The following is a 115,343-nucleotide window of genomic DNA, read 5'->3' as shown; positions in this document are numbered from 1 at the left end:
ACTTTGCTGTGGCCCTGAAATATGATGAGTCAAAAATGGATGCCCCTTATGTTATCGCCAAGGGAGCAGATCTCGTTGCCCTTAAAATTAAAGAAATTGCAAAAGAACATGACATTGCAGCGATTGAAAATAAACCGCTTGCAAGATCCTTGTTTGCGCAGGTTGAGATTGGCCAGGCTGTGCCGGAAGAATTTTTTAAAGCGATTGCTGAAATTCTTGCGTATATCTACCGCCTGAAACACAAGGTGTAGCTTAAGATTGAAAGCGAGGAAGGAACATGTCAACAAGAGATTTAACTGTATTATCAAGTGTTGTGCTCATCGTCGCCATGCTGATCATTCCATTCCCAACATGGCTTTTGAGCCTTCTGATTATTTGCAATATCGCTCTCGCCCTGCTGGTGCTTCTTACATCGATGAACATGCACGAGCCGCTTGAATTTTCCATCTTTCCTTCTTTGCTTTTGCTCTTAACGCTCTTTCGGCTTGGACTGAATGTTTCTACGACAAGAGCGATTCTTTCCAACGGAGAAGGCGGAAAGGTGGTTGAAACCTTTGGAACCTTTGTTGTTGGAGGTAATGTTCTTGTAGGATTTGTGGTATTTATCATCCTCGTTATTATTCAATTTGTTGTTATTACGAAAGGTTCAGAGAGGGTATCTGAAGTTGCTGCGCGCTTTACGCTCGACGCGATGCCTGGTAAACAGATGAGCATAGATGCCGATCTTAATGCCGGCATGATTTCAGAACAGGAAGCAAAAATCCGCCGTGAAAAAGTCGGAAATGAAGCCGACTTTTATGGAGCAATGGATGGGGCGAGCAAATTCGTAAAAGGAGATGCCATTGCAGGGATCATCATTGTTATGATCAACCTGATTTTCGGGATGATTGTTGGAGTGGTGCAGCAAGGGATGCCATTCGCTGAAGCGGCAGGCCATTTTACCATGCTTTCAGTAGGGGACGGGATCGTCAGCCAGATTCCTGCTCTTCTTATTTCAACTGCGACCGGTATTGTCGTCACTAGAGCCGCATCGGAAGGCAATCTCGGTTCCGATATCAGCAAACAGCTTTTTGCCTACCCGCAAATGATGTATGTAGCGGCTGCATCTATGCTGCTGCTCGGATTATTTACTCCCATTGGTCTTCTTGTCACCGGGCCGATCGGAGGGGCTCTGGCAGTGGGAGCTTATATGATGCAGCAAAGCCAGAAGAAAGTGAAAGAGATTCCAGAGCTGGATACTGACTTGCAGCCTGATCCAGAGGAAATGAAAAGCCCGGAGAGCATCGTTCAGCTCCTGAGCATGGATCCTATTGAATTCGAGTTCGGTTATGGCTTGATTCCGCTCGCTGACAGCTCACAGGGCGGCGATCTGCTTGATCGGATTGTCATGATCAGACGGCAGCTAGCCATAGAGCTCGGGATCGTCATCCCGGTCGTCCGAATCAGGGATAATATTCAGCTTCAGCCTAATGAATACAGGCTGAAGATTAAGGGAAACGAGGCAGCAAGAGGCGATTTGCTGCTCGAGCATTACTTAGCGATGGCACCCGGAGCCGATGATGAGTCAATTGAAGGAATTGATACAATTGAGCCCTCCTTCGGTCTTCCCGCAAAATGGATCTCAGAGGGGATGAAGGATCAGGCAGAGCTTTTCGGTTACACAGTTGTGGATCCTCCATCCGTTGTTTCCACCCATATCACGGAAACGATCAAAAAGCATGCATCTGAATTGCTGGGCAGACAGGAGACGAAACAGCTTGTCGATCACTTGAAGGAAGCCTATCCGATTCTCGTAGAAGAAGTGACCCCGGCTCCGCTTTCCATCGGGGATATCCAAAAGGTTTTATCGAAACTGTTGAAGGAAAACGTCTCAGTCCGCAATCTGCCAATCATTTTTGAGACATTGGCGGATTACGGGAAAATGACTTCTGACAGTGACATCTTAACAGAGTACGTCCGCCAGTCATTGGCGAAACAAATCACGATGCAATTCTCGGGTGAAGGCCAGGTGCTGAAGGTTGTCACACTCTCAGGCAGGGTGGAAAAACTTGTGGCGGACGGGGTGCAGCAAACAGAGCATGGCAATTACTTGTCATTGGATCCATCTGTATCACAAGCCATTATCGAATCCATTGCAAAAGAAATAGAACTTTTGTCTATACAGGAACACTCTCCGGTCCTTTTATGTTCTCCAGCAGTCAGAATGTACGTAAAACAATTGCTGGAACGTTATTTCCCAGCTGTACCGGTGCTTTCTTATAATGAACTTGAGTCAAATGTTGAAGTGCAAAGCGTGGGAGTGGTGAACGTAGCATGAGAGTGAAAAAATACACTGCAGTCAATATGCAGGAAGCTATGAAAAAAGTGAAAGATGACTTAGGAAATGATGCGGTTATCCTCAATTCGAAGGCGACTATGACAGGCGGGTTTTTCGGTCTTTTTTCAAAAAAACAAATTGAAGTGCTTGCTGCAGCGGATCCCGATCCTTCAGGGGGCATGAAGCCGGTGCAGGAAGAATGGAAAGAGCCGGAACGGAAAGAGCCCGCACGGATTTATGCAGATTCGGCGGATAACCTGTATCTGAATGAACTGGAAAGCTTAAAATCAGAATACCGGCAGCTTGCTTCCAGCCGGACTTCCTACACCCTTCCCCAGCCAATTGAAACAGTCCGCCAAACGTTAGTGGGCCAGGAAGCCGGACCGGAGCAAATTGACTCCATTGTTCAAAGACTCCTTGCAGGCTGGTATAAACAAGATCAGCCTGGAACGGAGGGATCCAGCTTAATCAACGCAAAACGTCTTTTAATGGAAGATTTGGAAACGATCCCGTTTTCCGGACTTGATCATGCAAACCGCTGCATTGCCATTGCCGGCCAGACTGGTGTGGGGAAAACGACGACGATTGCCAAACTCGCTGCAGATTTTGTGATCCATAAAAAGAAATCCGTTGCATTTATAACAACTGACACTTACCGGATATCTGCAATAGACCAGCTAAAAACGTACGCTAAGATTCTGGATGTTCCAATAGAGGTATGCTACAGCGAAGAAGATTTTGAACAGGCTAAACAGAAATTCTCCCATATTGATCATATTTTTATAGATACCGCTGGCAGAAATTATAAAAACGGAGAATACATTCAGGAGTTAACCTCTCTATTGAAATTTGGACAGGATATCGACTTGTATTTAACACTGTCCGCAGCTTCCAAAAAAAAGGACATGCTGGCCATCATTAAACGGTTTGAAGCTCTGCCGGTTAAGCAGTTTATTTTTACTAAGCTGGATGAAACAGATACGTTCGGAGCAATTTATGAAGCTGTAATCACTGCACAAATAGGGATCGCTTGCTTTACAGCGGGCCAGAATGTCCCGGATGATGTAATGCCTGCCTCTGCTGAAGCACTTGTTGGAATGCTGATGGGGGAAACGAAGTGATGGATCAGGCCCAGGTGTTAAGGCAGATGCTCGCCCATTCTAATAAAGATTCTGACAGCCGTGCCGTTACGATTGGAATTGCCAGCGGTAAAGGCGGGACCGGAAAAACAAGCTTTACCGTTAACTTTTCGCTTGAGCTCGTCAGGTCTGGGAAAAAGGTTCTATTATTTGATCTCGATATCGGAATGGGAAATGTGGATATCCTGCTCGGGGAAACAGCGGAATATTCCATATATGATTATTGGGTCAAAAGCATCCCGATGAGCAAGGTAATCGAAAGAAGTCCTGCGGGAATTGATTATATAGGCGGAGGAAGATCCTTCAAAGATTTTTTTCAGCTTAAAGGAAGGGAACTGGAAACCTTTCTCGCAGAGCTTGACCGGCTCACAAAGGAATATGACTTCATCTTTTTTGATATGGGTGCTGGAATGACTATGGAGAGCCTGCAGTTCCTTCTGGCGGCTGATGAGATTTTTTTGATCGTGACTCCGGAACCTACCTCTCTAATGGATGCTTACTCTGCGGCTAAGCACATTTTGTTAAGGAAGTCTGAAGCACGTCTCTCAATAATGATCAACAAAGCGCGAACAAGAAAAGACGGGCAGTTCGCTTATGAAAGGATATCCTCGGTAATCAGTAAATTTTTGTCCTCTGCCCCCGGTCTGCTTGGAATTCTTCCCGACGATCCGGCAGTTATGGAAGCAGTTCTGAAAAGGAAACCGGTTACGAGGCTGTATCCTAAGTCGAAGTATTCCCAGGGAATGAATCAAGCCGTATCCTCCTTTCTTAAACAAGAATCTGATAATCAGCCAACTGGCAGTTCTGATACATTCATGAGCCGCTTAAAAACACTATTTAAAAACACAGCTGGAAAAGGTGGATGATATGAAGGTTCTTATCGTTGATGATTCTGCATTTATGAGAAAGATGATCACGGACTTCCTCAGCGGATATGAGGGAATCGAAGTGGTCGGAACAGCGAAAAACGGAAAAGAAGCTTTGATTCAAATTGAGAAACATCGCCCTGATGCAGTCACGATGGATGTGGAAATGCCCGTGATGGACGGGATATCCGCTTTAAAGGAGATTATGGATAAATTTTCAATTCCGGTCATCATGCTTTCTTCTACCACTCAGACCGGGGCAGAATCTACTATAAAAGCACTGGAAGCGGGAGCGGTGGATTTTGTAGCCAAACCATCGGGCTCTATTTCATTGGATTTGCACAAGATCAGGGATGAATTAAGAGAAAAAATTCTGAATGCGAAAAATGTAAAAAATATTATGCCGTTAGTCCCTGAAAAAGAGAAAGAAAGCTCCCATAATCTTCATAAATATAGTAAAATATCCACAGTAAGAGAAAAATATCCTAGATTAGACATCATAATTCGACAAAAACAACCGATTATCTGCATTGGCACTTCGACCGGCGGACCCAGGGCGCTTCAGCGTGTTCTTCCGTTCCTGCCGGCAGCCATAAAGGCTCCGATCTTTATTGTGCAGCATATGCCAAAAGGGTTTACCGCCTCTCTTGCGGACAGATTGGATAAATTAAGCCAGATCCGGGTTATGGAAGCCCGTCATGGCAGCAAAGCAGAAGCAGGAACAGCTTACATTGCCCCGGGGGGCTTTCACCTCACAGTGGTCCAGCAAGGCAGTGAACTGTATATGAGCGTAAAAGATACACCTGTCAGAAATGGGCATCGTCCTTCCGTTGATGTTTTATTCGAATCAATCAGTCTGTTAAGCAATTGCAGCAATGTTGCGGTCATCATGACCGGGATGGGGACTGACGGCACAAAAGGGCTGTCACGGATGAAGGAGCAGGGAAATACGGTCTCTATAGCAGAAGGGGAACAGTCCTCAGTTGTTTTCGGAATGCCGAAAAGTGCAATAGCTGCAAATGTAATCGATTCAGTTGACCATGTAGATCATATAGCAGAAAAAATCATGCAATATATTCAATCGTAAGGGGCGAATCCAGATGGAAATGAGTCAATATTTGGAAATATTTATTGAAGAAAGCAAGGAACATTTGCAAGCGTGCAATGAAAAGCTTTTAGAACTTGAAAAAAGCCCCGGGGATTTGTCGATTGTCAATGATATTTTCAGATCCGCTCATACGCTGAAGGGCATGAGCGCCACGATGGGGTATGAAGATCTCGCCAATCTGACTCATCAGATGGAAAATGTTCTCGATGCGATAAGGAATGGAAAAAACTCAGTGACTCCGGAACTTTTGGATACTGTTTTCGCTGCTGTGGACCATTTGGAAGAAATGGTATTTTCCATTGCAGAAGGCGGGGATGGCAAAAAAGATGTAGCCCTTGTGGTCAGCAGGCTAAAAGCCATTGAGGACGGAAAAACGCCTGAAATGCCTGAAGAGCATGAGAAAACGGCTGCATCAGTCAGCAGCCTTGGTCCTTACGATGACTTCCAGCAGACCATTATTCAGCAATCAAAAGAACAAGGCTACAATGCCTTTGAATTATCAGTCGAGCTGCGAACTGGCTGTTTGCTGAAGGCAGTCAGAGCATTTATGGTCTTTGAAATCCTGGACCAGGCCGGCGAAATCGTGAAAAGCGTCCCATCTGTTGATCAGCTGGAGGAGGAGAAGTTTGATCACTCTTTCTCTGTTGCCCTATTAACACAGCTGAGCAAAGAAGAAATCGAAAACAGAATTTTAAAAGTTTCTGAGATTGAGAAAGTGGAAGCGACAGAGCTTTCCCTCGGGAATATGGCTGCCAGCAAAGAAATAAATGAGGCAGCGGCTCAAACGTCAACTGCACTGGCGGCTGCAGATCCTGTACCTCCCGCAGCTGAGGCCTCGCCAAAAACAAAGCCCGGCTCAAAAACCATCCGGGTGAATATCGACCGCCTGGACATTCTGATGAATTTATTTGAAGAATTGGTAATTGACCGGGGCAGGCTCGAAACCATCTCTAAAAGCCTTAAGAATCCTGAACTGCAGGAAACAGTAGAAAGAATGACCAGGATCTCAGGAGATTTGCAAAGCATTATTTTAAATATGAGAATGGTTCCGATTGAGACGGTCTTTAACCGTTTCCCGAGAATGGTAAGGCAGCTTGCCAAGGATTTGAATAAGAAAATTGACCTGCACATTTCCGGTGCTGAAACAGAGCTGGATCGAACGGTAATAGATGAAATAGGAGATCCGCTTGTCCATTTAATACGAAATTCGATGGACCATGGAATTGAATCTCCTGAATCCAGAACCGCAAAAGGAAAAGCTGAAACAGGTCAAGTTGAACTGAAGGCTTACCATAGCGGGAATCACGTTTTTATCGAAGTATCGGATGACGGAGCAGGCATTAACAGGGAAAGAGTCCTTAAAAGAGCGATTGAACGGAGCATTGTTACGGAGCAGGAGTCTTCAGAATTAACAGAACGCCAGATTAATGAATTGATTTTTGCTCCGGGATTTTCTACTGCTGAACAAATTTCCGATATTTCCGGCAGGGGTGTCGGACTGGATGTTGTTAAAAGCGCCATAGAATCACTTGGGGGAGCTGTAACGGTAGATTCCGAGGAAGGAAAAGGATCTGTGTTCTCTGTCCAGCTTCCTCTAACACTGAGCATTATTTCTGTCCTGTTAGTAGATCTTCAAAAAGAGAAATATGCCATTCCGATTTCTTCCATTATTGAAACAGCTGTTATCCGAAAAGAAGACATTATGCACGCCCATAATCAGAAGGTAGTCGATTTCAGAGGGAAAATTGTACCGCTCGTATTTTTAGAGCAAATCTTCTCTGTGCCTCATTCCGAGGAACCTGAGGCGGAATACTTATCAATGGTTGTGGTAAAAAAAGGCGACCGGTTTGCAGGCCTGGTCGTGGATTCATTCATTGGACAGCTTGAAGTCGTATTGAAGCCCTTAGGCAGCTATTTAAATGAAGTGTTTGCTATTTCGGGTGCCACGATTTTAGGAGACGGTGAAGTGGCTTTAATTGTAGACTGCAACGCACTGATAAAGTAAGAGGAGGCTTGAGCATGCAGAATAGTCAATCAGAGACGAAAATTATCATCTTCCGCCTTGGTGAAGAGGAATTCGGCATTCCGGTAAATCAGGTAAAATCGATCGAAAAGATTCAATCCATTACAAGGGTTCCGGGTACAGATCCTTATATTAAAGGGGTAATCAATCTGCGGGGAGTCGTAACACCAGTCATTGATCTGCGGAAGCGGTTTGAGCTCTCCGATGCAGAATACACAGAGCATTCCAGAATGATCGTAGTGGCGGTGCATGGCATAGAAGCGGGTTTGGCTGCGGATGCTGCGAATGACGTTACAGACATATCTTTTGAACAAATCGAGCCTTCCCCTGAGGTGGCGGGGATGATCAAGACCGACTATATCAGCGGAGTGGTAAAGCTTGGCAAGCGGCTGATCATTATGCTTGATCTGGCGGAGGTTCTCGAAGCATCCCCGGCTGCAGCAGCCGATGGAGTAAAGTAAGGATGCTGACACAGAATCAAGTCGATGCATTAAGACAAATGACGAATATGGGGGCGGCAAATGCGGCTGCATCGCTGTCCCGAATGCTTGGCAGAAGGATGGAAATGGATGTGCCGGACGTTCAGGCTGTCTCTTTTACAGAGCTGGCAGAAGCACTGGGCGGGGCTGACAAAGAGGTCGCTTGCATTTTTCTGAGGATAGCCGGTGAAATTTCAGGCTCCATGTATTTTATTATGGAAGTGGGTCCGGCAGAAAAGTTTGTAAGAGAGCTTACAGGGATCGGCTCCCTCCAATTAAGCAAGCCGCCTTATGATGAATACGGTGTATCGGCTGTCAAAGAACTCGGCAACATCCTGATCGGATCCTATTTAACTTCATTGTCTGACTTTACCGGGCTTGCCTTTATTCCTGAAGTGCCGCAATTATCGGTGGATATGTTTGGTGCTGTAATCTCTGAAGGCCTGATTGAACTTTCAAAAGCATCAGACTTCGCCGTGCTCTTGCGCACCGTTATCCGGGATAGAGGAGATGTGGGGAACCGAACGCTTGAAGGGCACCTGTTCCTTCTGCCGGATTATGAATCGATCGGCCATTATTATAAGGCGCTTGGAGTCAGCAATGCTTGAAACTCCTGAAATAATTAAAGTCGGGATAGCGGATCTTCATACAGCGTCCTCACCGAGCAGGCTTCGCACCTCAGGTCTTGGCTCATGCGTAGGACTGGTGCTGTATGATAAAGACTTAATGACTGCAGGAATGGCGCATATTATGCTGCCGACATCGACTCTTGCAAAACAATGTGATTTCAACCGCTATAAATATGCTGATACAGCGTTTTTGGATTTGATCCGGAGCCTCGAGGCAATGGGGTCGCCAATTAGAAGGTTAAAAGCAAAAATGGCTGGCGGTGCTCAAATGTTCTCGTTTAAATCCGAAAACGAATTAATGAGGATTGGGCCGCGGAATGTTGAGGCAGTAAAAGCTCTTCTGCATCGCTATTCAGTGCCTCTTATCTCTTCAGATACAGGTGGATCAAGCGGAAGAACGATTGAATTTGATCCTGGTACGGCTCAGCTGGCCATTCGCACAGTGAATCTCGGAACATCCATAATATAGCCTTACAAAATAGGCAGCAGGCACTAGGGGGAAAGGCAATGACTCAAATGACAGGCAAAGAGGAACAGCAGATATGGAACCGATGGGTTACTGAGAGGGATCCTGCAGCCGGAGATGACCTGATTAGAAGGTACAGGCCGCTCGTGACATTCCATGTCCAGAGAATATCCGTAGGCCTTCCGAAAACTGTGAGCAGAGACGATTTAATGAGCCTTGGCTTGTACGGACTGTATGACGCGCTTGAAAAATTTGATCCGGGCAGAGATCTTAAATTTGATACGTACGCATCCTTCAGAATTAGGGGAGCGATCATTGATGGCCTGAGAAAAGAAGACTGGCTCCCGAGGAGTTCACGGGAAAAAGCGAAGCGGGTCGAGTCGATGATTGAAAAACTGGAGCAAAAATACTTGAGAAATGTAACACCGGGTGAGATTGCCAACGAGATGGGAATTTCAGAGGATGAAGTTCTTGCGGCAGTCAATGAAGGTTTTTTTGCTAACGTGCTCTCCATTGACGAACACTCTGCAGATCACGATGACGGGGATTTTACAGGTATGGTAATAAAGGATGAAAGAACCGAGACCCCTGAAGAAAAAGTTCTTAAACAGGAATTGATCGGACAGCTTTCAGAAGTCATCACCGAATTATCTGAAAAAGAACAGATCGTTGTCTCGCTGTTTTATAAGGAAGAATTAACATTGACCGAAATTGGTCAAGTGATGGATTTGTCTACATCAAGAATCTCTCAGATCCACTCTAAAGCGCTCTTTAAGCTCAGAAGAATCATGGAGAAATTCTTAAATTAAAACCCGGGGGCGAAACTGGCATAGGGCGGACAAGCCTGCCGGAAACGCCTTTTTTAGTTTTTGGCTTCAGAAGCCTGCAGGGCGCAGCTTGCTTTTTCTGAAGGCAGCTGGCCGGACAGCAGAAGGGAGGATTACCCATGAACACATTTTTCATCATTACGAGCGTACTCCTGCACATCGTTTCCTTATATTTAATTTTATTGCTTTTCACCAAGTTGGCCTTCCATACCGATACAAAAAAAGAGCAGCAGTCGATTCTTGAAGATACCGAACAGCTGCTTGCCGCCTTCATGCTCGAACAAAGGGAAGAGCATGACCGCTTAATGAGAGCGCTGGAGCATGCTGCAGGACCAGAGCAGGAAACCGAATCCGAGTCCGCGAACAGGATTGAAAACCGCAAAATTGGAAACACCCATATTGAAGAGGAACCAGAAATGGCCGAACAGCTGCCGGATCATCTTCTCCATGCTGAGGAAATGGAAGATTCTGTAGAGTGGAGCCATTCCGATCCGGTCCCTGAAGAAGCAGTCAGGCTTTATGAAGAAGGCCGCTCCATCGAGGAAATCGCCAGGAAGACGGGCAAAGGAAAAACAGAAATTGAGCTTCTATTAAAATTCCGTCGAAAATAGAGAGATAAACCTTGATTACGCTGTTTGACTGTGGTATATTTTTTCTTGGTGTTAATACACACGCTTACAGATCCGGGCATTGGTGCTGTTCAGTCAGTTATGCTAGGAAATGATGTAAAGCGGAGGAGAAAAACCATTAGGAGGAAAATTAACATGTCAGTAATTTCAATGAAGCAATTGCTTGAAGCTGGTGTTCACTTCGGTCACCAAACACGCCGCTGGAACCCAAAAATGAAACGTTACATCTTCACAGAGCGTAACGGCATCTACATCATCGACCTTCAAAAGACAGTTAAAAAGGTTGAAGAAGCATACAACGTAACAAAAGAATTGGCTGCTAACGGCGGTAAAATTCTTTTCGTTGGTACAAAGAAACAAGCTCAGGATTCTGTAAAAGAAGAAGCTCAACGTTCAGGCATGTACTACGTAAACCAACGCTGGCTGGGTGGAACGCTAACAAACTTCGAAACAATCCAAAAGCGTATTAAGCGTCTAAAAGACATTGAAAAAATGCAGGAAGACGGAACTTTCGAAGTTCTGCCTAAAAAAGAAGTTGTTCAGCTTAAAAAAGAGCTTGAGCGCCTTGAAAAATTCCTGGGCGGAATTAAAGATATGAAATCCCTTCCGGATGCTCTGTTCATCATCGATCCACGCAAAGAGCGCATCGCTGTTGCAGAAGCACACAAATTGAACATTCCGATCATTGGCATCGTTGACACGAACTGCGATCCGGACGAGATTGACCACGTGATCCCTGCAAATGATGACGCAATCCGTGCGGTTAAACTTCTTACAGGCAAAATGGCTGATGCGATCCTTGAAGCGAAACAAGGCAACGAAGGCGAAGAAGCTGCTGAAGAAGAAACAACTACTGCTTAATGAGCAAACCAAAAGGTGATAAGAGGGTCAGGCCTTTTATCGCCTTTTTTTAAAAAGAAATGAATTGCCTTACATAACTTTAAATTCTAAGGAGGAATTCCCCATGGCAGTTACTGCTCAAATGGTTAAGGAACTTCGTGAAAAAACTGGCGCAGGCATGATGGATTGCAAAAAAGCGCTGACAGAAACGAACGGTGATTTGGACAAAGCGATTGATTACCTTCGTGAAAAAGGCATTGCGAAAGCTGCAAAAAAATCTGACCGCATCGCGGCAGAAGGTCTTGCTGCTGTTAAAACAGAAGGTAATGAAGCTGTTATTCTTGAAGTAAACTCTGAAACAGACTTTGTTGCGAAAAACGAAGGCTTTAAAACACTTATCAGCGAGCTTGCGTCACACCTTCTGACGGCTAAACCAGCTACTCTTGAAGAAGCTCTTGTTTCCAAAATGGACAACGGTTCATCTGTAGAAGAGCGCATTCACTCTGCAGTAGCGACAATCGGTGAAAGAATTTCTCTTCGCCGCTTTGAAATTGTCACAAAAACAGACAGCGATGCTTTCGGAGCATACCTTCACATGGGCGGCCGTATTGCGGTTCTGACTGTTCTTGAAGGAACAACTGACGAGAGCGCTGCAAAGGATATCGCCATGCACGTTGCAGCTGTAAACCCTAAATACATCAGCCGTGACCAGGTTTCCCAGGAAGAAGCGGATCACGAGCGCGAAGTATTGACTCAGCAGGCTCTAAACGAAGGAAAACCTGAAAACATCGTTGCAAAAATGGTCGAAGGCCGTCTTGGGAAATATTTCGAAGACATTTGCCTATTGGATCAAAGCTTCGTTAAAAATCCAGATCAGAAAGTTAAGCAATTTGCCGCTTCACACAACGCAGAAGTGAAAACTTTCATCCGTTTTGAAGTAGGGGAAGGCATCGAGAAGCGCCAGGATAACTTTGCGGAAGAGGTTATGAACCAGGTACGCAAGTAATTCGAAGTTCTACTAATCTGAACAAGCATTGAAAATGGGAACACAACCGTGTTCCCGTTTTTTCAAGACAGGACCTCTTTGTCCGCGAGCACCGAAATCAGGGCTTCCCGTACAATACAGCATCTTGTCTTATTTAATGGAATTTTAATGAAAAGATTTGGAGGCTATTATGATTAATCCAAAATATAAACGCATTGTCTTAAAGTTAAGCGGAGAAGCTTTAGCAGGCCCTCAAGGGTTCGGCATCAATCCGAGCGTCATTAAATCCATCGCCCAGCAGGTGAAGGAAATAGCAGAGATGGATGTGGAGGTTGCTGTAGTTGTCGGCGGTGGAAACATATGGCGCGGCAAAGTTGGCAGCGAAATGGGCATGGACCGCGCGACAGCGGATTATATGGGAATGCTTGCAACAGTTATGAATTCACTTGCTCTGCAGGACAGCCTTGAAAATCATGGCATTCAGACAAGAGTGCAAACCTCCATTGAAATGAGACAGGTAGCAGAACCTTACATCAGAAGAAAAGCAATCCGCCACCTCGAGAAAAAACGTGTGGTTATATTTGCTGCCGGTACAGGTAACCCATACTTTTCAACAGACACGACCGCTGCGCTCCGTGCTGCTGAAATAGAAGCGGATGTAATCCTGATGGCTAAAAACAATGTGGATGGTGTTTACAACGCAGATCCGCTAAAAGACGCAAACGCAGTAAAATACGAAGAATTATCTTATTTGGATGTTCTTAAAGACGGACTTGCCGTTATGGACTCTACAGCTTCCTCTTTATGCATGGACAATGACATCGCATTGATCGTTTTCTCGATCATGGAAGAGGGAAACATTAAAAGAGCAGTTCTAGGTGAAAATATCGGAACCATCGTGAGGGGGAAATAAAATGGCAAACCAGCATATTAACCAGGCAAAAGACAGAATGGAAAAAGCCGTTTCAGCTTTTCAGCGTGAGCTTGCTACCGTCCGTGCAGGCCGCGCAAGCGCTTCGCTTCTTGACAAAGTAACAGTGGATTATTACGGAGCTCCGACACCGGTCAATCAGCTCGCCTCCATCAGTGTCCCGGAAGCGCGCATGCTCATCATTACTCCTTATGATAAGTCCGCATTGGGAGACATTGAAAAAGCCATTCAAAAAGCAGATCTTGGTTTGAATCCGACTAACGACGGAACAATTGTACGTATTGCCATTCCGGCTCTTACGGAAGAAAGACGCCGTGAGCTTGGCAAACTGGTTAAAAAGTATGCGGAGGAAGCGAAAGTTGGAATCCGCAATATCCGCCGTGATGCTAATGATGATTTGAAAAAAGCAGAGAAAAACGGTGACATGACAGAAGATGAATTGCGCGGCCTTTCTGATGAAGTTCAAAAGCTGACAGACAGCTATATCAGCAAGCTGGAGCAGATTGCGAAAGACAAAGATAAAGAAATCATGGAAGTTTAACGTTTTTCTATGTAAAATAGAAGTGTGCAAAAGACCCTCTAACGTTTACAGGGGGTTTTTTTGTTAATACTGTTAACACAGCTAGGGGTCATAGCGCATCATTAGCTGCAGGGTGATGGAGGAATCACATGCTTAATTTTTTCAGAAAGGGCAGAAGGCCAGTATCACCTTCAGCCACTCATACATACACAAAAGAGGATTTAAGGGACGGACCCATTCCTCCTCATATTGCCATTATAATGGATGGAAACGGAAGATGGGCGAAGAATAGGGCATTGCCGAGAATGGCAGGCCATCATGAAGGAATGAAAGTAGTAAGGAAAATAACGAAGCTCGCAAGTGGCTTAGGGGTAAGTGCTTTGACGCTTTATGCGTTTTCAACAGAAAACTGGAAAAGGCCAAAAATAGAAGTAGATTACTTGATGAAGCTCCCTGAAGAATTTTTGACAACCTTTTTGCCGGAGCTGATTGAAGAAAATGTCCGGGTTAAGATTATGGGAGAAACAGAAAGACTCCCTGCTCACACACTGCGGGCAGTTGAAAAAGCCATACGGGAAACCTCTCATAATACAGGATTAACCCTGAATTTTGCTTTGAATTACGGAAGCCGGACAGAGATTGTAAAAGGCATTCAAAATCTTGTGGAGGATTCCAAAAAAGGCCTCGTGCGCACCGAGGACATCAATGAAGAGCTTTTCTCCGGCTATCTCATGTCAGAGTTTCTTCCGGACCCGGATTTGCTGATTCGCACGAGCGGGGAAATCCGGCTGAGCAACTTTATGCTATGGCAGCTGGCTTATACAGAATTTTGGTTTACAGAAGTTCTCTGGCCTGACTTCAAAGAAGCGGATTTTATAAAAGCAATCGCTGAATATCAGCAAAGGGGCCGCAGATTTGGCGGAGTATAGAAGGTGATGACAAATGATACAGCGAATAATTACAGCAGTACTGGCACTTGCGTTATTTCTGCCCTTTGTTATTCTCGGAGGAATCCCGTTTAGCTTTGCCATTTACGTATTGAGTACCATCAGTCTTTACGAGCTGCTAAAAATGAAAAATATCAGGCTTGCAAGCATACCCGGACTGGTAAGTGTTTTGCTTTTATGGGTATTGCTGATCCCGGCAAGCCATATAATTGTATTGGGACGCATTGATATTTCCAAATTAGAGGTTGCCTTGCTCGGAGTCCTGCTCTTTTTAACGTACACAGTAATTACTAAAAACCGCTTCTCCTTTGATGATGTAGGTTTCTCACTTTTATCTGTCATGTACATTGGCATCGGTTTTTACTATTTTATTGAAACGAGAGCATTAGGTCTGGAATTTATTGTGTTTGCCCTGCTGGTCATATGGGCCACTGATTCGGGTGCTTATTTTATCGGAAAGGCGATTGGCAAGCACAAGCTATGGCCGGAAATCAGTCCGAATAAAACAATTGAAGGCTTTTTCGGAGGGATTCTTTGCGCGCTGATCATCTCGATCCTGTTTGAGGCGGTTATGCCAATCGTAGATTCCTATGTGATTATAGCGCTTATAACCGTGTTTTTGTCTGTTTTTGGACAAGTGGGAGACTTGGTTGAATCTGCATTAAAAAGGCATTACCACGTCAAGGACTCCGGTCAGATTCTGCCTGGTCATGGCGGTATTCTGGACCGGTTTGACAGCCTTTTATTTGTATTGCCTCTCCTTCATTTCATGCTTGTCCTATTTTAACAAGGGCAGGCTCCATGGAATGCTGCGTGGATGGAAGCAGCAGGCTCTGCCGGAGACTGATAGCGCAGCTCAGGCAAGCGCCTGTTTATAGATAAGAAAAGCTTTTTGGGAGAGTGAAATCCATGAAAAGAATCAGCTTATTGGGAGCAACAGGTTCAATCGGCAGGCAAACTTTGGAGGTTATCCGGGAACACCCTGATGAATTTGAATTAACGGCTATGACATTCGGCTCCAACCTGGAAGCAGGCAGGGAAGCGGTTAAAGAGTTCAGACCTAAATTTGTCTCGGTAAAATCCAAAGACCATTACCTCCTCCTAAAAGAAGAATTCAGCGGAGAACCGATCTCTTTCTCCTTCGGCGAAGAAGGAAACATCGAGGCTGCTGTTCATTCTGAAGCGGATGTGACCGTAAATGCGCTGCTGGGAAGCATAGGTTTGATCCCCACTTTGAAAGCCATTGAATCTGGAAAAGCGGTAGCGATCGCCAATAAGGAAACACTTGTTACAGCTGGACACATTGTAATGGAGGCAGCACGGAAGCATAACTCCATTCTCCTGCCTGTTGACAGCGAGCATTCTGCCATATTCCAATGCCTGCAGGGGGAAAAGCACGATGACGTCTCCAGGCTGATCTTAACGGCATCCGGCGGGAGTTTCCGTGACAGGACAAGGGATGAACTTAAAGGGGTAACGGTTGAAGAAGCGTTAAACCATCCAAACTGGTCAATGGGAGCTAAAATCACAATCGATTCAGCTACTATGATGAATAAAGGGCTAGAAGTGATCGAGGCATTCTGGCTTTTTGGAATTCCATATGAGAGCATCGACGTTCTCCTTCATAAAGAGAGCATTATCCATTCGATGGTTGAGTTTTCAGACGGAAGTGTGAAAGCACAGCTTGGTACGCCAGATATGAAAGTCCCTATTCAGTACGCTCTTACTTATCCCGAACGGATGCCTTTAAAAAATACCGGCAGGCTGAACCTCTGGGAACAGGGCAAGCTCCATTTTTCAAAGCCTGACTTCACACGCTTCAAATGCTTACATTTTGCTTATGAATCAGGTAAAATGGGAGGGACAATGCCCACTGTACTAAATGCTGCGAATGAAGAGGCAGTTGCTCAATTTCTCGCAGGCAGGATTGAATTTTTGGATATTGAAAACCGGATTGAACGTGCATTGGAATCCCATGATATCATCCGCAATCCGGATATCCAGGCGATCCAGCATGCGGACCGGGAAGCCAGGGCTTTTGTCCGGTCCTTATTAAACTAAAGGTGGTATGCAGGTGAATACGGTTATTGCGTTTATTCTGATTTTTGGGGCCCTAGTATTTTTCCATGAGCTGGGACATTTGGTTTTAGCGAAGCGTGCAGGGATACTGTGCCGTGAATTTGCCATCGGATTCGGGCCGAAAATCTTTTCCTACAAGAAGAATGAGACCGTCTATACCATTCGCCTATTGCCGATCGGCGGCTATGTCAGAATGGCCGGGGAAGATCCGGAAATGGTGGAGGTAAAACCAGGTCACCATATAGGGCTCCTGTTCAATCAGCAGGATGAAATTGAAAAAATCATCTTAAACAATAAAGAAAAATACCCAAAAGCAAGAATCATTGAAGTTGAGCACGCTGATATTGAGAAGAAAATGGTAATCAGCGGGTATGAGCATGGAGAAGAAGATCAGCTCAAGCAGTTTAACGTCGCTAAACGTTCCTTTTTTGTTGCAGATGGCCAGGAAACTCAGATTGCCCCATATGACCGGCAGTTTGGTTCAAAAACACTTGGTCAGAGAACCGCCGCAATCATTGCCGGACCGATGATGAACTTTGTGCTCGCATTCGTTGTTCTTTTCGGACTTGGACTGATTCAGGGAACACCGATGGACAAACCGATTTTCGGTGAACTGACTGAAGACGGTGCAGCCATCGAATCGGGCATTAAAGAAGGCGATGTAATCAAAACAATCAACGGCAGGGAAGTAAATACATGGACGGATGTCACAAAAATCATCAGCACAAGTCCTGAAAAGGAACTGACATTCGCCGTGGTAAGAAACGGGGAGCCTCAGAGCATCAAGGTCGTTCCTAAAGCAGAAAAGGCCGGAGACCAGACGATTGGACGTGTAGGATCCTATGCTCCTATGGAAAAAGGCTTTTTTACAGCGCTTGAGCATGGAGCTACTCAAACCGTCTTTTATACGAAAGAAATATTGGTCAGCCTTGGAAAGCTGATTACAGGCCAATTTTCCATTGATATGCTTTCCGGACCCGTAGGAATTTATGATGTAACCGGACAGGTGGCGCAGTCAGGATTTGAGAACCTGCTCAGATGGACCGCTCTATTAAGCATTAATCTGGGGATAATGAATCTTCTTCCGATTCCGGCGCTTGACGGCGGGAGGCTCATGTTCTTTGCCGTTGAGGCCGTAAGAGGAAAGCCGATCGACCGTCAGAAAGAAGGGGTGGTCCATTTTATCGGCTTTGCTCTGCTTATGCTTCTGATGCTTGTAGTAACCTGGAATGATATCCAGCGATTCTTCTTATAAAACCGGCAAGGTTAGAGGGGTGTACTGATTTCCTCCATCGTTGCCATCGGAACGGGAGTGCGGGGCTCCTGCAGGGAAACAGGCTGCAGGAGCCTCCTCCGGTGCGGAAATCAGCTGGCCCGTAACAGAGCCGTAAAATTCAGCCGATTGAACGGGGTGCAGAAATGAAACAGAGTTTAACGTTTATACCTACATTAAGAGAAGTCCCTGCAGATGCAGAAATAAAAAGCCATCAGCTTCTGCTGAGAGCCGGCTATATCCGCCAGAATACGAGCGGGATATACAGCTATCTCCCGCTCGCCCAGAAAGTGCTTCAAAACATTCAGGGCATTGTGAGGGCAGAGATGAACAATGCCGGAGCATCTGAGCTGTTTATGCCAGCTATGCAGCAATCCGAGCTGTGGCAGGAATCAGGAAGATGGTATTCTTACGGTCCTGAGCTCATGAGGCTTAAAGACCGGCATGGAAGAGAATTTGCACTTGGAGCGACTCATGAAGAAGTTATTACGAGCCTGGTACGAGATGAAGTCAAATCGTATAAACGGCTTCCGCTTGCTCTTTATCAGATCCAAACCAAATTCAGAGATGAAAAGCGTCCTAGATTCGGCATTCTAAGAGGGCGGGAATTCATTATGAAGGACGCCTACTCATTCCACTCCTCTTTTGATAGTCTTGATGAGATGTATAGCAAAATGTTCAGGGCGTATTCCAACATTTTTGAAAGATGCGGCTTGAATTTCCGCGCAGTCATTGCGGACTCCGGAGCTATGGGAGGAAAAGACACGCACGAATTCATGGTGCTTTCTGATGTAGGTGAGGATACAATCGCCTACTCTGATCATTCAGGCTATGCAGCAAACATTGAGATGGCCCCCGTCACAGCAGAGTACTCCCGGCAAGAAGAACCGGCAGGAGAATTAGAGAAAAAAGAAACGCCTTCGCAGAGGACCATTGAAGAAGTAGCCGGATTTCTCCAAATTGAAAAAGAAAAATGCATCAAATCGCTTCTGTTCAAAGTCGATGACCGGTTCGTGCTTGTTCTTTCAAGAGGTGATCATGAGATCAACGACATTAAAGTGAAGAATCTCTTTGGAGCACGCATTGTTGAACTTGCTACTCAGGAAGAAACAAAGCAGGCAATGGGATGTGCAGCAGGCTTCCTTGGACCGATAGGGGTTCCCGAGAAAATAGAAATAGCAGCCGACCATGCTGTCCGCTCCATTGTAAACGGGGTTTGCGGAGCTAATGAAGAAGGGCTGCATTTCATAAATGTGGACGCTGAAAGAGACATAAAAGCGATTCAATATGCAGATCTTCGTTTTATCCGGGAGGGCGACCCTTCTCCTGATGGTGAAGGAACGATTAAGTTTGCCAGGGGAATAGAAGTAGGTCATGTTTTCAAATTGGGAACCAGATACTCAGTGGATATGGGGGCTTCCTACCTTGATGAGAACGGGAGATCCCAGCCAATGATCATGGGCTGCTATGGAATAGGGGTCTCCAGAACGCTTGCTGCCATTGTCGAGCAGTTCCATGATGAAAAAGGCATTGTATGGCCCCAGCAGGTTGCACCTTTTGATTTGCATGTTATTCCAGCCAATATGAAATCAGAAGCACAAACAGCATTAGCTGAAAAAGTCTATCAAGAGCTTGGCCAAGCCTATGAAATTCTGTTTGATGACCGGCCTGAAAGAGCAGGGGTGAAATTTGCGGATTCCGATTTGATTGGACTGCCTCTGCGCATAACTGCAGGTAAGCGGGCTGATGAAGATATGGTTGAGCTGAAGGTGCGCAAAACGGGTGAAATGATGGATGTGCATATCAGCGAACTGGCAGAAACCGTTCGCCGTATACTTGACTGAGCGTGAAATTGAGAGCCAGGCAAGAACGAATAAGAAATAGATAACGGAGGGTTTGGCTGCAAAGCGGCCAGACCCTTCCATTTTACATGGGGAGGAGAGAGGCAATCTTGGAAGAAAGTCTAACGGAACAGCGAAAAAGGTTTCAGCTTCTGCTTCAGCAGCTTGAGCTGACAGATGACCGCATTGTGCCTTATTTTGAGCATGCAGCTATCGCAAAGCTTACCGTTCATAAGAAACAGAAAAGATGGCATTTCGATTTTGAATTATCATCCATCCTGCCATTTGAGGTCTATCAGCTTTTTCAGGCGGGTCTCACAAAAGCATTTGCACATATCGCATCCATTTCCTTCTCAATAAAAACACAGCACGCTGAAGCCCGGGAATCACTTCTGCAGGATTACTGGATGGCGTCACTTGAGGATATTGATGGAATATCCCCTCCTGTTTTGTCGCTGCTGTCAGAACAGGTGCCTAAGCTGCAGGGGAATAAGCTGATCATCAGCACGCGGAATGATACAGAAGCTGCGACAATTAAAAGAAAGTATACTTCTATGATTCAAGAGAGTCTTCAGGCATTTGGTTTTCCATTGCTTCAGCTGGATGCCGAAGTAACATTTTCAGAAGCGGATCTGAAGAAATTTAATGAGCAGAAGCTTCAGGAAGACCAGGAACGGGCAATGCTTGCCCTTACGGAAATGCAGAAGAAAGAAGAGGAGGAGGCTGACCAGGTTCCTTCCGGCCCGGTAGTGATCGGATATCAGATTAAAGACGACGAAGAAATCCGCCCGATGGACACGATCGAGGATGAAGAACGCAGAACCGTCATTCAAGGATATGTGTTTGATGCTGAAACGAAGGAACTCAGAAGCGGAAGAACGCTTGCCACAATAAAGATCACCGACTATACAAGCTCGATGCTCGTAAAAATGTTTGCAAGAGATAAAGAAGATGCCGCTCTCTTAAATGCCATTAAAAAAGGCATGTGGGTCAAAGCAAGGGGAAGCGTTCAGAACGATACGTTTGTCAGGGATCTTGTGATGATTGCCAATGATATAAATGAAGTAAAGCCGAAGGTTAGATTGGATACTTCTCCGGAAGATGAAAAGAGAGTCGAGCTTCACCTGCACTCCCCTATGAGCCAGATGGATGCTGTTACATCTTTCAGCAGGCTTGCCGAACAAGCAAAAAAATGGGGGCATAAAGCGATTGCCATAACGGATCATGCAGTTGCGCAATCCTTTCCGGAGGCTTACTCAGCAGGAAAAAAGCATGGTCTTAAAATCCTTTATGGAATAGAAGCAAATCTCGTTGATGACGGAGTGCCGATTGCCTACAATGATGCCCGCAGGCATCTGGAGGAAGCGGTTTATGTCGTTTTTGATGTGGAGACAACCGGTCTTTCAGCAGTCTACGATACAATCATTGAATTAGCTGCCGTAAAAATAAAAAACGGTGAAATTGTGGACCGGTTTGAATCATTTGCAAATCCCCACCATCCGCTGTCCGCTACCACCATAGATTTAACCGGTATTACAGATGATATGGTAAAAAATGCTCCGGAAGTTAAAGAAGTAATTGCCCGTTTTAAAGACTGGATCGGCGATGATGTATTGGTCGCTCATAACGCAAGCTTTGATATGGGGTTTCTAAACGCCGGGTATACCCGCTTGCTCGGAGAAGAAAAAGCGGCTAATCCTGTCATTGATACCCTTGAGCTGGGAAGATTCTTATACCCTGATCTGAAAAGCCACCGGCTGAATACACTGTGTAAAAAATTCGATATCGAACTGACCCAGCATCACCGGGCCATCTATGACGCGGAAGCCACTGGCTACCTGCTGCTGAAGATGCTCAAAGATTCTTTTGAAAAAGGGATTCAGTATCATGACGAGCTAAACAACAATATGGGGCAGGGAAATGCGTTCCAAAGATCCAGACCCTATCATGCCACTTTGCTTGCGGCAAATGATACTGGGCTGAAAAATCTATTTAAGCTCGTTTCTTTATCTCATATTCAATATTTTTACCGCGTTCCGCGTATTCCAAGGTCTGTCCTTCAGAAGCACCGCGAAGGGCTGATTATCGGTTCAGGCTGCGATAAAGGGGAAGTTTTTGAAGGGATGATGCAAAAGTCGCCCGAGGAAGTAGAAGAAACAGCCAAATTCTATGATTACCTCGAAATTCAGCCACCTGAAGTTTATCAGCATTTAATCCAGCTTGAATATGTTAAAGACCGGGATGCCCTTTTCGAAATCATGACAAATATAGCGGATCTCGGCAAAAAACTGGGAAAGCCGGTTGCTGCTACAGGAAACGTGCATTATTTGAATCCGGAAGACAGGATATACAGAAAGATCCTGGTCAGCTCTCAAGGAGGGGCGAATCCTCTCAACCGGTATGAGCATCCGAATGTTCATTTCCGCACCACAAACGAGATGCTGGATTGCTTTTCCTTTCTGGGAGAGGAGAGAGCTAAAGAAATTGTCATTGAAAACACGAATGCGGTAGCCGATATGATTGGTGAAGTAAAACCGATCAAAGACGATCTTTTTACGCCTAAAATTGAAGGTGCCGATGAGGAAGTCCGCCAGATGAGCTACGAAATGGCCGAAAGCATTTATGGAGCGCCGTTGCCGGAGATCGTAGAAGCAAGGCTTGAGAAAGAGTTGAAAAGCATCATCGGCCACGGTTTCGCTGTCATTTATTTAATTTCTCATAAACTCGTTAAAAAGTCTCTGGATGACGGCTATCTGGTGGGGTCAAGGGGATCTGTCGGATCATCGCTTGTTGCAACGATGACAGAGATAACTGAGGTTAATCCTCTTCCGCCTCATTACGTGTGTCCGGAATGCAAGCATGCAGAATTCTTTAATGACGGCTCAGTCGGCTCCGGATTCGATTTGCCGGATAAAGACTGTGAAAAATGCGCTATCCCCTATAGAAAAGATGGCCATGATATACCGTTTGAAACGTTCCTCGGATTTAAAGGGGACAAGGTACCTGATATTGATTTGAATTTCTCGGGAGAATATCAGCCGAGGGCTCATAACTATACAAAAGCTCTTTTCGGGGAAGATAATGTGTTTAGAGCGGGAACGATTGGTACTGTTGCGGAAAAAACAGCCTATGGCTATGTGAAAGGCTATGCCGGTGACCATAACCTGAACTTCAGAGCGGCTGAAGTGGACCGTCTTGTTCAAGGCTGTACGGGAGTAAAGAGGACAACAGGCCAGCATCCGGGCGGCATTATCGTTGTACCTGATTATATGGATATTTTCGACTTTTCTCCAATCCAGTTTCCGGCTGATGCAGCGGGTTCTGAATGGAAAACCACTCACTTTGACTTCCATTCCATTCATGATAACCTGCTGAAGCTTGATATTCTTGGGCACGATGATCCTACAGTGATCCGGATGCTGCAGGACTTAAGCGGTATTGATCCGAAGACCATTCCTACAGATGATCCGGAAGTGATGAAAATATTCAGCGGAACTTCTTCTCTCGGTGTGACGGAAGAAGAAATTATGTGCAAGACCGGTACGCTGGGCATTCCGGAATTCGGAACAAAGTTTGTAAGGCAGATGCTTGAAGATACGAAGCCGACTACCTTCTCTGAACTTGTCCAAATCTCCGGTCTGTCGCACGGAACAGATGTGTGGCTCGGAAACGCCCAGGAGCTGATCCATAACAGCATTTGTACCTTGAGCGAGGTAATCGGGTGCCGGGATGATATCATGGTTTATTTGATTTACCAGGGGCTTGAACCATCCTTCGCCTTCAAGATCATGGAGTCCGTTCGTAAAGGCAAGGGACTGACTCCTGAGATGGAAGAAGAAATGAGAAAAAACAATGTACCGAAATGGTATATTGAATCCTGCTTAAAGATCAAATATATGTTTCCGAAAGCGCATGCTGCAGCCTATGTTTTGATGGCGGTAAGAATTGCTTACTTTAAAGTGCATCATGCTCTCCTTTATTATGCAGCCTACTTTACTGTAAGAGCGGATGATTTCGATGTGGATGCAATGGTGAGAGGGAACACGGCTATTAAAGCCCGCCTTGAAGAAATCAGCTCCAAAGGACTGGAAGCAAGTCCGAAGGAGAAAAACTTGATGACCGTACTGGAGCTTTGCCTTGAGATGTGTGCCCGGGGCTATTCTTTTCAAAGGGTCGATCTGTACCGTTCCCATGCCAGTGAATTTATTATTGATGGAGAAACGCTTATTCCTCCGTTCAATGCCATTCCGGGATTGGGGACAAATGCAGCGCTTAATATCGTAAAAGCGAGACAAGAAGGCGAATTTTTATCTAAAGAGGATTTGCAGCAAAGAGGAAGAGTTTCCAAAACGATTATAGAGTATTTGGATAATCACGGGTGCCTGGAAGCCCTGCCTGATCAAAATCAGCTTTCGTTGTTCTAATGTTTCCTCTTTCGCTTTTGGATAGAGGAAGAGGGATTCACCCATTCCCATTTCATCTCATTCATTAGGATCAAAAAGCTGATGTTTTCGCCCTTTATTTGCATTAACCTTGTGATTATGGTATATTTTTATTGGAAATGCTGCGATAGCAGAGGCAAAGAGAGTGGGGCAACCCACTCTTTCGTTTTGGGTACGGGATTTTGGAGGCAGAACTGCCTGCCCATTTTGCCCGCTTTGCAGCAAACGTGTTTGCTTAATGGTAGCTTTACTCGATTCCCTGCTGTTACGGCAGGGTTTTTCAACAGCCGCTGAAGCTTATACGGCTGACATTTGCAAACGGGATTCAGAAGCAGAATTATGCATTTATTGTGCAATCGCATCGTTCGGCGGAGAATCCTGCTTCAGGCAAGGTCTCCGCTTTTCTTGACGTTTTTAGAATGAGATGAAATCAGCCCCGCAGGCCGAGGAGCTGAGAAGGTATTTTCATCCGGCTCCAGCGCCTGTCTTACGGGGGGATGCTGATTCCCTGCTACTCGCGGTGACCGCATTCCCGCTCCTGATGCCGGAACCCCGGCAAAGCTTGAGCCGTAACGGGCGCTTGCGCTTTTATTCCGTTAATGTGAACTTTCCTGTATATACAAGGAGGAAGAGAATGAGTAAAAAAGTAACCGATACAGTAAGCGAATTAGCCGTTCCGATCCTTGAAGAACTGGATTTGGAATTAGTCGATGTCGAGTACGTCAAAGAAGGGAAAAATTGGTTCCTGCGCGTATATATAGATTCAGAAGGCGGAGTGGATATTGAAGAATGCGGGCTGGTGAGTGAACGTTTGGGAGAAAAACTCGACGAAGTGGATCCCATCACCCATAATTACTTTCTTGAGGTTTCGTCACCCGGTGCAGAACGGCCGCTGAAGAAAACCACTGATTTTCATAAGGCAGCCGGAAAGAACGTCCACATCAAAACGTATGAACCTATCGATGGGGAAAAAGTTTTTGAAGGAATTCTCCAATCTTTTGACGGACATAGTCTAACTGTATTAATTACCGTGAAAACAAGGAAAAAAGAAATGGTCATTCCGTTCGATAAAGTTGCCAGCGCCAGATTGGCCGTATCGTTCAATTTTTAATGGCCCGCAGAATGAGAATATAACCGGACTCAGAGCCTGCCGGTGAAGATTAAAGGGGGAAGTTGGAATAATGAGCAGTGAACTTTTAGATGCCCTTACGATACTTGAAAGAGAAAAAGGGATTAGTAAAGAAATTATTATAGAAGCGATTGAAGCTGCTTTAATTTCTGCATACAAGCGGAACTTTAACCAAGCTCAAAACGTCCGTGTGGATCTAAACCGTGATACAGGTACCATGAGGGTTTTTGCCCGAAAAGATGTAGTGGACCAGGTTTTTGATCCCCGTCTGGAGATATCTGAAGGCGAAGCGCAGTCGATTCATCCGAATTACATAGTTGGAGACGTAGTGGAGATGGAAGTTACACCTAAAGATTTCGGCAGAATCGCTGCCCAGACGGCTAAGCAGGTTGTAACCCAGCGTGTCCGTGAGGCTGAACGCGGCGTCATCTATTCTGAATTTATTGACCGCGAAGAAGATATTATGACAGGTATTGTCCAGCGTATTGATTCAAAGTTTATTTATGTGAGTCTTGGAAAAATAGAAGCTCTTCTCCCGGTTAACGAACAAATGCCGAATGAACAGTATAAGCCTCATGACCGGATTAAAGTTTTTATTACAAAGGTAGAAAAGACAACAAAAGGTCCTCAGATCTTTGTTTCCAGAACACATCCGGGACTTCTCAAGCGCCTTTTTGAAATTGAGGTTCCTGAAATCTATGATGGTACAGTCGAAATTAAATCGGTAGCACGGGAAGCGGGGGACCGCTCCAAGATCTCTGTTCACTCCGACAATCCTGAAGTGGATCCGGTTGGCTCATGTGTAGGACCTAAAGGGCAGCGGGTTCAGGCCATCGTAAACGAGCTGAAGGGCGAGAAGATTGACATTGTCCGCTGGTCCAGCGATCCCGTAGAATTTGTCGCAAATGCATTAAGTCCTTCCAAAGTGGTTGAAGTGAAGGTTAATGAAGAAGATAAAGCGACAACCGTCATCGTTCCTGATTATCAGCTATCTCTTGCGATCGGCAAGAGAGGTCAGAATGCAAGGCTTGCCGCTAAACTTACGAACTGGAAAATCGATATTAAAAGTGAATCTGATGCAGCAAAGCTCGGTTTGCTGAATGAGAATGCTGATAAACCGGATGAAGCTGAATATGAGCTTCAGGATGATTTTCAAGACGAGTAAGAGGTGAACCGGATGAATCCAGGAAGAAAAATCCCTTTGCGCAAATGCGTTGCAACCGGTGAAATGAAGCCGAAAAAAGAAATGGTCCGCGTAGTCCGCTCCTCGGAAGGCGAAGTATCAGTTGATCCAACCGGGAGAAAAAACGGCCGCGGTGCTTATATAACGTTGGATAAAGAATCTATTTTACTGGCCCAAAAGAAGAATATCTTATCCAATCAGCTGAAAACAAAAGTAGAGGATTCTGTTTATGAAGAACTGATTTCACTCGCTGAGAGCAAAAAGCGATGAATCAGCCGAAATGGAAATCTCTGCTTGGATTGGCCAATCGAGCACGCAAAGTCATTTCCGGCGAGGAACTCGTTATTAAAGAGGTTCGTCACAGCCGGGCAAAACTAGTTCTGCTCTCCAAAGATGCATCCGATAACACAAGGAAAAAAGTGATGGATAAATGCCGCACATACAACACTCCAGTCGTGCATGTTGAAAGCAGATATGAGCTTGGACATGCAATTGGCAAGGATGCAAGAGTAGTAGCAGCTGTTTTAGAACAGGGATTTGCTGCGAAGCTGAAGGACTTGCTCGATTAAATTTTTTGGGGGTGAACACATGACAAAAGTGAGAGTATATGAATACGCAAAACAGCATAATGTGTCAAGCAAAGAAGTCATTTCAGCTTTAAAAGAAATCAACGTGGAAGTGTCCAACCACATGGCAATGCTCGAAGATGCACATGTGGGGAAATTAAATCAAAAATTTTCTGCCGGCAGCACGCCGAAAAATCAAGGATCGGCACCTAAACCTGCCGGAAAGGGGAATGCAGCCATTAATTCTCAAGGAAGCGGTGGACAATCCGCATCAATGAAAAAAACATCATCCAATAATCAAAGCCGTCCTTCTTCCGATCAACGGAAAAACACCCAGCAGCGCCCTGGTGATAAAAAGGGACCGCAGAGCGGAAGGAATAACAGCATGAATCAAAACAATAACAGAAGAAATACCAGCGGCGGCCAGAAAAAAGGCGGCAGCCGAAACAGCAATCAGCGCCCGCAGACTCACCATCAGCCGGAAAAACCGAAAAAAGAGCTGCCAAGCAAAATTACCTTTACAGGTTCACTCACAGTCGGTGAGCTTGCATCCAAGCTGTACAAAGAGCCATCTGAAATTATTAAAAAGCTCTTGATGCTTGGTGTTATGGCAACCATTAATCAGGATCTTGATAAAGATACAATTGAGTTAATCGCAGGGGAATACGGGGTAGAAGTCGAAGAAGAGATTCTTTTTGATGTTACCGAGTTTGAAGGGTATGATCAAACGGATAATGAAGCTGACCACACAATCCGTCCGCCTGTAGTTACAATTATGGGTCACGTTGACCACGGTAAAACGACTCTTCTTGATTCCATCCGGAACACGAAAGTGACAGAAGGTGAAGCTGGCGGTATTACCCAGCATATCGGTGCCTACCAGGTAGAAGTCAACGATCGCAAAATTACTTTCCTTGATACTCCGGGACATGCCGCATTCACAACGATGCGTGCGCGGGGAGCGCAGGTAACAGACATTACCATTCTTGTTGTTGCAGCAGATGACGGCGTTATGCCGCAGACTGTAGAAGCCATCAACCACGCTAAAGCTGCAGAGGTCCCAATCATTGTCGCCGTTAATAAAATGGATAAACCGAGTGCGAATCCGGACCGGGTGATGCAGGAGCTGACAGAGCATAATCTTGTTCCGGAAAGCTGGGGAGGCGAAACGATCTTTGTTCCGGTTTCTGCTTTAAAAGGAGACGGCATTGATGAACTGCTTGAAATGATTCTTCTTGTCAGTGAAGTCGAAGAGCTGAAAGCAAATCCGAAGCTGCGTGCAACGGGTACGGTTATAGAAGCTCAGCTTGATAAAGGGCGCGGATCGGTAGCCACTCTTTTAGTTCAAAATGGATCTTTAAAAGTTGGGGACCCTATAGTTGTCGGAAATACTTTTGGCCGTGTTCGCGCCATGGTTAACGACATCGGTCGCCGTGTAAAAGAAGTCGGCCCTTCTGCCCCTGTCGAGATAACAGGACTGAACGATGTTCCTCAAGCAGGAGATCAGTTCATGGTTTTCGCTGACGAGAAGAAAGCGCGCCAGGTTGGGGAAGCACGAGCTCAAAAACAGCAGGTTGAACAGCGCGGCGAAAAATCCAAACTGAGTCTTGATGATTTGTTCGAACAGATCAAACAAGGCGATGTGAAGGACATCAATTTGATTGTAAAAGCAGACGTTCAAGGTTCTGTCGAAGCACTTGCTTCTGCCCTGCAGAAGATTGAAGTTGAAGGTGTAAAAGTTAAAATCATCCATACAGGCGTTGGAGCCATCACGGAATATGATATTATGCTTGCATCTGCTTCAAACGGAATCGTCATCGGATTTAACGTCCGTCCCGACTCAAACGCGAAGAGAGCAGCCGATGCAGAAAAGGTAGACATTCGCCTTCACCGCATCATCTACAAAGTTATAGAAGAGATTGAGTCCGCTATGAAGGGGATGCTTGATCCTGAATTTGAAGAAAAAATCATCGGTCAGGTTGAAGTGCGCCAGACGTTTAAAGTATCAAAAATTGGAACCATTGCAGGAGGCTACGTTACAGACGGAAAAATCACCCGCGAGAGCGGAATGCGTCTGATCCGTGAGGGAATTGTGATTTTCGAAGGGGATGTCGATGTTCTCAAACGATTCAAGGATGATGTGAAAGAAGTCTCACAAGGCTACGAATGCGGGATTACAATTAAAAATTTCAATGATATTAAAGAAGGCGACATTATTGAAGCCTATGTTATGCAGGAAATCGAGCGCAAGTGATTGGCCGCGTCCACTGTGAATGGATGATTTATGACTCCTTTTCCCTTAAGGACAAACGATCTGTTATGAAACGGATCATAACCAGAGTGAAGCAGCAATATAACGTTGCTGTCTCCGAGCTTGATTATCAGGATTCATGGCAAAGAGCAGGAATTGGCATTGTCACGATTTCTTCTGATAAATCACAGGCTGAGAAAGAGCTGAACAGGGTTCTTGCGTTTATCGACTCCTTTCCGGAAATAGAAAGAACTTTAACCGAATTTGAATGGTTATAAGGATGGAGTGAAATTATGAGCATCAGATCAACTCGTGTCGGTGAGCAGATGAAAAAGGAATTAAGTGAAATCATCGGCAGAAAAATAAAAGATCCGAGAATTGGATTTGTAACGGTTACGGATGTCCGCGTTTCCGGAGATTTGCAAATTGCCAAGGTTTACATCTCTGTACTGGGAGATGAAGAGCAGCGCGAAAGCACACTCAAAGGCCTCGCGAAAGCAAAAGGCTTTATCCGCTCAGAAATCGGACAGCGGATCCGTCTTAGAAAAACACCGGAAATTCAGTTTGAATTCGATGAATCCATCGATTATGGAAACCGGATTGAAACGCTAATACACGAAATCAATCATTCCGATACCGACCGGGAGGATTGACCGGAAAAGGATGGCCTGCACGGATTTTTCTCCTCTCTTACCTGCGGGGGCACATGATGTGCTCTCCAAGAGGGGGCAAAAGAATCTTCCTGCATAAGCCATCCTTTTTTTGCTGAATGAAACCGCGGCCGGAAAAGCCCGCCCTGTTCTTAATTCTGTCCAGCAGCCTTATAGGAAAGCGGCATTCACCCTCTACTAATAAGTTCAAATCATTATCCGAAAGCAGGTGCTCGTATGGAAGGCGTATTGCTTGTAAACAAGCCGGCGGGAATGACCTCCCATGATTGTGTATTCAAGACCAGGAAGCTATTTAAAACAAAAAAAGCGGGGCATACAGGAACACTTGATCCCGATGTCACCGGCGTTCTCCCGATTTGTCTTGGACGGGCTACGAAAATTGTGGAATACTTAACTGCGTCCAGCAAAACGTATGAAGCCGAAGTAACACTCGGAATATCCACAGCAACTGAAGATGCTTCCGGAGAGATCATTGATCAGCAGGAGCTTTCAGAGAAACCGGATGAATCAATCATTGATGAGCTGCTTGCTGGAATGGAGGGGGAGCTCACCCAAACCCCGCCTATGTATTCAGCGGTAAAGGTAAACGGGAAAAAGCTCTATGAATACGCAAGAAAAGGCATGGAAATAGAACGTCCTTCCCGGACCGTCAAAATTCATTCAATCGAAAGAATTTCCAGCGTTGTGATGAGAGAAACATCGGCTTCGTTCAAGTTCAGGGTACATTGTTCAAAGGGAACGTATGTGAGGACACTTGCTGTTATGATTGGAGAAAAGCTTGGCCTCCCTGCACATATGTCCTATCTCATCAGAACCCAATCCGGGCAGTTTTCTCTTTCGCAATGCATGACATTTGAGCAAATCGAGCAGCGGCTCGCAGATGAAACGCTTCGTCTGATCCCGATATCTGAGGCGCTCAATCATTTGCCGAAATGGGTAATAAATGATACATTAGCAGAGAAAGTGAAAAATGGTGCGGTACTTCCAGTGCCGGAGCCATTTAAGGATGCAGACCCGGACGCAAGAATTACCGTTTATGATGAACAGGGTACTTGCCTTGCGATTTATCAAAAGCATCCATCTAAACCATCCTTTAAGCCTGCAAAGGTTTTATTTATTGACTAATCATTCGCGGCCGGCTACTGGCGGCTATAAGAAAAGGTGAAGGATTTCGTGCAAACGTATAAGATCTCGCATCCGCATCAGCTAAAGAAAGCAGATTTGAATAAGATGGTGCTCGCTCTCGGTTATTTTGACGGAGTACATAAAGGGCATCAGGCTGTGATGAAAACAGCTGCCGATGCAGCTGCGGAAATGGGAATCTCCTGGGGTGTCATGACCTTTCATCCGCATCCATCCGTCGTACTCAGAAAACAAAAGGTTTCTGAGGCGATTACTCCGCTTGAGGATAAAATCGAGATGATTGAAAAGCTGGGGGCCGATTATCTGTTTGTTGTGGAATTTACAGAAGCGTTTGCGGCATTAGAGCCGCAGGAATTCGTGGACGAATACATAATCGGCCTTCATGTCCAGCACGTGGTGGCTGGCTTTGATTTCAGCTACGGAAAGCTTGGCAAAGGGACAATGGAGACCCTTCCATTTCACTCAAGGGGGCAATTCAGCCAGACAACCGTGCCTAAGCAGAAGCATTCTGACCGGAAGATCAGTTCCACGCTTATCCGGGAAGTGATCCGGAATGGAAATGTTGAATATGCCGCGATGCTTTTAGGAAGGCCATACTCGGGCAGAGGGACGGTCATACATGGGGATAAAAGAGGCAGGACAATCGGGTTCCCGACCGCTAATATCCTCTTGCACGATTATTACATTTCCCCTCCGACCGGCGTGTATGCTGTAGCGGTTAAAATTGGCGGGCAGCTCTATAACGGGGTATGCAATATTGGCTATAAGCCGACTTTTCATAAAGACAAGGCCCCGAAACCGAGTGTCGAAGTCCACATCTTTGATTTTAATCGGGAAATCTACGGGGTAAATGCAGAAGTTTACTGGTATAATAGGATAAGAAGCGAGCAAAAATTTAATTCTGCTGAAGAATTAATCGAACAAATTGCAAAAGACAAGCAGGCAGCGGAAGAATATTTTCGAACCTGCTGACAATTCCCTTGCTTTTTATCTTAAATCATAGTATTCTTATGCTTGTAACTTTAAAACCATTGCGTGGCAAGTCGAGTCACCGACGCTTGCTGGGTAATCGGGGATTATAAGAAATTAGGAGGTGAACAGGATGGCTATCACTCAAGAACGCAAAAACGATCTGATCAATGAGTACAGAACTCATGATACGGATACTGGATCTCCAGAGGTCCAAATTGCTATCCTTACTGAACAGATTAACACATTGAACGATCACTTACGCACACACAAAAAAGACCACCACTCACGTCGCGGTCTATTGAAAATGGTAGGTAAACGCCGTAACTTGCTTACTTACCTGCGTAATAAAGATGTAACTCGTTACCGCGAGTTGATCACGAAGCTGGGATTACGCCGTTAATCTCAAAAAAGCGGGAGCATTCCCGCTTTTTTAATGCAAAAGAAAGAAAAGGATCCACATAACAGGATCTTCGGAAAAACGGTGTCCAGCCATGGGCCGGAGGAATCTGTCTCTAGCAGGCGCCGCTTTCCGATTCTTTTTGAATACAGCTATTTACATATAGACGTATCATTGATATGTTCATATTAATTAGTCCATACTAATAAATAATGGTTCATTATTACATATGAAGAGTTAGAGAGGAGCACACGCATTTATGGGTCAAGATAAGCATGTCTTTTCCATTGATTGGGCAGGCAGAACGCTGACTGTTGAAGCCGGCCAGCTGGCTAAGCAAGCAAACGGGGCAGTTCTGATTCGCTACGGCGATACAGCTGTATTAAGCACGGCAACGGCTTCCAAGGAACCGAAAGCGGTCGATTTCTTTCCGCTGACTGTTAACTATGAAGAGCGTTTATATGCAGTAGGTAAAATCCCGGGAGGATTTATTAAAAGGGAAGGAAGACCCAGTGAAAAAGCAATCCTGGCCAGCCGGCTGATTGACCGTCCGATTCGTCCGCTGTTTGCTGACGGATTCAGAAATGATGTGCAAGTCATCAGCATCGTGATGAGTGTGGATCAGAATTGTTCTTCTGAGATGGCAGCAATGTTTGGTTCTTCCCTCGCTTTGACGATTTCCGATATTCCGTTCGAAGGCCCGATTGCCGGTGTTACAGTTGGAAGAATCAATAATGAATTTGTTGTAAATCCAACGGTCGAGCAGATGGAAAAGAGCGATATCAATCTCGTAGTAGCCGGAACAAAAGACGCCATCAACATGGTAGAAGCAGGAGCTGACGAAGTGCCTGAAGAAACCATGCTTGAAGCAATCATGTTCGGACACGAAGAAATTAAGCGCCTGATTGCATTTCAAGAAGAAATCGCCTCTCAAATTGCCAAAGAAAAGATTGAAATCAAACTTTTCTCTCTTAATGAAGAAATAGAGCAAAATATCCGGAACGCTGCTGGAGCAGACTTGAACCAGGCGATTCAGGTTCAGGAGAAGCATGCGCGCGAAGATGCCATTCAAGCTGTTAAAAAGCGTGTAATGGAAAGCTATGAAGAGCAGGAAGCGGATGAAGAGACACTTAAACAGGTCAAAGAAATTCTTTCCAAGATGGTTAAGGGTGAAGTGCGCCGTTTGATTACCGAGGAAAAAATCCGTCCTGATGGACGGAAACCGGACGAGATCCGTCCTCTTTCTTCTAGTGTAGGACTGCTTTCGAGAACGCACGGTTCCGGCCTGTTTACCCGGGGGCAAACTCAGGCACTCAGCATTTGTACGCTTGGGGCACTTGGTGATGTTCAAATCCTGGATGGTTTAGGAATCGAAGAATCCAAGCGCTTTATGCATCATTATAACTTCCCGTCCTTCTCCGTTGGAGAAACAGGGCCGCTCAGAGGACCTGGACGCCGGGAAATTGGGCATGGAGCACTGGGGGAACGCGCACTTGAACCAATCATTCCTTCTGAAAAGGATTTCCCTTATACAGTCCGCCTTGTTTCTGAAGTTCTTGAATCCAACGGTTCAACTTCCCAAGCCAGTATTTGTGCAAGCACCCTCGCTATGATGGATGCAGGTGTTCCGATAAAAGCTCCTGTAGCAGGAATTGCAATGGGACTTGTTAAAACGGGTGAACACTACTCTGTCCTGACAGATATTCAAGGAATGGAAGATCACCTTGGAGACATGGACTTTAAAGTAGCGGGTACATCAAAAGGTGTAACAGCTCTTCAAATGGATATTAAAATCGAAGGTTTATCTCGTGAAATTCTTGAAGAAGCACTCCTTCAGGCGAAACGCGGCCGTATGGAAATTCTTGATTCTATGCTTGCTACTATCAGCGAACCTAGAAACGAGCTGTCCCCATACGCTCCTAAAATTATGATGATGTCGATCAATCCGGATAAAATCCGCGACGTAATTGGACCAAGCGGAAAGCAAATCAACAAAATCATTGAAGAAACTGGCGTAAAAATTGATATTGAGCAAGACGGTACAGTCTTTATTTCATCTGTTGACGAGGCAATGAATCAAAAAGCGAAGAGCATTATTGAGGATCTTGTCCGCGAAGTTGAAGTTGGACAAATGTACCTTGGTAAAGTTAAGCGCATTGAAAAATTCGGTGCATTCGTAGAAATATTCAGTGGAAAAGACGGGCTTGTTCATATTTCCGAGCTCGCTGAAGAGCGAATCGGCAAAGTAGAAGACGTGGTTTCCATTGGAGATGAGATTATGGTCAAGGTCACTGAAATTGACAAGCAGGGCCGAGTCAATCTTTCGCGAAAAGCTGTCCTCAAAGAGCAAAAAGAGGAACAAAATTCGTAAAACCATTGAAGCCAGGGCAACCCGGCTTCTTTGTTTTTTACACGCTTTAGCCTTTTAAAGTGAGCATCAGCAGATACCCGGTGCAGGATTTCAAGGATTGTCCGCATTCGTTGAAGACATCGTTCTACCTTGTCCCCTTATTACATATTTTGATACAAAAGGGGGAAAGGTAAATGCGAGGAATCAGAATGAAATTTGCTGTGACCATTTTGCTCATGATCATCACCGCCGGAGTGATGCAAAATTCTTATATATCTACCTATGTGCTGGAGTTAAAATCGGCGGATGTAGAAGCAGTTAAACCTGCCGGAGGGATTTGCGAGGAAATAAAAACGAAATCAATTGAATACAGCGTGCCGGCTAAAGACGCTGAGGTACATACAATCTGGAAGGCTACACCCGGATACAATGGCCGGGAAGTGGATCTTGAAGCATCCTGCACAAAAATGAACAAAATCGGCATGTTCAAGAAGGAGCTTCTCGTTTTCAGAGAAACAAAACCAAAGGTGCATCTATCCGATCTGCCGCCAGCCCCTATTTACAGGGGGAACCCTGAAAAGCCAATGGTTTCTTTGGCGGTGAATGTGGCATGGGGAAATGAGTATTTGCCAAAGATGCTGGATGTGCTTGAAAAACATCATGCAAAGGCTACTTTTTTCCTGGAAGGCAGATGGGCAAAAGAGAATCCCAAGCTTGCAAAAATGATTGCGGAAGCAGGACATGAAATCGGAAACCATTCTTATACTCATCCGGATATGAAAAAGCTCTCGAATGAACGGGCAGCCATACAGATGAAACAGACCAATGAAGTGATTAAAGCGGTCACAGACCGCAATGTCCGTTGGTTTGCACCGCCGAGCGGAAGCTTTTCGGATGAGACCGTGAAGGTAGCTTCCAGTTTGGGAATGAGGACGGTTTTATGGAGTGTTGATACAATAGATTGGCAAAATCCTGCTCCAGAGCAGCTGATTCAGCGAGTAATGAATAAAGTGCACCGCGGGGCTATTGTTTTGATGCATCCGACCAAGCCTTCAGCAGAAGCGCTTGACCAGATAATATCCCGGATCAATGAGCAAGATCTTTCACTCGGAACAATCTCCATGCTCATGGATGAATCCAGGTCTGAAGGAAGCCGTTAGATGCAGAGAATCAGAGGCAGATAGGAGGAATAAAATTGATTAAACGGTATACATGCCAAAACGGGGTAAGAATTGTACTTGAAAATATCCCCACTGTGCGCTCAGTCGCATTAGGGGTTTGGATAGGAACGGGTTCAAGAAGTGAATCTCCTCAAATTAATGGGGTTTCCCATTTTTTAGAGCATATGTTCTTTAAAGGGACAGAAACGAGATCGGCCAGAGATATTGCCGAAGCGTTTGACAGCATCGGCGGACAAGTCAATGCGTTTACTTCCAAGGAGTACACCTGTTATTACGCAAAAGTGCTGGACGAGCACGCAGGAATGGCTCTTGATATATTATCTGATATGTTTTTTAACTCCGCTTTTGATGAAGAGGAGCTGAAAAAAGAAAAGAATGTAGTCTATGAAGAAATTAAAATGTATGAAGACACACCGGATGATTTGGTTCATGACTTGCTCAGCAAGGCAGCGTATGGCAGCCATCCGCTCGGCTATCCGATTCTTGGTACGGAAGATACGCTCTCTTCATTTAACGGAGACTCGCTGAGAGAATACATGTCCCGTTTTTATATTCCTGAAAACATTGTAATTTCTGTTGCAGGAAATATCACAGAATCATTTATTTCAGAAATTGAAGAGAAATTCGGATTTTATGAATCCCCTCATAAACCGGAAGCTTTTGAGAAACCCATTTTTATGAATCAAAAGCTTTCCCGGAAAAAAGAAACAGAGCAGGCGCACCTTTGTCTTGGGTACGAAGGTCTTGAAATCGGCCATGATGATGTTTACAGCCTGATTGTGATGAACAACGTTCTCGGCGGCAGCATGAGCAGCCGTTTATTCCAGGACGTCAGAGAGCAGAAAGGCTTGGCGTATTCTGTATTTTCGTACCACTCTTCCTACGCGGACAGCGGCATGCTGACGATATACGGAGGCACAGGAAGCAGCCAGCTGGATGTATTATACGACACCATCCAGGAAACTTTAAGCACATTAAAAGCAGACGGGATTACAGCAAAAGAGCTGATGAACAGCAAAGAGCAGATTAAAGGGAATCTGATGCTGAGCCTTGAAAGCACAAACAGCAGGATGAGCCGGAACGGCAAAAATGAACTTTTGCTTGGAAGACACCGGTCATTGGACGAAATGATTGAGAAAATCAATGAAGTAACGGAAGAAAGTGTGAACAGGCTGACAACGGATATTTTCAGCCGCCCATATTCTCTTTCGCTGATCAGCCCTGACGGAGATTTGCCGGAAAGCCTAAAAAAATAAGCAAGCTGCGAAAGACAATTCTTACATTTTCGATCAGGCAGCAGCCTGGGATATTGAAGCAAGGTTAGACTTCAGGACCCCTATTATTCAGACCGGACGCATAAAGCGTCCGGTTTTTTGTTTTTAATAATTATATTATGTAAACAGAAAACCTGATTATTATCATGCACACTGAGGTATTTTCTTTAGCTCGGGATTATACATATAGGGTAAGGAGTGATGACGATGAGACTGAGTGATATGAGCGGCAAAGAAATCGTTGATGTGAAAAGAGCAGAAAGGCTTGGCATTCTCGGGCAAACGGATTTAGAGATTAATGAACAAACAGGACAGATTACAGCACTGGTGATCCCTTCCCAAAAATGGTTTGGCATGCGCAAGCAGGGAGCAGAAGTGAAAGTCCCATGGCAGCATATAAAAAAAATCGGGAATGATATGATCATCCTGGATGTTCCGGATTCTGAAATTGCCCAATTAAATGCCCCGAGCGAATGACCTTGTCATCGCTTTTTTTTTTTGCCTCCTTTATGCTGAATTGAATCAAAAATATGCTCCAGGTGTTTTGAAATAAGCATAAACATTCACCCGGCCCCTATCCCTCTCATATACTGTGAGCGCAAGTAATTTATTAAATGATCAGCAGGCGCATTACATGGTTCTGCAGGAACTGCAAAATATCAACACCAGAACAAGATGAAGAAGGTGACAAGACCTTATGTTAACCGGCTTAAATATTGCTGTCATCGGCGGTGATGCAAGACAGCTTGAAGTCATAAGAAAACTTACGGAGCTCGGGGCGAAAATTTGGATGGCTGGCTTTGATCAGCTTGATCATGGTTTTGCTGGCGCAGCTAAAGCGAAAATGGATGAAATTGACTTTTCTGTGATTGACGCTGTTATTCTTCCCGTACCAGGGACAACAATGAATGGGACTGTCGATACAGTGTTTTCTAATGAAGAAATTGTACTCACAGATGCTTGGATTCGCCAAACTCCTGAGAAAGCGGTTGTCTATTCCGGGATCAGCAACGCTTTTTTAGACCAGCTCCTGCAATCTGCCGGGCGAAAGCATGTTCAGCTATTTGAAAGAGATGATGTAGCAATCTATAATTCCATCCCGACTGCAGAAGGCACGATCATGATGGTCATTCAGAATACAGATTTTACGATTCATGGATCAAAGGTGAGTGTGCTGGGACTTGGACGGGTTGGCATGAGTGTGGCGCGCACCTTTGCCGGCCTTGGTGCAAAGGTTAAGGTGGGAGCGAGGAAATCCTCGCATCTGGCCCGCATAGAAGAAATGGGGCTCACTCCTTTCCACCTGAACCAGATTGCAGACGAAGTGTCAGGGTCGGACATTTGCATTAACACCATTCCCCATCTGATAGTGACGCCTGCCGTATTATCCGGACTGCCTTCCCATGCGCTTGTCGTTGATTTAGCTTCCAAGCCGGGCGGAACGGACTTTAAGTTTGCAGAAAAACGCGGCATCAAGGCTATGCTGGCTCCAGGTCTGCCTGGTATTGTAGCCCCTAAAACAGCCGGCCAGATTCTTGCGAATGTGTTAACCCAGCTGCTGGGTGAGCAGTTAAAAGAACGGAAGGAGTCCTCAACATGAATGTGAAAGGGAAAACGATCGGCTTTGGATTAACGGGCTCACACTGCACGTACGATGCTGTATTTCCTCAGATCCAAAAGCTGGTTGAACTAGGGGCGAATGTGCTTCCGGTTATAACGAATACGGTAAGATCAACAGTTACCCGTTTTGGAGACGGGGAAGACTGGGTTGCAAGAATTGAGGAAGCGACAGGGAGCAAGGCAATTGACACAATCGTTAAAGCCGAACCGCTTGGACCGAAAATTCCCCTCGATTGCATGGTCATAGCCCCATTAACCGGAAACACAATGAGCAAGCTTGCAAATGCGATGACGGAGTCTCCAGTATTGATGGCAGCGAAAGCGACGATGCGGAACAATAAGCCGGTCCTTCTCGGGATCTCAACAAATGATGCGCTAGGATTAAACGGCGTCAACCTGATGAGGCTTATGGGAGCAAAAAACGTCTTTTTTATCCCCTTTGGCCAGGATCATCCAGAGAAAAAGCCTAACTCCATGGTAGCAAGAATGCAAATGCTCGTTCCATCTGTTGAAGCAGCCCTCGAGCATAAACAGATTCAGCCGGTAATTGTTGAAAGATTCAGGGACGAAGAATAAAAGGGATTGCTCCAGCATTCAGGTAAAAAATTCGTTCACAAATTCAGCAATGTGTTAGAATATTATCTAACATCAATAGCACACACAAAGTTGATGAATGGATTGCGGAAGGGGTTATGGCAAATGAGCTCAAATGGATACCGTGTTGCAGTTATTGGCGCAACAGGTGCCGTAGGCCAGCAGATGCTGAAAACGCTGGAGGAACGTGATTTCCCGATATCAGAATTGAAATTACTCTCGTCAGAACGGTCGGCGGGCACAACCATTACGTTTAAAGGCAAGGCCTATACAGTAGAAGCAGCACAGCCTGAAAGCTTTGAAAATATTCAAATTGCTCTGTTTAGTGCAGGCGGCAGTGTTTCCAAAGAACTGGCTCCTGAAGCTGTGAAACGCGGAGCGATTGTTATAGACAATACAAGTGCATACCGCATGGATCCAAACGTACCGCTCGTGGTACCGGAAGTAAACGAAGATAAATTAAAAACTCATAACGGCATCATAGCCAATCCGAATTGTTCAACTATCCAGATGGTAGCTGCTTTAGAGCCGATCCGCAAGGCGTTTGGACTTAATAAAGTAGTCGTATCCACCTATCAGGCCGTTTCAGGCGCAGGATCAGCAGCGATTAACGAGCTCAATGATCAAACGCGGGCCATTTTGGACGGACAGGAATTTACGCCGTCTGTCCTGCCTGTGAATGGGGATGGAAAGCATTATCAAATCGCTTTTAATGCGATTCCTCAGATCGATAAATTCCAGGAAAACGGCTACACATTTGAAGAAATGAAAATGATTAATGAAACAAAGAAAATTATGGATATGCCTGAACTGGCTGTCGCAGCCACTTGTGTCAGGCTGCCGGTGGTTACGGGACATTCTGAATCGGTTTATATCGAAACTGGAAGCAGCGATGCAAGTGCGTCAGATCTTCAAAGACTCATGATGGAGGCTCCCGGCGTTACCCTTGAAGACAATCCAGCGGAACAGCTTTACCCGATGCCTGCAAATTGCGTCGGCAAAAATGATGTTTTTGTAGGCAGAATCCGAAAGGACCTGGATCAAAGCAACGGCTTCCATCTATGGATCGTTTCAGATAATCTGCTCAAAGGCGCAGCCTGGAACTCTGTACAGATTGCTGAAAGTCTTATTAAGCTTGATCTGGTTTGAAAGCCGGCAGCTGGCCTTACGAGCAAGGTTTTTACAGTTTGGCCGATAAAACCTGAACGTTAATTAAGCTTAAAACATAGCTGGTTAATAGGGAAGAGAGCTGGGCAGCTGTCCCTGCTCTCTTCTCATGTTTATCAGTGCGCAGGATACGAACAATCGAGGTGTAAAATATCATGAAAATTTTAGTTCAAAAATTCGGGGGCACTTCAGTAAAGGACCATGAAGGCCGTGATCAGGCATTCAGACACATAAGCCTCGCGATTGAGCAGGGATACAAAGTCGTCGTCGTAGTTTCGGCAATGGGACGCAGGGGCGATCCTTATGCCACAGATACTCTATTAAGCTTGCTGTACGGGGAAGCAGAAGATATTACCGGCAGAGAACACGACTTGCTGCTGTCCTGCGGAGAGACGATTTCCTCCGTCGTATTTTCGAGCATGCTGAAAAAGAGAGGCATTAAATCAGCAGCTCTAACGGGAGCTCAGGCAGGGTTTATCACGAACGGTGATCATACGAATGCGAAAATACTGGAAATGGACTGTTCCAGGCTTAAAGAAATACTGGAAACCTATGACGCAGCGGTTGTAGCCGGCTTTCAAGGAGCTTCGCAGAACGGTGACATAACGACGCTCGGACGCGGCGGAAGCGATACGTCAGCTGCAGCTCTCGGTGCGGCACTAAACGCTGAATATATTGACATTTTTACAGATGTGGAAGGGGTCATGACTGCAGACCCGAGAATAGTTGAAAGCGCCCGTCCATTAGTAAACGTCACCTATACAGAAATCTGCAACCTTGCCTACCAGGGTGCAAAGGTTATCCACCCGCGTGCTGTAGAAATTGCCATGCAGGCAAAAGTTCCAATCCGCATCCGAAGTACGTATTCGGATAAAGAAGGAACACTTGTCGCCTCCCAATCCGGAGCCTTAACCGGTGCAGATGTTGCCGAACAGCTCATTACGGGAATCGCTCACCTGGCCAATGTGAGCCAGATTAAAGTAGCGGCAAAACGGGGAGAATACCATACCCAGACAGATGTGTTCAAAGCGATGGCAAAAAACAGCATCAGTGTTGATTTCTTTAACATCACACCAAATGAAGTCGTTTATACGGTTCCAGGCGCGGTTACGAACAAAGCCGTTGAAATCCTGGAGTCAATGGGGTATCATCCAACTGTAACGCCAAAATGCGCGAAAGTTTCAGTTGTTGGTGCATCAATCATGGGAGTGCCCGGAGTTATGGCAACGATCGTGTCTTCCCTATCTGAAAAAGGAATCCAGATCCTCCAGTCAGCTGACAGCCATACGACGATATGGGTGCTGGTGAGCGAACAAAATATGATAGAGGCAGTAAATACGCTTCATGAAGCGTTCGATTTATCAAAGTAATGACGTACAGATGAAGGAGAATGCATATGGCACGTTTTGGAAGAGTATCCACGGCAATGGTGACGCCATTTGATTTTGCCGGCAACATAGATTTTAAAAAAACATCACAACTGATTGAATACTTAATTGCGAACGGGACCGATTCAATTGTCGTTGGAGGAACAACCGGAGAATCCCCGACACTGACTTTCGAAGAAAAAGCGGCTTTATTCAGCCATACCGTGAAAGAAGCTAACGGCAGAATTCCTGTTATCGCAGGTACAGGGAGCAACGATACAAGAGCATCCGTCGAATTGACAAAAAAAGCGGAAGAAGCAGGGGCCGACGCGGTCATGCTCGTCGCACCTTACTACAACAAGCCTTCTCAGGAGGGAATGTATCAGCATTTTAAAGCCATTGCCGCAAGCACAAAGCTTCCGGTAATGATATACAGTGTTCCAGGCAGAACGGCTGTAAAAATGACGGCTGAAACGATTATCCGCTTATCGGAAATCTCTAACATCGTTGCGGTAAAAGAAGCAAGCGGTGACCTGGAGCTAATCGCTGAAGTAATTGAAAACACAAGCGATGATTTTGATGTTTACTCCGGGGATGACAGTCTGACTCTGCCTGTCATGGCAATCGGAGGAACCGGAATCGTTTCTGTAGCTTCCCATGTAATCGGGAATGAAATGCAGAAAATGATAGAAGCTTATGCTCTTGGCAATGTAAAAGAAGCGGGCGCCATCCACCGCCGGATTCTCCCGGTTATGAACGAAATGTTTGCTGCACCAAGTCCTGCTCCGGTAAAAACCGCCCTTCAGTTAGCCGGCATTGATACTGGCTCCGTAAGGCTCCCGCTGCTTCCCCTATCTGAAGCAGAAAGAACCCGGCTCATGGGAGTAATGGCAAGTCTTCAGAAATCCTGAATCGCTTCATCATTCTAAAAAGATCATCCGAAACCCAGGTACGCTCCGTCTATAAGAGCGATCCTGGGTTTTTTTCTTTATAGGCTAGAAAGACGGAACCAGGGCCGTACAGCCTGAAGAACCAGCAGGAGCGAACTTAGCTGGAGGATGAAACCGCATCACGCATGATTGAACCTCCAAGTCCGGCCCCATATAGTCTGCTGGTTTTCTTCTTGTATTTTTTTGAAGCCTTACTGTATAATGAGGCTAAGTGACGTGGAACGGGCGAGCAAAACAGGGAGGATTTTTACATTGAATTTGAAACAGACAGAAGCTATTAAAGTGATCGCCTTAGGCGGAGTCGGGGAGATCGGCAAAAATATGTTTGTCATCGAAGTGGATGCAGACTTGTTTATTGTTGATGCCGGACTCATGCATCCTGAGGGGGAGATGCTTGGAATTGATGTCGTCATTCCGGACATTTCCTATTTGATCGAAAACCGCAGCCGTGTGAAAGCCATGTTTTTAACCCATGGCCACGAAGAGAATATTGGCGGTGTCTTTTATGTGATGCAAAAATTATCCATCCCCGTATATGGAACAAAACTTACCCTGGCCCTTGTTGTGGAAAAACTTAAAGAGTATGGAATGAAGAATCAGTCTTTGCTCAAAGAAATTGATTCTGAATCCAAAATTGAATTTGACTCTGCTGCCGTCACCTTTTTTCGAACAAACCACAGCATACCAGACTCGGTAGGGGTTGCCGTCCATACTTCGATGGGATCCATTGTACATACCGGTGATTTTAAATTCGATCAGACTCCGACAAGCAACCATGTGACAGACATCGGAAAAATGGCCCAGCTCGGTGAAAATGGAGTTCTCTGCCTCCTGTCAGACAGCACAAATGCTGAAAAGCCTGGCTACAGTGCGTCTGAATCGGTTGTCGGAAGCGAAATCGCCACTGCCATGTATAATGCAGAGGGCAGGGTCATTATCGCAGTCTTTGCAAACAACTACAGCAGAATCCAGCATGTGATTGATGCAGCCATTGAGAATGGCCGCAAGCTCGCGATTGTCGGCAAAAATATGCTGAACGTGCTGCAGACCGCTATCAGACTTGGCTATATCCACGTTCAGGATGATCTGATTATTCCCTTGCAGGAACTCGACAAGCATCCTGACCAAAAGATTGCCATCCTTACAACAGGAACCAATGGAGAACCGCTTGGAGCATTGAACAGAATGGCAAGACATTCCCATAAACAGCTGAATGTTACTGATGGCGACACTGTTATGATTGCTGCCACTCCACTGCCCGGCCATGAGCTGGAGTTTTCCAAAACGATTGATCTTCTGTACCGCGCCGGTGCAAATGTTGTATTTGGGCAAAAACAAGTTCATGTGTCAGGTCACGGAAATCAGGAAGAATTGAAGCTGATGTTGAATTTAATGAAGCCTAAATATTTCATTCCGGTTAATGGGGAGTATAAAATGCAGGTTGCCCACGGGAAGCTTGCTCACCAGGTAGGAATCAGCAAAGATCATGTCCTTTTGATTGAAAAAGGGGATGTTGTTCATTTCAAAGGTGACCAGGTCCGAACTGGCTCCAAAGTTTCATCAGGCAACGTGTTAATTGACGGACTTGGTGTAGGAGATGTAGGCAATATCGTTCTTCGCGACCGCCGGCTTCTGTCCCAGGATGGAATCCTGATTGTAGTCGTTACGCTGGATAAAGGGAAAAAACGACTCGTATCGGGACCAGAAATCATCTCAAGAGGATTTGTGTACGTCCGGGAATCTGAAGAGCTGCTTGACAAATCCGCACTGATTGTAAAAGAAATAGCCGAAAAATGCATGAGAGATTCATTAATTGAATGGTCCTCATTAAAGCTTAATATCCGTGAGGCACTGAACCAGTATTTATATGAACGGACAAAGCGCCGTCCTATGATTTTGCCGATTATCATGGAAGTATGAAAAGAAAACCAGCTCCGTAAAAAAGGAGCTGGTTTTTTAATTTATATAAACCTAGGCTTGATTCCTGGTGGTGTTATGTTCAGCGGTGGTTTTCTGTAAGAAAAGCCAGGTGAGGGGCGCGTATCGACGGCTGTTAAATAAGGCGTCCATACCAGTTGGATGTCCGTCAAGCAGTTAAGGCGGGCAAAACGAGGTTTGTCAGACAAAGATGTCAGACAAGACGGCCAGAGCGAGGTTTGTCAGACAAAAATGTCAGACAAAACGACCGAAACGAGGTTTGTCAGACAAAGATGTCAGACAAGACGCGAAAACGAGGGATGTCAGACAAAGATGTCAGACAAGACGGCCAAAATGAGGTTTGTCAGACAAAAATGTCAGACAAGACGGCCAAAGTGAGGTTTGTCAGACAAACCGGACAAACCTCCCTCTACCCATTCCTCCAAAGAAAAAAACCGGCCGTAAACAGAGTAACCTCCCACATCCGCATAAAAAAGGATTGTAAACGAAAATTCAGAGAACGCTGGAAAATTTTTCAGATTAAGCTTATTATAAATTTATAACCAGGGGGGATTATATTGGCGAAAAAATCAGCAGCACTATTACTATCTTTTATTTTGATCGTATCTATTTTAGAAATGAGCATCCCTTTTAACCCATTATTTGATTCTGAAGCTAAAGCAGAAACAAACTACCAAACTACCGGGAATGTGAATGTCCGTTCAGGCCCGGGAACTCATTATTCTAAGATCGGTGTGCTCAGCAAAGGGTCCGCTTTAAATGGGGTATCCAAAACAGAAAGTGGCTGGTATAAAATCAAGTTTGGTAACCAGACCGGATATGTGAGCGGCGCTTATGTAGCCAGCATGTCCAGCAAAGATGTTTACATAACCACTTCATTTGTCAATATCCGTTCCGCAGCAAAACGGGATAGCCAAAAGCTTGGTTCCGTCGATGCGGGGTATGTACTGGCAGATGCAGCTAAGGAGGACAGCGGCTGGTACTCAATCAGCTACAAAGGAGAGTCGGCATATGTAAGCAGTACCTATGTAACCTCCATTTCATCCGGCAAGATTAATCAGACCTCCGCATACGTCAACATCCGCTCAAGCCCCAGCCGGAATAGTCAAAAGCTCGGTTCCGCTGATGCAGGATATGTTCTGGCGAATGCATCCAAGGCGGGCAGCGGCTGGTATAAAATCACCTATAAAGGAAGGACGGCATATGTAAGCAGTGCTTATGTAACCTCCATTTCAGCAGAACAGATTTATCAAGCCTCTGCATACGTTAACATCCGTTCAAGCTCTAGTCGGAACAGTAAGAAGCTTGGTTCTGTGGATGAAGGGTATATGCTGGCGGTCGTATCAAAAATTAACAGCAGCTGGTACAAAATCAACTACAAAGGAAAGACGGGCTATGTAAGCAGCAGCTTTGCTGTCCTTCCCGGCACACGTGCCAGACTGGATGTAGAGAAGCTTAGCGGGCTCGGCAGTTCTGAACAGGTTATCCTGGTTACAAATAAAACAGCAGGTTCACGGAATGCATCCATCCAAGTCTTCGAAAAAGGGAACGGAGCATGGAAGCGGATCTATTCTATTAACGGGGTTGTAGGAAAAAATGGAATGGGCGCTAAGCAGGAAGGGGATGGAAAGACCCCTTCAGGGAAATATACACTTGGTTTTGCTTTCTACCGAGGGACTATGCCTCAGACAAATCTTCTTAAAAAACGCATTGCTCCAGATTCTGTATGGGTAGACGACAGCCGGAGCACGTTTTATAATACGTGGCAGTCTTCTAAAACAAAGGGGAAATGGGCCAGTGCAGAAAGAATGGACATTCCTCAATACGACAGGGGCTTTGTTATCAACTACAATCCAGAAAGAATTCCTTATAAAGGATCGGCCATCTTTTTTCATATAGCAGGAAGTTCTGGCTATACAGCCGGCTGTGTGGCAGCTTCAAGAGCGGACACGGAAAAAATAATGAAATGGGTAAATCCGGAAAAGAAACCTGTTATCATTATGACCCCTGAAGCTGAGCTGTCAAAATATTAACATGAAACTCCCTTCTCTTTTTCCTGAGAAGGGAGTTTTGCTATGCGAGGTGTTAAGCGTTTCAAATCTTCTCCTCCCTGTATGAAAAACCTGTCGTTTTTGCATAATAATAGCATATGACTGAAAGGCAGGAGATGGATATGGGATACAAAGAGCAGGAGGAACTGAAAAGTTCAAGCGGATCCGGAGAACAGGAAAAACAGGATGAGAAACAAGACGAAAAGCAAGGATCTCTAGCAGAAAAAATTCAGCAGCTGGGACAAACCAACATCCCCCAGATGTCCCACGAAACAAATATTCATTGTCTCACCATTGTCGGCCAGATTGAAGGGCATATTCAGCTTCCGCCCCAAAATAAAACGACCAAGTATGAGCATGTCATTCCGCAGATTGTCGCCATTGAACAAAACCCTAAAATTGAGGGGCTGCTTGTCATCTTGAATACAGTCGGCGGAGACGTTGAGGCTGGGCTTGCCATAGCAGAGATGTTAAGTTCTCTCTCCAAGCCGACCGTTTCAATTGTCCTCGGAGGCGGACATTCAATCGGTGTTCCGATAGCCGTCTCCTGTACCCATTCCTATATAGCCGAAACTGCTACCATGACGATCCATCCGGTAAGACTCACCGGACTGGTAATCGGGGTACCGCAGACGTTTGAGTATTTGGATAAAATGCAGGACCGGGTTGTAAACTTTGTGACGAAGCACTCGGGGATTACAGAAGAAAAATTCAAAGAGCTGATGTTCTCAAAAGGAAATCTCACAAGAGACATCGGAACGAACGTAGTTGGAACCGATGCGGTGGAGTACGGGCTGATTGATGATGTTGGCGGAGTGGGAGCTGCTATAAAAAAGCTTAACGAGCTGATTGCGAAAAATAAAGACAGCGATGACCAGGAGCAGGTCCTGCAATGATCCTCTATACAATGATGCCTCAGGAGCTGATTTTTCCAACCGATAACAGGGAACCGGCAGCAGAGAAAATGGCTATCGTCAATGGAGTGGAAATGATCGTCCGCCCTTGTGCGGATGCCTCATATGAAGTCGTAAGGCTCCTAAGCAGCAACCCGAATCATTATTTGCAATCCGAGTGTATGCCCGGTCAAAAAATCAAGTCAAGTCTTGTGGTATTTTAGTCAGGAACCCGTACATTTATGGTATACTTAACCTGTGGAAACGAGCAGCCTTTTGCAATGGCTGCTTTCTTCATTTATGCAGGCGAGGTCAGCTTTTGCGGGACCGGGGCATGCGAATTTTATGATTGATGACAGGTGATCATATGGCAAAAAAGAAAACAAGACAAAAGAAAAAAGCTTCCTCCAAACCGGTTTTTAAATATGAGCTGATTGGATTGGGCTTGACTGCTGCAGCGGTTATTGCCATGGCAAAGCTTGGCGCAGCTGGTTCAAGTATCGTTCAGTTTTTCCGCTTTTTTGCTGGCGAGTGGTATATTCTCTCGCTGCTCGCGCTAGCAGCAGCTGGAATTTACGTGTTCTGGTACAAAAAAAGGCCGCCTTATTCTTCAAGGAGGATGATCGGAGCCTATTTAATTACAGCAGCCGTTCTTCTGCTGACTCATGTTGGGCTGTTTGAAAATGTGCTTGCCAGAGGTGAGGCAGGATCCTCCAGTGTGATTCGCAATACATGGGAATTATATATGATGGAAATAAAAGGCGAAACAGCTTCCCGGGACCTGGGGGGAGGAATGATTGGAGCCCTTTTATTCGCAGCCTCTTATTTCCTCTTTGCTGCGGCTGGATCAAAGCTTATCGCAGCAGGGATGATTGTAGCCGGCATCCTGCTTATTACCGATAAATCTCTGCAGGAGACGCTATTTAAGATTTTCGGACCGGTATTTTCCTTTTTCAAAAGACAATTTTCAGCATTTTTACATGATATGAAACAGCTGCCGGGATCCTTTAAAAAGAAAAAAAGAAAGAGCTCATCTGCTCAAGGACAAAGAAAGACTCAAAGGTCCCGCGATGAGCAAAAAGATATGGAAGCCACGAAGCCTTATGAAGGGGATCAGGACTTTCATGAAAATGCGGAGCCGATCATTTCAAGCTTTGCGGACAGGGTAGAGGCCGTGCAGCCGCCGCAGGAGCCGGAAACCGAAAAGGCTGTTCAAAAAAACAGTGCTCCTGAGGATGAACCTGACCTTGCTCCTCCTATTCAGATCCGGTTTACGGAAGTCGAGAACAAAGACTATAAGCTTCCGCCGGTTTCCCTTCTTAATCAGCCAAAGCATAATGGCCAGCAGACGGATAAGAAAAATATTTATGAAAATGCCAGAAAGCTTGAACGCACGTTTCAAAGCTTTGGCGTAAAGGCCAAAGTGACTCAAGTACACCTTGGACCGGCGGTAACGAAATATGAGGTTTATCCGGACACGGGCGTGAAAGTAAGCCGGATTGTTAACCTTAGCGACGATCTGGCCCTGGCGTTAGCCGCTAAAGATATCCGGATCGAAGCACCGATTCCCGGAAAATCTGCGATTGGCATTGAAGTTCCGAATTCAGAGGTGGCTATGGTCTCACTGCGGGAGGTCATCGAACATAATGGGAAGGACCGCCCGGATGCAAAGCTTCTCATCGGCTTGGGACGTGACATTTCTGGTGAAGCAGTTCTCGCCGAGATGAACAAAATGCCTCATTTACTCGTAGCCGGCGCGACAGGAAGCGGAAAAAGCGTATGCATCAACGGGATCATCACGAGCATTCTGATGCGGGCGAAGCCACATGAAGTAAAGATGATGATGATCGATCCTAAAATGGTCGAACTAAACGTTTACAATGGAATTCCCCATCTCCTGGCACCGGTTGTGACGGATCCGAAAAAAGCCTCTCAGGCGCTGAAAAAAGTGGTCAATGAGATGGAGAGAAGGTATGAGCTATTTTCTCATACTGGTACGAGAAATATTGAAGGCTATAATGACAATATTAGAAGAGTAAACGCCGAGGATGGAGAAAAACAGCCGGAGCTTCCTTATATCGTTGTCATTGTAGATGAGCTTGCAGACTTAATGATGGTTGCCTCCTCTGATGTGGAAGACTCCATAACCCGGCTGTCGCAGATGGCAAGGGCTGCAGGGATTCACTTGATCATTGCAACGCAGCGCCCATCTGTGGATGTCATTACAGGAGTCATAAAGGCAAATATTCCTTCAAGGATCGCCTTTAGTGTATCCTCCATGACAGACTCCAGAACCATCCTCGACATGGGGGGAGCTGAAAAGCTTCTGGGAAGAGGGGACATGCTGTTTCTGCCTACTGGAGCATCTAAACCAGTTCGTGTCCAGGGAGCCTTCTTGTCCGATGACGAAGTGGAAGAGGTCGTGGATTTCGTAATTTCTCAACAGAAAGCCCAATATCAGGAGAATATGATTCCCTCTGAAACGGCTGAAACAGCAGGAGAAGTAAATGATGATTTGTATGAGGAAGCCGTCCAGCTTGTGATCGATATGCAGACAGCATCCGTTTCTATGATCCAAAGAAGGTTCCGTGTGGGGTACACAAGAGCCGCAAGACTGATTGATGCAATGGAAGAACGCGGTGTAGTAGGACCTTATGAGGGGAGCAAACCGCGTGAAGTATTGATGAGTAAGACACAATATGATGAAATGAGCTCGTAAACAGAAGGGGAAACCCTTCTGTTTCTTAGTATACAGGTTTACATAATATTATTATAAGAAATGTTAAGGCTGAGTAAATAGTATTACGGGAATTCGACAAAATTATTAAAATTTTTATTTATTTCTTAATGAAAACATGATATATTATGTTCGATTAGTAAAGGTTAAACATCAGATGTCTGATCTTTAAAAAACGGGGGCTTGTAATGGGCATTAAATCAGACAATCGGCACCTGTATCTGCAGGTTATAGATCGAATCAAAGAAGATATAAAAAAAGGCTCCTACAAAGAAAAAGAGAAGCTTCCTTCTGAGTTCGACCTGGCAAAAAGCCTAGGTGTGAGCAGGGCTACACTCAGGGAGGCACTCCGGATACTGGAAGAAGAAAACGTCATCATCAGACGTCACGGCGTCGGCACATTTGTTAACACGATTCCTCTGTTCAGTTCAGGAATTGAGCAGCTTAACAGTGTGACTGACATGATTCGCCAAGGCGGAAGAACCGCCGGTACCATTTTTCTGTCTTCAGCGATGACCGGGTCGACAGAGGAAGACGCTGAACGGTTTGGCATAACAGAAAATGACGAAATATTTCAAATCGAAAGAGTGCGGACGGCAAATGGCGAGCCGGTGGTTTATTGCCTTGATAAAATCCCGGGTGAACTGCTGCCAAAAGATAGGATGGCTGGAAATGAATCTCTCTTTGATCTTCTTGAATCCGAGACGAACAGGGTGATTGGGCATGCCATAACAGCGATAGAGCCGATCGGCTACCATGAGAAAATTTCACCGCTGTTACACTGCGAGCCTGAAACGGCCCTGCTTTTGCTCAAGCAGCTGCACTTTGATATGGAGGACAGGCCGGCATTGTACTCCCTGAATTATTTCCGGGCGGATATGTTCTCATTCCATGTTGTGAGAAAAAGATATTAGCAGAGTTCTTTTTTAGGAGGTGATGAAGGACAAGCTCTGCACATTGTATTCATAGTTTCATACTATTCTAATCATTACGGGGGGAAATAGAAATGAAAAAATGGGGTTTAGCACTATCAGCTGTTCTGGCTGCCGGTACCATCCTTGGAGCATGCGGAAACAAGTCAGCTGAAACAGGCGGAAAAGCAAGCGATTTCACTGTAGCTATGGTTACCGATGTCGGGGGAGTGGATGATAAATCGTTCAACCAATCCGCATGGGAAGGAATTAAGGCGTTCGGGGAAGAAAATGACATGCAAAAAGGGAACAAAGGCTACAATTACCTTCAGTCTAAAAACGACGGAGACTATGTAACCAACCTGAATACCCTTGTCAGACAAAAGTATGACTTGATTTATGGGATTGGATACAAGCTTCAGCCGGCTATTGAAGAAATTGCTGATCAGCAAAAGGAATCTAAATTTGCGATCGTTGATAGTGTAGTAGAAAAAGACAATGTTGCAAGCATCGTGTTTAAAGAACATGAAGGGTCCTTCCTCGTTGGGGTTGTAGCAGGCTTGACTACGAAGACAAATAAAGTAGGTTTTGTCGGAGGCATGGAAGGCGAACTGATCGGCAAGTTTGAAGCCGGTTTTGTTGAGGGGGTTAAAGCAGTAAACCCTGAGGCTGAAGTGGATGTACAGTATGCAGGAGCATTCGATAAAGCAGATAAAGGAAAAGCAATCGCTTCTTCCATGTACGGTTCCGGAGCGGATATTATCTACCATGCAGCCGGTGCAACAGGAAACGGAGTTTTTTCTGAAGCAATTGACCTTAAGAAAAAAGATCCGTCCCGGGAGCTTTATGTAATTGGTGTTGATAAGGACCAAAGTGAAGAGGGCAAAGGAACAGACAAAGACGGGAAAGAATTCAACATTACGTTAACTTCAATGGTTAAGCGTGTAGATGTTGCGGTTAAAGATCTTGCGGATAAAGCCAAAAACGACGAATTCCCTGGCGGAGAAGTGATCAGCTACGGTTTGGACCAAGATGCCATCAGTGTAGCTAAAGGGGACAATATCTCCGAAGAAGCGATGAAGCAAGCGGAAGAGTATAAGGAAAAAATCAGCAAGGGCGAAATCGAAGTTCCGACTTCACCAACAAAATAAACAGCAAGAACACTTATAGAAAAAGGCTGGATCTCCTTCTGGCCTTTTTTATAACACCCCGGCTTATATAATGGGCAAGATCTGCATCCGGCAGAGTTCCGCCAAACCAAATGCTATTCCTTGGCTTAAAGTCTACTACAGATGGCTGAATAGATTTTAAGGCGGTGAATCGCAATAGGATACATCCCCTATGAAAAAGGAGTGAAGCAACATGGATTATGTAATCGAAATGCTCGGAATCCGAAAAGAATTTCCTGGAATCGTCGCAAACGACAACATCACTCTGCAAGTTGAAAAAGGCGAGATCCATGCCTTATTGGGAGAGAATGGAGCAGGTAAATCAACTCTGATGAACGTTCTGTTCGGATTGTATCAGCCTGAAAAGGGCGAAATTCGTGTTAAGGGAAAGAAAGTGAATATCACAAATCCTAATACCGCAAATGAGCTCGGAATAGGAATGGTACACCAACATTTCATGCTTGTCAACAATTTTACGGTAACAGAAAATATTATCTTAGGAAATGAACCTTCTAAAATGGGCAAAACCAATATGAAGGAAGCTGAGAAGCATGTCCGCGAAATTTCAGAGAGATACGGACTTGCTGTAGATCCGGCAGCAAAAATTGCTGACATCTCCGTAGGAATGCAGCAGAGGGTTGAGATCCTGAAAACCCTTTACCGTGGAGCAGAAATCCTGATATTTGACGAACCAACAGCAGTGCTCACACCTCAGGAGATCAAAGAGCTGATTTCTATCATGAAAGCCCTTATTAGCGAAGGGAAATCCATTATTCTCATCACCCATAAATTAAAAGAAATCATGGAAGTGTGCCATAAGGTTACCGTTATAAGAAAAGGCCAAGGAATTGGAACACTTTCTGTTACAGATACAAACCCAAATGAACTCGCGTCCCTTATGGTTGGCCGGGAAGTCGTGTTTACAACAGTAAAGACCCCCGCATCTCCAAAGGAAACGGTTTTACATGTCAAAGAACTTATTGTGAAAGACTCCCGTCAGGTTACCGCAATAGATTCGCTGTCTCTGGAGGTAAAAGCGGGTGAAATTGTCGGGATAGCAGGTGTTGACGGGAATGGCCAGAGCGAACTGATTGAAGCCCTTACCGGGTTAAGAAAAATTGATTCCGGTTCCATTCTGCTGAACGGCAAGAACATTGCCCGGCAAAATCCGAGAAAAATTGCTGAATCCGGTGTAGGACATATCCCTCAGGACAGGCATAAGCACGGACTCGTTCTTGATTTTGCCATTGGGGAAAATATGGTTCTTCAAACCTATTATCAAAAGCCATATTCCAAAACAGGAGTTCTGCAATACAAGGAAATTTATAATAAAGCGGAGCAATTGATTCAGGAGTTTGATGTCCGTACGCCGAGTTCCTCTACACCTGCCAGAGCCCTTTCCGGAGGCAATCAGCAAAAAGCGATCATTGGCCGCGAGGTGGATCGGGATCCGGATTTGCTGATCGCCGCTCAGCCTACAAGAGGACTGGATGTCGGGGCGATTGAATTTATTCATAAACGTCTGATCGAGCAGCGGGATAAAGGAAAAGCCATTTTGCTTGTATCCTTTGAATTAGAAGAAATTTTAAATGTAAGTGACCGGATTGCCGTCATTTATGAAGGGAAAATCGTAGCGATTGTGAATCCGAAAGAAACAACCGAGCAGGAGCTCGGGCTGTTGATGGCCGGCAGCAAGATTAAGGAAGAAGGTGCGGCAACATGAATATCAAACTCAGCCGGTATATAAATCTGCTTATTCCAGTTATTGCGGTCCTCCTTGGATTGCTGGTCGGAGCCATCGTTATGCTTGTTAGCGGCTATGATCCACTTTTGGGGTATGCTTCCCTATGGAATGGTGTATTTGGAGATCCTTACAACATCGGAGATACCATCCGGTTAATGACCCCATATATCCTGACTGGCCTTGCCGTTGCATTTGCCTTTAAGACCGGCTTATTCAATATCGGTGTGGAGGGCCAGGTCATCGTTGGATGGCTTGCAGCCGTATGGGTGGGGCTCGCCTTTGATTTGCCGAAGGTCATTCACCTCCCGCTGGCCGTCATTGCAGCCGCATTGGCAGGAGCTTTATGGGGGTTTATTCCTGGACTGCTAAAAGCGCGTTTCCGCGTTCATGAAGTAATCGTTACGATTATGATGAACTATATTGCTTTATATGTGACAAACGCCATCATTCAATCTGTATTAACAAAAGGCAGCGATACAACTGAGGAGGTTCCGGCTTCCGCAAGCCTCCGTTTAGCCGAGAATCTTGAAGCGCTTACTAATTACTCGCGGATGCATTACGGCATTCTGATTGCCCTGGCGGCTGCATTCATCATGTGGTTCCTGCTGGAAAAAACGACCAAAGGATATGAGCTTCGGGCAGTAGGCTTTAATCAGGATGCAGCACGCTATGCCGGTATGAGTGTGAACAAAAACATCATTCTATCCATGGTGATTTCCGGTGGTTTTGCAGGGCTTGCAGGAGCTATGGAAGGACTCGGAACCTTTGAATACGTTTCTGTGAAAAGCGGATTTACAGGGATCGGCTTTGATGGAATTGCTGTAGCACTCCTTGGAGGAAATACGGCGGTTGGAGTCATTTTTGCGGCATTTCTTTTTGGAGGATTAAAAGTCGGTGCGCTGAACATGCCGCTTGAGTCCGGAGTGCCGAATGAGCTTGTTGAGATTGTTATTGCACTGATTATTTTCTTTGTGGCATCAAGCTATTTCATCCGCTGGCTGCTGCTTCGGTTTAAAAAGGGGGAAAAATAAATGACTTTGCTTCAGGCACTTCAAATCATCATTCCTACCGCTTTGTTTGTAGCCGCTCCCCTTATACTTACAGCGCTAGGCGGAGTATTCAGTGAAAAATCCGGTGTCGTCAACATTGGTCTGGAAGGCCTAATGGTTATTGGGGCATTCACGGGGATCGTTTTTAATCTTTCGTTCGCTGAAAGCTTTGGCGCCCTTACACCGTGGCTTTCCCTGCTCGCCGCTATGGCGGCCAGTGCGGTTTTTGCAATGCTTCATGCAGCAGCAACGATAACATTCAGGGCTGATCAGGTCGTAAGCGGCGTCGCGATCAACTTTTTGGCATTAGGACTGACGCTGTTTCTTGTGAAATTGATGTATGATAAAGGGCAGACCGACCGGATTGACCGCAGCTTTGATATTATCGACATTCCCGTCCTCAGTCAGATCCCGGTCGTTGGACCGCTGTTTTTCAGCAATGGATACATTACCTCATATATAGCGATCCTGCTATCCGTGGCGGTCTGGTATGTCATATATAAAACACCTTTCGGCCTTAGATTGAGGGCGGTTGGCGAGCATCCAATGGCAGCGGATACGATGGGGATCAATGTAACAAAAATGAGGTACATCGGGGTTATTTTGTCAGGAGCACTCGCAGGAATCGGCGGCTCCATTTATGCTACGATTATTTCAAGAGATTTCAGCCATGCCACCATCAGCGGACAGGGATTTATGGCACTTGCAGCGATGATATTCGGCAAGTGGCATCCTCTGGGAGCGATGGGTGCTGCCCTGTTCTTCGGACTTGCTCAGGGAATCAGTATCGTTGGCGGCTCTATTCCGTTTCTTAAAGATATTCCTGCAGTTTACCTGCTCATCACCCCTTATGTTCTGACGATTTTTGCCCTTGCAGGGTTTATTGGACGCGCCGATGCTCCTAAAGCACTCGGAACGCCTTATATAAAAGGGAAAAGGTAAGCTTCCATTCCTTGATTATTCAGACTTCTGTCCCTAAAGCGGGCGGAAAATAAGAGGAACAAAGCAATCCCCTCCGAGTCCTGGGAAAAAGAAAAAGTGCTCAGAGCCATGCTCCGGGCACTTTTTGTCTGTAATTTTTCCCGATCCAAGCTATAAGATGAGCGTTCAGGGATAAGGGCCACTAGAAGCCGTTCTCCATCCTCCAGAAATAGTAAAGCATTTTTCCTGTAATGGCCGATCTATTCCTTATTCAGGCAAATGCGGCAGCTGGCTGATTTTCAGCAGCATTCCTGCTTATATGAATAATAACAGTGCCGGAACGGAACAATGTCTATATCGAATAATTATACAGGGTGAAGGATATGGCCAATTCCAACAAAATAAATTTACTTGCGCTTTCATCGGTTCCGCTCATCATGACGTTAGGCAACTCCATGCTGATCCCTGTGCTTCCGGAAATTGAAGAGAAACTCGGTATCAGTTCCTTTCAAGTTTCACTCATCATCACAGTCTATTCCGTTGTAGCGATTCTTCTTATCCCGATAGCCGGGTATCTATCTGACAGGATTGGGAGAAAGACGGTCATTGTTCCCTGTTTATTAATTGCCGGAGCGGGGGGAGCCCTTTCTGCATGGGCTTCAGTCAATACAGCAAATCCGTTCTTGTGGATTCTTGCAGGAAGGATCCTTCAAGGCATCGGTTCAGCCGGAGCAGCCCCAGTCGTCATTCCTCTTATCGGAGACCTTTTTGAAGATGATGAGGAAATCAGTTCGGGACTCGGGCTGATTGAAACGGCCAACACGGCGGGAAAAGTGTTAAGTCCGATTATAGGGGCTTTTTTAGCCAGCTTCGTATGGTTTATGCCTTTCTGGTTTATCCCGTTTTTCAGCTTAGCCGGAGTGCTTCTCGTTTTCTTCTTAGTGAAAGTTCCGAAAAAAGAAGAAGAGGCTCAGGACTTTCGTGCCTTTATTTCATGTGTCAAAGATATCTTCAAAAATAGCGGAAGATGGCTGTACGCTATTTTCGCAATAGGCGGAATCATTATGCTTATATTGTTTGGCGTGCTGTTTTATTTATCCGACACGCTTGAGACAAAATATGGAATTGATGGCATTGCAAAAGGATTTCTTCTGGCCATTCCGCTGCTTGCGCTATCTGTCAGTTCCTTTGCTGCGGGTAAAATGATCGGAAGCAAAAAAACGTTAATGAAACTCTTAATTGTGATTGGAATGGGACTGCTCGCTGTTTCTTTTATTGCACTCAGAGTTCAGCATGAAATCGGTTTTTTATTTGCTTTCCTCGTTATAAGCGGTGTCGGGATCGGAATGGCACTGCCATCACTGGATGCCTTAATTACAGAGGGCATCGAAAAGGAACACCGTGGAACCATTACGTCCTTCTACAGCTCCATGAGATTCATCGGTGTGGCAGCCGGTCCGCCTCTTTATGCGGCGATCATGGCACAATCAGAGCACATGATTTATTACACTTCCGGAGGATTCAGTCTTCTGGCACTGGCAATCGGTCTCCTCTTTTTAAAACCTGAAGATAAGGATCAGCGGGCAAAACTGAAAACGACATAAAATGAAAACTCCTCATACAGCAGAGGAGTTTTTTTTGACCTATTTTTCCTATTGACAGAAGTGACGGAAGCGTATTAAATAGTTTATGTATTGAATGGTTAATGGGGTGAACTAATTTGCAGGATGAAAAAATCAAAGCCTTTATACATAGGTATGAAGAGGTGTATTTCTTTGCGGCCAAAAGAGTAACAGCTATCGTTACTGAGAAGGTTCTGGAGGATATCACAATTGAGCAGTACCAGATTTTAAGGTATATCACGATGTACCCCAAGTGCCAGGCAACATGGCTGGCAGACATTTGCGGGGTAAACAAAAGCGCTATCTCAGCCATGATTGAGAGGCTTGTGCAAAAAGGATTAATAGAAAGAATCCGTGATGAGAAAGACAGGCGGAACGTTTTCCTGCAAAGCACAGAAAAGGGACGGCAGGTGTATGAAAATGGAGAAAAGCAAATCCAGAATTACGTTGCCGGTTACTTAACGGAACTGTCCGAGGATGAGATCGACACGTTTTTAAGAGTTTTTGAAAAGATTTCAGCCTCAATGGCAGAAAAAGAACGGGGGAATGGAAGATGATGAGAGGGATTATTAAATTAAGGTGGATCCTGCTTGTTGTATGGATTGCAGCCGCGGCTGTCTTAATGCTCACTTCACCGGACATGGGAGATTTGGTAGCTGAAAAAGGGCAGATTACCGTCCCTGACGGGTATTCTTCCTCCGTAGCAGGGGAGCTGCTGGATGAGCATTCATCAGGAGATGGTGCAGCACTGGCACTTGTGTTTCATAATGAGAAAAAATTAAGCGCTGAAGAAAAAAATGAAATCAAAAAAGCAGTTGAAGACCTCGAGGAAAATCGCAAAAGCCTCGGGATTCAAACCGTAACAACCCATTTTACAAATAAAGAGCTTGAAAATCAGATGGTCTCAAAGGACGGCAGAACCATACTGGCAGCCATTTCCCTGGCGGAAGGTGAAAAGTCTGCTGCCGATGCTGCTGCTGAAATCAAAAAGCAAATCAGCTCCTATAAGGTAGAGCACTATATGACAGGAAGCGACCTGATTGATAAGGATGTAGTTGACAGCTCTCAGGAGGGGCTGAAGAAAACAGAGTATATTACAGTAGCTTTTATTCTCGTCGTACTTGTTCTCGTTTTCCGCTCCCTTGTCGCTCCGGTGATTCCGCTTATTACGGTAGGGGTAGCCTATGTGACAAGTCAGGCAGCAGTAGCTTATTTTGTAGAATACTTCAATTTTCCATTATCTACCTTCACTCAAATCTTTATGGTAGCTGTCATGTTCGGAATCGGTACGGATTATTGCATCCTTCTTCTCAGCCGTTTTAAAGAAGAGCTGGGGAACGGTGAAGAAAAAACGGAAGCCATTATCAAAACCTTTAAAACAGCCGGCAGGACCGTGATATACAGCGGCCTTGCCGTATTCGCTGGCTTTGCTTCCATTGCCTTTGCTGAGTTTAAGCTATATCAGTCTGCTGTGGCTGTTGCGGTTGGAATCGCCTTTTTGATCGCATCGCTCGTCACACTCGTTCCGTTTTTTATGATGGTGCTCGGGAACAACCTGTTCTGGCCTTTAAAAGGGAATATCAAGCATGCAGAAAGCAAATCCTGGGAGTGGGCAGGGAAATTCTCATTCAAGAGGCCAATCCTCGCTCTGCTCATTATCGCTGCAGTCATTGCACCTGCATTGATTCAGTACAATGGAAGTCTGTCGTTTAATTCTTTGGATGAAATCGGAGATCAGTATGAATCAGTTAAAGCCTTCAATGTGATTTCAGACAGCTTCGGCCCTGGTGAATCCCTGCCGGCAACGATTGTAATTAAAGATGATCAGCCGTTGAACACGAAAGAAAATCTTGCAGTTATAGAAAACATCAGCAAAGATCTCGATCAAATCGATGACGTTGACAAGGTGAGAAGTGCAACCAGGCCGCTCGGTGACGAGCTTGAAGAACTGGCAGTCTCAAGCCAGGCGGAGGAACTGGGTAAAGGCATCGAGCAGGGGAATGAAGGATTAAAAGAGATCGGGGAGGGCTTAAACGAAGCCTCTGAACAGCTATCCGGATCAGAGCCCCAGCTAGAGGAAGCGACTTCCGGAATTGATCAGCTCATAACGGGATCGAATGATCTGAAGGATGGCGTAGGCGAAATCAAAAAGGCACTTGAAAAGATTGGAGAAGGTGTAAGTGAAGGCTCCGCCGGCTCCATGGAAATCAAAGAGCAGGTTGATGCAGCAAGAGAAAGCTTGGATGAGCTGATTCAGGGCAGCGGGCAGGTGCTCGAAGGATATCAGGAAGCAGCAGCCCAGCTTGGGGATTTATCCGAGGGACTTGCAGCGGCAGATCAAGGCGTTAAGGAATCCAAAACAGCCATCTCAGATTTGAAAGAGCCTTTAAACAGGCTTGGTGCGAATCCTGCCTATCCGAACATACAAAATGACCCGGATTATCAAACCATCTATGGAACCGTGCTCGGTCTTGAAAAAGGGCTGGGAGAGTTAAGCAAGGCGACAGAGCAGCTTTCGGGAGGACTTTCTGGAGCCATCCCCCAAATCAAGAAAGCAAATGATGGCCTTGGGGAAATCAATAAGGGACAGCAGGAATTTCAAAATGGCCTTGTACAGCTTTCGGAAGGACTGGGCCAATTATCTGAAGGTCTTAATGCAGCCTCTGAAGGGCAAGGCCAGGTGATCAGCGGTCTGCCGAAGCTGCAGGAAGGAGCGGGTTCATTAGCTGAAGGGCAATCTGAATTAAAGATGGGTTTAAGTCCTTTTTCGGAGCAGCTTGGACAGCTGACAGATGGATTGAATGACAGCGTCGATGGACTGAACCAGGTTTCAGGCGGACTTAACGAAGCAGAGACCTATCTGGACGGGCTCAGCAGGTCGGACGCAGATGGCTGGTACCTGCCTGATGAAGTTCTGAAAAATGACGATTTTCAGCAGGTGTTCAATGAGTATATGTCTGAAGACCAGACCTTGACAACGATGGATGTCGTGCTGAAGGTTAATCCATATTCGAATGAAGCGCTCGAAAAAATGGATGACCTCGAAGCTGCTGTAAACCGTGCAGTCAAAGGAACGGAGCTTGATAATGCTACCGTTGGTGTATCAGGCGTTACAAGTACGTATGCAGACTTGCAGGAAATTTCGGATGCGGACTATAATCGAACGGTCCTCTTTATGATTACAGCCATTCTAATCATTCTGGCTGTGCTGCTTAAATCATTTGTGATGCCGGTTTATCTGGTTGGCTCGCTTTTAATTACGTACTATTCTTCCAGTGCCATATCAGAATGGATTTTTACGGATCTTCTCGGATATGACGGCATTAACTGGGCTGTGCCTTTTTTCGGCTTTGTTATTCTAATGGCCCTTGGCATTGATTATTCGATTTTCCTAATGGACCGCTTTAATGAATATAAGGAACTGGATGTAAAAACCGCGATGATTACAGCGATGAGAAATATGGGAACGGTCATTATTTCAGCCGCCATTATTCTGGCAGGTACTTTCGCTGCCATGCTTCCATCCGGGGTCCTGTCTTTGCTTCAAATTGCAACGCTCGTTCTCACAGGGCTCATTCTTTATGCGTTTGTTATTTTGCCGATTTTCGTTCCGGTCATGGTTAAAACCTTTGACAAAGCAAACTGGTGGCCGTTTATGAAGAAACGTGAACAGCATTAAGCTTTTACTAAATCCAGGCGTCCCTGATCATTCAGGGGCGTCTTTATATAAGTTCCTTGCATAACGGCTTTTTCTCAAGCATACAATCTCCATATTTCCTAAATGTTCCTCTAATTGGTATAATTACTGGTACAATTAGACTCATTTAATTTAAAAAAGGCTAAACTACAAAGGATAATCCTTAGATTGAGGAGTGAATGTATGTCTTTTTTTGAAGAAAAGCAAACAAAACTGAATGGAATGACCGTTCATACCATTAAAACGGATAAATACAAAACAAACACACTTGTATTAAAGCTTCTTGCCCCACTTAAAAAAGAGACGGTTACGAAGCGGGCGCTTCTTCCATACGTTCTTCAGCGCGCTACCGCCCGCTTCCCATCCACAGGTCAAATCCGTCATCACTTGGATGGATTGTATGGCGCAACCCTTTTTGCGGACCTTACCAAAAAGGGTGAAAATCATATCATTACCCTTCGGATGGAAGTGGCCAATGAGAATTTTTTAACGGAAAAAACCCCCTTGCTGGAAGAGGCCATTAAGCTTATGTCAGATATCCTCCTTAGACCTCTTTTAAATGGAGATGCTTTTGATGAAAGCATTATAAAGGAAGAAAAAAGGACGCTGAAGCAGAGAATTCAGGCTGCTTACGACGATAAAATGCGCTATTCGAATTTGAGGCTTGTACAGGAAATGTGCAAGGATGAACCATACGCTCTTCACGTCAACGGGGAAATGGAAGATGCCGATGCTCTGACAGCAGCAGAGCTTTACGAGTATTATCAGCGTGTTCTAAAGGAAGATAAGCTCGATTTTTACCTGATTGGTGATTTCTGCGAGGAAACAGCGGGGAAAATGATTCAAACACACTTTACTTTCGCTGCTAATTCCCATGCTTACCCTGAGCTTGAAAAGCAGGTCTCCCAAAAAGTTGAAGAAAAAGAAGTCATTGAAGAAGAAGATGTGAAGCAGGGAAAATTAAATATCGGGTATCGGACGAATTGCACCTACAAGGATGAACAGTATTTCGCCCTTCAAGTCTTTAACGGAATATTCGGCGGGTTCTCACACTCCAAGCTTTTTATCAACGTCCGGGAAAAAGCAAGTCTTGCGTACTATGCAGCTTCAAGAGTCGAATCCCATAAAGGTCTTCTCATGGTAATGTCCGGAATTGAAGTCGGCAACTTTGACCGGGCGGTATCCATCATTAAGGAACAAATGGGGGCTATGAAGGCCGGAGATTTTACAGAAGAAGATCTGGTTCAGACAAAAGGAATGATCCGCAATCAGCTTCTAGAAACGATTGATACGAGCTTCGGGCTTTGCGAGGTCTTGTACCAAAATGCTGCTGCCAATGCAGGCCGCACGTTTGATGAGCTGCTGGATGGAATAAGCCAAGTAACAAAGGAAGAAGTGGTTGCAGCAGCATCCAATATTCAGCTCGATACGATTTATTTTCTTAAAGGAACGGGGGCAGAAAGCGATGGTTAAGCCGATACAGTTTAAACAGCTCCAGGAAGAGCTTTATCATGAGCAAATGGAGAACGGCCTGAATGTATACGTGTTGCCCAAAAAAGGATTTAACAAAACGTATGCAACCTTTACAGCCAGGTATGGCTCTATAGACAATGAATTTGTGCCTCTCGGACAAGAGGAAATGAAAAAGGTGCCGGATGGCATTGCTCACTTTCTTGAACATAAACTGTTTGAAAAAGAGGATGGAGATGTGTTTCAGCAATTCAGCAAACAGGGAGCTTCATCCAACGCCTTTACGTCCTTCACAAGAACCGCCTACCTTTTCTCGAGCACGGCAGATGCAGAGACGAATCTAGAAACACTAATTGATTTTGTTCAGGAGCCTTATTTTACGGAGCAGTCGGTTGAGAAAGAAAAAGGGATTATCGGACAGGAGATTGATATGTATGATGATAATCCTGATTGGAGACTTTATTTCGGGCTAATCCAGAATATGTATGAAAAGCATCCTGTTAAAATTGACATTGCCGGGACGGTTGAGTCCATTTCCCATATTACAAAGGATTTGCTGTATGAGTGCTACCATACGTTTTATCATCCAAGCAATATGCTTCTATTCGTTACAGGCCCTGTAGATCCTGAGCAGGTATTGAATCAGATCAGGGAAAATCAGAATAAGAAATCGTTCGATCCTCCGCAGGAAATTAAGCGTCCGGGACTTTCTGAAAGTAAAGAGGTTTACAAATCATCGGAGAGCCTGCCGATGAACGTGCAGTCCTCCAAATGCCTGGTAGGCATAAAAGCAAAAGTGACCGGGTTTGCAGGGGAGGAACTTTTGAAAAAAGAACTGACTGCCAACCTAATTCTGGATGTTTTGTTCGGGAAAAGCTCCGTTCAATACCAGGACATGTACAGCAACGGGCTGATCGATGATACGTTCAGCTATGATTATACGGAAGAAGAAACATTTGGTTTTGGTATGATTGGCGGGGATACGGACCGTCCTGAAGAGCTTTCTGACCAGATTAAAGAGATCTTGCTGAAGGCAAAGCAAGAAGGCATTGAGAAAGACCGGCTGGATACGGCTGTAAAAAAACGAATCGGGGCATTTTTAAGATCAGTTAATTCCCCGGAGTATATTGCCAATCAGTTTACGCGCTATGCATTCAATGACATGAATTTATTTGATGTGGTGCCAGTTCTTGAGCAAATTTCTAAAGAAGATGCAGATGGATTGTTAATGGAAATGGCTGACGAAAGCCAAATGACCGTTTTTACAGTCGTCCCGAAAAAGACAGGACAGCAGCAATAAAGGATGCCGGCTGATTACAGCCGGCATGTTTAATGAAAAGGAGCCAGGAAATGAGGTACGCATTGATTACAGGAGCTACCGGCGGCATTGGATCAAAAATAGCTGAGAAGCTGGCATCAGAAGGCTGGAACTTGTATATTCATTATCATAAAAACCGGAAAAAGGCGGAATGGCTGAAGGAGAAGCTTAAAGGAACGGACTGTATCCTTGTTCAGGCGGATCTTTCAGCATCCGGGGGAACGAAGGAACTTCTCAGTCAGGTCACCCATCCCGTATCCCTGCTCATTCTTGCTTCGGGAACTGCCCCCTACGGCCTGATTACTGATCTTAGCGAAATAGAAATTGACCAGCAGATACAGCTCCATATGACAAGCCCGTTTTTGCTTTCAAGAGGAGTAGTACCCGGCATGGTGAAAGAAAAAAAAGGTGCCATAATTGCTGTAACCTCCATATGGGGGGAGGCAGGGGCTGCGTGTGAAGTTCTGTATTCAATGGTAAAGGGCGGACAAAATACGTTTGTTAAGGCATTGGCAAAAGAGCTGGCTCCAAGCGGGATCCGTGTGAATGCCGTCTCGCCGGGCGCTGTTGAAACCAGCATGCTTGACATGTTCACGAAAGAGGACCTTAAGGCGATAGCTGAAGATATTCCGGCGGGCAGGCTTGGGAAACCGGAAGAAATTGCAGATGCGGTTTCCTTTTTAGCCTCAGATAAGGCCTCATATATAAATGGCCATATATTATCCGTTAACGGAGGCTGGCGCTAAAGAAAAGTTTGACCATCCTGCATAAATTAGAGCAAATCAGCAAAACTAACCTTGTAATCAATCTATGGCACTGGAGGAATGACAATGTCCGTTTTGAACAATTGGGATTCATGGAAAAACTTCCTTGGGGACCGCCTTCATCATGCTGAAAACAGCGGAATGAGCCGTGAAACGATTTCAGGCCTTGCATACGAAATCGGTGGATATCTTGCGAACCAGGTTGAATCCAAAAACGACCAGGAAAAAGTGCTGGCTGATTTATGGAGTGTTGCAAGTGAAGAAGAACAGCATGCCATCGCCAACATGATGGTTAAGCTTGTGGGCAACAACGGTACAGAAGGAACTCATTAAAAAGGGGAGGCGATGCCTCTCTTTTTTGCTTTATGATATTCTGTTCAATTGGATTTAATCTGGCTGCCATGTGGCCCCATTTAAGCTCAATTTTTTCAGAGTGGACCAGCACTTCCGGAGGATTCCCTTCTAAAAATAATCTGCTGAAGCCTAAAAGGGATGTCCAGCATCTTCCTCCGTTAAGAGGTTTAGGGAATTCTTCTTTCTTATTGAGTGAAAATGCTTTATTATAGTTTTATAGGTACATATCGCCTCAATTGAAAGGGGGATTTTCCTTGCAAAAGGAAGAATGGTACTTGGAATATGAAATCCAGAAAAACCGGCCAGGCCTGCTTGGGGACGTTTCTTCCCTGCTGGGTATGCTTTCTATAAATATTGTAACGATCAACGGTGTAGAAGATTCGCGCCGCGGACTCCTCTTAAAATGTGAACACAACGATCAGATAAAACGTCTGGAATCTATTTTACATACAATGGATACGATTACGGTAACAAAATTAAGAAAGCCAAAGCTCCGTGACCGGCTTGCGGTCAGACACGGACGCTACATCCAGCGTGATGCGGATGACAAAAAAACGTTCCGGTTTGTCCGGGATGAGCTTGGACTCCTCGTTGATTTTTTGGCTGAGCTGATGAAACAGGATGGACATAAGTTAATTGGGATCCGCGGCATGCCGAGGGTCGGAAAAACAGAATCCATCGTAGCCTCCAGCGTCTGTGCCAATAAAAAATGGCTGTTTGTGTCTTCGACGCTCCTGAAGCAAACGCTTAGAAGCCAGCTGATTGCCGACGAATATGATGCAGATAATCTTTTTATCATTGACGGCATTGTTTCGACCAGAAGAGGGACGGAGCGCCACCTGCAGCTGGTTCGAGAAATCATGCGGCTCTCTGCGACAAAGATTGTGGAACACCCGGATGTATTTGTGCAAAATACGGAATATACAATGGATGATTTTGACTATATCATTGAACTCCGCAACCACCCGGATGAAAAAATTACATATGAAGACGCTGAAGAGCCCCAAATGCTCGATCAGTCGGCTTTTTCTGGATTTGATTTTTAATTATGGAAGGTGTTTTGGTTGAGCGAATTAGGGAATCACCTTAAGCAAGTGAGGGAAGAAAAGCAAATTTCACTGGATGATTTGCAGACAATGACTAAAATTCAAAAACGGTACTTGATTGGAATCGAAGAGGGCAACTATCAAATTATGCCCGGCAAATTTTACGTCCGCGCTTTCATCAAGCAATACGCAGAAGCAGTAGGCCTTGATCCTGAAGAGCTGTTTGAGCGTTACCGGAAGGAGATACCGGACAGCGGGCAGGATGAGGTGCCGGGACAGCTTTCGAGGGTTCAGACTCAGCGTGAACTGCCTGAAAGTGCATCCAAGGCAATCGACCTGCTGCCTAAAATCATAATCATTATTCTGATCTTAGCCGCTGCCTTTGTGATTTATATTTTAAACCAGAGCAATACAGGCAGCGCTCCGCCAGTAAAATCCGAACCCCAGTCAGAATCGATCGGATCAGAAGTCAAAGTGGACGATTCAATCAAGAACGGGGACACCGATTTGGCGGAGCAGCCACAGCAGGAAAAACAGGCAAAAGAGCCGGAGGAAGAGCCAGCTGAAAAACCTGAGCCGGAGCTGAAGCAATCCGTTACCGGCAAAAAAACAGGAAATGCCGCTTCTGATTATAAGGTAGAGAACGCAGAGAAACTCGAATTGGAGATCACCGCTAAGAACGCGGCCTGGATTTCGGTTAAAAACGGGAAGGGCAAGACTTTTCTGTCTAAAACGATTCAAAAAGGGAACACGGAGAAACTTGATTTGACAAATGAAAATGAAGTAAAAATCCGTATTGGAAACGCTCCGAATACAGACATTAAGATTAACGGTGAAGCTTTGCAATACGCGATCGATCCATCCAAAGTCATGACACAATCCATGACGATCACCTATACTACCCCTGAAAAGTCATCTCAATGATGGCTTTTCTTGCCATTTATCCTACAACAGAATAAGGCGGAGCTGTACTTTGCACAGTGCCGGACGAAGGAGCAGAAACATATGAATTTGCCAAACAAAATTACCGTATCCAGAATTTTGCTAATCCCCGTTTTTATGATCATCATGCTTTATCCCTTTAACTGGGGATCAATGAGCCTGGCCGGTACGGAAATGCCGGTTTCTCAATTTGCCGGCGCGATCCTTTTCATTCTGGCATCAGTAACAGACTGGATTGACGGATATTATGCAAGGAAGTACAATCTCGTGACAAATCTCGGTAAATTCCTGGACCCGCTCGCAGATAAGCTGCTTGTATCCGCTGCTTTGATCATATTGGTTCAGCTTCAGCTTGCTCCTGCATGGATGGTCATTATCATCATCAGCCGGGAATTTGCTGTGACCGGTTTAAGACTCATCCTGGCGAATGAAGGGGAAGTGGTCGCGGCAAATATGCTCGGGAAAATTAAAACCTGGACACAGATTATCGCTGTCTCCGTGCTTCTGCTTAACAATTTCCCGTTTGAACCGTTAAACGTCCCATTCGCACAAATGGCATTATGGGTCGCGGTCATCTTCACTGTCATCTCGGGATGGGATTATTTTGCTAAAAACAAACAAGCATTTTTAAATTCAAAGTAAGGTTCAAGGAGGACCAGGCTATGGATACGAAAACCGAAATTATTGCTGTTGGATCAGAATTGCTGCTCGGGCAAATTGCTAACACGAACGCGCAGTTTATTTCAGGTGAGCTTGCTGAAATGGGGTTCAACACGTATTACCATACTGTGGCCGGGGATAATGCAGAGAGATTAAAAGCTGCGGTTCAAACCGCCCAGTCGAGGTCAAACGTCATTCTATTTACAGGCGGGCTAGGACCTACGAAGGATGATTTAACGAAAGAGACGGTTGCAGCCCTGTTGAATGTAAATCTGGTTACCGATCAGGAAGCCATGCAGTCCATTGAGGATTACTTTGCAAAGCTGAACCGTACAATGACCGAAAATAACCGAAAGCAGGCCCTGGTATTCGATGGAGCGCAGATTTTACAAAACGATGTCGGAATGGCACCGGGAATGGCTTTGCAAAAGGATGGAATCGTCTACATTCTATTGCCGGGCCCTCCATCAGAGATGCGCCCGATGTTTTCAAATTATGCAAGGCCGTATTTGCTGGAGCTTCTCGGTGAGCAGGACCGGATTCTATCCAGAGTGCTTCGTTATTTTGGGATTGGCGAGTCCCAGCTTGAGTCAGAGCTTGAAGACTTGATTGACGGACAAACCAATCCTACGATTGCCCCGCTTGCAGGAGACGGCGAAGTCACACTGAGGCTGACAGCTAAGCATAAGGAAGAAACGACGGCTATCCAGATGCTGAACGTAATGGAGCAGACAATCAACAGCCGGGTCGGTGAATTTTTCTACGGGTATGAGAGCACAAGCCTCCTGCAGGAATTAACAGACCGCCTTATAGAAAGGAAGATTACGGTGTCATCAGCAGAGAGTCTGACTGGCGGCCTGTTTTCCGAGCAGCTAACGACTGTAAAGGGCACCTCCCGGGTTTTAAAGGGAGGAATTGTCTGTTATTCAAATTCTGTAAAGCAGAATTTGCTTAAGGTTAAACGGGAAACGCTTGATGAATTTGGAGCGGTTAGCCGGGAATGCGCGCAGGAAATGGCCGAAAATATCCGCTCTCTTGCAGAGGGGGATATCGGAATCAGCTTCACGGGTGCCGCTGGGCCTGAACCGATGGAAGGGAAGCCGGTCGGGACAGTATTTATCGGAATTTCATCCAAAAGCGGAACAGAAGTTCATGAGCTCAAGCTTGCAGGAAGCAGGGACGGAATCAGAAGAAGAACGGTTAAATACGGGTGCAGGCTTCTCATGAAGCATCTGGAAAAGCATACAGCGAAATAAGCTGTGTGCTTTTCTTTTTTTACCGTTTAGCTGATGGCATAATTAACTTTTGCCTTAGCGATAAATCGTATTTTCAATAAGCAAAGATGAAAAATAATCGAATGAATGTTCGACTTTTTTCTTGGCAAATTAAATAAAAAGAGATATAGTAAGAATAGGTTAAAGATTAGAGGAGGAACGATAGATGAATGATCGTCAAGCCGCCTTGGATATGGCGCTGAAACAAATAGAAAAGCAGTTTGGTAAAGGCTCTATCATGAAGCTCGGGGAACAGACTGACCGGAAAGTATCCACCGTCCCAAGCGGATCTCTCGCGTTGGACGTTGCACTCGGAATAGGCGGATACCCGCGCGGGCGGATTATCGAAACGTACGGACCTGAAAGTTCGGGTAAAACAACAGTCGCTCTTCACGCCATTGCGGAGGTTCAGCGTCAGGGCGGACAGGCTGCATTTATTGATGCTGAGCATGCGCTGGATCCGGTATATGCTCAAAAGCTTGGCGTCAACATTGATGAACTGCTCCTGTCACAGCCCGACACAGGTGAACAGGCGCTTGAAATTGCCGAGGCACTCGTTCGAAGCGGAGCGGTGGATATCCTTGTAATCGACTCCGTAGCGGCGCTTGTTCCAAAAGCGGAAATCGAAGGGGAAATGGGAGATTCGCATGTTGGTTTGCAGGCGCGTCTAATGTCCCAGGCGCTGCGAAAGCTGTCCGGCGCCATCAGCAAGTCCAAAACCATCGCCATCTTTATCAACCAGATTCGTGAAAAGGTGGGCGTTATGTTCGGAAATCCTGAAACCACTCCCGGTGGACGGGCATTAAAATTCTATTCTTCCGTTCGTCTTGAAGTCCGCCGTGCAGAGCAGCTCAAGCAGGGCAATGACGTAATGGGAAATAAAACGAAAATCAAAGTAGTTAAAAATAAGGTGGCTCCTCCGTTCAGAACGGCGGAAGTTGATATTATGTATGGGCTGGGCATCTCCCGTGAAGGAGAAATAATCGATATGGGAACAGACCTTGATATCGTTCAAAAGAGCGGATCCTGGTATTCCTATAATGAAGAGCGCCTGGGACAGGGCCGTGAGAATGCCAAACAGTTCTTAAAGGAAAATCCAAATGTCGCGACTGTCATTCATAAACAGATCAGAGATCACTACCGTTTGGATGAAACAGTTGATGCTCCTCCCGAAGAGGAAGAAGAACTGTTTGAACTGGAAGATTAACAACCGGCATCTATTCAGCAAGTGGTCTGCCTGAGGAAATATTGGATTGGAAAACCCCCGATACCGGGGGTTTCTTTGTGAAAATCGTTTTAACTTACAAAGATTGGTTACGCTGATTAAAGCGGAAGGTGCCGGGCTACTCACTGAAAGCAGCGGGACAGAGCGATGAGGCTGTCCGCCGCCTGCCCCCTTGACTCTGAGAAGCCTGGTCATAGATGAGCGGGAACAGATCAAATTAAAAAGAGGATAGGGCTTTAAATCGCAGGTAGTTACACCGCCCTTTTTCTGTCTGTCAGAGGATTTGGAAACAAAACAGATCAGATCCCGGGGAATCGGCTGAAACGGGCAGAATGACTGGCTTGACAAGTATTTTTTACAACTATACAATAAAGTTGTGTATTTTGTTTTATTTTTAGTATTTTTTAACAAAAGAACCTGATGATTTTGGCTAAAGCAGCTACTGCCGATTGCCTTTAGCTTACAACTAAAATCATCCTGAAAAAAACAAGTGCAGTATATTGAGACCCTATCACACAATGTACGTGCCGACACATTATTCTAGCAAGAAATGTTCATAGCAAGAGGAGGTGAGATAATGGACGCAACACTAATCATCTCCATTTTGCTTGGCCTAATCGTAGGTGTAGTTGTTGGCTATTTTGTTCGCAAATCGATTGCCGAAGCGAAAATTGCCGGTGCAAAAAGTGCCGCCGAGCAAATTCTTGAAGATGGAAGACGCGAGGCTGAAGCAGCTAAGAAAGAAGCGATGCTTGAAGCGAAGGATGAAATTCATAAGCTTCGCACGGATGCCGAACAAGAAATTCGTGATCGTCGAAACGAGCTACAAAAACAGGAAAACCGATTATTGCAAAAAGAGGAGAACCTTGACAGGAAAGATGATTCTCTCGACAAAAGAGAAGGAGTTCTTGACCGCAAGGAAAACTCTTTGGCTGAAAGACAACAACATATTGAAGAGATGGAAAGCAAAGTGGATGAGATGGTACGCAGGCAGCAAACAGAGCTTGAGCGTATCTCAGGCTTGACGAGAGATTCGGCAAGACAGATCATTCTGGATAAAGTGGAGAATGAGCTTTCCCATGATCTCGCTGTTCTGATCAAAGAAAGTGAGACTCGTGCAAAAGAAGAAGCAGACAAGCGTGCGAAAGAGATCCTGTCTCTTGCACTGCAGCGCTGTGCTGCAGATCACGTGGCGGAAACGACCGTTTCTGTTGTAAATCTTCCAAATGACGAGATGAAGGGACGTATAATCGGCCGTGAAGGCCGGAACATCCGCACCCTTGAAACTCTTACAGGAATCGATCTGATTATTGATGATACGCCTGAAGCGGTCATTCTTTCCGGATTTGATCCAATCCGCAGGGAGACAGCGAGAATTGCCCTGGACAAACTTGTTCAGGACGGCCGGATCCATCCAGCACGGATTGAAGAAATGGTTGAAAAATCACGTCGGGAAGTTGATGAGTATATCCGGGAAGTTGGTGAGCAGACCACATTTGAAGTGGGAGTTCATGGATTGCATCCGGATCTTATCAAGATCCTCGGCCGTTTGAAATTCAGGACGAGCTACGGTCAAAACGTTCTGAAGCATTCAATGGAAGTAGCTTACCTTTCAGGCCTGATGGCTGCTGAACTCGGCGAAGATGTTACCCTTGCTAAACGGGCTGGACTGCTTCACGATATCGGAAAGGCTATTGACCATGAAGTGGAAGGAAGCCACGTTGAAATTGGTGTGGAACTTGCAGGAAAATACAAGGAACACCCGGTTGTCATTAATAGCATCGCTTCCCATCACGGTGATCAGGAGGCGACCTCCATCATCGCTGTGATTGTTGCCGCTGCGGATGCTCTGTCGGCTGCCAGGCCGGGAGCACGGAGTGAAACCCTTGAAAACTATATCCGCAGGCTGGAAAAACTTGAAGAAATTTCTGAATCCTATGAGGGTGTCGAGAAGTCCTTCGCAATCCAGGCTGGCCGTGAGGTTCGGATTATGGTCAAACCAGACGCGATTGACGATCTTCAGGCACACCGGCTTGCCCGTGATATCCGAAAAAGGATTGAAGAGGAACTGGATTATCCAGGTCATATCAAAGTCACGGTCATCCGTGAAACGCGGGCAGTTGAATACGCAAAATAATTTTCAATCCCTCTAAAAACGGGAAGGAATGGAAAAAATAAAGCGGTGCTTAGCGCCGCTTTATTTTTTTTCTGCCTATTGGCCATGATAAAATAAACAGCTTAAATGGGGACTATATTCGGAAAGAAGCTTGTTTCCACATAAACAGTGGCACAGCATAGTAAGAATGGCTTGATGATTAAACGAAGGCTTATTGATGAGGCTTGATCTGGTATGATTGCATGTTATGCTTAAACAGCCTCATATAAAGCTTTAAAGAAAGGGTTTTTTAAATGAACATATTATTTATCGGAGATATTGTCGGTTCACCGGGAAGAGAGATGCTTAAAACCTATCTCCCCCGGCTAAAATCAAATTATATGCCGGATGCTGTTATTGTAAACGGGGAAAATGCAGCACACGGGAAAGGATTAACGGAGAAGAATTACCATGAATTGATGGAGGCCGGTGCCCAAGTCATCACAATGGGAAACCACACATGGGATAAAAGGGAAATCACAGACTACATAGATAAAACGCCTAATCTAATCAGACCGGCAAATTATCCTGAAGGAACCCCGGGAAATGGAATGTTTTTTCAGAAAATGGGTAATAAAGAAGTAGCCGTTATTAATTTGCAGGGGCGCACTTTTCTTCCGGCCATTGATTGCCCCTTCCGAAAAGCAGATGAGCTTGTCGAGCAGGCCCGGAAAAGAACCCCGTTCATCTTTGTAGATTTTCATGCAGAGGCCACGAGCGAAAAGCAGGCCATGGGCTGGTATCTGGATGGCAGGGTATCCGCTGTGGTAGGTACTCATACACATGTTCAAACAGCAGATGAACGGGTGCTTTCGAAAGGGACCGCATATATTTCGGATGCAGGAATGACCGGTCCTTATGATGGGATTCTAGGAACCTCACGGGAGCCGGTGATCAGGAGGTTTTTAACAAGCCTTCCAGTAAGGTTTGAGGTAGCAGAAGGGCGTACCCAGCTTAGCGGAGTTGTAGTCCGCCTTGACAATAAGACCGGAATGGCTCAATCCATAAAGAGAATCGCCATAAACGATGACCACCCCTATTTTGATTGAATTTTTAGAAAAAACGGCCGCAAAGGCAGGAATACCGCTGTGCGCTAGTGAATATATGTAGTAATGGAATGATTAGCCATTTTGTTCAACGTCAAGGGGATGCGTTTTGAACAATATCCAACAACGGTTGTTCCAATGATCACTCACGATCCTTGGTAATGAATAAGGGGGAAACAGTAATGGAAATATTAAAAGTTTCAGCAAAATCAAATCCTAATTCTGTAGCTGGAGCGCTTGCCGGGGTATTGAGGGAACGGGGAAACGCTGAAATCCAGGCCATCGGAGCAGGAGCGCTGAATCAGGCAGTAAAAGCCGTAGCTATTGCCAGAGGGTTTGTAGCACCAAGCGGAGTGGATTTAATTTGCATTCCAGCTTTTACAGATATTTTAATTGATGGGGAAGAAAGAACAGCCATTAAGCTGATTGTTGAACCCCGTTAAAATGATAAGTCAGAGGCTGACCAGCCAGGACTCCCGTAAATGCCGCAGCTTTGCGGCATGGATAGGGACATGCCTGTGTTAAGGTCAGCCTCTTATTTTAGCATCAGGAGGGACAGGTGATGAAGATTTTTGATGCTCACTGCGATATGCTCTTTAAACTATGGCAGGACAACGCACTTCAGCCATGGGACGGGGCGCTGCAAACAAATTTAGAGAAGCTTGCGAGCCATCATGCAAAAGTCCAGTGTCTGGCAATATTTGTACCGAATCATGTACCGGCGGACCAGCAGTTTCATGCAGTGCTCGCTCAGATTGAAATCGTACACAAGAAAATACTGTCTCTCCATCCCCAGTTCAGACTTGTAACGGAGAAACGTCATATTAACGAACTTAAAAAGGATGAAGTCGGGCTGATCCTCTCTCTTGAAGGCTGTGACAGCATTCAAAATGAGCTTGATAAAATCAGTGTTTTGCATGAAAAGGGAGTTCGGATCTATAACCTGACCTGGAATTTTGCAAACCTTTTTGCTGATGGTGCCCTTGAAATACGAAATGCCGGAATATCTCTTTTGGGAGAGAAGCTCATTGAACGGCTGAATGAAACAGGAAGCTGGATCGATGTTTCCCACTTAGGAGAAAAAAGCTTTTGGGGAGTTTTCGAAAAAGCCAAGCATGTGGCCGCTACCCATTCAAATGCATATGCGATCAGACCTCACCCAAGGAACTTAAGGGACAGCCAATTAAAAGCTTTAATTGAAAGGGATGCACCGATTGGTATAACATTCGTGCCCGATTTCATCAGCAGTGAGCCAAGCATTTCCAAACTGCTGCACCACCTGGAGCATATATGCTCGCTTGGGGGAGACCGTTGTACAGGCCTTGGATCTGATTTTGACGGCATTGAAGAAACGGTTCCCGGGCTTGAAGGCTATCATCAATATGACAATCTTTTAAATGAGATATTTAAACGCTATCCGGCAGATGTTGCGAATGGAATAGCTTTTCAGCATTTTGCTGACAGGATTCCGTTTTGAATTTTTTAAAAATTAAGAAAAAAGGGCTGTGTTTCGCAGGCTGACACGAAAAAAATTTGTACATATTTTAAAGCTGAAATAAAGGGGGCACATGTATGATTAAGCAGCTTTCATGGAAAGTAGGGGGACAGCAGGGTGAAGGGATTGAGTCGACGGGTGAGGTATTTTCCATTGCCTTAAACCGGCTGGGCTATTATTTATACGGATACAGACATTTTTCTTCGAGAATTAAAGGAGGGCATACCAATAACAAAATCAGGGTAAGCACGTCACAAATTCGCACCATATCCGATGATCTGGACATTTTAGTCGCATTTGACCAGGAAACGATCGATGTGAACTCAAGCGAATTGAGGGCTGGAGGAATTGTTTTAGCTGATTCAAGGTTTAGTCCTGTCCTATCCAATGCGGAAGGCGTGACCCTGTTCTCCATCCCCTTCACCGAAATTGCTTCAGACCTCGGAACATCCCTCATGAAAAACATGGTGGCGATTGGAGCGACAAGCGCAATTCTCAATCTGAAGCCGGAGGATTTCTTTGAAGTTGTAAATGAAACTTACGGCAGAAAAGGACAGAAGGTAGTTGAAATGAATATGGATGCCATTGAAAAGGGAGCATCCTATTTGATACAGGAGCTGCGCTACTGCAGGAGTGATCTGTTCCTTGAGAGAGCGGATCGCAAAAAACGGATGTTCATGATCGGGAATGATGCGATTGCTCTTGGTGCACTGGCAGGAGGAGCGCGGTTTATGGCTGCTTATCCTATAACCCCTGCATCTGAAATTATGGAATATTTAATCAAAAAGCTGCCTTCATTCGGAGGGGCTGTTATTCAAACGGAAGATGAAATCGCAGCCTGTACGATGGCAATCGGAGCAAATTATGCGGGGACGAGGACCTTTACTGCATCGGCTGGCCCGGGTTTGTCACTGATGATGGAGGCAATCGGTTTATCAGGCATTACGGAAACACCGCTTGTTGTTGTAGACACTCAAAGGGGCGGCCCTAGTACCGGGCTGCCCACGAAGCAGGAGCAGTCAGATTTAATGGCGATGATTTACGGTACACATGGTGAAATCCCTAAGATTGTTATGGCGCCGAGCACAGTACAGGAGGCATTCTACGATACGGTAGAAGCGTTTAATCTCGCAGAGGAGTATCAATGCCCGGTTATTATCTTATCCGATTTGCAGCTGTCTCTTGGCAAGCAGTCGGTGGAGCCGCTTGACTATAAAAAAATTCAGATTAGGAGAGGGGCCCTCGCAGATGACGCAAGCATTCCGGATCGTGAGGGAAAAGAATATTTTAAACGGTATGAAGTTACAGAATCAGGCATTTCCCCGAGGGTGCTGCCGGGAATGAAAAAAGGCATCCATCATGTAACCGGGGTGGAACATGAGGAAACAGGGAAGCCGTCAGAGGTGGCATCCAACCGAAAAAATCAAATGGATAAGCGGTTAAGAAAAATGGATGGACTGCTGTTTCCTGAGCCTATCCATAAATCAGTCAAGCATACGGAGGCTGACTTGCTTCTCATCGGATTCAATTCCACGCGAGGCGTCATTGAAGAAGTGATGGAAAGACTTGAAGAACACGGGGTCAAGGTCAACCATGCCCATATCCGGCTGATTCATCCATTTCCAGCTGCAGAGCTTCGTTCCCTTACTGAATCTGCCGGAAAAATTGCGGTTGTTGAAAACAATGCCACTGGTCAGCTCGCGAACATTATTAAAATGAACATCGGCTGTTCCGATAAAATTCAGTCGATTTTAAAATATGATGGAAATCCCTTTTTGCCTAATGAAGTATTTACAAAATGCAAGGAGCTGATCTGATGGCTACATTTAAAGATTTCAGAAATGATGTGAAGCCGAACTGGTGCCCTGGCTGCGGAGACTTTTCTGTCCAGGCTGCGATTCAGAGAGCCGCTGCAAATGCAGGCCTTGAGCCCGATCAGATGGCGGTCGTTTCAGGAATTGGCTGTTCGGGAAGAATATCCGGCTACATCCAATCCTATGGTTTTCATGGCATTCACGGAAGATCATTGCCGATCGCACAGGGAGTCAAGATGGCGAACCGGGAACTGACAGTCATCGCTTCAGGAGGAGACGGGGATGGATTTGCCATCGGAATGGGGCACACGATCCATGCCATTAGAAGAAACATTGACATTACGTATATTGTAATGGATAACCAGATCTATGGACTGACGAAAGGTCAAACGTCACCCAGAAGCGATTCGGGCTTTGTGACAAAAAGCACTCCAAAGGGTTCTGTAGAATCATCCTTATCAGTCATTGAAATGGCCCTGACAGCAGGAGCATCCTTTGTTGCCCAAAGTTTCTCAACCGACTTGAAGGATTTAACCTCTTTGATTGAACAGGGAATCCGTCATAGCGGCTTTTCTTTTATCAACGTTTTCAGTCCTTGCGTAACGTACAACAAAGTGAATACGTACGACTGGTTTAAAGAAAACCTGACGAAGCTCAGTTCATTGGAAGACTACGACTCTTCAAGCCGAGGGGAAGCCATGCAGACTGTGATGAAATATAACGGTCTCGTAACAGGCTTGATTTATCAGGATAAGACGCGCCCTTCCTATCAGCATTTGATTCAGGGCTACAGCAATCAGCCCTTGTCAAAAGCAAAGCTTGAGATAACAGAGGAGCAGTTCGGGCAATTAACAGAGGAGTTCATGTAATCGGCATCTATAAGTAGATGCTCTTTTTTTTGGGGAGAGGGCCGTAATTAAGCTTCGGCTAGGTTAAGATGTGGCGATGAATTCATTAGACGGTGTCTGTTTTAAAGGAAGGAACAGTCCGTGCAGGAAATTCAACTTAAAGGGTCTGCCCTGCCATTCCAATCCGGAGGATATGGAAAATAAATTTCTCTGTTTTTTCACCAGGTGCTCAAGTGTCTTTTCTGAGAGGACAGCCGCCTTTACTCGAATTAGGGGTAATGATAGAATCACTCTAGATGCATAGTTTTTTGGACAGGGGAGTGTTCATCATGAACGGAAAAATGAAAGCGGTTGTAAAACATCACGAAGGATATGGCGCTCAGCTCCAGGAAGTAGATATTCCTCAAATTAAAGAAGATGAGGTGCTAATTAAGGTTAAAGCGACATCTATTTGCGGAACGGATGTACACATCTATACTTGGGATCAGTGGTCACAAAGCCGGGTAAAGCCTCCCTACGTGTTTGGGCACGAATTTTCCGGAGAAGTTGCAGAAGTCGGTAGCAAGGTAACGAGTGTAGCTCCTGGTGACCATGTTTCAGCTGAAACCCACTTAGTCTGCGGGCAATGTCCGCAATGTCTGACAGGAAATGCCCATATTTGCAAAGACACGAAAATCATCGGAGTAGATACGAATGGGTGCTTTGCAGAATACGTTGCACTGCCTGCCTCTAATCTTTGGAAAAATCCGAAAGACCTTCCATGGGACGTGGCGTCGATTCAAGAACCGATGGGCAATGCGGTGCACACCGTACTGGCCGGAGACGTGGCCGGAAAATCCGTGGCGGTTATCGGATGCGGACCTATAGGAATAATGGCCGTGGGTGTGGCAAAAGCGGCAGGAGCTTCCCAGGTTATCGCTCTGGATTTGAACAGCTATCGACTGGAGCTCGCCAAAGCGATGGGGGCGACAATCACCATTCATTCAGGAGAAACCAATCCGCTAGAAAAAATCAAGGACGCAACGGATGGCAACGGAGTGGATGTGGTTTGCGAGATGTCCGGTCATCCGGTCGCTATGGATCAAGGATTTAAAATGGTTACAAATGGAGGGCGCGTGTCTATTTTAAGCCTGCCGGTACAGCCTGTTCAGATTGATGTAACAAATGATATCGTATTTAAGGGAATCACCGTACAGGGGATTACAGGCCGCAAAATGTATGAAACGTGGCAGCAGGTTTCAAGTCTTCTCAAATCAGGCCAGGTGAATGTAGAGCGACTGATCACGCATCATTTAAAGCTTGAAGAATTTGAAAGAGGATTTGATTTGATGATACAGGGAAAATGCGGAAAAGTAGTTTTGCATCCTTACTAACTTTCAGGAGGGGTATAAATGAGAGGATTTGAATATTTACAGGCAGAACTGGATGAAATGAAAAAGCAGGGAACGTTCCGAAAGCTTGTTCCTCTGGAATCCGAACAGGGATCAAAAGTTATCATCAATGGCAAAGAGGTTATTCAGCTTTCATCTAATAACTACTTGGGTCTTACTTCACATCCGCGGCTTCGTAGAGCTGCTGTGGACGCTGCACAAAAATACGGAGCAGGAACGGGTTCTGTCCGAACCATAGCCGGAACATTTTCTATGCATGAAGAGCTTGAGCAGAAGCTGGCTGCATTTAAGCATACGGAAGCGGCCCTTGTTTTTCAATCCGGATTCACGACGAATCAGGGCGTGCTTTCTTCCATTTTAACGCAGGAGGATGTCGTTATTTCAGATTCTCTGAATCACGCTTCCATCATTGATGGGATCCGTTTGACGAAGGCGGCAAGAAAAGTGTATAAGCATGTAGATATGGACGATCTGGAGCGTGCATTGAAAGAGTCAGCGGAGTACCGGGTCCGCCTCATTGTAACGGACGGTGTTTTTTCGATGGACGGAAACATCGCGCCGCTGCCGGAGATCGTGGAGCTTGCTGAAAAATACGATGCTCTGATTATGGTGGATGACGCACATGCTTCCGGTGTCCTTGGAGAAAATGGCAGGGGAAGCGTAAACCATTTTAGTCTCGATGGGCGTGTTCATATCCAGGTCGGAACTTTGAGCAAAGCAATTGGTGTGCTCGGAGGGTATGTAGCAAGCACAAAAACACTGATTGATTACCTGATTCATAAAGGCCGTCCTTTCTTGTTCAGCACCTCCCACCCCCCTGCAGTAACGGCTGCCTGCATGGAAGCAATAGATGTCCTGCTGGAAGAACCGGAACTGATTGAGAAGCTGTGGGATAACGCAAAGTTTTTTAAAGAAGGACTGGAGAAGTTAGGATTTGATACCGGCAAGAGTGAAACACCTGTAACACCGGTCATTGTTGGAGACGAAGCGAGGTGCCATCAATTTTCAGACAAGCTGCTGGAATATGGTGTGTTTGCCCAGGGCATTGCCTTCCCGACCGTTTCAAAAGGACAGGCCCGTGTCCGTACGATCGTAACAGCCCAGCATTCCCGTCAGGAACTCCAGGAAGCATTGGATCTTTTCGAAAAAGCAGGCAAGGAATTATCCATCATCTAAGCATCAGACATTGTCTGCCTGTTAAACGTGCAAAGTACGAAAAAGTGAACGGTAACCTGCAAATGCTGTTCAAAGAGAGGGCCGGACCCTCTCTTTTTTTGCGTGAAATCAAGCGGCATCTATTGTATGCCGCTCTAATAAAAGTTATACTATAAAATTGAAAACTTCTTTTATATAATCATCAGCTTAAGCTGATAAAAGAGATAAGCGGTATTTGAAAGGAGCGCTCTCCATGAACGAAAAACAGCGCAGCGAAAACAATCAGGTTCAGCCTGAATCGAAAAAAACTGAGAAAGATTACAGCAAATATTTTCAGGCTGTCTACATGCCGCCTTCTTTAAAAGATGCAAAAAAACGCGGCAAGGAAGACATTCAATATAAAAACGATTTCTCCATCTCAGAAGAGTTCCGGGGACTTGGAAACGGAAAGAAGTTTTACATTCGCACCTATGGCTGCCAAATGAACGAACACGATACTGAGGTGATGGCAGGGATCTTTACCGCCCTTGGCTTTGAAGCGACCGATACAACAGAAGATGCTGATGTCATCCTGTTAAACACGTGTGCGATCCGAGAAAATGCAGAAAATAAAGTATTTGGCGAAATCGGCCATCTTAAGCCTTTAAAACTTGAGAAGCCAGGCCTTCTTGTGGGGGTTTGCGGATGCATGTCCCAGGAAGAATCAGTCGTCAATAAAATTATGCAAAAACATCCCCATATTGATATGATTTTCGGTACACACAACATTCATCGCCTGCCTCATATCCTGAAGGATGCATACATGTCCAAGGAAATGGTGATTGAGGTTTGGTCTAAGGAAGGCGATGTCATTGAGAACCTTCCCAGAGTCCGAAAGGGAACGACTAAAGGCTGGGTGAACATCATGTACGGCTGTGATAAATTCTGTACGTACTGCATCGTTCCCTATACACGGGGTAAAGAGCGAAGCAGGCGTCCTGATGAAATCATTCAGGAGGTTCGCAAGCTTGCGGCACAGGGCTATCAGGAGATTACATTGCTCGGACAAAACGTAAATGCATACGGCAAAGATTTCAGCGATCTGGAATACGGCTTGGGGGATTTAATGGATGAACTCCGCAAAATCGATATTCCCCGTATCCGTTTCACAACCAGCCATCCGCGCGACTTTGATGATCATCTGATAGAGGTGCTGGCTAAAGGCGGCAATCTTCTGGACCATATCCACCTTCCAGTGCAATCCGGAAGCTCCGAGGTACTAAAGCTGATGGCGAGAAAATACTCACGAGAGCATTATTTGGAACTTGTGAAAAAAATCAGAACGGCGATGCCGAATGCTACCTTGACAACCGATATTATTGTTGGTTTTCCTAATGAAACTGAAGAACAGTTTGAAGAGACACTGTCTTTATACAGAGAAGTAGAATATGATAGTGCTTACACGTTCATCTATTCACCAAGAGAAGGCACGCCTGCAGCCAAGATGCAGGATAACGTGCCGATGAGAGTCAAAAAAGAGCGCCTTCAGCGTCTCAACAAGCTTGTTAATGAAACTTCTGCTAAAAAAATGAAGGAATACGAGGGCAAGGTTGTCGAAGTATTAGTTGAAGGCGAGAGCAAAAACAACCCGGATGTTCTGGCCGGCTATACAGAAAAAAGCAAACTCGTAAACTTCAGGGGACCGAAGGAAGCAATCGGCAGCATTGTAAAAGTAAAAGTCACGAAAGCCAAAACCTGGTCACTGGACGGGGAGATGGCAGAAGAAGCGATAGAGGTGAAGTAAATGACTCGGTATTCAAAAGATGATATTGTTGCGCGGTCGCGCGAGCTTGCTCAAATGATCTCCGAAACAGAGGAAGTGGATTTCTTTAAAAGAGCAGAGGCTCAGCTTAATGGGAATGAAAAAGTGCGCAGCATGATCGCAAGCATCAAAAGCCTCCAAAAGCAAGCTGTCAACTTTCAGCATTACGGCAAAACAGAAGCCCTTAAACAAGTGGAAGAAAAAATCGACCGCATCCAGGAAGAACTGGACCAGCTTCCAATCATCCAGGAGTTCCAGGACTCGCAGCTGGAAGTCAACGACCTTCTCCAGCTTGTTGCCAATACCATTTCAAACCAAGTTACAGACCGTATTATTGAAACGACCGGCGGCGATCTGCTTTCAGGAGAAACCGGTTCTAAAATGAAGAACAGCCCAGGAAGCTGCTGAGCGCATGACTGAATAAAAAGAGAGAAGCTGACATTTAAAGGACCTCAAATCCTTTTCATGTCAGCTTTTCTTTATGCTGATTCCTGTTCCAGAACGCAGCGGGACGCAGTTCCATTAGCAGAACATCCATAAGCCGCCTCCTAAGTAGTGCATACTCAATGCTCCTCTTTTTATTTAATCTCGCTATCCAGCTCCGGGCGCCAGCCGTTCGGACGCTTCGCTCCTTCGGTCGAGGGCCCGCAGGACGCGGGTCCGTTCTGCGTTGCGGCAGGACGCCGCGCCCTTAGCAGAACATCCATAAGCCGCCTCCTAGGTGGTGCATACTCGATGCTCCTCTTTTTACTTAATCTCGCTATCCAGCTCCGGGCGCTAGCCGTTCGGACGCTTCGCTCCTTCGGTCGAGGCAAAGAGCGCCTCTCCGTCAGGAGCCCCACCGTCTCTCACGGCTGATCAAGCGCCCTCATAAGTAGTGCATACTCAATGCTCTTTTTTGGACTAAGTTTCATTACCCAGCTCCGGCGGCTAGCCCCTCGAGGTCATAAGCTGTTCAGCCCGGGGAAGGAAAGGGCACCTTCCCCGGTCTGCCCATCTTATGCTTGTCGGGGCTGAGCAAGCCGCCTCCGCTTTAAAAAGTAGGCACATTTTTTTGGGCTCATGCATACATATGAAATAGGAACGTCATGGACTAAGTAGACCGTGTCTGCGGGTTCGTGTAAATAAAGAACTATCAATATTAGCCCAGCATACAATGGAATGAATATTGATTGAGGAGGGTATGCTTGAATGTCTGAATACAGAGAAATTATTACGAAAGCGGTTGTAGCGAAAGGACGCAAGTTCACTCAATGCACGCACACGATCTCCCCGTCTCAAAGACCTACCAGTATTTTAGGCGGCTGGATTATCAACCATAAATATGAACCCCATAAAGTTGGTAAAACAGTCGAGGTGGAAGGAACTTATGACATTAATGTCTGGTATTCGTATGATCATAATACGAAAACAGAGGTTGTTACAGAACGGGTTAAGTACGTAGACATTGTAAAACTTAAGTACAGAGACAATCATTTCCTCGACGATGAGCATGAGGTTTGTGCAAAAGTACTCCAGCAGCCGAATTGCCTTGAAGTGACGATTTCTCCAAACGGCAATAAAATTATCGTTCAGGCAGAGCGAGAGGTGCTGGCTGAAGTGATCGGCGAAACAAAAGTATGTGTTGTCGTTCATCCTGATGGCTGCGAGGATGAAGAGTGGGAAGAGGATTTGGAAGATGAGTTCGATGATCTAGATACAGAGTTTTTAGCTGGGGAAGCCGAAGAATGATGAACCGGGAAGAAGTCCTTCCTGGTTTTTTTGTGCTTCATTGGACAATCTCTGCGGTGTAGTTCCGGGTGTAAAGGGAAACGAAACATATGTTATAATTAAGGTTGTTTTTGATTAGGATAGGCAATGGGGGATAAACATGGCTACATATACGCCGATGATGCAGCAGTATTTAACAGTAAAGGCAGATTACGAGGATGCCTTTTTGTTTTTTAGATTAGGTGATTTTTATGAAATGTTTTTTGAAGATGCAATCCGCGCATCTCAAGAACTGGAAATAACATTAACAAGCCGGGACGGCGGAAGCAGTGAAAGAATACCGATGTGCGGGGTCCCTTATCATTCTGCAGCGGGCTACATAGAACAGCTTGTAGGCAAAGGCTACAAAGTGGCGATCTGTGAGCAGACGGAGGATCCAAAGCAGGCGAAAGGTGTAGTGAAGAGAGAAGTTGTCCAGCTTATTACACCGGGGACCGTCATGGATGGAAAAGGCGTCTCAGAAAAAGAGAATAATTTTCTAGTCAGTGTGACTGAGCTTCAGGATGGGTTCGGATTTGCGGTTTCTGACCTCACTACCGGTGAAAACAGTGTGACAAGAGCATCCCGCTTCGATGAAGTCTTAAATGAACTTTATTCAATGGGAGCTAAAGAAGCTGTAGTTGGAGGCACCTTGCCGGAAAACTTGATCAAATCCATGAAAGACCGGTGCGGAGTCGCAGTTTCTATAGAAGCAAATGATGAGGCCGGCCAAATTCCGGACAATCTGCTGGAATCCATTCATGATAGTGAGTTAAAGAGGTCGTTTGCAAGACTCTACCTTTACTTAATCCGGACACAGAAAAGGAGTCTGGACCACCTTCAGCCTGTGCGGCACTATGAATTAAACCAGTTTCTGAAGATGGATTTGTATTCTAAGCGAAACCTTGAATTAACCGAAACGATCCGCGGAAGCGGCAGAAAAGGCTCGCTGCTCTGGCTCCTTGACGAGACTAAGACAGCAATGGGCGGGAGACTTTTAAAGCAATGGATTGACCGGCCGCTGATCCATCAGGAGAAAATTGAGCAGCGGCATGAAATGGTCCAGGTTCTGATTGATAAATTTTTCGAACGGGAAGAGATTCGCGAAAAGCTGAAAGAGGTATACGATCTTGAGCGGCTTGCCGGAAGGGTGGCATTCGGGAATGTTAACGCAAGAGATTTAATTCAGCTTAAAAAATCTCTGGAGCAGGTGCCGGTCCTTACAGATTTGGTTCACTCTCTTGATCATCCCTATTCCAGCAAGCTTGCGCAAACAATTGACCCGTGCAGTGAACTAAAGGATTTGCTGGAACAGGCACTTGTTGAACAGCCTCCGATTTCCGTAAAAGAAGGGAATATGATAAAAGAGGGGTTCAGCATTCAGCTTGACGAATACAGGGATGCCAGCAAAAACGGCAAAACGTGGATCGCAGAACTGGAAGCAAGTGAAAGACAGAGAACAGGGATCCGCTCTTTAAAGGTTGGGTTTAACCGAGTTTTTGGCTACTATATTGAGATTACGAGAGCGAACCTTCACCTGCTGCCTGAGGGCCTTTATGAGCGGAAACAAACGCTGACTAACGCAGAGCGGTTTATTACCCCTGCCTTAAAAGAAAAAGAGGCTTTGATTCTAGAAGCTGAAGAAAACATGGCGGAACTGGAATACCAGCTTTTCAATGATCTCCGCGGACAGGTCCGGATGTATATTCCGAGACTGCAGTCGCTTGCCAAGTGCATAAGCGAACTGGACGTTCTTCAATGCTTTGCATCTGTGAGTGAGAAACGAAGATACGCAAGACCGGTTTTTTCAAGCGGTGAGCTTGATATAACAGAAGGGCGCCACCCGGTAGTAGAAAAAGTTCTCCAGGCCCAGGAATATGTACCGAATGATTGCAGGATGGGAAGCGGAAGAAGCATGCTTTTAATCACCGGACCGAATATGTCCGGAAAAAGCACCTATATGAGGCAGGTAGCCTTAACGGCCATCCTCGGACAAATAGGGTGTTTTGTTCCGGCAGAAAAAGCGGTTCTTCCTGTTTTTGATCAGATTTTTACCAGGATTGGGGCAGCGGATGATTTGATATCCGGCCAAAGCACTTTTATGGTGGAAATGATGGAAGCGCGAAATGCCATCGTCCACGCGACAGAAAACAGCCTGATTCTGTTTGATGAAATCGGCCGCGGAACATCCACATATGACGGAATGGCTCTGGCTCAGGCGATGATTGAATACATTCATCATCACATCGGTGCTAAGACCCTTTTCTCCACCCATTATCATGAGCTTACGGTTCTTGATCAGCCTTTGAAGTCTCTGGCGAATGTTCATGTGCGGGCAATTGAACAGAATGGCAAGGTTGTGTTTCTTCATAAAATATCAGAAGGCGCAGCCGACCGGAGCTATGGGATTCATGTAGCAGAACTCGCTGAGCTTCCGCCTGTTCTGATTAAAAGAGCCCAGGCAATTTTGGAGGAGCTGGAAAATCAGCCGAAAGCCAATGTGCTGGAGCAGAAAACGAAAGAAACATCAGCTGCATCGGAAGAAGAAGCACAGCTGTCGTTTTTTGCGCAGGACAAGCCTGCTAAAAAGAACAAGAAAGAACCCGCAGCCGACCGATTGCTCAAAGAAGAGCTATTGAATTTGAATCTTCTTGAGATGACCCCTCTTGAAGCAATGAATAAGCTGTTTGAGCTTCAAAAAAGTGCACGATAGAGAAGAAAGGGATGGATTTATATGGGCAAGATCGTTTTGCTGGATGATCAGCTCAGCAATAAAATTGCCGCAGGGGAGGTTGTTGAACGCCCTGCCTCCGTTGTCAAAGAGCTTGTGGAAAATGCGATAGATGCGAACAGCTCCGTCATCGAAATTGAACTGGAGGAAGCCGGGATTGGCCGCATCCGCATTATTGATAACGGAGATGGAATCGAACCGGAGGATTGTCTGAATGCCTTTCACAGACACGCTACGAGTAAAATTAAAGATGAAAATGATTTGTTTCGAATCCGCTCCCTTGGCTTTAGAGGGGAAGCCCTGCCAAGCATTGCCTCCGTTTCTCATGTGGAAATGAAAACAAGCAATGGAACGGATGCAGGCACATACGTTAAGCTGACCGGGGGTGCGGTTGATACCCAAGAAGCCGCTTCAAGCAGGAAAGGAACGGACATAACCGTGTCCAATTTGTTTTTTAATACCCCTGCAAGGCTTAAATACATGAAAACCGTTCATACAGAGCTCGGCAACATTACAGACACGGTCAACCGGCTGGCAATGGCCAATGCTTCGGTATCCTTTAAGCTCATCCATAACGGCAAGACGATTCTGCATACAAATGGAAACGGGGATGTCAGACAAGTTATCTCTTCCATCTACGGATTATCCATAGCAAAAAAAATGGTTCCGGTTTCGCTGCAGTCTCTCGATTTCCAAGTGACTGGATACCTGGCTTTGCCGGAAATTACCCGGGCCTCCAGAAATTATATTTCCACGATGATCAACGGGCGGTACATTAAGAATTATGCTATTGCTAAAGCGATCATGGAAGGGTATCATACCCTGCTTCCAATTGGCCGCTTCCCGATTGCGGTTCTAGACATCACCATGGATCCCCTGCTCGTTGATGTAAATGTTCATCCTTCTAAAATGGAGGTAAGGCTTAGCAAGGAAGCGGAACTTTATGAGCTTATTTCTGAAGGTGTAAAAGACACCTTCCGCAAAAAAACGCTCATTCCCAATTCGGGCCTCCACCAACCAAAAAAGGCCATGCCTAAAGATGAACAGCAGTCCATGCTGTTCGAAGACCGCCAGGAAAAACAGGAACGTCCTTCTTATACTGCTTCTCATGAGAAGGCGGAAGAGATCAAGCTGGATGAGTTAATAGAAAAGAGTGAGCACACCGAAGCACCGCCGCAGGAACAGGAAAATTTTGTGAAAGAAAGGCCGGCTGAGCTTCCCCGTGATCAGGAGGAGACGGAATTGGGCAATCCGTATTTAAGGAAAGAGCCGAGGATTCCTCCTATGTATCCGATCGGACAGATGCACGGCACCTATATACTCGCCCAAAATGATACTGGTTTGTATATGATTGATCAGCATGCTGCCCAGGAGCGCATTAAATACGAATTTTTTCGTGAAAAAGTAGGAAGGCTGGAAAAAGAAGTACAGGAAATGCTTGTCCCCATTACCCTTCATTATTCTCATGATGAAGCCGTAAAAGTGAGTGAGTATTTAGAATCACTCGCAGAGGTCGGGGTCTTTTTGGAGCCTTTTGGAGGAAGCAGCTTCATTGTTCGCTCCCACCCCCAGTGGTTCCCGCCCGGCCGGGAGCAGTTTGTTATAGAAGAAATGATTCAGCAAGTGCTTGAACTTAGAAAACCGGATGTAAAAAAGCTGAGAGAGGAAGCGGCCATTCTCATGAGCTGCAAGGCATCCATTAAAGCGAACCGGTATTTAAGAGCGGATGAAATCACAGCGCTGCTTGAAGAGCTTCGAAGAGCGGAAGATCCGTTTACATGTCCGCATGGACGTCCGGTCATCATACAATTTACGACCTATGAGATGGAGAAAATGTTTAAAAGAATCATGTAGGGAACCGTCACCATCCCTTATCCTTCTGTGTAGTCTGCAGTATAGGAGGATAAGGGGGTTTGTTTTGTGAGGGTTTTATTTGCTCCACCGGAATTACCGTCCCACAGCCATGTATTCTTCGTTGATACCACTGCTGCAGCAGGACATACACATGTCATGGATGGTTTTACAAAGCCTGTAAACGGAAATGCCTATGACGGGCATATTCATTTTTTCAACGGCATTAGCTCATTTGAAGAGGGACACTATCACAGATTTTACGGAAAAACAGGGCCTGCTGTCCCTCTGCCTAACGGAACGCATTATCACAGCATATCCGGAAGAACCTATTACAATTATAATGCGCCACCTGAAGCGGCCGGGGGGGTGCAGTATGCGGAAGGCGGAATTGACCGGCATTTCCACCTGTTCAGCGGAATGACCGGAAGTCCGGTGGGGATAGATCAGCCTGACTGGTATAGATGGCTCCCGCTCTGGCTATAATGGTTCCGTATGTGAACTGTGTGCGGAATCATGCTATACTAAGCTGGATAGCCATGAGCAGATCCTAAAGAGAGTGATAAGATTGAAAGAAAAACAGAAAGTCATTGTCATTATTGGTCCTACCGGGGTAGGAAAAACAAATTTAAGCATTGAAATCGCCAAACGGCTAAATGGGGAAATCATCAGCGGTGATTCGATGCAGATTTATAAAGGAATGGATATAGGTACCGCTAAGATACGGGTGGATGAAATGCGGGGAATTCCCCATCACCTGATCGACATTAAGGATCCTGATGAAAGTTTTTCAGCGGCTGAATTTCAGATGCTTGCGAGAGAATGCATAACGGATATCTCTTCAAGAGGGAAAACGGCCATAGTAGCCGGGGGCACAGGTCTTTATATTCAGTCACTTCTTTACGATTATCAATTTTCTGAACAGCCATCTGATCCCGGATACAGAAGGCAAATGGAAAAAACCGCTGAAGAGAAGGGGTCTGATTACGTCCACTCCTTATTAAGAGAATGCGATCCGGAGTCGGCGAGCCGAATTCATCCAAATAACGAAAGAAGGGTTATCCGGGCGCTCGAGATTTTTTACAGCAGCGGCAAAACCATGACGGAGCAGCTGAAGCACCAAAAAAGAGAGGAACATTTTCATTCTGCCATTATAGGCTTGACGATGGACCGTGAAACCTTGTACTATCGAATTAACCACCGGGTTGATTCCATGATGGAGGAAGGCCTGCTGGAAGAAGTGACCCGGCTGTACGAATCCGGATTAACATCCGGGCAGGCAGTTCAGGCAATTGGATATAAGGAGATTTACCAGTACCTCGAGGGCGGTATAACTCTGGAGGAAGCTGTGGAACAGCTGAAACAGAACTCAAGAAGGTATGCTAAACGGCAGCTTACCTGGTTTCGGAATAAGATGGATGTCGAGTGGTTTGATATGACTCCTCCAGCTGATCCACAACAGAAGCTTGACGAAATTTTTACATATATAGCAGGAAAGCTTCATCTTTAATCGAATAGTAACCTTATAGAGAAACGAGGAGGACAAATCATGAAACAAGCAATCAATATTCAGGACCAGTTTTTAAACCAGCTGCGCAAGGATGGAATCTTTGTAACAGTATTCCTCTTAAATGGATTTCAGCTCAGAGGGCTGATCAAAGGATTTGATAATTTTACTGTCCTGCTTGAAACGGAAGGCAAGCAGCAGTTAATTTATAAGCACGCGATTTCTACATTTGCTCCGCAGAAAAACATCCAGCTCGAAACTGAATAAACGATAGCTGATTTGCCGCATGCCATAATGGTATGCGGTTTTTGTTTGTACTTATTCTATGGCTTCAGACAAGTTCTCCGTGAATACACATAAAAAGATCAGCTCTTTTCCATTGCTTAAATCATCGTTTACTTTGACAGTCCGGGAGCCTCTCCTCCTAAATAAAGCTGAATCGGGTCCCGATTGCCTTGAATTCGGTTGTTGGATTGAACATAAGACTATAGGCATTTGTCACGGCCGGAACAGATGCTGCGTATAGTAAGTTAGAAAGCAGAGGTGACTCTTTTGGATCAGGCTGTAACCTATAAGAATAACGGACAGATTAACATTATTCTCAATGGACAAACGAAGGCGGGAAAGGAAGCTGACTCGAAAGGATATGATCTGGTGCTTCCTAAAACCGATTATAAACATGCGATTCTCAAGCAAATTGAAGAAGAAATGGGCACCCTTGTCGGCATGGAAGAAATGAAGCGAAACATCAAGGAAATATATGCGTGGATATATGTCAGCCAAAAACGTGAAGAACAAGGGCTGAAAGCAGGCAAACAGGCGCTTCATATGATGTTTAAGGGAAATCCGGGGACAGGAAAAACGACGGTAGCGAGACTGATCGGCAAGCTGTTCTGCCAGATGAATGTTTTATCAAAGGGGCATTTGATTGAAGCGGAGCGGGCGGACCTGGTTGGAGAATACATTGGCCATACGGCTCAGAAAACGAGAGACTTAATTAAGCGCGCGCTCGGCGGGATCCTCTTTATTGATGAAGCCTACTCCCTTGCCCGGGGAGGGGAAAAGGATTTCGGCAAAGAGGCAATCGACACGCTGGTTAAGCATATGGAAGATAAGCAGCATGAATTTATCCTTATTCTTGCGGGGTATTCAAGAGAAATGGATCAATTTCTGTCGATTAATCCAGGTCTCCATTCAAGATTTCCGCTCGTCATCGACTTTCCGGATTATACGGTGGACCAGCTGATGGATATCTCGAAACGAATGATTGAGGAAAGGGAATATTCGTGGAGCCGGGAGGCGGAGTGGAAGCTTAAAGACCATCTGATGGCTGTCAAAAGCATGACGCAACCCTCTAAATTCAGCAATGGAAGGTATATAAGAAATGTCATTGAAAAATCAATCAGAGCCCAGGCAATGAGGCTGCTGATGGCGGATAAATATCACCGGGATGAACTGGTCACAATTAAGGCGCAGGATCTGATCCTTCGGGAAGAAAAACCGCAATAGCGGTTTTTTTTTGATTGATGGAGCGATGTATGGCTGTACTTGGTTTTGACATGAAACGTCGAATAGGGACAAATAGTGCAGAAAAATAGGTTTTAGCGAAGTAAAATGGGGTATAAGGTATTGGGGGATATCAACACCAAAAATTCCGGGAAAAAATGAATTCTGAATGTTTAAAAAGATGGGAGGGAGCCTTTTGAAGAGAAAATGGGGCATGTGTGCAAAAATCATCATCCTTGCTTTAATGCTCTCGCTAGCCGGCTGCGGTCAATCAGGAGAGGGAAAAGTAAGACTGGACTTCATGTGGTTCTCTGATGGCGGAGAAGGAGAGGTCATGAAAGAAATTATCGAAAACTATGAAAAACAGCACCCTGAAGTGGATATCAATCTGGTGGAAGTTGCTTTTAAGGATGTTAAAACAAAGCTGAAAACAATGATAGCAGGGGGCAAACCCCCAGCATTGGTACGAATAAATGATACATATGAATTTGCGGATCATGCCATTGATTTAACAGAATACGTCGGGGATAAGGATAAATTCATCGGGCAGTTTGAGGATTCTATCCAGCCGTTTTATGTCATCAACGACCGGATCATCGCCGCTCCGATGGATATAACAGCGAATGGGATGTATTACAATAAAGATTTATTTAAGAAAGCCGGAGTAGAGGTGCCGGCTTCTCCGGAAGAGGTTTGGACATGGGACGAGTTCCGCACGGCTCTGCAGCAAATCAAAGCAAGCGGAGAAGCACGGTATCCGATGGTATGGGATTTTTCCGGACACCGCTGGTCCACAATGATGTACGAATATGGGGGCAGCTTATTCGATAAGGATTTGACAAAGGCTGCAGTCAACAGCCCTGAAGCAGTCAATGCCCTGGCAGAATTTAAAGACATGCATGAGGAAGGACTGATCCCCGACTCTGTATGGCTTGGCGGGGAGAATCCGAACAATCTGTTCCGTTCAGGTACTGTGGCGGTTCACTTAGCGGGCAACTGGATGATGGGCAGCTACAAAGATATCACTCATTTTGACTGGGGTGTGACGTATCTTCCGAAAGAAGAACGGCGGTCTTCAGTTCCGGGCGGCAAATATGTAATGGGACTGAAAAATACAGGGGTGGAGAAAGAAACAGCAGAATTCATTCAATATCTGTCCACAAAAGAAGTCAACGCCGAATACATTGAGAAGTCGTTGTTTCTGAGTGCGAGAAAAGATAACAAAGACCTCAGCTATCCAATGGATGACAAGCTGTTTGCTGTGTTTACGGATGAGTTTAAGAACACTTCTCCCCAAGCGGCAAAAGACTGGGGAAACCAAAAAGTTATGACAAAAAATGCCGGAGATCTGACAACAGGTATTTCGAAAGCGCTTAAAGGGGAGCTGACGCCTCAGGAAGCTCTCGACGAAGTAGCTAAAATCTTCGATGAAACGATTAAACAGAACAATAAACAGCCGTAAAGGGGGGACATTCCATGGTCGTAGAAAAATCCAAGTCCGTATCCGTACCGATGAAAAAAATGAAAGAGCAAAGCATTAAAAGCGATCAGCGAAAAAGAAAATGGGCTCCTTATTTATTCATCCTCCCGAATCTCCTGATCTTTTTAACGTTCATTATTATACCTGCACTTATGGGGTTCATTTATTCATTTACGAGTTACAACGGCGTTTCCAGTATGACGTTTATCGGTATGGAGAACTATATCCGGCTTTTTAATAATGCGGAATTCTGGAAAATTTTAATGAACACGCTCATTTACGCAGCTCTTGTTGTTCCGCTCGTTTACGCAATCTCGCTCGGAATTGCGATGCTGATGATTAAGGAAGTAAAAGCGAGAGGGTTATTCAGAGCCATCATATTCTGGCCGACTATGATTTCGTTTATTATCGTTGGGTTATCGTGGAAATGGATTTTCGGAGACAGCTTTGGAATTGTTACGTATTTGCTTGAAGCAGGGGAACTGCCTTCCATTAAATGGCTATCAGATCCTGCCATTGCAAAAATTACGATTGTGATTGCCACAGTTTGGGCTCGGGTTGGGTTCTTTATGGTAATTTTTATCGCAGGACTTCAAAGCATACCGGCTGCTTATTATGAAGCAGCCCAGATCGATGGTGCGAACAGAATCCAGCTTTTTTGGAAAATCACACTGCCGCTGCTAAAGCCCACAAGCCTTTTGGTTTTCATGCTGTTAATCGTGGAATCCGTTAAAGCGTATCCGCTGATCTTTTCTCTGACAGGCGGAGGTCCGGCGAAGGAGACAACTCTCATGGTGCAGTACATTTTTGAATTTGGATTCACAAAAAGCGAAGTAGGATATGCGAGTGCGATGTCGGTTGTGCTGTTCGTATTGATAGGTGTTTTTACAGTCATTCAATTCAAATGGGCACAAGGAGGGAAAATCAATTGACACAAAGAGCAGGCTTCTTCACTTACTTTGCCTTAATCGTATTGGCGCTCCTTTTTATTGCTCCTGTCCTATGGATCTTCCTGTCTTCCATAAAAGGCCCGATTGATTTGTATTCATGGCCGCCAAAGTTTTTGCCGGACTCGCTGTCATTCGAAAACTTTACAGCCGCCTTCAGTAAAGGAAATTTCGGATTATATTTCTTAAACAGTGCAATCGTTGCTGTATCAGCGACCGTTTTAACCCTGTTTATCAATACGATGGCGGGCTACGCTCTTTCTAAATTCCGGTTTAAAGGGGATACGTTGATTCTGTTTTTATTTCTGTCTACATTGATGATTCCGATTGAAGTCATCATGACGCCGATTTTTACAGTTATCAGCAAGCTCGGACTATACAACAATCTGCTTGGGCTTATTATTCCTCCGGCAGCTACTCCAATGGGGGTCTTCCTGATCCGCCAATACTTGCTCACGGTACCGGATGATCTATTAGAGGCGGCGAGGATGGACGGTGCAGGCGAATGGAGAATTTTCTGGACCATTATTGTTCCGATCGCCAAACCGGTCATAGCGGTTCTGACTATTTTTTCATTCATGTGGAGATGGGATGACTTTATCTGGCCGCTCATAGTGATCAGTGATCCGTCGAAATATACGATTCAGCTGGCACTGGCCAACTTCATCGGTGAATTCAGAGTGGACTGGGGAAGCCTTCTTGCGATGTCGGTGGTGACGATGATTCCAATTCTGATTGTATTTTTGATTTTCCAAAAACAGTTTATTAAAGGGATTGCTACCTCGGGGATGAAAGATTAAATATTACCTGACCGGACGTTTTGCCGTTCAATGTTCGAGGATCAAAAGGTTCAAGGAGTCAAGGCGGAGACCCGTATATTCTCCGTCTTGAAGGTATAAGAATAGGAACCGCAAGAGAAGTGATTGGGTGAAATGATGTTGTATGAGGGAAACCTGGATGAGGCCGTTCATCCTGGCCGTAAAATCATGGGGGTTCACAAAATTGCTTAGGAAAATAACAGCGAGGGGACGAGATGGTTGAAAATAGCACTTACTGCGGACTCAGAAATAAAAAAGTGGTTCGGTGTCTAATGGCAGGGCGGCAGCTAAACCTGCGGCCCTATCCATCTTTACCGAAAGTACTTGAAACTCCCTTTACTTGAAATGTTATTGCTCCAGATCGGTTTTTTGCTCTTCGTATATCCTCCTGGCAGGAAGTCTCCAATTGAAGGTGTAGGATAAAATCCTAAGCAAGGTAATGACTGCGAACAATGTGTAGAGCTCAAGCGGTGAGGCCGCCCATCCAACACCGATGAAGAGTCCTCCGATAATCGCCCAGGCGGCGTAAATTTCTGCTCTGAGCACTAAGGGCTTTCTTCTCGCCAGCAAATCCCGCACGATCCCTCCGCCGCTTCCGGTCAAAACAGCTGCCACAATGACAGCGCTTAATGGATGCTGCATTTCTGCGGCATACAGCGCACCCTGAATGGCAAAAGCGGATAATCCAATCGCATCAGTGAAATTTCCCCAGCGATTCCAATGTTTCATCAGCATCCGGGGAAAGATGAAGACGAGCGTAATTGAAAAAAGGGCGACCTGAAAATACAAACCCTGCTCCCAAAGGGCGGAAACGGGTACGCCGATCAGCAGGTTGCGGATTGCGCCACCCCCAAAGGCTGTTACAATGCCTAGTATATATACACCAAGAATGTCATATTCTTCTTCCATCGCAACGATTGCCCCGCTTATGGCAAAGGCCGCGGTACCAATGATGCTCAGCACTTCCCACGTCATAGCATTTCTCCTTAATCAATAATGCAGCCGTATAGATTTTATCCGGAGTTTCTCTTTAAATCAATGATTTTTTTTCAAATTCATTGTAAAAATGGTATGATTAATTTTATCCTTAAGAATCAGAAAAAGGCAGGAATGCAGATTGAATGAATTATCACAAACTCAGCCCGAAAAGGCGATTATCGTTGGCTGCCACTTACCTTATGTAACAGAAGAGCACTTCCACTATTCACTGGAAGAGCTGAAATCACTCATTATAACAGCTAAAGGCATCGCTCTTGCTTCCGTTACTCAAAAACGCGACAGGCTTCACCCTGCCACTTGTATCGGAAAAGGCAAACTCAGTGAACTGAAAGCGCTTGTTGAGGAACTCGAACCGGATGCCGTAATTTTTAATGGAGAACTTTCTCCAAGTCAAATCCGCAATCTATCCAGAGAGTTAGAAGTAAAAGTGATTGACCGGACTCAGCTGATCCTGGATATATTTGCACAGCGTGCACAGACAAGGGAAGGTAAGCTCCAGGTTGAACTCGCGCAGCTGGATTATCTTTTGCCCAGGCTTTCCGGACAGGGGATTCACTTGTCAAGGCAGGGAGGGGGCATCGGAACTAGAGGCCCAGGTGAGACGCAGCTTGAAACGGACCGAAGACATATCAGCAGGAGAATGGTTGAGATTAAACAGCAGCTGAAAACCGTTACCAGCCACCGGTCAAGGTACCGCGAGCGCCGTAAACGGAATCAGGCTTTTCAAATTGCCCTTGTAGGGTATACAAATGCCGGGAAATCGACCCTGTTTAACCGTTTGACAGAAGCAGACAGCTATGAGGAAAATCTTCTTTTTGCGACCCTTGATCCGATGACCCGGAAAATGGGTCTTCCAAGCGGTTATCAGGCCTTGCTGACTGACACGGTTGGTTTCATTCAGGATTTGCCAACCACTCTGGTTGCGGCTTTCCGTTCTACTTTGGAAGAAGCAAAGGAAGCGGATTTAATTCTTCATGTCGTGGACACATCCAGTGAAGACAGCATGAACCATGAGAAAACGGTTTTCCGTCTGCTGGATGAACTGGAAGCAAGTTCAATACCGAGGCTGACCGTCTATAACAAAAGGGATAAAGTACTCCCGGAGTTTACACCGAATACTTCAGATCCATACGTATTGATCAGCGCTCTGAATAAAGAAGATGTAAACCAATTAAAAGAAAAAATGGAAGAACAGGTTAAAAAGGAAATGGTTCCTTATTCAATGGAACTTGCAGCCGGCGAAGGAAGGCTGATCGCTCAGCTGAAACGGGACACCATAGTCCGTTCGTTCCAATTTATTGAAGAAAAAGAAGCATATGAGATTTCCGGCTATGCACGGGAAGGTGACTCCAAGCTTCCAGCTAAAGAATCAGCAGATGAGGATGAATGGTAAAATGTTTAATCGGCTAAAACATGGAGATCAGCTTGAGCCGCTGATCTCTGAGACGGAAAAAGAAATTGCTCACGTACATAAAAAGATTGATGAACGGATTGAGATCAATCAATACCGCGTGCTGGAAAGCTATCAAAAGCATAAAGTGAGTGACTCTCATTTTATGCCCTCCACCGGCTATGGCTACGATGACATTGGAAGAGATACACTGGAAAAAATCTATGCTGATGTGTTTGGAGCGGAAGCCGCCTTGGTTCGTCCGCAGATCATTTCAGGCACCCATGCAATCTCGATTGCTTTATTCGGGGTATTAAGGCCGGGGGACGAGCTCATTTACCTGACAGGAAAACCTTATGATACACTGGAGGAAATTGTCGGGATAAGGGGATCAGGCATTGGTTCTTTAAAAGAATTCGGCATTAGCTATCAGACTGTAGACCTTCTAGAAAGCGGGAAGCCGAATTTAGAAGCTGCCGCAAAGGCTATCACGGAAAAAACAAAAATGGTTGGAATACAGCGCTCAAAAGGGTATGCAAACCGTCCATCCTTCACAATTGATGAAATAAATGAAATGGCTGCCTATGTCAGATCCATCGATCCTGAAATCATCGTTTTTGTTGACAACTGCTATGGGGAATTTATTGAAGAATTGGAACCTTGCCATGCAGGGGCAGACTTAATTGCAGGCTCCCTTATAAAGAATCCCGGCGGCGGCCTTGCTAAAACGGGAGGGTACATAGCCGGAAGAAAGGATCTTGTGACAGCTTGCTCATACCGAATGACTTCTCCAGGGATCGGTGCTGAAGCGGGTGCTTCTCTTTACAGCCTCCAGGAAATGTATCAGGGTTTTTTCCTTGCTCCTCATGTAGCCGGGCAAGCGCTTAAAGGGGCTATATTCACAGCTTCCATCCTGGAAAAAGCCGGTTTGAAAACTTCTCCTTCCTGGAACGCTCCCAGAACAGACTTAATTCAGTCTGTGCAATTTGACGATCCTGACCGGATGGTTGCTTTCTGCCAGGCTATCCAATTTGCATCGCCTATTAATTCGCATGTTACTCCATATCCGAGCTATATGCCGGGCTATGAAGACGATGTGATCATGGCAGCCGGAACATTTATTCAGGGGGCAAGCATTGAACTTTCGGCAGACGGCCCGCTGAGAGCTCCTTATACGGCCTACGTTCAGGGCGGGCTCACTTATTCGCATGTCAAAATTGCTATTTGTTCAGCTCTGGATGCGCTGCTGGAAAAACGATTAATAACGATATAAAGAGCGGGCTTCCCGCTCTTTTGCTGTATAAAAAGACCTGTAATTATCCGGATTAAGGAAGAAATCCAGGTCAATCAACTTTAATGTCACATTTCCTTACATATCCTTGACACATAATATAACATTGAATATAATAGCAGTAAGATTTGATAAGGAGGAAAAGGAATGGGTGATAATGTCAGACGCTCAATGCCTTTGTTTCCAATAGGGATTGTTATGCAGCTTACGGAATTGTCTGCCAGGCAAATCCGCTACTATGAGGAGCATGATCTCGTATTTCCAGCCCGTACAGAAGGCAATCGCCGCATGTATTCGTTCAATGATGTCGATCAGCTGCTGGAAATTAAAAGTCTGATTGAAAAAGGCGTAAATCTGGCGGGAATTAAACAAATCTTTGCAAGGAAAGAATCTCCTGCCGTTCAGCATGCTGAACCTGTCAAAGCAGATAAACCGGATCTGACGGACGAGGAGCTGAGAAAGCTTTTAAAAGCCGACTTGGCCCAAGGAAGCCGTTTCAACCGGCCAACACTCAGGCAGGGAGATATGTCCCGATTCTTTCATTAATTATTCGTGAGCACCATTTAATTGTTTAAATAAAATTGTATTCGAATTGGGAGGAAATGATTATGTCAAAGTATACCAAGGAAGACATCGTAAAGTTAGTGGAGGAAAACAACGTCAAGTACATCCGCCTGCAGTTCACGGATATTCTGGGCACCATCAAGAACGTAGAGATCCCTGTAAGCCAGCTTGAAAAGGCACTGGAAAACAAAATGATGTTCGACGGGTCCTCTATTGAAGGCTTCGTACGCATTGAAGAATCTGATATGAACTTGTATCCGGATCTTGATACGTTCGTCATTTTTCCTTGGACATCTGAAAAGGGAAAAGTTGCCCGCTTCATCTGTGACATTTACAATCCGGATGGCACTCCGTTCGAAGGAGATCCGCGTGCGAATCTTAAACGCGTACTTGGAGAAATGGAAGAGCTTGGCTTTACGGATTTCAACCTTGGGCCTGAACCTGAATTTTTCCTCTTTAAGTTGGATGAGAGAGGCGAGCCGACTCTAGAATTAAACGATAAAGGCGGATACTTTGACCTTGCCCCGACAGATCTTGGTGAAAATTGCCGCCGCGACATCGTGCTTGAGCTTGAAGAGATGGGCTTTGAAATTGAAGCATCCCACCATGAAGTGGCTCCGGGCCAGCATGAAATCGATTTTAAATATGCCAGTGCGATCAGAGCCTGTGATGATATTCAGACATTTAAGCTTGTCGTTAAAACCATTGCCCGTAAGCATGGCCTGCATGCTACGTTCATGCCAAAGCCTCTGTTCGGTGTGAATGGATCCGGTATGCACTGTAACCTCTCCCTTTTCAAAGAAGGAAAAAATGCCTTTTTTGATGAAACTGGAGATCTGCAGATGAGCGATACAGCACGCCAGTTCATCGCCGGCATCATTAAGAACGCTACAGGCTTTACAGCTGTGACGAACCCTACAGTGAACTCCTATAAGCGTCTTGTGCCAGGCTATGAAGCGCCTTGCTATGTAGCATGGTCCGCCCGTAACCGCAGTCCGCTGATCCGGATCCCGGCATCCCGCGGCATCTCTACCCGTGTTGAGGTCCGCAGTGTTGACCCGGCAGCGAATCCTTACCTTGCGATGGCCGTTCTTCTGGCCGCTGGACTTGATGGAATCAAGAACGGATTGACTCCTCCTAAGCCGATCGACCGCAACATCTATGTGATGAACAAAGAAGAGCGTCTGGAAAACGGCATCGTCGATTTGCCATCCACATTGGCTGGAGCACTTGAAGCTCTCAAATCCAATGAAGTGATCGTAAAAGCGCTTGGAGAACATTTGTTCGAACACTTTATCGAAGCGAAAGAAATCGAATGGGATATGTTCCGTACGCAAGTGCACCCTTGGGAGCGCGAGCAGTACATGAGCATGTACTAAAATTCAAAAACCCTGATACCAATGGTGTCAGGGTTTTTTTGTGAAAAAGGCTTTTGTACTATTTCTGTCGAATACCTAGAAAAATGTAAAAGAAAGGACAGTAGAAAATTTTTAAAAAGTTACTTGCGGCAAGAAAATCTATAAAGAACTGAGGGGAAATCGATGTCTCAAGATGGCATTGTTCTAGTTGTAACTGTATCCATCATAAATGATGATAAAGTGTTGATCATAAGGGAGAATAAACCTGCCGCAGTCAATAAATGGACCTTTCCGGGTGGTCATGTTGAATATGGCGAGTACATTCTCTATGCTGCCCAAAGGGAAGTGAAAGAGGAAACAGGATACGACATAAAACTGATTGGGACTACTGGCGTATATAATTTTATCAGTAATACAAACAATCAAGTGATCCTGTTTCATTTTATTGGTGAAATTACTGGTGGGCGGTTAAAGCTCGAAGAAGAAGGGGTTACTGACAGCAGGTGGATTAAGGTGGCTGACTTTGCAGAATATAAAGATGAAGATTTAAGGGAACCACATTTAATAAAGCAAATAATTGATAACTTACTAAATAAAAAGATATATCCAATCAGTACTTTTAACGAAAAACTGGGCAAATGATGGTTATTAAGAATGCACTGCAGAAAGGAAAACACGAAACGAATTCGAATCATTTGACCTGTGTAACGATTTATAATAAGATAGTTGACGAGTCAATGATTGACCTATCAACTATGTAAGATTCTATTCCAGAAAGGGAGGTTGCTATTGAAAGAATGGTGTGCAGAGGATGACGAACTATTCCACAGACTTTATGAAGTCAATAAAAGGATCGTGCCTAAATTTGAGCGCTGCACAGGCCTCAGCCAGTCCCGTCTGGAGATCCTGCATAAGCTTTATGAAAAAGAGGAAATGACCCAGCGGGAATTGCAGAAAGCTGTTCAGATCGATCATGCAGCCGTGACAAGGCATTTGAAGCAGCTCGAGGAAAGAGGAAGCGTCTCCCGCCGCAAGAATCCGGAGGATACTCGTTTCACGTATGTGAAGCTGACCGATGAAGGGCGCAGAAAAATGGATGCTTACCGCGAGGAGAAACAAAAATTTGTTTCCAATGTGTTAAAAGGTTTTACTGAAGAAGAGCGGAGCAGCTTAAGAGGAATGCTGACTAGGCTGCAGCAAAATATAGAAGACATCGAATAATGCACTTCACATCTTAGAAAAACAGAAGGAGAATGATCTATGATTACCAACGACTTTAAACAAATCATCACAGGGCGCCGCTCCATCCGAAGCTACGACCCTGCTGTAAAAATCAGCAAAGAGAAAATGACGGAGATCCTGACGGAAGCAGCGCTGGCTCCTTCATCTGTTAATATGCAGCCATGGAGATTTCTTGTCATTGATTCTGAAGAAGGAAAAGCAAAGCTTGCACCTCTTGCTAAATTCAACCAGACTCAAGTAGCCACTTCTTCAGCTGTTATTGCAGTTTTTGCAGATATGCAAAGCGATCTTTATTTAGATGAAATTTATGATACGGCTGTAGAAAAAGGCTTAATGCCTGCTGAAGTACGCGACCGTCAAGTCCCGGCCATCAAAGGATTCTTTGAGAACAGCTCATACGACCAGCTGAAAGAGATGAACCTGATTGACTCTGGGCTTGTTTCCATGCAGCTGATGCTTGCGGCACGCGCACATGGGTATGATACAAACCCGATCGGCGGCTATGAAAAAGATCAGATCGCAGAAGCTTTCGGGATGGATAAAGAACGCTATTATCCTGTAATGCTGCTGTCCATCGGAAAAGCAGCGGATCAAGGCTATCAGTCCTACCGCCTGCCAACTGAAAAAATTACCGAGTGGAAATAAGAATAGAAAAGGAGAATGAAAATGATCATTATTCATGCAGAATTTCAAGTAAAGCCAGAGAAGGAAACTGAATTTTTAACAGAAATCACAGCACTTGTATCCGCTTCAAGAGAAGAGAGCGGCAATGTTTCCTATGAATTAATGAAAAGCACTGAGCGCGATTATGTCTACACGATGGTGGAGCTATGGAGCGGTCAGGAAGAGGTTCAAAGCCATAACGAAAGCGCACATTTTCAGGCATTTGTTGAAAAAGCACCGCAATACCTTGCGGCTCCACTGACGGCAAAAGTTTTTGCAGGAGAAGAAATCAAACGATAAGATTAGAACCCCCGCTAAAATGCAGCGGGGGTTTTTTATTGCGAAAGGCCTGTTCGTTTAAGGTGCGTCCCTATTTTTTCCTGGAATGGAACAGCTATTAAGAAAACTGATGAACATCATAAAAGAAAAATATTTTACTAATGCTAAAATTTTCTGTAAAATTAACTGGGAATCTATTTATCAGGGTTAACAAGGGTACTGACTATGTTGAAAGCCGACTTATTTTATCGGTATAATCGTGATATCGCATGAATTCACGCAGACGAATGAGGTGTAAAGATTGCCATTACATGTAACGAACAGTCCATTCAATCAGGAGCAGGCTGATCTGCTGAACCAGCTTCTGCCATCTTTAAACCCGTCACAAAAAATGTGGCTTGCCGGGTATCTGGCTGCCATTGACCAAGATGCTTCATCTGGTACTGCTGTTACACAGCAGCAAAATGAATCTGCTCCTGTATCTAAAGAAGTCACCATCTTATATGGATCTCAGACAGGGAACGCCCAGGGACTGGCTGCAAAAAGCGGCAAAAAACTGGAGGAGAACGGATTTAAAGTAACCGTGTCCTCCATGAACGATTTTAAACCGAATTCTCTGAAAAAGCTTGAAAATCTACTCATTGCTGTAAGTACACACGGGGAAGGCGACCCGCCGGACAATGCTCTGACTTTCCATGAATTTCTGCATGGAAAGCGCGCACCGAAACTGGAAGGTTTGCGTTATTCAGTACTGTCGCTCGGAGACAGTTCGTACGAGAAATTCTGCCAGACAGGAAAAGAATTTGACTTGAGGCTGGAAGAGCTGGGAGCAAGCAGGCTTGCACCGCGCACAGACTGCGACTTGGATTATGACGAACCAGCTGCTGAGTGGCTTGACAAAGTATTGGCTGAATTGCAGGGAGCAGCCGCACAGCCTGTTTCCAATAATAAAGAAATTACCTACTCAGGCGAAAGCACGTATACGCGGACAAATCCATTTTATGCAGAAATATTAGAAAGCATCAATCTCAACGGGCGTGGCTCAGACAAGGAAACGACCCATTTGGAGCTCTCGCTTGAAGGTTCCGGCCTCTCCTATGAGCCAGGGGACAGTCTGGGAATTTACCCGGAAAACGACCCGGCTCTCGTGAACCTTATAATAGATGAAATGAAATGGGACGAAAATGAAACCGTAAAGGTCAACAAGCAGGGAGAGACTAAATCTCTTAAAGAGGCGTTGACTTCGAACTTTGAAATTACCGTCCTGACTAAACCGCTTCTTGAACAGTCATCCCAGCTGACAGACAGCAAAGAGCTGAAAGAGCTGCTGTCAGAAGGGCATGAGGAAGAGCTGAAAACCTATCTGAAAGGCCGCGATCTGCTCGACCTGCTCCGTGATTATGGACCATGGAAAGGATCGGCACAGGATTTGTTATCGATTCTCCGTAAAATTCCGGGCCGCCTTTACTCGATCGCGAGCAGTCTGGAAGCAAATCCTGAAGAAGTGCATCTTACAATTGGAGCCGTCCGCTATGAGTCATACGGCCGTTCCCGGAGCGGGGTGTGTTCCATCCTCTGTGCAGAGCGGCTTCAGCCGGGAGATAAACTACCGGTCTACGTCCAGTCCAACCAGAACTTTAAGCTCCCTGAAAACGGAGATACCCCGATCATTATGATCGGTCCCGGCACTGGTATCGCGCCTTTCCGTTCATTTATGCAGGAGCGCGAGGAAAAAGGGGCAGGCGGAAGATCGTGGCTGTTCTTCGGCGACCGCCATTTTGTCACAGATTTCCTTTACCAGACAGAGTGGCAGAAATGGATCAAAGACGGTGTCCTGACAAAAATGAATGTAGCGTTCTCAAGAGATACAGCAGAGAAGGTTTATGTACAGCACAGAATGCTCGAGAACAGTAAAGAATTATATGAATGGATTCAAAGCGGTGCCGCCGTTTACGTATGCGGGGATGAGAAGAATATGGCGCATGACGTTCATAACAGCCTTATCACCATCATTGCCAAAGAAGGCAATATGGGAAAAGAAGAGGCGGAAAAATACATCGCCGCCATGCAGCAGGAAAAACGGTACCAGCGGGACGTGTATTAAACGTCATGGAAAGGAGCTCGATCGAATATGTCTAAGCGAATCTTAACTGCCCCAGAAGGCAGCCCGAGCGATGTTGAACGCATAAAACAAGAGAGCAGGTTTTTGCGCGGGACTCTCGAGGAATCGATGCTCGAGCAAATCAGCAGCGGCATCTCAGATGATGATAACAGATTAATGAAATTTCACGGCAGCTATCTGCAGGATGACCGGGATCTCCGCATTGAGCGTCAAAAACAAAAGCTTGAACCTGCATACCAGTTTATGCTGAGGGTACGTCTTCCGGGAGGGGTGGCCACACCGGAACAATGGCTCGTCATGGATGACCTGGCAGACAGAAACGGCAATGGAACCCTGAAACTAACGACGAGAATGACCTTTCAGATGCACGGTGTTTTAAAGTGGAACATGAAGAATACGATCAAGGAAATCCATCAATCCATGATGGACACGATCGCAGCATGCGGAGACGTAAACCGGAACGTGATGTGCAATCCGAATCCTTATCAGTCAGAAATCCATCATGAAGTGTACGAATGGTCCAAAAAGCTGAGTGAGCATTTGCTCCCTAAGACGAGGGCATACCACGAAATCTGGCTGGATGAAGAAAAGGTAACAGGGGAGGAAGAGTTTTCTGAACCGATGTACGGTCCGCTTTATTTGCCGAGGAAATTTAAGATCGGCATCGCCGTTCCGCCTTCTAACGATATTGATGTCTACTCGCAGGACCTTGGTTTTATCGCGATCGTCGAGAAGGGTCTGCTGAAAGGCTTTAATGTGATGATTGGCGGAGGAATGGGGATGTCTCATGGAGATAAGGAGACCTATCCTCAAATCGGTAAAATCATCGGCTTCTGCACCCCGGATAAAATTCTGGAGCTGTCGGAAAAGATCATTACCATCCAGCGGGATTACGGCAACCGTTCTGAAAGAAAGAACGCACGTTTTAAGTATACAGTCGACCGCCTCGGCCTGGAAACCGTGAAAGAGGAGCTGGAAGAGAGGCTCGGCTGGAAGCTCGGGCAGCCTGAAGATTTTCATTTTGACCATAACGGGGACCGTTATGGCTGGGTGGAAGGAACAGAAGGCACATGGCATTATACGTTGTTTGTAGAAGGCGGCCGTGTGGCGGACTTTGAAGGCTACCAGCTTAAGACAGGCTTAAAAGAGATCGCGAGAGTGCATACCGGCGATTTCCGCCTTACTGCCAATCAAAATGTTATCATCGCGAATGTAGCTGCTGAAAAGAAGGCGGAAATTGAAGGGCTCATTCAAGCATACGGCTTAACAGACGGAGCCCATCACTCTGCACTCCGCCGGAGTTCGATGGCATGTGTAGCACTCCCGACATGCGGTCTGGCTATGGCCGAGGCGGAGCGTTACCTTCCAGAGCTGATCAGCAGGATTGAAGAAATTGTGGATATAAACGGTCTTCGGGGAGAAGAGATCACCATCCGCATGACCGGCTGTCCGAACGGATGTGCCCGCCATGCACTGGGGGAAATCGGCTTTATCGGAAAAGCTCCCGGAAAGTATAACATGTACTTGGGAGCAGCCTTTGACGGCAGCCGGCTCAGCAAAATGTACAAAGAGAACATTGGAGAAGAAGAAATTCTGAATGAGCTCGGGCAGCTTTTGCCCCGCTACGCAAAGGAAAGAGAACAAGGAGAACATTTTGGGGATTATGTCATCCGTGCCGGCATCATCGGGGCAACGACTGACGGAACCAACTTTCATGCGTTATAAAAAAGAAGATGGCTGCCAGCCATCTTCTTTTTATGCAGAAAAAAAGCCTGTCCTGACGAACAAGGCTCTCAATGCACCGTACGATATACGCCAATCACTTTTCCTAAGATTGAAACATTCCGCAGGATAATAGGCTCCATGGATGAATTTTCCGGCTGAAGCCTGATATAATCCTTTTCTCTGAAAAAGCGCTTGACGGTTGCTTCATCATCTTCCGTCATGGCGACCACGATCTCTCCATTATTAGCAGACTGCTGCTGGCGGACTATCACAAGGTCTCCGTCCAGAATTCCCGCTTCAATCATACTGTCTCCTACAACTTCAAGCATAAATACATGGTCATCAGGAGGGACCAGACGTTCGGGCAGCGGGAAATATTCTTCAATGTTTTCTACTGCTGTAATAGGAACCCCTGCTGTAACCTTCCCGATAATCGGGATGTTGACAGCGCTGCTTTTTGGAATTTCCAGTTCTTCGTTCAGTACTTCAATCGCTCTCGGCTTAGTGGGGTCTCTCCGTATCAATCCTTTATTCTCGAGCCGCGCAAGGTGGCCATGCACGGTAGAGCTAGAGGCAAGGCCTACGGCCAAGCCAATTTCACGGACGGAGGGAGGATAGCCTTTGCTTTTGACTTCCTGTTTAATAAATTCCAGAATGTCCTGTTGCCTTTTTGATAGTTTGCTCATCCTTAGCACCTCAGAGTAAGTAATTTATAGTTATTATAGCATGATTTACCTGCATATACAAACATAAGTTCGAAAACCTCTTGACTGGGAATGTTTGTTCGGATTATAATGAATTTATCAAAATACGAACAAACATTCTGGAGGGATTCAAATGTCTAAAATTACATTTGCTTACATTTCTGTTTTCGCACTTCTTGTTGGAGGAATTTTATACGCAGCCGCTGATAAAGGGAACAGCAGCCTGCTTGAAAAATATGCTAAAATAGAAATCCGTGAAGGCGATACGCTGTGGGATCTTGCGGAAGAGCTCAAAGGCAGACATGATCTTACAAGTACTGAATTCGTGGAGTGGGTCAACAAGGAGAACAGGATGACTTCCCTCGTCATTAAACCTGGCGAAGAGCTGTATATACCGGTTAAAAAAGAAGAAGTGTATAAAATAGATGCGAAGATGATAGCTTCAGAAGAGTAGGTGGTTGTTTGAAAGCGATAATTTACTGCAGGGTGAGCACAGATAAGGCAGAACAGGAGACATCGCTGCAGAGGCAAAAGGAAGAACTCTCCTCGCTTGCAGAAGAGCACGGGATGGAACCGGTGCAGACCATCATGGAGAAAGCCAGCGGCTATGAAATAGAGAGAGAGGGGATCCTTACCCTTCTTGATGCGGTGAAAAAAAGAGAAGCAGAGGCGATACTCATTCAGGATGAGACAAGGCTTGGGAGGGGCAGTGCCAGAATGGCCATCCTTCATTTTCTGTATAAAGAAAAGGCTAAAGTATTTACGATTTCACATCAGGGAGAGCACCAGCTTTCTGAAGCGGATTCAATGGTCCTTGAAATAGTGGGTATTGTAGAGGAGTACCAAAGGAAAATACATAATTTAAAGATTAAACGGGGAATGAAGCGTGCAGTAGAAAATGGCTACCGTCCCCAGGAAAACCTGACAGATCTCTCCTCAGGCGGAAGGAAAGACAAAATAGATGTTCCTATCGAGGATATTATCCGTCTTAGGGCAAGCAAACTCACCTTTGCAGAAATTGCCGCTACCCTTAGAGGATTTGGATATTCCGTTTCAAAAGCAACCGTTCATCGGCGATACCAGGAGTATACGGAAGAAACAAAGGCAGCCGAACAGGAGAACTAATCTGTTTGTTTGCCTTTTTCTCATATATTTTGTACGATGTCACTACTAACTTTAGTTTTGATGCAGGAACTTTGCTTTTGGCAGAGCCGGTTTATAAAGGAGAATCAATATGCTTTCTAAAGAAAAAATCGACAGAATCAATGCTCTTTCAAGAAAGTCCAAATCCGAGGGGCTTACGGAAAAGGAGCTTCTTGAACAAAAGAGACTCCGTGAAGAGTATCTCCGTGCTTTTAGGGGTTCTATGAAGAACACGCTGAAAAGTGTAACGGTTGTAGACCCTGAGGGAAATGATGTAACTCCACAAAAATTGAAAAATGAAAAGAATAAAGGATTGCATTAACCAGGGCCTGTTGAAATTAACAGGCCTATTGGTTGTACATTTTCTTTTCTACGGATATGATAAGAGGGTAAATTGTTCACGAAAGGATGGTTATTATGACATTATCTACTATTGATTCATTATCCATTGCTACAATTCGTACGTTATCCATTGATGCAATTGAAAAAGCAAAATCAGGGCATCCGGGAATGCCGATGGGTTCCGCTCCAATGACATATAAGCTTTGGGTAGATTTTATGAAGCAAAACCCCGGCAACCCAAATTGGTTTAACCGTGACCGGTTTGTTCTTTCAGCCGGACATGGCTCTATGCTTCTTTACAGCATGCTTCATTTATCCGGATACGATGTTTCCATGGAGGATTTAAAATCATTCCGTCAGTGGGACAGCAAAACTCCGGGACATCCTGAATTCGGGCACACTCCGGGAGTTGACGCAACGACTGGTCCGCTTGGACAGGGAATTGGAATGGCTGTCGGCATGGCAATGGCTGAACGGCACCTTGCTCATACATATAACAGAGGTTCATACAACATCGTAGACCATCATACATTTGCCGTTTGCGGAGACGGAGATTTAATGGAAGGAATCTCTTCTGAAGCTTCGTCATTTGCCGGCCACTTAAAGCTTGGCAGGTTAATTGTTCTTTATGATTCCAATGATATCTCTCTTGACGGGGATCTTGACCGCTCTTTCAGCGAAAACGTCCAGCAGCGCTTTGAGGCGATGGGCTGGCAGGTTCTGCGTGTAGAGGATGGAAATGATACGGATGAAATAGGCCGGGCTATTGAAGAAGCCAAAAAGAACGAAGATCAGCCGACTCTCATCGAAGTAAAAACGACAATCGGCTTTGGTTCTCCAAACCGTGCAGGAACATCAGGGGTACACGGTGCACCGCTCGGAGCAGAGGAAACGAAGCTTACAAAAGAAGCATACAAGTGGACTTTCGAAAAGGATTTCCATGTACCGGATGAAGTGTATGAACATTTCAGCAAAACCATTAAAGACCATGGGGCTCAGGCTGAGCAAGAGTGGAATGAACTTTTTGAGGATTATAAAAAAGAGTATCCTGAGCTTGCAGAAGAGCTGACAAGGGCCATCCACGGCGAGCTTCCTGAAGGATGGGACGCGGATATTCCTGTCTATGAGACAGGTGCAGGACTCGCTTCCAGAGCTTCTTCAGGAGAAGTGCTTAATGCGATAGCCAAAAATGTGCCTTACCTGTTTGGAGGCTCTGCTGACCTTGCAGGTTCAAATAAGACAACAATTAAAAATGTAGAGGACTTCACGGCGGATAACTACAGCGGACGCAACATCTGGTTCGGTGTCAGGGAATTCTCAATGGGTGCTGCTCTTAATGGCATGACTCTGCATGGCGGCCTAAAGGTTTTCGGAGGAACATTCTTCGTATTCTCTGATTACCTGCGTCCGGCTATTCGTCTTGCTGCGCTTATGAACCTTCCTGTGACCTTTGTCTTTACACACGACAGCATTGCCGTTGGGGAAGACGGCCCAACGCATGAGCCGATTGAACAGCTCGCTTCTCTGCGCGCCATGCCAAACCTTGATGTTATCAGACCCGCAGATGGCAACGAAGTAGCTGCGGCCTGGAAACTGGCAGTAACATCAGAATCAAGTCCAACGGCTCTTGTCCTTTCAAGACAGGATCTTCCGACGCTGGAGCATTCTGCAGAACTTGCTGCTTCAGGAGTGGAAAAAGGAGCTTACATCGTTTCTCCTGCCGATAAAGAGCAGGCAGATGTGCTTCTGCTGGCTTCAGGATCTGAGGTTGGTCTAGCGGTAGAAGCTCAGAAAGCACTTTTGCAGGAGGGCATCCACGCTTCAGTTGTCAGCATGCCATCCTGGAAAAGGTTTGAAGAGCAATCAGAAGAATACAAACGCTCCGTTCTTCCAAAAGAAGTTAAAAAGCGTCTTGCTATCGAGGTTGCGTCTCCGCTTGGCTGGGAACGTTACACAGGAGATGAAGGGGATGTACTTGGAATCAATCGTTTTGGGGCATCAGCACCTGGCAGCACAATTATGAAAGAATTTGGATTCACCTCTGAGAATGTAGCAGCGAGAGTCAAAGCGTTACTGAATAAATAGGATTTATTGATCGAGTGTTCGTTTTCACACCTGTTGACTGGAACGGAAGGCAACCTGGGAGGAACCTTGCCGCTCGCCTTCAAGCTGCAATCAACAGTCAAGTTAACAGAGCTGATCAATTAGAGGAGAAGAGGAGCCGGCATTATACCGGCTCTTCTTTTATCTCTATTCGACATAATTAGTGGTTCCTCTCTCCGTATTAAGACACTCTTCACTCCATCCATCCCGTTATAATGAGTAAAAGGGCGGCATCGGCTTAGGAGGGATTACCATTGAGGCATTACTATGTGTATTTTATGGAAGAGGAGATTGCAAGTCATTATTTTGGCAAGGAATCAAAAATTTTTGATCTAATTCGCACGTATCATTGGACAAGCATACATGATGAGCGTTACTCATTGCTTAAACAGCAGGTTGAGTATATATCGAAGCCTATTCCTTCAAAATCGATTCATCAGCTGCTGAACGGATTTTTAATGATGAGAAAGGGGTACAGGCAGCTTGGAGACTTGCACAGAATCGTGTTAAATGGCGATCCTGGACAGGCTACCCTTCTGATTAAAGAGAGGTATCTGGAAATTGATGCCCAGGGCAGCTTTGAAGCTGAGACTATATTTTTTGAAATTCTCCGTAAAATGAATCCCTGTTTTCTCGCAATGGACTTTCAATCAAGAAGATATGGCTGGCTAAACCCGATATCGGAAAGAAAATTTGTCTAAAAAAGCAGAAATTAGGCAGGAATTATTGTATAATTGCCGAGGGTTTAGTAGACTGTAAACGAGAGAACTTGAAGGAGGAACTACCATGGCTTTATGGCTCGGCATTACACTGATTATAGTTGCTCTTTTGGGCGGCGTGGCGCTGGGTTTCTTTATCGCTCGCAGATACATGATGAGCTATTTGAAAAAGAATCCGCCAATTAATGAAAATATGCTACGGATGATGATGATGCAGATGGGAATGAAACCGTCCCAGAAGAAAATCAACCAAATGATGAAGGCGATGAACAATCAACAGTTGAAGTAGACCCTTGTGGCTGCAGGGTTTATCGCTTAACGATAGATACTCGAAGACACATTTGCAGGCTTGCTTTTACTGTGAGGTAAATTCTATATAGGAATTTATTGAAATGAATCTGTACTTTCCCGAACCACTTATTCTGTTGGCAGCTTAGCCTATGGATGGTGGTTCTTCGTCTTATACAGGAGTTTATTTTCCGCTGCGGCCGTTCGCTTATCCCTATACAGAAACAGCCACCAAGAAATGTGCATGAGTGCCTGCAGAAAGATCATTTGCTTCTTTACCAAATCGGTTAACCGATCATTCTTTCAATAAACGAAATAAATGAACGATTGAATTCGTATATAATAAAAGAAATGACCGATAGTGGCCATCTCTTTTCTGACAAAATTATAAGCTGATCCGCTGTCCGTTATTGGAAGACTGAAACTGCTGGTACTCATAGAGCATTTTATCGAGTTCCTGACTGTAACGAATGGTAATCGATGAAGACATACCGTTTTTATCAGCTATTTCATTAAGTTCTACCCGTTTCTGTTCAATCTCTTTAAGTATACTTTTTTTCATCGCTGCGATAAATCCCTTCTATATGAACTGCTGCTTGCACCTGGAATTCGGTTGGAGCAGGAGATGTAATAATCTTATTAAATTATAAGGGCATTTACTGAATTCTTCTATATGCTGGATTTAACTGTAAGAAAATTGACATATCCCTGTCATAAAGTGAAACAATTTTTTCTTGCTGCACTTGATAAAATAGAGATAGGGAATTTTATTGCAAGGAAGGGACTGCTTAAACATAAACACTTGGTCAATCAGGAAACGGAGGGGGAGAATGAATGAGTGACGTGAATGTGCTTCTTTCTTTCGGTGCGGGGTTTCTGTCGTTTATTTCACCGTGCTGCTTGCCTGTGTATCCGGCATTTTTATCATACATAACCGGGGTAACTGTATCGGATTTAAAACATCATCAGGGGATGCAGAATAGGCAGAGCCTGCTGCATACATTCTTCTTTTTACTTGGATTCTCTATTATATTTGTTGCGTTGGGGTACAGCGCTACTATTATCGGACGCTTTTTTATTGATTATCAGAATCTTTTGAGACAGCTCGGTGCTATTTTGATGATCGTAATGGGTTTTGTTACACTTGGAGTGTTTAGTCCGGCTCTGCTCTTGAAGGAGCGTAAATTTCAATTCAAAACCAGGCCGGCAGGGTACGCCGGTACTTTACTAATTGGTCTTGGTTTTGCCGCTGGCTGGTCACCGTGCATTGGACCCATTCTGACCTCAGTAATGGGACTTGCCAGTTCCCAGCCCGAATCCAGTGTTCTTTATATGGTAAGCTATGTGCTGGGATTTTCGGTTCCCTTTTTCCTAATGGCATTCTTCCTTGGAAAAATGAATTGGATAAAGCGTCACACCGGTGCCTTTATGAAAACAGGCGGGACTGTTATGCTGGGGATGGGACTTATCCTGTATTTTGACGGATTGTCCAGGATTATCATTTTTTTCACTGAGCTGACAGGTTTTTCAGGATTTTAGACCTATAAATTTATTATAAATGAGACAAATTTACTACATATTTCTTATGAATCTGTTATAATAAGGGCAGAAAAAGTGCTAAGCATGATGGGGAGGGGTAACATGGCGGGGATTTTAATCGTCGATGATGCCAAATTTATGAGAGTAACGCTGACCAGTATTTTAAATGGAGCCAACCACACGATTGCAGGAGAAGCTGAAAATGGATTTGAAGCGGTCAGCAAATACAGGGAGCTTCTTCCCGATCTGGTTACACTTGATATTACAATGCCTGAAAAAAATGGGATTGAAGCCCTTAAAGAAATTATGAGGGAATTTCCGTCCGCCAAGGTGATTATGTGCTCTGCAATGGGACAGCAGAAGATGGTTGTGGAAGCCATTGAAGCAGGAGCAAAGGATTTTATAATTAAGCCATTTGATGCAAGCCGTGTGCTGGAAGCTGTGGATCGTGTATTAGGATAGTTCATTTGCCATTTAGAGTCTGTCTAAATGGTTTTTTTGTTCCGCAGCATGATAAAGGCGGACGAGTCATATGTTAACTTAGGCATAAATGGTTTATAATAGAAGCAATACACTGCGAGGGATGATAAAGGATGGATTTACTGATCATTTCTACTATATTGGCCGTTTTTATGGGCTGCATCGTGCTGGTAGTAAGAATGAGAGCCTCCAGGAGGCCTGCATCTGCAAAAAAAATCATCTTGCCGCCGCTTTTTATGAGTACCGGAGCTCTCATGTTCGTTTTTCCTTTTTTTCGTGTAACGTTTGCGGAATTTTCGGAAGCGATCCTGGCAGGCATGTTTTTTTCGATATTCCTCATTAAAACAAGCAAGTTTGAAATCAGGGACAATGAAATTTATTTGAAGAGATCCAAGGCCTTTGCTTTCATACTAGTGGCGCTTCTCGCACTCCGGATTGGCTTGAAGTCTGTTTTAAGTTTATCCATTGATGTGGGAGCACTGAGCGGAATGTTCTGGATTCTGGCTTTTGGAATGATTGTACCCTGGAGGATTGCCATGTATGTATCGTTTAAGAAAATACAAAACCAGCTTAATCCGCCAAACAGTCAGGCGACTTAAAAAGCTGCAGCCGGTAACCCGGATGCAGCTCTTCTCTTTCTTAAAACATTGCTTTATAGGAACGGTGATCGATATTCTTTTCTTTCAGTCTTTTTATTAAGAATTTATGATCTCTTTTAGGTGTGGCCAGAATATAGCCTCTGATTACATGATCCTGAGTGATAAAAGAAGCTTTTTCGCTTAAGGCAAGCTCACCGATTTTGCCTGCAATTTTCTCCCTTGCCACATCCCTGAACAGTTCGGGAACTGGGGCAACTAATTCCTCTAATAGCTCTTTCTGCTGCTGCTCCCACAGATGGCGCGATTGGCTTATATAATGATCCTGCCAGTCCAAATCGGATTTCCCATCTTCTTTGGGCAGTCGCTTTAAGAATTTTCTGAACATAAAGTATCCGCCGATCGAGAGCATTCCGGCGAGGAAAAACACCCAAAATACGATAAACCATTGAAACCAGCCGTCCAGCATCATCCTTCACCCCAACTGTTTCCATTTATTCTTTTATTATACATGAAACGGGCTCAGTTTAGTGGCAAGCGCTTTATTTTTCTTCAATTTGT

The 115,343-nt window shown here is 45.3% G+C and carries 105 protein-coding genes (1 of these 105 running past the window's edge); 101 read left to right on the top strand and 4 right to left on the bottom strand.

The window, feature by feature from the left end:
• From flhB to ACQCV8_RS09385, 82 genes are all read left to right on the top strand, one after another.
• Positions 1-251, top strand: partial view of a flagellar biosynthesis protein FlhB gene (gene flhB, locus ACQCV8_RS09790; protein WP_426844434.1) — the final stretch only. 832 nt of this gene lie to the left of the window's left edge; 251 of the gene's 1,083 nt are visible here — the last part of the coding sequence; the start codon falls outside the window, past its left edge; its stop codon occupies positions 249-251.
• Between the two features lie 26 nt (positions 252-277).
• Positions 278-2,317, top strand: a complete 2,040-nt coding sequence (gene flhA, locus ACQCV8_RS09785; protein ID WP_426844433.1) for a flagellar biosynthesis protein FlhA — start codon at positions 278-280, stop codon at positions 2,315-2,317.
• Entirely contained in the window at positions 2,314-3,438 is a 1,125-nt protein-coding gene (gene flhF / locus ACQCV8_RS09780) for a flagellar biosynthesis protein FlhF (RefSeq protein ID WP_426844432.1), read from the top strand. The genes flhA and flhF overlap by 4 nt, the downstream gene beginning before the upstream one ends.
• On the top strand, positions 3,438-4,322 hold the full coding sequence (locus ACQCV8_RS09775; RefSeq protein ID WP_426844591.1) for a MinD/ParA family protein: 885 nt from the start codon (positions 3,438-3,440) through the stop codon (positions 4,320-4,322). The genes flhF and ACQCV8_RS09775 overlap by 1 nt, the downstream gene beginning before the upstream one ends.
• Positions 4,315-5,409 (top strand): protein-glutamate methylesterase/protein-glutamine glutaminase, encoded by a 1,095-nt coding sequence (locus ACQCV8_RS09770; RefSeq protein WP_426844431.1) that lies wholly within the window; start codon positions 4,315-4,317, stop codon positions 5,407-5,409. Before ACQCV8_RS09775 ends, ACQCV8_RS09770 begins: the two co-directional genes overlap by 8 nt.
• Before the next feature lie 13 nt (positions 5,410-5,422).
• On the top strand, positions 5,423-7,435 hold the full coding sequence (locus ACQCV8_RS09765; RefSeq protein ID WP_426844430.1) for a chemotaxis protein CheW: 2,013 nt from the start codon (positions 5,423-5,425) through the stop codon (positions 7,433-7,435).
• Between the two features lie 14 nt (positions 7,436-7,449).
• Complete coding sequence (locus ACQCV8_RS09760; RefSeq protein WP_426844429.1) at positions 7,450-7,914, top strand: chemotaxis protein CheW; 465 nt, start codon at positions 7,450-7,452, stop codon at positions 7,912-7,914.
• A gap of 2 nt (positions 7,915-7,916) precedes the next feature.
• Positions 7,917-8,540 carry a chemotaxis protein CheC gene (locus ACQCV8_RS09755; protein WP_426844428.1) on the top strand — a complete coding sequence of 208 codons (624 nt, stop codon included), beginning with the start codon at positions 7,917-7,919 and terminating at the stop codon, positions 8,538-8,540.
• On the top strand, positions 8,533-9,030 hold the full coding sequence (locus tag ACQCV8_RS09750; RefSeq protein WP_426844427.1) for a chemotaxis protein CheD: 498 nt from the start codon (positions 8,533-8,535) through the stop codon (positions 9,028-9,030). Before ACQCV8_RS09755 ends, ACQCV8_RS09750 begins: the two co-directional genes overlap by 8 nt.
• Positions 9,031-9,068: 38 nt before the next feature.
• Entirely contained in the window at positions 9,069-9,836 is a 768-nt protein-coding gene (locus tag ACQCV8_RS09745; protein ID WP_426844425.1) for a FliA/WhiG family RNA polymerase sigma factor, read from the top strand.
• Between the two features lie 137 nt (positions 9,837-9,973).
• Positions 9,974-10,465 carry a hypothetical protein gene (locus ACQCV8_RS09740; protein ID WP_426844424.1) on the top strand — a complete coding sequence of 164 codons (492 nt, stop codon included), beginning with the start codon at positions 9,974-9,976 and terminating at the stop codon, positions 10,463-10,465.
• Between the two features lie 153 nt (positions 10,466-10,618).
• Entirely contained in the window at positions 10,619-11,344 is a 726-nt protein-coding gene (gene rpsB / locus ACQCV8_RS09735; protein ID WP_035411866.1) for a 30S ribosomal protein S2, read from the top strand.
• Between the two features lie 103 nt (positions 11,345-11,447).
• Positions 11,448-12,329, top strand: a complete 882-nt coding sequence (tsf, locus tag ACQCV8_RS09730; protein ID WP_426844423.1) for a translation elongation factor Ts — start codon at positions 11,448-11,450, stop codon at positions 12,327-12,329.
• Positions 12,330-12,498: 169 nt separating this feature from the next.
• Complete coding sequence (gene pyrH, locus ACQCV8_RS09725; RefSeq protein ID WP_426844422.1) at positions 12,499-13,221, top strand: UMP kinase; 723 nt, start codon at positions 12,499-12,501, stop codon at positions 13,219-13,221.
• Position 13,222: 1 nt separating this feature from the next.
• Positions 13,223-13,780, top strand: a complete 558-nt coding sequence (frr, locus tag ACQCV8_RS09720) for a ribosome recycling factor (RefSeq protein WP_426844421.1) — start codon at positions 13,223-13,225, stop codon at positions 13,778-13,780.
• A gap of 128 nt (positions 13,781-13,908) precedes the next feature.
• Positions 13,909-14,688 (top strand): isoprenyl transferase, encoded by a 780-nt coding sequence (locus tag ACQCV8_RS09715; RefSeq protein ID WP_426844420.1) that lies wholly within the window; start codon positions 13,909-13,911, stop codon positions 14,686-14,688.
• 13 nt (positions 14,689-14,701) lie between these two features.
• Positions 14,702-15,493: a phosphatidate cytidylyltransferase gene (locus ACQCV8_RS09710; protein ID WP_426844419.1), complete on the top strand. Its 792-nt coding sequence runs from the start codon at positions 14,702-14,704 to the stop codon at positions 15,491-15,493.
• 122 nt (positions 15,494-15,615) lie between these two features.
• Positions 15,616-16,767, top strand: a complete 1,152-nt coding sequence (locus ACQCV8_RS09705) for a 1-deoxy-D-xylulose-5-phosphate reductoisomerase (protein ID WP_426844417.1) — start codon at positions 15,616-15,618, stop codon at positions 16,765-16,767.
• A 13-nt stretch (positions 16,768-16,780) separates the two neighbouring features.
• A complete protein-coding gene (rseP, locus tag ACQCV8_RS09700) occupies positions 16,781-18,040 on the top strand; it encodes an RIP metalloprotease RseP (RefSeq protein WP_426844415.1) in 1,260 nt (419 codons plus the stop codon).
• A 164-nt stretch (positions 18,041-18,204) separates the two neighbouring features.
• Positions 18,205-19,902 carry a proline--tRNA ligase gene (locus tag ACQCV8_RS09695; RefSeq protein ID WP_426844414.1) on the top strand — a complete coding sequence of 566 codons (1,698 nt, stop codon included), beginning with the start codon at positions 18,205-18,207 and terminating at the stop codon, positions 19,900-19,902.
• Positions 19,903-20,009: 107 nt separating this feature from the next.
• The gene (locus tag ACQCV8_RS09690) at positions 20,010-24,323 is read left to right on the top strand and encodes a PolC-type DNA polymerase III (RefSeq protein ID WP_426844413.1); all 4,314 of its coding nucleotides are present in this window, start codon (positions 20,010-20,012) and stop codon (positions 24,321-24,323) included.
• A 652-nt stretch (positions 24,324-24,975) separates the two neighbouring features.
• Positions 24,976-25,452, top strand: a complete 477-nt coding sequence (rimP, locus tag ACQCV8_RS09685) for a ribosome maturation factor RimP (protein ID WP_426844412.1) — start codon at positions 24,976-24,978, stop codon at positions 25,450-25,452.
• A 70-nt stretch (positions 25,453-25,522) separates the two neighbouring features.
• Positions 25,523-26,635: a transcription termination factor NusA gene (gene nusA / locus ACQCV8_RS09680; RefSeq protein ID WP_426844411.1), complete on the top strand. Its 1,113-nt coding sequence runs from the start codon at positions 25,523-25,525 to the stop codon at positions 26,633-26,635.
• Between the two features lie 12 nt (positions 26,636-26,647).
• Entirely contained in the window at positions 26,648-26,923 is a 276-nt protein-coding gene (gene rnpM, locus ACQCV8_RS09675; RefSeq protein ID WP_426844410.1) for an RNase P modulator RnpM, read from the top strand.
• On the top strand, positions 26,920-27,222 hold the full coding sequence (locus tag ACQCV8_RS09670; protein WP_426844409.1) for a YlxQ family RNA-binding protein: 303 nt from the start codon (positions 26,920-26,922) through the stop codon (positions 27,220-27,222). Before rnpM ends, ACQCV8_RS09670 begins: the two co-directional genes overlap by 4 nt.
• A gap of 19 nt (positions 27,223-27,241) precedes the next feature.
• The gene (gene infB, locus ACQCV8_RS09665) at positions 27,242-29,473 is read left to right on the top strand and encodes a translation initiation factor IF-2 (protein ID WP_426844408.1); all 2,232 of its coding nucleotides are present in this window, start codon (positions 27,242-27,244) and stop codon (positions 29,471-29,473) included.
• Positions 29,470-29,748 (top strand): DUF503 domain-containing protein, encoded by a 279-nt coding sequence (locus ACQCV8_RS09660; RefSeq protein WP_426844407.1) that lies wholly within the window; start codon positions 29,470-29,472, stop codon positions 29,746-29,748. Before infB ends, ACQCV8_RS09660 begins: the two co-directional genes overlap by 4 nt.
• Before the next feature lie 15 nt (positions 29,749-29,763).
• The gene (rbfA, locus tag ACQCV8_RS09655; protein ID WP_426844406.1) at positions 29,764-30,123 is read left to right on the top strand and encodes a 30S ribosome-binding factor RbfA; all 360 of its coding nucleotides are present in this window, start codon (positions 29,764-29,766) and stop codon (positions 30,121-30,123) included.
• A 234-nt stretch (positions 30,124-30,357) separates the two neighbouring features.
• Entirely contained in the window at positions 30,358-31,266 is a 909-nt protein-coding gene (truB, locus tag ACQCV8_RS09650; protein WP_426844405.1) for a tRNA pseudouridine(55) synthase TruB, read from the top strand.
• A 48-nt stretch (positions 31,267-31,314) separates the two neighbouring features.
• Positions 31,315-32,256, top strand: a complete 942-nt coding sequence (gene ribF / locus ACQCV8_RS09645; RefSeq protein ID WP_426844404.1) for a bifunctional riboflavin kinase/FAD synthetase — start codon at positions 31,315-31,317, stop codon at positions 32,254-32,256.
• 130 nt (positions 32,257-32,386) lie between these two features.
• The gene (gene rpsO, locus ACQCV8_RS09640; protein ID WP_035411804.1) at positions 32,387-32,656 is read left to right on the top strand and encodes a 30S ribosomal protein S15; all 270 of its coding nucleotides are present in this window, start codon (positions 32,387-32,389) and stop codon (positions 32,654-32,656) included.
• Between the two features lie 256 nt (positions 32,657-32,912).
• On the top strand, positions 32,913-35,024 hold the full coding sequence (gene pnp, locus ACQCV8_RS09635) for a polyribonucleotide nucleotidyltransferase (RefSeq protein ID WP_426844403.1): 2,112 nt from the start codon (positions 32,913-32,915) through the stop codon (positions 35,022-35,024).
• A 173-nt stretch (positions 35,025-35,197) separates the two neighbouring features.
• Positions 35,198-36,163 carry a polysaccharide deacetylase family protein gene (locus ACQCV8_RS09630; RefSeq protein WP_426844402.1) on the top strand — a complete coding sequence of 322 codons (966 nt, stop codon included), beginning with the start codon at positions 35,198-35,200 and terminating at the stop codon, positions 36,161-36,163.
• A 35-nt stretch (positions 36,164-36,198) separates the two neighbouring features.
• On the top strand, positions 36,199-37,440 hold the full coding sequence (locus tag ACQCV8_RS09625) for a M16 family metallopeptidase (RefSeq protein ID WP_426844401.1): 1,242 nt from the start codon (positions 36,199-36,201) through the stop codon (positions 37,438-37,440).
• A gap of 225 nt (positions 37,441-37,665) precedes the next feature.
• Entirely contained in the window at positions 37,666-37,935 is a 270-nt protein-coding gene (locus ACQCV8_RS09620; protein WP_426844400.1) for a YlmC/YmxH family sporulation protein, read from the top strand.
• A gap of 220 nt (positions 37,936-38,155) precedes the next feature.
• Positions 38,156-39,058 (top strand): dipicolinic acid synthetase subunit A, encoded by a 903-nt coding sequence (gene dpaA, locus ACQCV8_RS09615; protein ID WP_426844399.1) that lies wholly within the window; start codon positions 38,156-38,158, stop codon positions 39,056-39,058.
• A complete protein-coding gene (gene dpaB, locus ACQCV8_RS09610) occupies positions 39,055-39,654 on the top strand; it encodes a dipicolinate synthase subunit B (RefSeq protein WP_426844398.1) in 600 nt (199 codons plus the stop codon). Before dpaA ends, dpaB begins: the two co-directional genes overlap by 4 nt.
• A gap of 123 nt (positions 39,655-39,777) precedes the next feature.
• On the top strand, positions 39,778-40,821 hold the full coding sequence (asd, locus tag ACQCV8_RS09605; RefSeq protein ID WP_426844397.1) for an aspartate-semialdehyde dehydrogenase: 1,044 nt from the start codon (positions 39,778-39,780) through the stop codon (positions 40,819-40,821).
• 173 nt (positions 40,822-40,994) lie between these two features.
• Entirely contained in the window at positions 40,995-42,209 is a 1,215-nt protein-coding gene (gene dapG / locus ACQCV8_RS09600) for an aspartate kinase (RefSeq protein WP_426844396.1), read from the top strand.
• A gap of 26 nt (positions 42,210-42,235) precedes the next feature.
• Entirely contained in the window at positions 42,236-43,117 is an 882-nt protein-coding gene (dapA, locus tag ACQCV8_RS09595; protein WP_426844395.1) for a 4-hydroxy-tetrahydrodipicolinate synthase, read from the top strand.
• Positions 43,118-43,408: 291 nt separating this feature from the next.
• Positions 43,409-45,076 carry a ribonuclease J gene (locus ACQCV8_RS09590; RefSeq protein WP_426844394.1) on the top strand — a complete coding sequence of 556 codons (1,668 nt, stop codon included), beginning with the start codon at positions 43,409-43,411 and terminating at the stop codon, positions 45,074-45,076.
• 575 nt (positions 45,077-45,651) lie between these two features.
• On the top strand, positions 45,652-47,127 hold the full coding sequence (locus ACQCV8_RS09585; protein ID WP_426844392.1) for an SH3 domain-containing protein: 1,476 nt from the start codon (positions 45,652-45,654) through the stop codon (positions 47,125-47,127).
• Between the two features lie 140 nt (positions 47,128-47,267).
• The gene (locus ACQCV8_RS09580; protein WP_426844391.1) at positions 47,268-48,041 is read left to right on the top strand and encodes a ClpP family protease; all 774 of its coding nucleotides are present in this window, start codon (positions 47,268-47,270) and stop codon (positions 48,039-48,041) included.
• Positions 48,038-48,262: a YlzJ-like family protein gene (locus ACQCV8_RS09575; RefSeq protein ID WP_426844390.1), complete on the top strand. Its 225-nt coding sequence runs from the start codon at positions 48,038-48,040 to the stop codon at positions 48,260-48,262. Before ACQCV8_RS09580 ends, ACQCV8_RS09575 begins: the two co-directional genes overlap by 4 nt.
• A 143-nt stretch (positions 48,263-48,405) precedes the next feature.
• Positions 48,406-50,757 (top strand): DNA translocase FtsK, encoded by a 2,352-nt coding sequence (locus tag ACQCV8_RS09570; protein WP_426844389.1) that lies wholly within the window; start codon positions 48,406-48,408, stop codon positions 50,755-50,757.
• 206 nt (positions 50,758-50,963) lie between these two features.
• A complete protein-coding gene (locus tag ACQCV8_RS09565) occupies positions 50,964-51,689 on the top strand; it encodes a GntR family transcriptional regulator (protein WP_426844388.1) in 726 nt (241 codons plus the stop codon).
• A 92-nt stretch (positions 51,690-51,781) separates the two neighbouring features.
• Positions 51,782-52,837, top strand: coding sequence for a BMP family lipoprotein (locus ACQCV8_RS09560; protein WP_426844387.1), 1,056 nt, complete (start codon positions 51,782-51,784; stop codon positions 52,835-52,837).
• A 211-nt stretch (positions 52,838-53,048) separates the two neighbouring features.
• Positions 53,049-54,578, top strand: a complete 1,530-nt coding sequence (locus ACQCV8_RS09555; protein WP_426844386.1) for an ABC transporter ATP-binding protein — start codon at positions 53,049-53,051, stop codon at positions 54,576-54,578.
• Complete coding sequence (locus tag ACQCV8_RS09550; protein ID WP_426844385.1) at positions 54,575-55,630, top strand: ABC transporter permease; 1,056 nt, start codon at positions 54,575-54,577, stop codon at positions 55,628-55,630. Before ACQCV8_RS09555 ends, ACQCV8_RS09550 begins: the two co-directional genes overlap by 4 nt.
• Positions 55,631-56,590: an ABC transporter permease gene (locus ACQCV8_RS09545; RefSeq protein ID WP_426844384.1), complete on the top strand. Its 960-nt coding sequence runs from the start codon at positions 55,631-55,633 to the stop codon at positions 56,588-56,590.
• 362 nt (positions 56,591-56,952) lie between these two features.
• Positions 56,953-58,173 (top strand): MFS transporter, encoded by a 1,221-nt coding sequence (locus ACQCV8_RS09540; RefSeq protein WP_426844383.1) that lies wholly within the window; start codon positions 56,953-56,955, stop codon positions 58,171-58,173.
• Positions 58,174-58,289: 116 nt separating this feature from the next.
• The gene (locus ACQCV8_RS09535) at positions 58,290-58,748 is read left to right on the top strand and encodes a MarR family winged helix-turn-helix transcriptional regulator (RefSeq protein WP_426844382.1); all 459 of its coding nucleotides are present in this window, start codon (positions 58,290-58,292) and stop codon (positions 58,746-58,748) included.
• Positions 58,745-61,870, top strand: coding sequence for an MMPL family transporter (locus tag ACQCV8_RS09530; RefSeq protein WP_426844381.1), 3,126 nt, complete (start codon positions 58,745-58,747; stop codon positions 61,868-61,870). Before ACQCV8_RS09535 ends, ACQCV8_RS09530 begins: the two co-directional genes overlap by 4 nt.
• A gap of 201 nt (positions 61,871-62,071) precedes the next feature.
• A complete protein-coding gene (yfmF, locus tag ACQCV8_RS09525) occupies positions 62,072-63,361 on the top strand; it encodes an EF-P 5-aminopentanol modification-associated protein YfmF (RefSeq protein ID WP_426844380.1) in 1,290 nt (429 codons plus the stop codon).
• Positions 63,354-64,658 carry an EF-P 5-aminopentanol modification-associated protein YfmH gene (gene yfmH, locus ACQCV8_RS09520; protein WP_426844379.1) on the top strand — a complete coding sequence of 435 codons (1,305 nt, stop codon included), beginning with the start codon at positions 63,354-63,356 and terminating at the stop codon, positions 64,656-64,658. Before yfmF ends, yfmH begins: the two co-directional genes overlap by 8 nt.
• A gap of 50 nt (positions 64,659-64,708) precedes the next feature.
• Positions 64,709-65,422: an elongation factor P 5-aminopentanone reductase gene (gene ymfI / locus ACQCV8_RS09515; protein WP_426844378.1), complete on the top strand. Its 714-nt coding sequence runs from the start codon at positions 64,709-64,711 to the stop codon at positions 65,420-65,422.
• 84 nt (positions 65,423-65,506) lie between these two features.
• Entirely contained in the window at positions 65,507-65,773 is a 267-nt protein-coding gene (locus ACQCV8_RS09510; protein WP_426844377.1) for a DUF3243 domain-containing protein, read from the top strand.
• Between the two features lie 275 nt (positions 65,774-66,048).
• On the top strand, positions 66,049-66,840 hold the full coding sequence (locus ACQCV8_RS09505; RefSeq protein WP_426844376.1) for a YmfK family protein: 792 nt from the start codon (positions 66,049-66,051) through the stop codon (positions 66,838-66,840).
• A gap of 9 nt (positions 66,841-66,849) precedes the next feature.
• Positions 66,850-67,764 (top strand): helix-turn-helix domain-containing protein, encoded by a 915-nt coding sequence (locus ACQCV8_RS09500; protein ID WP_426844375.1) that lies wholly within the window; start codon positions 66,850-66,852, stop codon positions 67,762-67,764.
• A gap of 81 nt (positions 67,765-67,845) precedes the next feature.
• Positions 67,846-68,424 carry a CDP-diacylglycerol--glycerol-3-phosphate 3-phosphatidyltransferase gene (pgsA, locus tag ACQCV8_RS09495; RefSeq protein WP_426844374.1) on the top strand — a complete coding sequence of 193 codons (579 nt, stop codon included), beginning with the start codon at positions 67,846-67,848 and terminating at the stop codon, positions 68,422-68,424.
• A gap of 20 nt (positions 68,425-68,444) precedes the next feature.
• Entirely contained in the window at positions 68,445-69,698 is a 1,254-nt protein-coding gene (locus tag ACQCV8_RS09490; RefSeq protein ID WP_426844373.1) for a competence/damage-inducible protein A, read from the top strand.
• Positions 69,699-69,882: 184 nt separating this feature from the next.
• Entirely contained in the window at positions 69,883-70,923 is a 1,041-nt protein-coding gene (gene recA / locus ACQCV8_RS09485; protein ID WP_426844372.1) for a recombinase RecA, read from the top strand.
• 595 nt (positions 70,924-71,518) lie between these two features.
• Entirely contained in the window at positions 71,519-73,078 is a 1,560-nt protein-coding gene (rny, locus tag ACQCV8_RS09480; RefSeq protein ID WP_426844371.1) for a ribonuclease Y, read from the top strand.
• Positions 73,079-73,350: 272 nt separating this feature from the next.
• Positions 73,351-74,145, top strand: coding sequence for a TIGR00282 family metallophosphoesterase (locus ACQCV8_RS09475; protein WP_426844370.1), 795 nt, complete (start codon positions 73,351-73,353; stop codon positions 74,143-74,145).
• A gap of 179 nt (positions 74,146-74,324) precedes the next feature.
• Positions 74,325-74,585 (top strand): stage V sporulation protein SpoVS, encoded by a 261-nt coding sequence (spoVS, locus tag ACQCV8_RS09470; protein WP_009330666.1) that lies wholly within the window; start codon positions 74,325-74,327, stop codon positions 74,583-74,585.
• A 119-nt stretch (positions 74,586-74,704) separates the two neighbouring features.
• Complete coding sequence (locus ACQCV8_RS09465) at positions 74,705-75,619, top strand: dipeptidase (protein WP_426844369.1); 915 nt, start codon at positions 74,705-74,707, stop codon at positions 75,617-75,619.
• A 95-nt stretch (positions 75,620-75,714) separates the two neighbouring features.
• Positions 75,715-77,454, top strand: a complete 1,740-nt coding sequence (locus ACQCV8_RS09460; RefSeq protein WP_426844368.1) for a 2-oxoacid:acceptor oxidoreductase subunit alpha — start codon at positions 75,715-75,717, stop codon at positions 77,452-77,454.
• Positions 77,454-78,320, top strand: a complete 867-nt coding sequence (locus ACQCV8_RS09455; protein ID WP_426844367.1) for a 2-oxoacid:ferredoxin oxidoreductase subunit beta — start codon at positions 77,454-77,456, stop codon at positions 78,318-78,320. Before ACQCV8_RS09460 ends, ACQCV8_RS09455 begins: the two co-directional genes overlap by 1 nt.
• Before the next feature lie 308 nt (positions 78,321-78,628).
• Positions 78,629-79,672 (top strand): L-threonine 3-dehydrogenase, encoded by a 1,044-nt coding sequence (gene tdh, locus ACQCV8_RS09450; RefSeq protein WP_426844366.1) that lies wholly within the window; start codon positions 78,629-78,631, stop codon positions 79,670-79,672.
• Between the two features lie 18 nt (positions 79,673-79,690).
• Positions 79,691-80,866, top strand: a complete 1,176-nt coding sequence (locus ACQCV8_RS09445; protein ID WP_426844365.1) for a glycine C-acetyltransferase — start codon at positions 79,691-79,693, stop codon at positions 80,864-80,866.
• Between the two features lie 232 nt (positions 80,867-81,098).
• Complete coding sequence (gene miaB, locus ACQCV8_RS09440) at positions 81,099-82,628, top strand: tRNA (N6-isopentenyl adenosine(37)-C2)-methylthiotransferase MiaB (protein ID WP_426844364.1); 1,530 nt, start codon at positions 81,099-81,101, stop codon at positions 82,626-82,628.
• Entirely contained in the window at positions 82,629-83,054 is a 426-nt protein-coding gene (locus ACQCV8_RS09435) for a RicAFT regulatory complex protein RicA family protein (protein ID WP_426844363.1), read from the top strand.
• A 783-nt stretch (positions 83,055-83,837) separates the two neighbouring features.
• Positions 83,838-84,377 (top strand): outer spore coat protein CotE, encoded by a 540-nt coding sequence (locus ACQCV8_RS09430; protein ID WP_426844362.1) that lies wholly within the window; start codon positions 83,838-83,840, stop codon positions 84,375-84,377.
• Between the two features lie 139 nt (positions 84,378-84,516).
• On the top strand, positions 84,517-87,108 hold the full coding sequence (gene mutS / locus ACQCV8_RS09425) for a DNA mismatch repair protein MutS (RefSeq protein ID WP_426844361.1): 2,592 nt from the start codon (positions 84,517-84,519) through the stop codon (positions 87,106-87,108).
• Between the two features lie 21 nt (positions 87,109-87,129).
• On the top strand, positions 87,130-88,980 hold the full coding sequence (gene mutL, locus ACQCV8_RS09420; RefSeq protein WP_426844359.1) for a DNA mismatch repair endonuclease MutL: 1,851 nt from the start codon (positions 87,130-87,132) through the stop codon (positions 88,978-88,980).
• A gap of 66 nt (positions 88,981-89,046) precedes the next feature.
• Positions 89,047-89,463, top strand: a complete 417-nt coding sequence (locus ACQCV8_RS09415) for a YmaF family protein (protein WP_426844358.1) — start codon at positions 89,047-89,049, stop codon at positions 89,461-89,463.
• Positions 89,464-89,545: 82 nt separating this feature from the next.
• Positions 89,546-90,487, top strand: a complete 942-nt coding sequence (gene miaA / locus ACQCV8_RS09410) for a tRNA (adenosine(37)-N6)-dimethylallyltransferase MiaA (protein ID WP_426844357.1) — start codon at positions 89,546-89,548, stop codon at positions 90,485-90,487.
• Between the two features lie 39 nt (positions 90,488-90,526).
• On the top strand, positions 90,527-90,751 hold the full coding sequence (hfq, locus tag ACQCV8_RS09405; protein WP_426844356.1) for an RNA chaperone Hfq: 225 nt from the start codon (positions 90,527-90,529) through the stop codon (positions 90,749-90,751).
• A gap of 276 nt (positions 90,752-91,027) precedes the next feature.
• A complete protein-coding gene (gene spoVK, locus ACQCV8_RS09400) occupies positions 91,028-91,993 on the top strand; it encodes a stage V sporulation protein K (RefSeq protein WP_426844355.1) in 966 nt (321 codons plus the stop codon).
• Between the two features lie 193 nt (positions 91,994-92,186).
• Positions 92,187-93,452, top strand: coding sequence for an ABC transporter substrate-binding protein (locus ACQCV8_RS09395; RefSeq protein WP_426844353.1), 1,266 nt, complete (start codon positions 92,187-92,189; stop codon positions 93,450-93,452).
• A 14-nt stretch (positions 93,453-93,466) separates the two neighbouring features.
• Positions 93,467-94,402: a carbohydrate ABC transporter permease gene (locus tag ACQCV8_RS09390; protein WP_426844352.1), complete on the top strand. Its 936-nt coding sequence runs from the start codon at positions 93,467-93,469 to the stop codon at positions 94,400-94,402.
• A complete protein-coding gene (locus tag ACQCV8_RS09385) occupies positions 94,399-95,217 on the top strand; it encodes a carbohydrate ABC transporter permease (protein WP_426844350.1) in 819 nt (272 codons plus the stop codon). The genes ACQCV8_RS09390 and ACQCV8_RS09385 overlap by 4 nt, the downstream gene beginning before the upstream one ends.
• 366 nt (positions 95,218-95,583) lie before the next feature.
• On the opposite strand, the gene ACQCV8_RS09380 is transcribed toward ACQCV8_RS09385, so the two are convergent.
• Positions 95,584-96,210 (bottom strand): trimeric intracellular cation channel family protein, encoded by a 627-nt coding sequence (locus ACQCV8_RS09380; protein WP_426844349.1) that lies wholly within the window; start codon positions 96,208-96,210, stop codon positions 95,584-95,586.
• A gap of 142 nt (positions 96,211-96,352) precedes the next feature.
• Between ACQCV8_RS09380 and hflX the strand changes: the two genes are divergently transcribed.
• The 10 genes from hflX (at position 96,353) to cysI (ending at position 106,868) form a co-directional block, all read left to right on the top strand.
• Positions 96,353-97,627, top strand: coding sequence for a GTPase HflX (gene hflX / locus ACQCV8_RS09375; RefSeq protein WP_426844348.1), 1,275 nt, complete (start codon positions 96,353-96,355; stop codon positions 97,625-97,627).
• A 1-nt stretch (position 97,628) separates the two neighbouring features.
• On the top strand, positions 97,629-98,897 hold the full coding sequence (locus ACQCV8_RS09370; protein WP_426844347.1) for an aminotransferase class I/II-fold pyridoxal phosphate-dependent enzyme: 1,269 nt from the start codon (positions 97,629-97,631) through the stop codon (positions 98,895-98,897).
• A 165-nt stretch (positions 98,898-99,062) separates the two neighbouring features.
• Entirely contained in the window at positions 99,063-99,461 is a 399-nt protein-coding gene (locus ACQCV8_RS09365; protein ID WP_426844346.1) for a MerR family transcriptional regulator, read from the top strand.
• Positions 99,462-99,523: 62 nt separating this feature from the next.
• Entirely contained in the window at positions 99,524-100,858 is a 1,335-nt protein-coding gene (gene glnA / locus ACQCV8_RS09360) for a type I glutamate--ammonia ligase (protein ID WP_426844345.1), read from the top strand.
• Positions 100,859-101,020: 162 nt separating this feature from the next.
• Positions 101,021-101,479: an NUDIX hydrolase gene (locus ACQCV8_RS09355; RefSeq protein ID WP_426844344.1), complete on the top strand. Its 459-nt coding sequence runs from the start codon at positions 101,021-101,023 to the stop codon at positions 101,477-101,479.
• Between the two features lie 147 nt (positions 101,480-101,626).
• Positions 101,627-102,058 (top strand): MarR family winged helix-turn-helix transcriptional regulator, encoded by a 432-nt coding sequence (locus tag ACQCV8_RS09350; protein ID WP_426844343.1) that lies wholly within the window; start codon positions 101,627-101,629, stop codon positions 102,056-102,058.
• 39 nt (positions 102,059-102,097) lie between these two features.
• Entirely contained in the window at positions 102,098-102,724 is a 627-nt protein-coding gene (locus tag ACQCV8_RS09345) for a nitroreductase family protein (RefSeq protein ID WP_426844342.1), read from the top strand.
• 21 nt (positions 102,725-102,745) lie between these two features.
• Positions 102,746-103,042, top strand: coding sequence for a putative quinol monooxygenase (locus tag ACQCV8_RS09340; RefSeq protein ID WP_426844340.1), 297 nt, complete (start codon positions 102,746-102,748; stop codon positions 103,040-103,042).
• Between the two features lie 280 nt (positions 103,043-103,322).
• Positions 103,323-105,125: an assimilatory sulfite reductase (NADPH) flavoprotein subunit gene (locus ACQCV8_RS09335; RefSeq protein ID WP_426844339.1), complete on the top strand. Its 1,803-nt coding sequence runs from the start codon at positions 103,323-103,325 to the stop codon at positions 105,123-105,125.
• 27 nt (positions 105,126-105,152) lie between these two features.
• Entirely contained in the window at positions 105,153-106,868 is a 1,716-nt protein-coding gene (gene cysI / locus ACQCV8_RS09330; protein WP_426844338.1) for an assimilatory sulfite reductase (NADPH) hemoprotein subunit, read from the top strand.
• Positions 106,869-106,936: 68 nt separating this feature from the next.
• Here the strand turns inward: cysI and lexA are convergent, their stop codons facing one another.
• Positions 106,937-107,554, bottom strand: a complete 618-nt coding sequence (lexA, locus tag ACQCV8_RS09325; RefSeq protein ID WP_426844337.1) for a transcriptional repressor LexA — start codon at positions 107,552-107,554, stop codon at positions 106,937-106,939.
• A gap of 151 nt (positions 107,555-107,705) precedes the next feature.
• Between lexA and yneA the strand changes: the two genes are divergently transcribed.
• The 6 genes from yneA (at position 107,706) to ACQCV8_RS09295 (ending at position 112,168) form a co-directional block, all read left to right on the top strand.
• Positions 107,706-108,026 (top strand): cell division suppressor protein YneA, encoded by a 321-nt coding sequence (gene yneA / locus ACQCV8_RS09320; RefSeq protein WP_426844336.1) that lies wholly within the window; start codon positions 107,706-107,708, stop codon positions 108,024-108,026.
• Between the two features lie 8 nt (positions 108,027-108,034).
• Positions 108,035-108,697, top strand: coding sequence for a YneB family resolvase-like protein (locus tag ACQCV8_RS09315; RefSeq protein ID WP_426844335.1), 663 nt, complete (start codon positions 108,035-108,037; stop codon positions 108,695-108,697).
• A gap of 109 nt (positions 108,698-108,806) precedes the next feature.
• Positions 108,807-109,037: a DUF896 domain-containing protein gene (locus ACQCV8_RS09310; RefSeq protein WP_426844334.1), complete on the top strand. Its 231-nt coding sequence runs from the start codon at positions 108,807-108,809 to the stop codon at positions 109,035-109,037.
• A 95-nt stretch (positions 109,038-109,132) separates the two neighbouring features.
• Complete coding sequence (tkt, locus tag ACQCV8_RS09305; RefSeq protein ID WP_426844333.1) at positions 109,133-111,142, top strand: transketolase; 2,010 nt, start codon at positions 109,133-109,135, stop codon at positions 111,140-111,142.
• Positions 111,143-111,414: 272 nt separating this feature from the next.
• Positions 111,415-111,861 (top strand): sporulation inhibitor of replication protein SirA, encoded by a 447-nt coding sequence (gene sirA, locus ACQCV8_RS09300; RefSeq protein ID WP_426844332.1) that lies wholly within the window; start codon positions 111,415-111,417, stop codon positions 111,859-111,861.
• Between the two features lie 85 nt (positions 111,862-111,946).
• Entirely contained in the window at positions 111,947-112,168 is a 222-nt protein-coding gene (locus ACQCV8_RS09295) for a YneF family protein (protein ID WP_426844331.1), read from the top strand.
• A 384-nt stretch (positions 112,169-112,552) separates the two neighbouring features.
• Here ACQCV8_RS09295 and ACQCV8_RS09290 read toward each other — a convergent pair whose 3' ends face one another.
• Positions 112,553-112,729, bottom strand: a complete 177-nt coding sequence (locus ACQCV8_RS09290; RefSeq protein WP_426844330.1) for an aspartyl-phosphate phosphatase Spo0E family protein — start codon at positions 112,727-112,729, stop codon at positions 112,553-112,555.
• Positions 112,730-113,001: 272 nt separating this feature from the next.
• Between ACQCV8_RS09290 and ACQCV8_RS09285 the strand changes: the two genes are divergently transcribed.
• From ACQCV8_RS09285 to ACQCV8_RS09275, 3 genes are all read left to right on the top strand, one after another.
• Entirely contained in the window at positions 113,002-113,706 is a 705-nt protein-coding gene (locus tag ACQCV8_RS09285; protein ID WP_426844329.1) for a cytochrome c biogenesis CcdA family protein, read from the top strand.
• A gap of 102 nt (positions 113,707-113,808) precedes the next feature.
• Positions 113,809-114,168 carry a response regulator gene (locus ACQCV8_RS09280; RefSeq protein WP_426844328.1) on the top strand — a complete coding sequence of 120 codons (360 nt, stop codon included), beginning with the start codon at positions 113,809-113,811 and terminating at the stop codon, positions 114,166-114,168.
• A gap of 131 nt (positions 114,169-114,299) precedes the next feature.
• The gene (locus ACQCV8_RS09275; protein WP_426844327.1) at positions 114,300-114,785 is read left to right on the top strand and encodes a CcdC family protein; all 486 of its coding nucleotides are present in this window, start codon (positions 114,300-114,302) and stop codon (positions 114,783-114,785) included.
• A 40-nt stretch (positions 114,786-114,825) separates the two neighbouring features.
• Here ACQCV8_RS09275 and ACQCV8_RS09270 read toward each other — a convergent pair whose 3' ends face one another.
• Positions 114,826-115,251 (bottom strand): DUF2621 domain-containing protein, encoded by a 426-nt coding sequence (locus ACQCV8_RS09270; protein WP_426844590.1) that lies wholly within the window; start codon positions 115,249-115,251, stop codon positions 114,826-114,828.
• Positions 115,252-115,343: the final 92 nt, after the last annotated feature.

Source organism: Metabacillus sp. 84 (genome assembly GCF_050107715.1).
Lineage (GTDB): Bacteria > Bacillota > Bacilli > Bacillales > Bacillaceae > Metabacillus_B.
Note: the sequence above shows the minus strand (reverse complement) of the source record. Positions and strands in the feature narration are given on the sequence as shown.

Coding starts and splice junctions, on each gene's coding strand:
- flhA (WP_426844433.1), top strand. CDS start 278: ATGTCAACAAGAGATTTAACTGTATTATCAAGTGTTGTGCTCATCGTC.
- flhF (WP_426844432.1), top strand. CDS start 2,314: ATGAGAGTGAAAAAATACACTGCAGTCAATATGCAGGAAGCTATGAAA.
- ACQCV8_RS09775 (WP_426844591.1), top strand. CDS start 3,438: ATGGATCAGGCCCAGGTGTTAAGGCAGATGCTCGCCCATTCTAATAAA.
- ACQCV8_RS09765 (WP_426844430.1), top strand. CDS start 5,423: ATGGAAATGAGTCAATATTTGGAAATATTTATTGAAGAAAGCAAGGAA.
- ACQCV8_RS09760 (WP_426844429.1), top strand. CDS start 7,450: ATGCAGAATAGTCAATCAGAGACGAAAATTATCATCTTCCGCCTTGGT.
- ACQCV8_RS09755 (WP_426844428.1), top strand. CDS start 7,917: ATGCTGACACAGAATCAAGTCGATGCATTAAGACAAATGACGAATATG.
- ACQCV8_RS09750 (WP_426844427.1), top strand. CDS start 8,533: ATGCTTGAAACTCCTGAAATAATTAAAGTCGGGATAGCGGATCTTCAT.
- ACQCV8_RS09745 (WP_426844425.1), top strand. CDS start 9,069: ATGACTCAAATGACAGGCAAAGAGGAACAGCAGATATGGAACCGATGG.
- ACQCV8_RS09740 (WP_426844424.1), top strand. CDS start 9,974: ATGAACACATTTTTCATCATTACGAGCGTACTCCTGCACATCGTTTCC.
- rpsB (WP_035411866.1), top strand. CDS start 10,619: ATGTCAGTAATTTCAATGAAGCAATTGCTTGAAGCTGGTGTTCACTTC.
- tsf (WP_426844423.1), top strand. CDS start 11,448: ATGGCAGTTACTGCTCAAATGGTTAAGGAACTTCGTGAAAAAACTGGC.
- pyrH (WP_426844422.1), top strand. CDS start 12,499: ATGATTAATCCAAAATATAAACGCATTGTCTTAAAGTTAAGCGGAGAA.
- frr (WP_426844421.1), top strand. CDS start 13,223: ATGGCAAACCAGCATATTAACCAGGCAAAAGACAGAATGGAAAAAGCC.
- ACQCV8_RS09715 (WP_426844420.1), top strand. CDS start 13,909: ATGCTTAATTTTTTCAGAAAGGGCAGAAGGCCAGTATCACCTTCAGCC.
- ACQCV8_RS09710 (WP_426844419.1), top strand. CDS start 14,702: ATGATACAGCGAATAATTACAGCAGTACTGGCACTTGCGTTATTTCTG.
- ACQCV8_RS09705 (WP_426844417.1), top strand. CDS start 15,616: ATGAAAAGAATCAGCTTATTGGGAGCAACAGGTTCAATCGGCAGGCAA.
- ACQCV8_RS09695 (WP_426844414.1), top strand. CDS start 18,205: ATGAAACAGAGTTTAACGTTTATACCTACATTAAGAGAAGTCCCTGCA.
- rimP (WP_426844412.1), top strand. CDS start 24,976: ATGAGTAAAAAAGTAACCGATACAGTAAGCGAATTAGCCGTTCCGATC.
- nusA (WP_426844411.1), top strand. CDS start 25,523: ATGAGCAGTGAACTTTTAGATGCCCTTACGATACTTGAAAGAGAAAAA.
- rnpM (WP_426844410.1), top strand. CDS start 26,648: ATGAATCCAGGAAGAAAAATCCCTTTGCGCAAATGCGTTGCAACCGGT.
- ACQCV8_RS09670 (WP_426844409.1), top strand. CDS start 26,920: ATGAATCAGCCGAAATGGAAATCTCTGCTTGGATTGGCCAATCGAGCA.
- infB (WP_426844408.1), top strand. CDS start 27,242: ATGACAAAAGTGAGAGTATATGAATACGCAAAACAGCATAATGTGTCA.
- rbfA (WP_426844406.1), top strand. CDS start 29,764: ATGAGCATCAGATCAACTCGTGTCGGTGAGCAGATGAAAAAGGAATTA.
- truB (WP_426844405.1), top strand. CDS start 30,358: ATGGAAGGCGTATTGCTTGTAAACAAGCCGGCGGGAATGACCTCCCAT.
- rpsO (WP_035411804.1), top strand. CDS start 32,387: ATGGCTATCACTCAAGAACGCAAAAACGATCTGATCAATGAGTACAGA.
- pnp (WP_426844403.1), top strand. CDS start 32,913: ATGGGTCAAGATAAGCATGTCTTTTCCATTGATTGGGCAGGCAGAACG.
- ACQCV8_RS09630 (WP_426844402.1), top strand. CDS start 35,198: ATGCGAGGAATCAGAATGAAATTTGCTGTGACCATTTTGCTCATGATC.
- ACQCV8_RS09620 (WP_426844400.1), top strand. CDS start 37,666: ATGAGACTGAGTGATATGAGCGGCAAAGAAATCGTTGATGTGAAAAGA.
- dpaA (WP_426844399.1), top strand. CDS start 38,156: ATGTTAACCGGCTTAAATATTGCTGTCATCGGCGGTGATGCAAGACAG.
- dpaB (WP_426844398.1), top strand. CDS start 39,055: ATGAATGTGAAAGGGAAAACGATCGGCTTTGGATTAACGGGCTCACAC.
- asd (WP_426844397.1), top strand. CDS start 39,778: ATGAGCTCAAATGGATACCGTGTTGCAGTTATTGGCGCAACAGGTGCC.
- dapG (WP_426844396.1), top strand. CDS start 40,995: ATGAAAATTTTAGTTCAAAAATTCGGGGGCACTTCAGTAAAGGACCAT.
- dapA (WP_426844395.1), top strand. CDS start 42,236: ATGGCACGTTTTGGAAGAGTATCCACGGCAATGGTGACGCCATTTGAT.
- ACQCV8_RS09580 (WP_426844391.1), top strand. CDS start 47,268: ATGGGATACAAAGAGCAGGAGGAACTGAAAAGTTCAAGCGGATCCGGA.
- ACQCV8_RS09575 (WP_426844390.1), top strand. CDS start 48,038: ATGATCCTCTATACAATGATGCCTCAGGAGCTGATTTTTCCAACCGAT.
- ACQCV8_RS09570 (WP_426844389.1), top strand. CDS start 48,406: ATGGCAAAAAAGAAAACAAGACAAAAGAAAAAAGCTTCCTCCAAACCG.
- ACQCV8_RS09565 (WP_426844388.1), top strand. CDS start 50,964: ATGGGCATTAAATCAGACAATCGGCACCTGTATCTGCAGGTTATAGAT.
- ACQCV8_RS09560 (WP_426844387.1), top strand. CDS start 51,782: ATGAAAAAATGGGGTTTAGCACTATCAGCTGTTCTGGCTGCCGGTACC.
- ACQCV8_RS09555 (WP_426844386.1), top strand. CDS start 53,049: ATGGATTATGTAATCGAAATGCTCGGAATCCGAAAAGAATTTCCTGGA.
- ACQCV8_RS09550 (WP_426844385.1), top strand. CDS start 54,575: ATGAATATCAAACTCAGCCGGTATATAAATCTGCTTATTCCAGTTATT.
- ACQCV8_RS09545 (WP_426844384.1), top strand. CDS start 55,631: ATGACTTTGCTTCAGGCACTTCAAATCATCATTCCTACCGCTTTGTTT.
- ACQCV8_RS09540 (WP_426844383.1), top strand. CDS start 56,953: ATGGCCAATTCCAACAAAATAAATTTACTTGCGCTTTCATCGGTTCCG.
- ACQCV8_RS09530 (WP_426844381.1), top strand. CDS start 58,745: ATGATGAGAGGGATTATTAAATTAAGGTGGATCCTGCTTGTTGTATGG.
- yfmF (WP_426844380.1), top strand. CDS start 62,072: ATGTCTTTTTTTGAAGAAAAGCAAACAAAACTGAATGGAATGACCGTT.
- yfmH (WP_426844379.1), top strand. CDS start 63,354: ATGGTTAAGCCGATACAGTTTAAACAGCTCCAGGAAGAGCTTTATCAT.
- ymfI (WP_426844378.1), top strand. CDS start 64,709: ATGAGGTACGCATTGATTACAGGAGCTACCGGCGGCATTGGATCAAAA.
- ACQCV8_RS09510 (WP_426844377.1), top strand. CDS start 65,507: ATGTCCGTTTTGAACAATTGGGATTCATGGAAAAACTTCCTTGGGGAC.
- pgsA (WP_426844374.1), top strand. CDS start 67,846: ATGAATTTGCCAAACAAAATTACCGTATCCAGAATTTTGCTAATCCCC.
- ACQCV8_RS09490 (WP_426844373.1), top strand. CDS start 68,445: ATGGATACGAAAACCGAAATTATTGCTGTTGGATCAGAATTGCTGCTC.
- recA (WP_426844372.1), top strand. CDS start 69,883: ATGAATGATCGTCAAGCCGCCTTGGATATGGCGCTGAAACAAATAGAA.
- rny (WP_426844371.1), top strand. CDS start 71,519: ATGGACGCAACACTAATCATCTCCATTTTGCTTGGCCTAATCGTAGGT.
- ACQCV8_RS09475 (WP_426844370.1), top strand. CDS start 73,351: ATGAACATATTATTTATCGGAGATATTGTCGGTTCACCGGGAAGAGAG.
- spoVS (WP_009330666.1), top strand. CDS start 74,325: ATGGAAATATTAAAAGTTTCAGCAAAATCAAATCCTAATTCTGTAGCT.
- ACQCV8_RS09465 (WP_426844369.1), top strand. CDS start 74,705: ATGAAGATTTTTGATGCTCACTGCGATATGCTCTTTAAACTATGGCAG.
- ACQCV8_RS09460 (WP_426844368.1), top strand. CDS start 75,715: ATGATTAAGCAGCTTTCATGGAAAGTAGGGGGACAGCAGGGTGAAGGG.
- ACQCV8_RS09455 (WP_426844367.1), top strand. CDS start 77,454: ATGGCTACATTTAAAGATTTCAGAAATGATGTGAAGCCGAACTGGTGC.
- tdh (WP_426844366.1), top strand. CDS start 78,629: ATGAACGGAAAAATGAAAGCGGTTGTAAAACATCACGAAGGATATGGC.
- ACQCV8_RS09445 (WP_426844365.1), top strand. CDS start 79,691: ATGAGAGGATTTGAATATTTACAGGCAGAACTGGATGAAATGAAAAAG.
- miaB (WP_426844364.1), top strand. CDS start 81,099: ATGAACGAAAAACAGCGCAGCGAAAACAATCAGGTTCAGCCTGAATCG.
- ACQCV8_RS09435 (WP_426844363.1), top strand. CDS start 82,629: ATGACTCGGTATTCAAAAGATGATATTGTTGCGCGGTCGCGCGAGCTT.
- ACQCV8_RS09430 (WP_426844362.1), top strand. CDS start 83,838: ATGTCTGAATACAGAGAAATTATTACGAAAGCGGTTGTAGCGAAAGGA.
- mutS (WP_426844361.1), top strand. CDS start 84,517: ATGGCTACATATACGCCGATGATGCAGCAGTATTTAACAGTAAAGGCA.
- mutL (WP_426844359.1), top strand. CDS start 87,130: ATGGGCAAGATCGTTTTGCTGGATGATCAGCTCAGCAATAAAATTGCC.
- hfq (WP_426844356.1), top strand. CDS start 90,527: ATGAAACAAGCAATCAATATTCAGGACCAGTTTTTAAACCAGCTGCGC.
- ACQCV8_RS09390 (WP_426844352.1), top strand. CDS start 93,467: ATGGTCGTAGAAAAATCCAAGTCCGTATCCGTACCGATGAAAAAAATG.
- ACQCV8_RS09380 (WP_426844349.1), bottom strand. CDS start 96,210: ATGACGTGGGAAGTGCTGAGCATCATTGGTACCGCGGCCTTTGCCATA.
- ACQCV8_RS09370 (WP_426844347.1), top strand. CDS start 97,629: ATGTTTAATCGGCTAAAACATGGAGATCAGCTTGAGCCGCTGATCTCT.
- ACQCV8_RS09365 (WP_426844346.1), top strand. CDS start 99,063: ATGGGTGATAATGTCAGACGCTCAATGCCTTTGTTTCCAATAGGGATT.
- glnA (WP_426844345.1), top strand. CDS start 99,524: ATGTCAAAGTATACCAAGGAAGACATCGTAAAGTTAGTGGAGGAAAAC.
- ACQCV8_RS09355 (WP_426844344.1), top strand. CDS start 101,021: ATGTCTCAAGATGGCATTGTTCTAGTTGTAACTGTATCCATCATAAAT.
- ACQCV8_RS09345 (WP_426844342.1), top strand. CDS start 102,098: ATGATTACCAACGACTTTAAACAAATCATCACAGGGCGCCGCTCCATC.
- ACQCV8_RS09340 (WP_426844340.1), top strand. CDS start 102,746: ATGATCATTATTCATGCAGAATTTCAAGTAAAGCCAGAGAAGGAAACT.
- cysI (WP_426844338.1), top strand. CDS start 105,153: ATGTCTAAGCGAATCTTAACTGCCCCAGAAGGCAGCCCGAGCGATGTT.
- lexA (WP_426844337.1), bottom strand. CDS start 107,554: ATGAGCAAACTATCAAAAAGGCAACAGGACATTCTGGAATTTATTAAA.
- yneA (WP_426844336.1), top strand. CDS start 107,706: ATGTCTAAAATTACATTTGCTTACATTTCTGTTTTCGCACTTCTTGTT.
- ACQCV8_RS09310 (WP_426844334.1), top strand. CDS start 108,807: ATGCTTTCTAAAGAAAAAATCGACAGAATCAATGCTCTTTCAAGAAAG.
- tkt (WP_426844333.1), top strand. CDS start 109,133: ATGACATTATCTACTATTGATTCATTATCCATTGCTACAATTCGTACG.
- ACQCV8_RS09295 (WP_426844331.1), top strand. CDS start 111,947: ATGGCTTTATGGCTCGGCATTACACTGATTATAGTTGCTCTTTTGGGC.
- ACQCV8_RS09290 (WP_426844330.1), bottom strand. CDS start 112,729: ATGAAAAAAAGTATACTTAAAGAGATTGAACAGAAACGGGTAGAACTT.
- ACQCV8_RS09285 (WP_426844329.1), top strand. CDS start 113,002: ATGAGTGACGTGAATGTGCTTCTTTCTTTCGGTGCGGGGTTTCTGTCG.
- ACQCV8_RS09280 (WP_426844328.1), top strand. CDS start 113,809: ATGGCGGGGATTTTAATCGTCGATGATGCCAAATTTATGAGAGTAACG.
- ACQCV8_RS09275 (WP_426844327.1), top strand. CDS start 114,300: ATGGATTTACTGATCATTTCTACTATATTGGCCGTTTTTATGGGCTGC.
- ACQCV8_RS09270 (WP_426844590.1), bottom strand. CDS start 115,251: ATGCTGGACGGCTGGTTTCAATGGTTTATCGTATTTTGGGTGTTTTTC.